General features: G+C 63.2%; 89 protein-coding genes (1 of these 89 cut by a window edge). 55 read left to right on the forward strand and 34 right to left on the reverse strand.

Annotation, left to right across the window (positions count from 1 at the left end):
- Positions 1 to 19: 19 nt before the first annotated feature.
- A complete protein-coding gene (locus ACP92_RS04645) occupies positions 20 to 1534 on the reverse strand; it encodes an amidase (RefSeq protein ID WP_013232964.1) in 1515 nt (504 codons plus the stop codon).
- A gap of 540 nt (positions 1535 to 2074) precedes the next feature.
- On the opposite strand from ACP92_RS04645, the gene ACP92_RS04650 reads away from it, so the two are divergent.
- The gene (locus ACP92_RS04650; RefSeq protein ID WP_232284905.1) at positions 2075 to 2899 is read left to right on the forward strand and encodes a transporter; all 825 of its coding nucleotides are present in this window, start codon (positions 2075 to 2077) and stop codon (positions 2897 to 2899) included.
- Between the two features lie 426 nt (positions 2900 to 3325).
- Here ACP92_RS04650 and ACP92_RS04655 read toward each other — a convergent pair whose 3' ends face one another.
- The 3 genes from ACP92_RS04655 to ACP92_RS04665 form a co-directional block, all read right to left on the reverse strand.
- Positions 3326 to 3808 (reverse strand): group I truncated hemoglobin, encoded by a 483-nt coding sequence (locus tag ACP92_RS04655; protein ID WP_013232966.1) that lies wholly within the window; start codon positions 3806 to 3808, stop codon positions 3326 to 3328.
- 415 nt (positions 3809 to 4223) lie between these two features.
- A complete protein-coding gene (locus tag ACP92_RS04660) occupies positions 4224 to 5087 on the reverse strand; it encodes a transporter (protein WP_048348500.1) in 864 nt (287 codons plus the stop codon).
- Between the two features lie 259 nt (positions 5088 to 5346).
- Entirely contained in the window at positions 5347 to 6594 is a 1248-nt protein-coding gene (locus tag ACP92_RS04665) for an acyl-CoA dehydrogenase family protein (RefSeq protein WP_013232968.1), read from the reverse strand.
- Positions 6595 to 6956: 362 nt separating this feature from the next.
- Here ACP92_RS04665 and ACP92_RS04670 point away from each other — a divergent pair, with 362 nt between their 5' ends.
- On the forward strand, positions 6957 to 8081 hold the full coding sequence (locus ACP92_RS04670) for a helix-turn-helix domain-containing protein (protein ID WP_198136712.1): 1125 nt from the start codon (positions 6957 to 6959) through the stop codon (positions 8079 to 8081).
- A gap of 1030 nt (positions 8082 to 9111) precedes the next feature.
- Here ACP92_RS04670 and ACP92_RS04675 read toward each other — a convergent pair.
- A complete protein-coding gene (locus ACP92_RS04675; RefSeq protein WP_013232970.1) occupies positions 9112 to 10839 on the reverse strand; it encodes a 2-isopropylmalate synthase in 1728 nt (575 codons plus the stop codon).
- Between the two features lie 274 nt (positions 10840 to 11113).
- Here ACP92_RS04675 and ACP92_RS04680 point away from each other — a divergent pair, with 274 nt between their 5' ends.
- From ACP92_RS04680 to ACP92_RS04705, 6 genes are all read left to right on the forward strand, one after another.
- Complete coding sequence (locus ACP92_RS04680) at positions 11114 to 11929, forward strand: AraC family transcriptional regulator (RefSeq protein WP_013232971.1); 816 nt, start codon at positions 11114 to 11116, stop codon at positions 11927 to 11929.
- 373 nt (positions 11930 to 12302) lie between these two features.
- A complete protein-coding gene (locus ACP92_RS04685) occupies positions 12303 to 15053 on the forward strand; it encodes a type VI secretion system Vgr family protein (protein ID WP_156181719.1) in 2751 nt (916 codons plus the stop codon).
- Positions 15050 to 16783, forward strand: coding sequence for a hypothetical protein (locus ACP92_RS24035; RefSeq protein WP_013232973.1), 1734 nt, complete (start codon positions 15050 to 15052; stop codon positions 16781 to 16783). The genes ACP92_RS04685 and ACP92_RS24035 overlap by 4 nt, the downstream gene beginning before the upstream one ends.
- Positions 16780 to 17388, forward strand: a complete 609-nt coding sequence (locus tag ACP92_RS04695; protein ID WP_013232974.1) for a hypothetical protein — start codon at positions 16780 to 16782, stop codon at positions 17386 to 17388. Before ACP92_RS24035 ends, ACP92_RS04695 begins: the two co-directional genes overlap by 4 nt.
- A 39-nt stretch (positions 17389 to 17427) precedes the next feature.
- On the forward strand, positions 17428 to 17694 hold the full coding sequence (locus ACP92_RS04700; protein ID WP_013232975.1) for a PAAR domain-containing protein: 267 nt from the start codon (positions 17428 to 17430) through the stop codon (positions 17692 to 17694).
- 206 nt (positions 17695 to 17900) lie between these two features.
- Complete coding sequence (locus ACP92_RS04705; protein WP_013232976.1) at positions 17901 to 18842, forward strand: LysR family transcriptional regulator; 942 nt, start codon at positions 17901 to 17903, stop codon at positions 18840 to 18842.
- 41 nt (positions 18843 to 18883) lie between these two features.
- On the opposite strand, the gene ACP92_RS04710 is transcribed toward ACP92_RS04705, so the two are convergent.
- On the reverse strand, positions 18884 to 20110 hold the full coding sequence (locus tag ACP92_RS04710) for an HD-GYP domain-containing protein (protein WP_013232977.1): 1227 nt from the start codon (positions 20108 to 20110) through the stop codon (positions 18884 to 18886).
- A gap of 562 nt (positions 20111 to 20672) precedes the next feature.
- On the opposite strand from ACP92_RS04710, the gene ACP92_RS04715 reads away from it, so the two are divergent.
- Positions 20673 to 21593, forward strand: coding sequence for a dienelactone hydrolase family protein (locus tag ACP92_RS04715; protein WP_013232978.1), 921 nt, complete (start codon positions 20673 to 20675; stop codon positions 21591 to 21593).
- 83 nt (positions 21594 to 21676) lie between these two features.
- On the opposite strand, the gene ACP92_RS04720 is transcribed toward ACP92_RS04715, so the two are convergent.
- Positions 21677 to 23824 (reverse strand): TonB-dependent siderophore receptor, encoded by a 2148-nt coding sequence (locus ACP92_RS04720; protein WP_013232979.1) that lies wholly within the window; start codon positions 23822 to 23824, stop codon positions 21677 to 21679.
- A gap of 126 nt (positions 23825 to 23950) precedes the next feature.
- A complete protein-coding gene (locus ACP92_RS04725) occupies positions 23951 to 25093 on the reverse strand; it encodes a sigma-54 interaction domain-containing protein (RefSeq protein ID WP_013232980.1) in 1143 nt (380 codons plus the stop codon).
- A 423-nt stretch (positions 25094 to 25516) separates the two neighbouring features.
- On the opposite strand from ACP92_RS04725, the gene msuE reads away from it, so the two are divergent.
- The 8 genes from msuE (at position 25517) to ACP92_RS04770 (ending at position 33602) form a co-directional block, all read left to right on the forward strand.
- Positions 25517 to 26089, forward strand: coding sequence for an FMN reductase (gene msuE / locus ACP92_RS04735; protein WP_013232981.1), 573 nt, complete (start codon positions 25517 to 25519; stop codon positions 26087 to 26089).
- A 62-nt stretch (positions 26090 to 26151) separates the two neighbouring features.
- On the forward strand, positions 26152 to 27309 hold the full coding sequence (sfnG, locus tag ACP92_RS04740) for a dimethylsulfone monooxygenase SfnG (protein WP_013232982.1): 1158 nt from the start codon (positions 26152 to 26154) through the stop codon (positions 27307 to 27309).
- A gap of 2 nt (positions 27310 to 27311) precedes the next feature.
- Positions 27312 to 28187: an ABC transporter ATP-binding protein gene (locus ACP92_RS04745; RefSeq protein WP_082147453.1), complete on the forward strand. Its 876-nt coding sequence runs from the start codon at positions 27312 to 27314 to the stop codon at positions 28185 to 28187.
- Positions 28187 to 29083: a branched-chain amino acid ABC transporter permease gene (locus ACP92_RS04750; RefSeq protein WP_013232984.1), complete on the forward strand. Its 897-nt coding sequence runs from the start codon at positions 28187 to 28189 to the stop codon at positions 29081 to 29083. Before ACP92_RS04745 ends, ACP92_RS04750 begins: the two co-directional genes overlap by 1 nt.
- Position 29084: 1 nt before the next feature.
- On the forward strand, positions 29085 to 30128 hold the full coding sequence (locus ACP92_RS04755) for a branched-chain amino acid ABC transporter permease (RefSeq protein WP_013232985.1): 1044 nt from the start codon (positions 29085 to 29087) through the stop codon (positions 30126 to 30128).
- Between the two features lie 88 nt (positions 30129 to 30216).
- Positions 30217 to 31533: an ABC transporter substrate-binding protein gene (locus ACP92_RS04760; RefSeq protein ID WP_013232986.1), complete on the forward strand. Its 1317-nt coding sequence runs from the start codon at positions 30217 to 30219 to the stop codon at positions 31531 to 31533.
- Positions 31534 to 31579: 46 nt separating this feature from the next.
- Positions 31580 to 32839: an SfnB family sulfur acquisition oxidoreductase gene (locus tag ACP92_RS04765; RefSeq protein WP_013232987.1), complete on the forward strand. Its 1260-nt coding sequence runs from the start codon at positions 31580 to 31582 to the stop codon at positions 32837 to 32839.
- Position 32840: 1 nt separating this feature from the next.
- On the forward strand, positions 32841 to 33602 hold the full coding sequence (locus ACP92_RS04770) for an ABC transporter ATP-binding protein (RefSeq protein ID WP_013232988.1): 762 nt from the start codon (positions 32841 to 32843) through the stop codon (positions 33600 to 33602).
- A 6-nt stretch (positions 33603 to 33608) separates the two neighbouring features.
- Here the strand turns inward: ACP92_RS04770 and ACP92_RS04775 are convergent, their stop codons facing one another.
- Entirely contained in the window at positions 33609 to 34523 is a 915-nt protein-coding gene (locus ACP92_RS04775; protein ID WP_013232989.1) for a LysR family transcriptional regulator, read from the reverse strand.
- 234 nt (positions 34524 to 34757) lie between these two features.
- Here ACP92_RS04775 and ACP92_RS04780 point away from each other — a divergent pair, with 234 nt between their 5' ends.
- The 5 genes from ACP92_RS04780 (at position 34758) to ACP92_RS04800 (ending at position 40688) form a co-directional block, all read left to right on the forward strand.
- The gene (locus ACP92_RS04780) at positions 34758 to 35645 is read left to right on the forward strand and encodes an NAD(P)-dependent oxidoreductase (protein ID WP_269147547.1); all 888 of its coding nucleotides are present in this window, start codon (positions 34758 to 34760) and stop codon (positions 35643 to 35645) included.
- A 15-nt stretch (positions 35646 to 35660) separates the two neighbouring features.
- Positions 35661 to 37175: an aldehyde dehydrogenase family protein gene (locus ACP92_RS04785; RefSeq protein ID WP_013232991.1), complete on the forward strand. Its 1515-nt coding sequence runs from the start codon at positions 35661 to 35663 to the stop codon at positions 37173 to 37175.
- A gap of 94 nt (positions 37176 to 37269) precedes the next feature.
- Positions 37270 to 38604, forward strand: coding sequence for a DUF3100 domain-containing protein (locus tag ACP92_RS04790; RefSeq protein WP_013232992.1), 1335 nt, complete (start codon positions 37270 to 37272; stop codon positions 38602 to 38604).
- Positions 38605 to 38754: 150 nt separating this feature from the next.
- Positions 38755 to 40260 (forward strand): DASS family sodium-coupled anion symporter, encoded by a 1506-nt coding sequence (locus tag ACP92_RS04795; protein WP_013232993.1) that lies wholly within the window; start codon positions 38755 to 38757, stop codon positions 40258 to 40260.
- A 128-nt stretch (positions 40261 to 40388) separates the two neighbouring features.
- Complete coding sequence (locus ACP92_RS04800; protein ID WP_082147454.1) at positions 40389 to 40688, forward strand: HigA family addiction module antitoxin; 300 nt, start codon at positions 40389 to 40391, stop codon at positions 40686 to 40688.
- Positions 40689 to 40770: 82 nt separating this feature from the next.
- Here ACP92_RS04800 and adhP read toward each other — a convergent pair whose 3' ends face one another.
- Positions 40771 to 41796: an alcohol dehydrogenase AdhP gene (gene adhP, locus ACP92_RS04805; RefSeq protein WP_013232995.1), complete on the reverse strand. Its 1026-nt coding sequence runs from the start codon at positions 41794 to 41796 to the stop codon at positions 40771 to 40773.
- 240 nt (positions 41797 to 42036) lie between these two features.
- A complete protein-coding gene (locus tag ACP92_RS04810; protein ID WP_041311549.1) occupies positions 42037 to 42795 on the reverse strand; it encodes a DeoR/GlpR family DNA-binding transcription regulator in 759 nt (252 codons plus the stop codon).
- Between the two features lie 178 nt (positions 42796 to 42973).
- Between ACP92_RS04810 and glpD the strand changes: the two genes are divergently transcribed.
- From glpD to glpK, 8 genes are all read left to right on the forward strand, one after another.
- Entirely contained in the window at positions 42974 to 44506 is a 1533-nt protein-coding gene (gene glpD / locus ACP92_RS04815) for a glycerol-3-phosphate dehydrogenase (RefSeq protein ID WP_013232997.1), read from the forward strand.
- Positions 44507 to 44555: 49 nt separating this feature from the next.
- Positions 44556 to 45656 (forward strand): ABC transporter ATP-binding protein, encoded by a 1101-nt coding sequence (locus ACP92_RS04820; protein ID WP_013232998.1) that lies wholly within the window; start codon positions 44556 to 44558, stop codon positions 45654 to 45656.
- A 1-nt stretch (position 45657) separates the two neighbouring features.
- Entirely contained in the window at positions 45658 to 46746 is a 1089-nt protein-coding gene (locus ACP92_RS04825) for an ABC transporter ATP-binding protein (protein WP_048348504.1), read from the forward strand.
- A 3-nt stretch (positions 46747 to 46749) separates the two neighbouring features.
- Complete coding sequence (locus ACP92_RS04830) at positions 46750 to 47640, forward strand: carbohydrate ABC transporter permease (RefSeq protein ID WP_013233000.1); 891 nt, start codon at positions 46750 to 46752, stop codon at positions 47638 to 47640.
- Complete coding sequence (locus tag ACP92_RS04835; RefSeq protein WP_013233001.1) at positions 47633 to 48451, forward strand: carbohydrate ABC transporter permease; 819 nt, start codon at positions 47633 to 47635, stop codon at positions 48449 to 48451. The genes ACP92_RS04830 and ACP92_RS04835 overlap by 8 nt, the downstream gene beginning before the upstream one ends.
- A 2-nt stretch (positions 48452 to 48453) precedes the next feature.
- Positions 48454 to 48738: a DUF2160 domain-containing protein gene (locus ACP92_RS04840; RefSeq protein WP_013233002.1), complete on the forward strand. Its 285-nt coding sequence runs from the start codon at positions 48454 to 48456 to the stop codon at positions 48736 to 48738.
- Positions 48739 to 49018: 280 nt separating this feature from the next.
- Positions 49019 to 50767, forward strand: coding sequence for an ABC transporter substrate-binding protein (locus ACP92_RS04845; protein WP_013233003.1), 1749 nt, complete (start codon positions 49019 to 49021; stop codon positions 50765 to 50767).
- 270 nt (positions 50768 to 51037) lie between these two features.
- A complete protein-coding gene (gene glpK / locus ACP92_RS04850) occupies positions 51038 to 52525 on the forward strand; it encodes a glycerol kinase GlpK (protein ID WP_013233004.1) in 1488 nt (495 codons plus the stop codon).
- A gap of 60 nt (positions 52526 to 52585) precedes the next feature.
- Here the strand turns inward: glpK and ACP92_RS04855 are convergent, their stop codons facing one another.
- Positions 52586 to 53806: a cyclic di-GMP phosphodiesterase gene (locus tag ACP92_RS04855; protein WP_013233005.1), complete on the reverse strand. Its 1221-nt coding sequence runs from the start codon at positions 53804 to 53806 to the stop codon at positions 52586 to 52588.
- A 725-nt stretch (positions 53807 to 54531) separates the two neighbouring features.
- On the opposite strand from ACP92_RS04855, the gene ACP92_RS04860 reads away from it, so the two are divergent.
- Positions 54532 to 56289, forward strand: coding sequence for a methyl-accepting chemotaxis protein (locus ACP92_RS04860; protein WP_276325957.1), 1758 nt, complete (start codon positions 54532 to 54534; stop codon positions 56287 to 56289).
- Positions 56290 to 56370: 81 nt separating this feature from the next.
- Here ACP92_RS04860 and ACP92_RS04865 read toward each other — a convergent pair whose 3' ends face one another.
- Positions 56371 to 57612, reverse strand: coding sequence for an MFS transporter (locus ACP92_RS04865; RefSeq protein WP_013233008.1), 1242 nt, complete (start codon positions 57610 to 57612; stop codon positions 56371 to 56373).
- Positions 57613 to 57700: 88 nt separating this feature from the next.
- Here ACP92_RS04865 and ACP92_RS04870 point away from each other — a divergent pair, with 88 nt between their 5' ends.
- Both ACP92_RS04870 and ACP92_RS04875 read left to right on the forward strand, forming a co-directional pair.
- Positions 57701 to 58525 (forward strand): AraC family transcriptional regulator, encoded by an 825-nt coding sequence (locus tag ACP92_RS04870; RefSeq protein WP_013233009.1) that lies wholly within the window; start codon positions 57701 to 57703, stop codon positions 58523 to 58525.
- A 181-nt stretch (positions 58526 to 58706) separates the two neighbouring features.
- Positions 58707 to 60548, forward strand: a complete 1842-nt coding sequence (locus ACP92_RS04875) for a hypothetical protein (RefSeq protein ID WP_013233010.1) — start codon at positions 58707 to 58709, stop codon at positions 60546 to 60548.
- A 22-nt stretch (positions 60549 to 60570) separates the two neighbouring features.
- Here the strand turns inward: ACP92_RS04875 and ACP92_RS04880 are convergent, their stop codons facing one another.
- On the reverse strand, positions 60571 to 62223 hold the full coding sequence (locus tag ACP92_RS04880; RefSeq protein WP_013233011.1) for an isovaleryl-CoA dehydrogenase: 1653 nt from the start codon (positions 62221 to 62223) through the stop codon (positions 60571 to 60573).
- Positions 62224 to 62339: 116 nt separating this feature from the next.
- Entirely contained in the window at positions 62340 to 64310 is a 1971-nt protein-coding gene (locus ACP92_RS04885; protein ID WP_013233012.1) for an acyltransferase family protein, read from the reverse strand.
- A 226-nt stretch (positions 64311 to 64536) separates the two neighbouring features.
- Here ACP92_RS04885 and cysM point away from each other — a divergent pair, with 226 nt between their 5' ends.
- The gene (gene cysM / locus ACP92_RS04890) at positions 64537 to 65439 is read left to right on the forward strand and encodes a cysteine synthase CysM (protein WP_013233013.1); all 903 of its coding nucleotides are present in this window, start codon (positions 64537 to 64539) and stop codon (positions 65437 to 65439) included.
- Between the two features lie 98 nt (positions 65440 to 65537).
- Here cysM and ACP92_RS04895 read toward each other — a convergent pair whose 3' ends face one another.
- Positions 65538 to 65885 carry a hypothetical protein gene (locus ACP92_RS04895; protein ID WP_041310237.1) on the reverse strand — a complete coding sequence of 116 codons (348 nt, stop codon included), beginning with the start codon at positions 65883 to 65885 and terminating at the stop codon, positions 65538 to 65540.
- Between the two features lie 336 nt (positions 65886 to 66221).
- On the reverse strand, positions 66222 to 66818 hold the full coding sequence (locus tag ACP92_RS04900) for a DUF1415 domain-containing protein (RefSeq protein WP_013233014.1): 597 nt from the start codon (positions 66816 to 66818) through the stop codon (positions 66222 to 66224).
- Positions 66819 to 66957: 139 nt separating this feature from the next.
- Here ACP92_RS04900 and ACP92_RS04905 point away from each other — a divergent pair, with 139 nt between their 5' ends.
- Positions 66958 to 67500 (forward strand): YaeQ family protein, encoded by a 543-nt coding sequence (locus tag ACP92_RS04905; RefSeq protein ID WP_013233015.1) that lies wholly within the window; start codon positions 66958 to 66960, stop codon positions 67498 to 67500.
- Between the two features lie 57 nt (positions 67501 to 67557).
- Here the strand turns inward: ACP92_RS04905 and ACP92_RS04910 are convergent, their stop codons facing one another.
- The 3 genes from ACP92_RS04910 to mltB all read right to left on the reverse strand — a co-directional run bounded on the left by ACP92_RS04910 (position 67558) and on the right by mltB (position 72123).
- The gene (locus ACP92_RS04910) at positions 67558 to 68730 is read right to left on the reverse strand and encodes a phosphotransferase enzyme family protein (RefSeq protein WP_013233016.1); all 1173 of its coding nucleotides are present in this window, start codon (positions 68728 to 68730) and stop codon (positions 67558 to 67560) included.
- A gap of 4 nt (positions 68731 to 68734) precedes the next feature.
- A complete protein-coding gene (locus tag ACP92_RS04915) occupies positions 68735 to 70906 on the reverse strand; it encodes a TonB-dependent siderophore receptor (protein ID WP_013233017.1) in 2172 nt (723 codons plus the stop codon).
- A 77-nt stretch (positions 70907 to 70983) separates the two neighbouring features.
- Positions 70984 to 72123, reverse strand: a complete 1140-nt coding sequence (gene mltB, locus ACP92_RS04920; protein ID WP_041310240.1) for a lytic murein transglycosylase B — start codon at positions 72121 to 72123, stop codon at positions 70984 to 70986.
- 216 nt (positions 72124 to 72339) lie between these two features.
- On the opposite strand from mltB, the gene ACP92_RS04925 reads away from it, so the two are divergent.
- Complete coding sequence (locus ACP92_RS04925) at positions 72340 to 73281, forward strand: histone deacetylase family protein (protein WP_041310243.1); 942 nt, start codon at positions 72340 to 72342, stop codon at positions 73279 to 73281.
- Between the two features lie 18 nt (positions 73282 to 73299).
- On the opposite strand, the gene ACP92_RS04930 is transcribed toward ACP92_RS04925, so the two are convergent.
- Positions 73300 to 74166, reverse strand: coding sequence for a LysR family transcriptional regulator (locus ACP92_RS04930; protein ID WP_013233020.1), 867 nt, complete (start codon positions 74164 to 74166; stop codon positions 73300 to 73302).
- A gap of 212 nt (positions 74167 to 74378) precedes the next feature.
- Here ACP92_RS04930 and ACP92_RS04935 point away from each other — a divergent pair, with 212 nt between their 5' ends.
- Both ACP92_RS04935 and ylqF read left to right on the forward strand, forming a co-directional pair.
- A complete protein-coding gene (locus ACP92_RS04935; RefSeq protein ID WP_013233021.1) occupies positions 74379 to 75815 on the forward strand; it encodes an MFS transporter in 1437 nt (478 codons plus the stop codon).
- Between the two features lie 140 nt (positions 75816 to 75955).
- A complete protein-coding gene (ylqF, locus tag ACP92_RS04940; RefSeq protein WP_013233022.1) occupies positions 75956 to 76918 on the forward strand; it encodes a ribosome biogenesis GTPase YlqF in 963 nt (320 codons plus the stop codon).
- 89 nt (positions 76919 to 77007) lie between these two features.
- Here the strand turns inward: ylqF and ACP92_RS04945 are convergent, their stop codons facing one another.
- The 3 genes from ACP92_RS04945 to ACP92_RS04955 all read right to left on the reverse strand — a co-directional run bounded on the left by ACP92_RS04945 (position 77008) and on the right by ACP92_RS04955 (position 79551).
- A complete protein-coding gene (locus tag ACP92_RS04945; RefSeq protein ID WP_013233023.1) occupies positions 77008 to 77805 on the reverse strand; it encodes a MetQ/NlpA family ABC transporter substrate-binding protein in 798 nt (265 codons plus the stop codon).
- A gap of 65 nt (positions 77806 to 77870) precedes the next feature.
- Complete coding sequence (locus ACP92_RS04950) at positions 77871 to 78524, reverse strand: methionine ABC transporter permease (protein WP_013233024.1); 654 nt, start codon at positions 78522 to 78524, stop codon at positions 77871 to 77873.
- Complete coding sequence (locus tag ACP92_RS04955; protein WP_013233025.1) at positions 78514 to 79551, reverse strand: methionine ABC transporter ATP-binding protein; 1038 nt, start codon at positions 79549 to 79551, stop codon at positions 78514 to 78516. Before ACP92_RS04955 ends, ACP92_RS04950 begins: the two co-directional genes overlap by 11 nt.
- 571 nt (positions 79552 to 80122) lie before the next feature.
- On the opposite strand from ACP92_RS04955, the gene ACP92_RS04960 reads away from it, so the two are divergent.
- Positions 80123 to 81340 carry a porin gene (locus ACP92_RS04960; protein WP_013233026.1) on the forward strand — a complete coding sequence of 406 codons (1218 nt, stop codon included), beginning with the start codon at positions 80123 to 80125 and terminating at the stop codon, positions 81338 to 81340.
- Between the two features lie 301 nt (positions 81341 to 81641).
- Here ACP92_RS04960 and groL read toward each other — a convergent pair whose 3' ends face one another.
- Entirely contained in the window at positions 81642 to 83291 is a 1650-nt protein-coding gene (gene groL, locus ACP92_RS04965) for a chaperonin GroEL (RefSeq protein WP_008325965.1), read from the reverse strand.
- A 124-nt stretch (positions 83292 to 83415) separates the two neighbouring features.
- On the reverse strand, positions 83416 to 83706 hold the full coding sequence (gene groES, locus ACP92_RS04970; protein WP_013233027.1) for a co-chaperone GroES: 291 nt from the start codon (positions 83704 to 83706) through the stop codon (positions 83416 to 83418).
- Between the two features lie 923 nt (positions 83707 to 84629).
- On the opposite strand from groES, the gene ACP92_RS04975 reads away from it, so the two are divergent.
- From ACP92_RS04975 to ACP92_RS04990, 4 genes are all read left to right on the forward strand, one after another.
- On the forward strand, positions 84630 to 85475 hold the full coding sequence (locus ACP92_RS04975; RefSeq protein ID WP_013233028.1) for a phage tail protein: 846 nt from the start codon (positions 84630 to 84632) through the stop codon (positions 85473 to 85475).
- A 58-nt stretch (positions 85476 to 85533) separates the two neighbouring features.
- Positions 85534 to 86511 carry a tetratricopeptide repeat protein gene (locus ACP92_RS04980; RefSeq protein ID WP_041310250.1) on the forward strand — a complete coding sequence of 326 codons (978 nt, stop codon included), beginning with the start codon at positions 85534 to 85536 and terminating at the stop codon, positions 86509 to 86511.
- 156 nt (positions 86512 to 86667) lie between these two features.
- Positions 86668 to 91374 (forward strand): YDG domain-containing protein, encoded by a 4707-nt coding sequence (locus ACP92_RS04985; protein WP_013233030.1) that lies wholly within the window; start codon positions 86668 to 86670, stop codon positions 91372 to 91374.
- 8 nt (positions 91375 to 91382) lie between these two features.
- Positions 91383 to 93080: a ShlB/FhaC/HecB family hemolysin secretion/activation protein gene (locus tag ACP92_RS04990; RefSeq protein WP_013233031.1), complete on the forward strand. Its 1698-nt coding sequence runs from the start codon at positions 91383 to 91385 to the stop codon at positions 93078 to 93080.
- A gap of 97 nt (positions 93081 to 93177) precedes the next feature.
- Here ACP92_RS04990 and ACP92_RS04995 read toward each other — a convergent pair whose 3' ends face one another.
- Positions 93178 to 94107 (reverse strand): LysR family transcriptional regulator, encoded by a 930-nt coding sequence (locus ACP92_RS04995; protein WP_013233032.1) that lies wholly within the window; start codon positions 94105 to 94107, stop codon positions 93178 to 93180.
- 342 nt (positions 94108 to 94449) lie between these two features.
- Here ACP92_RS04995 and ACP92_RS05000 point away from each other — a divergent pair, with 342 nt between their 5' ends.
- From ACP92_RS05000 to ACP92_RS05055, 12 genes are all read left to right on the forward strand, one after another.
- Positions 94450 to 95313: a SphA family protein gene (locus ACP92_RS05000; protein ID WP_041310253.1), complete on the forward strand. Its 864-nt coding sequence runs from the start codon at positions 94450 to 94452 to the stop codon at positions 95311 to 95313.
- A gap of 30 nt (positions 95314 to 95343) precedes the next feature.
- Positions 95344 to 96504 carry an alpha/beta hydrolase family protein gene (locus ACP92_RS05005; protein ID WP_013233034.1) on the forward strand — a complete coding sequence of 387 codons (1161 nt, stop codon included), beginning with the start codon at positions 95344 to 95346 and terminating at the stop codon, positions 96502 to 96504.
- A gap of 28 nt (positions 96505 to 96532) precedes the next feature.
- Positions 96533 to 97459, forward strand: coding sequence for a VOC family protein (locus tag ACP92_RS05010; RefSeq protein WP_013233035.1), 927 nt, complete (start codon positions 96533 to 96535; stop codon positions 97457 to 97459).
- Between the two features lie 44 nt (positions 97460 to 97503).
- A complete protein-coding gene (locus tag ACP92_RS05015; RefSeq protein WP_013233036.1) occupies positions 97504 to 97842 on the forward strand; it encodes a Rieske (2Fe-2S) protein in 339 nt (112 codons plus the stop codon).
- A gap of 32 nt (positions 97843 to 97874) precedes the next feature.
- Positions 97875 to 99005 (forward strand): FAD-dependent oxidoreductase, encoded by a 1131-nt coding sequence (locus tag ACP92_RS05020; protein ID WP_013233037.1) that lies wholly within the window; start codon positions 97875 to 97877, stop codon positions 99003 to 99005.
- 77 nt (positions 99006 to 99082) lie between these two features.
- Positions 99083 to 100237 (forward strand): MFS transporter, encoded by a 1155-nt coding sequence (locus ACP92_RS05025; RefSeq protein WP_013233038.1) that lies wholly within the window; start codon positions 99083 to 99085, stop codon positions 100235 to 100237.
- A complete protein-coding gene (locus ACP92_RS05030) occupies positions 100234 to 101049 on the forward strand; it encodes a cyclase family protein (protein ID WP_013233039.1) in 816 nt (271 codons plus the stop codon). Before ACP92_RS05025 ends, ACP92_RS05030 begins: the two co-directional genes overlap by 4 nt.
- Positions 101050 to 101072: 23 nt before the next feature.
- Entirely contained in the window at positions 101073 to 101663 is a 591-nt protein-coding gene (locus tag ACP92_RS05035) for a cupin domain-containing protein (protein ID WP_013233040.1), read from the forward strand.
- 3 nt (positions 101664 to 101666) lie between these two features.
- Positions 101667 to 102650: a fumarylacetoacetate hydrolase family protein gene (locus tag ACP92_RS05040; protein ID WP_013233041.1), complete on the forward strand. Its 984-nt coding sequence runs from the start codon at positions 101667 to 101669 to the stop codon at positions 102648 to 102650.
- Positions 102647 to 103609, forward strand: a complete 963-nt coding sequence (locus tag ACP92_RS05045) for an NAD-dependent epimerase/dehydratase family protein (RefSeq protein ID WP_013233042.1) — start codon at positions 102647 to 102649, stop codon at positions 103607 to 103609. Before ACP92_RS05040 ends, ACP92_RS05045 begins: the two co-directional genes overlap by 4 nt.
- 1153 nt (positions 103610 to 104762) lie before the next feature.
- Positions 104763 to 105767 (forward strand): sensor domain-containing diguanylate cyclase, encoded by a 1005-nt coding sequence (locus ACP92_RS05050; protein ID WP_013233044.1) that lies wholly within the window; start codon positions 104763 to 104765, stop codon positions 105765 to 105767.
- Positions 105768 to 105998: 231 nt separating this feature from the next.
- Entirely contained in the window at positions 105999 to 106679 is a 681-nt protein-coding gene (locus ACP92_RS05055; protein WP_013233045.1) for a PEP-CTERM sorting domain-containing protein, read from the forward strand.
- 159 nt (positions 106680 to 106838) lie between these two features.
- Here the strand turns inward: ACP92_RS05055 and ACP92_RS05060 are convergent, their stop codons facing one another.
- The 7 genes from ACP92_RS05060 to ACP92_RS05090 all read right to left on the reverse strand — a co-directional run.
- Entirely contained in the window at positions 106839 to 107882 is a 1044-nt protein-coding gene (locus tag ACP92_RS05060; RefSeq protein ID WP_013233046.1) for an ABC transporter permease, read from the reverse strand.
- A gap of 2 nt (positions 107883 to 107884) precedes the next feature.
- Positions 107885 to 109447 (reverse strand): sugar ABC transporter ATP-binding protein, encoded by a 1563-nt coding sequence (locus ACP92_RS05065; RefSeq protein WP_013233047.1) that lies wholly within the window; start codon positions 109445 to 109447, stop codon positions 107885 to 107887.
- Positions 109448 to 109533: 86 nt separating this feature from the next.
- Positions 109534 to 110541 carry a substrate-binding domain-containing protein gene (locus tag ACP92_RS05070; protein ID WP_013233048.1) on the reverse strand — a complete coding sequence of 336 codons (1008 nt, stop codon included), beginning with the start codon at positions 110539 to 110541 and terminating at the stop codon, positions 109534 to 109536.
- A gap of 51 nt (positions 110542 to 110592) precedes the next feature.
- Complete coding sequence (locus tag ACP92_RS05075) at positions 110593 to 111606, reverse strand: ABC transporter permease (protein WP_013233049.1); 1014 nt, start codon at positions 111604 to 111606, stop codon at positions 110593 to 110595.
- 27 nt (positions 111607 to 111633) lie between these two features.
- Positions 111634 to 112593: a ribokinase gene (gene rbsK / locus ACP92_RS05080; RefSeq protein WP_013233050.1), complete on the reverse strand. Its 960-nt coding sequence runs from the start codon at positions 112591 to 112593 to the stop codon at positions 111634 to 111636.
- Between the two features lie 2 nt (positions 112594 to 112595).
- Positions 112596 to 113048, reverse strand: coding sequence for an RbsD/FucU family protein (locus ACP92_RS05085; protein ID WP_013233051.1), 453 nt, complete (start codon positions 113046 to 113048; stop codon positions 112596 to 112598).
- 200 nt (positions 113049 to 113248) lie between these two features.
- Positions 113249 to 115343: the 3' portion of an aldehyde dehydrogenase family protein gene (locus ACP92_RS05090; protein WP_013233052.1), read on the reverse strand. It continues 287 nt past the right edge of the window; 2095 of the gene's 2382 nt are visible here — the last part of the coding sequence; the start codon falls outside the window, past its right edge — the gene reads right to left on this strand; it ends in the stop codon at positions 113249 to 113251.

Consider the following 115343-nt stretch of genomic DNA (forward strand, 5'->3'; position numbering starts at 1 on the left):
GAACTTCACGAAAGAAACATCAGTGCTGCTGCCAATCCATGCTGGCCTCGAAGGCCGCCGCTGCCTGGTAGAGCGTGGCTTCGGCGTAGTGTTTGCCGACCAGCATCAATCCCACCGGCAAGCCGTCGACCGTGCCACAGGGAATGGACATGGCCGGGTGGCCGGTGATGTCCAGCGGCGCGGTATTGCCAATCATCTCGAAGGCGCGCGCGACGTACTCGGCCAGGGGACAGCCCGCGGCCGGCAATGGCTGCGCGATGATGGGGACGGTGGGCATGACCAGCAGATCGAAATCAGCCAGCGCCTTGTCGTAGCCGGCGCGTGCGCGTCGGGCGATGTTCTGGGCCTTGGCGTAGAAGCGACCCTGATACCGGGTCAGCCCGTATTGGCCGACGAACATGCACAGCTTGAGCGTGGCCGACAGATCGTCGGCATGTTCACGCCAATGGGCGTGGTGCTGCAGGAGGCCAAGGTCGTAGAGCCCCTTCCAGTTGAAGCCCATGCCGTTGCCGTGCATCATCTGCATGGTCAGGCCTTCGCAGCCGATGGGCTGCCAGAGCGCACCGGCCAGCGCATGTTCCTCGACCGATACGGTAGCCACGGATGCTCCCAGTTTTTCCAGTTGGGCAATCGCCTCCTGCACCTTGTCTGCCACCCGCTTATCCATGTTGCCCAGGGCAAATCCTTCGGTGAGGATGCCGATCTTCAGGCCACGCACGCCACGATCGAGCGCTGCGGTATAAGGCTGCACCTCGGGTGCATATTGGCGCGGATCGAGTCCGTCGGCGCCGGCGATGACCTCAAGCATCAGGGCGTTGTCGCGCACGTTGGCGGTGATCGGTCCCACATGGTCGACCGTCGCTTCGATGGGCATGACGCCGGTATAGGGAACCAGGCCATGCGTGGCCTTCATGCCATAGGTGCCGCAGAAGGCTGAGGGAATGCGGATCGAGCCGCCCTGGTCGCCACCGATGGCCATGTCCGCTTCGCCTGCCGCCACCAGCGCCGCACTGCCCGATGAGGATCCGCCGGAACCATAGCCATGGCGGCGCGGATTGTGAACCGGCGCGGGATCGGAGGTATGGCTGCCGCCCGACAGGCAGAAATGCTCGCAGGTCGCCTTGCCCAGAATGGTGGCGCCGGCATCGAGCAGGCGGGTCACGATGGTGGCGTCATAGCTCGGCACGAAGCCTTCCAGCGTGGAAGAGCCGTTCATCATCGGCACGCCTGCCAGGGCCACATTGTCTTTGAGCACCACGGTGCGGCCCGCCAGCTTGCCCTCGGCGGCGCCCTTGACGGTGCTTTTGCAGGCCCAGGCGTTGAGTGGATTGTCCTTGGCTGCCGGTCGGGCGGCAGCCGAGCGCGGATATTTGACGGCGGGAATTTCATCGGGCAAGCCATCGATGACATCGTAGGCATCGAAGCTTGCCTGCATCAAGTCCAGGTATTGACTGGCCTGCTCCGTGGTGAGCTGGATGTGCAGAGAGCTGGCGAGCTCCTTGAGTTGCTCTGGGGTGGGTCGGACGATAGACATGAAATTCGCGCTCCTGTATTTCGAATGCACCGCAGAGGTGCATTGCACTGCAATGGGAAGGTCAGCATCGGCAGTCCGCAAGCTCCTGGCGGCCACCGCGCATCGCTATCATTGGCGAGCGTCACTGTTACTGCTTGTCCTTACAGGTCATTCGTTTGTCATTTGCGGACAAGTCAGCCAGGTGTCGTGAGGAAAAATGAGAAATCGTTTACGTATTTCTGTCTGTGCGTTCTGCAAGCCAGGAAGGGCGCGACAGGTACGCAATCCACGTCAAGGCCGACGCGGGAAATATCGGTTTTCAAAATGTCTTGTTATGGCAAGTACCTTGGCCTGATTTGACGAGTCAGGCGGGCTTCGCCTCTTTATCTTTTCATCACCGTCGGAACGGTGCTGGCGTGTGACAACGCCTGTCCGGAAAACGGCGATTCCATCCATATGAAAAGAGAGGACAAGATGAACATGAACCTGAAATCCGGGCCCCGTTTCGCCTCATTGCGAACGGTCCTATTCTCCATTGCCGTTGCCTTGGCGATGGGCGTGATGGCCGACGCTTGTGCCATCGATGTCGATCCGGCAGATTATGTGCCGGCCCCCGCTGGCACCACCGCCGGTCTGCTCTACCAGCAGCATGCCGAACGCGACGCCAGCTACAGCAGTGGTAACCGCAATCCTGGCAATCCTTTGCTGACCTCCGATGTGACCATCCTGCGCCTGGTGCATTACATGAACATCGGCGGCTATACCGTGGGTCCCCAGGTGCTGCTGCCCTTCGCCAGTCTGCGCAGTGGCCGCGACATCAAGGCGCTGGGCAGTGAGAACGCCCTGGGTGACCTGATCCTGGCCGCGCCTGTGTGGCTCGTCAACGATCCTGCAAAATCGACCTTCTTTGCGGTGGCCCCGTATCTCTACCTGCCCACCGGATCGTATTCCGACAGTCGCGCGCTCAATGTTGGCGAGAACCGCTGGAAGTTCGATCTGCAAGCGGGTCTGGTCCAGCGGATATCCGGTCCCTTGTATCTCGACCTGACCGGCGACGTCATGGTCTTTGGCAAGAACAACGACTATGGAAGTGGTCGCGGCAGTATGCGCCAAGCACCGCTTTATCAATTGCAGTCCTATCTGCGCTACCAGTTTTCCGCCACCACCAACGCCACTGCGGGGCTCTCGCGTACCTGGGGCGGTGAGACCCGCGTCAATGGCGTGGACAACCACGACCAGCCCAATCAGTTGAAGATTTCCTTTGGTGGCAGCACCTTCGTGGCGGCCAAGACGCAGATCATGGGCAGTATCGGTCGCGACTTGTCGGTGGACAATGGATTCAAGGAAAACTTCCGTCTGAACCTGCGGTTGCTGCAGATCTTCTGACCAGGCGGGCAGCCATCGTGTGCAAGCTTGATCCGCGCCGATGGCTGTTGGCTTGAAGCAGGCAGTGGAGCAAAAAGCTCATGCAGTTTGGTTTTTTACCTTCGAGGGCCCACGATGAAGCTGAGTATCGTGTCCTGCCTGAAGCCGGTGAGTGCCGCGCTGACACTGGGGAGGCATGAGGCCTAGTCGGGCAGCAGAATGCGTCCCTGATCGAGCAGCGCGCGGCTGTAACAGAGAAGCTCAAGGCGGAGCCGAGGCTGTACTTGATTGCCCTGCATGGGACAGGAAAAAAGAACAGGAAATGCTGGCAAGGAAATTCGTCTTTGGCGGAAGTCAGCTTGTTGGTTGAACAAATCGCCGGACGATCACCTGGCGGGCAATCAGTGATTGATCACCAGGTGAACAAGTTTCGTTCGACCAAGAAACTCAAGGTTTGGGCCAGGTGATGCCTACACTTTTCATTCCCTTGGCCACATCCATTTCCGGATGGGCCAGCACGACGTCGCGGTAGGATGGGCTGCCGATGACCGCGGGCTTGAACTTGGTCAGAAAGGCCGTGACTTCTTCCCGGATATCTGCAGGCACTGCGAAGTTGTCGTAGCATTCGTCCATGCATTCCATCACTGCTTGCCAATGAACTTCAGTGAGGCCCATGCCACGGTGTGCGGTCACCATGTCGCGTCCTCTGTATTGTGCATTTCCACCCCAGTGGACCGACAGGAAATCGACAAAATTGATGTGCTCTTTCTGGAAGGTGGATTCCGACATGTGGCTCCAGATATGACCTATGGCTGGGTGTTTCATACAGGTCCGCAGCACTTCTCCTGCAAACTTGTAGATCGCGTCGTAGCCTCCCAGACGTTCGTAGAGGGAAGGCTGTTGAGGCTCGGATGCTTGGCTGTCAGCCATGTTATCGCTTCTCCATGTTGATGTGATTCCTGGTGGCCCGGCGGGGAGGAAAATCTTTTCCAGATCCAGTCGGGGCATACGCAAGCGATGACGTCCGCGTGAATACAACGAACAAGCTTGCCGTGTCCAATGTAGCGACGACGGTTCATTGCAGCTTGCTTCTGAGGGTCAATCAACTTGACGGAAATAGACAACGTCGCAGATCGTTGTGCGAATTGATGCCCTTCACCCGGGGTGACTGGTTTCCCAATTCAACACGAGAACGACTTGGAGTCTGCGGTTAGAAAAAAGCCTCTGCAAACTATTGTGGTGTCAGGTATCAGCCCACTGAGGCCTGTCCCGCTTCAAGTCTCAACTTGAAGCGGGACAGATCAGCCGCAACGTCGCAGCTCTCTGGACCTTTTCTTGCTGCTGCTCAGAAGACTCGCAACAGCCGCAAATTGATGCGAGCGTTTTCCTTGAAACCATTTTGTACATAAAGGTCACGGCCGATGGCGCCCAGCAGTTGTGTTTTGGGGCCAATGAACCAACTGCCGCCTATGCTCGCCTTGCGCTGGCGCGCTTCATCATTGCTGGCGACACCATCGACCCGTGTTTCTCCGCCCCAGTTCTGCGACAGACCGACGAAGATATTGGCGACAGGCGTGAACTGGTAGCGCAGGTAAGCTTGGCCCTGGAAGAGAGACTTCTGCCTCTGGGTCGCGCCGTTGCTGCCATAGTCGTTGTTCTTGCCATAGAACATGACGTCCCCGGTCAGGTCGAGGTACCATTTTTCGGTGAATCCCTTCACGAAGCCGACCTGCAGATCGAACTTCCAGCGGTGTTCACCCAGGTTAAGCGCACGGTTGCGGTCATAGCTGCCGGTGGGCAGGTACAGGTAGGGGGCGATGCCAAGATAGGTACGGGATGCGGCGTCATTGAGCGGCCAGAACGGCGCGGCCAGGATGATGTCGCCTACTCCACTGGTCTGCCCCAAAGGAGCCGTATCGCGCCCGGCGTCAAGCCGCCCGAAAGGCAACAGAACCTGCGGGGCAAAAGCCAGGCCGCCGATGCTGGTGTAGTGCACCAGTCTGGCGATGCCGATATCTGACACCAACCTGGGATTGAGCGCGGCTTTCTGGCCCTTCGTGTAAAGACTGTCACGCTCGGCGTGTTGGTAGTAAAGCAGACCTACCGTCGTGCCTCCTGGCGCCGGGACAAAGTCGCCGATATCCACATCGATAGCGTGTGCTGCCACGGGAAACATCACGACCAGCGACAACGCTGCCAGCGCTAGCATTTTTCTTGCGGCAGGCATACGCGAATTGAGCCAAATCCTGGACAACCGGGACGCCGGGCAGGGGCAGTGGGGAAGTATTGTTTTCACAGCGGTACCTCTATTGGTTTCAACTGGTGAGATTGATGAGGTGTCGTCGTTGCACCTCCAGGCCGGAGCGAGGCAGTTGCCTAGCGCGCACCGGGGTAATCGCGGATGCGTCGGCAGGAACAGCCATTGCCGATGTCGGAAACGTCCGTTCCTGCGTGGTGCGATCACGCTCTTATCCTCGTGCTTCAGCTGAGGCCATCGCGTCGTATTCCTTCGAACGCAGCAATGTGTGCAGCTGGCGACGGCGTACTCCCATGTTGCCGCCGTCATAAAGGGGGAAGCAAAGCGCGTCCTGCATCAAGCCGGCCAGAGGGTAGAGGTCTGTATATGCATCGACGCCGACGACGCGCATTGCGTCATATACCACTTGCACGCATAGTTCCGAGCAGTAGGTTTTGGTGATGATCGCCAGCTCGCGGCTTCGGCCTTCGGTCAGATCCAGTTGATGACAGGACTTCCAGGTCAGGTAGCGGGCGGCCTCGATGCGCATCTTGATATCGGCCAGCATGAAGCCGACGTTCTGGTGTTCGATTACCGGTATGGTGCCGGAGCGTCGGTCGCTTTGCGCAAACCTCAGCGCGATATCGAAGGCGGTGCGCATCACCCCCACGCAGGCAGAACCGATCAGTGCCGCTGTCCATGAAAAGGCAGCTTCCAGCATGGAGATCCCATCGCCGGGCTTGCCCACGATGTTCGACGCGGGCACTCGCACATTGTTGAAGTGCACGCGTGGCGAGATCGTCGCACGATGCCCCATGGTATCGAGCAGACCGACGATCTCGATGCCCGGCGCATTGCCTGGCACCATGATCACCGCCAGTGACTGCTGTGGCGGCAATGCGGGATCAGTGCGGCAAATGACGCTATACAGATGCGCGCCCTTGCCATCCCAGCCGGTGCCATTGGTGGTGTAGTGCTTGGCGCCATTGATGACCCATTCGTCGCCTTCCAGGCGGGCAAAAGTTTGCACTCCCACGGACGGATCGGTGCTGTCGTAGTTGGCGCCGCCAGTGACCTCGGTGAAGGCTAGTGCGGCCAGACGTGAACCATCTTCGATGAAGTCCGGCAAGAAGCGCTGTTTCTGCTCCGGTGTTCCATGATGCACGACCGCATGTAAGCCCAGGCCCGTTCCCAGCAGCGCCGAAGGGACGTTCACATCCACGGCGGTGAGCTCCTCCGCAGCCAAGGCGAAGTCCAGGGTGCTGAGCGCCGTGCCGCCGAATGACTCCGGCAGCAGCGCCTTGATGAAGCCGGCATCGGCCATGGCCTGGTAGAACGGTCGCGTCGCGTAGAAGCGTTCGTCCGGCTTGACCAGCGGCGTGATGGTGGGCCCGACCTTGCGCAAGACGTCGGCAGCGAAGGCGCGCGCCCCTGCCTGCAAAGCCTTCTGGGATTCAGAGAGTTGAAAATCGATGGACATGGAGAAATTCCTATTTTGCAGTGTTGACGGGAAAAGCGAGACTCATCCTAGAGAACAGGATTGGTGTGGTCTCGCCGGCTTGTGCAACATCGTTTGTTCATTTGCGCAAGCCCCAACGCTTGCTGAAGAGGGGGGAATAGTGAATTGCTGGCATGAACCTTGCGACTGCCCGGGTCGACGCTGGCAAAGCCCAGCCTGAGTCGATGCGACTACCGGCTCTGGTGCATCTGACGGCACCAGCAAGAAGCGCGCGCCGCTGTGCATCCCCAGTGTGGGGCGAACGTCGCCTACGGCGTGGCGACGATGCGTCAGGTCTCTGCCAAGTTGACTTTTCGTGCAAGGCCTACTTGACTACTTGTGCAATGAAGCGAGAACTCAAGGCGTGTTCGGGCATCCACCGCGCACGCACCGGACGTCTCGAGGGGATGGCTGCAATGAAACTTTGGTCTACTCAATCTCGCGCGCAGAATGAGCGCTTCAGCTACTGGCGAGAGGTATTGTGCGAGGCATTCGTCTCACTCAATCCCATCCTTAATGAAAAGCATACGGTTATTGATTTTGCGGGAGAGGTGAGTTCACGGTCACTCTCGACGACTGCGCAGACGCGCGTGTTTTCCAAGGCGCAACACATTCAGCGACGCGGAGAGGAGATCCGCCGCAATCCGGTCGAGTACTGCTTTGCGAATTTCCAGCTGGAAGGCTCATGCGTAGTGCGCCAGGATGGCCAGGAAAGCATGGTACTTCCCGGCGACTTCTCCATCGTCGATAGCACCCGCCCCTACTTCCTAGATTACCAAGGGGACTGGCATGTGCTCTCGTTCCGCATCCCCAGGGAGCAAGTGATCTCCAGGCTGGCCTCACCCTACAAGGCTACAGCACGTCGGGTGGACGGCAAAGCGGGCATGGGACTGGTGGCATCGCGTTTTGCCCGTTCGCTTGAGCAAGTGGATCTGGACATGGGTAGCGGCGTACAGGACTGTCTCAGCGCCGCGCTCAACAGCATCATCGCCATCGCGCTGGGCGCCACGCTGGAGGCTCAAGAGCGCGACCGACTCCCTGTGCGTGAGGCCATTCGCCTGGCCGTCGAGACCTACATCCGCGACCACCTGGAAGAGCCTCACCTTGGGCCGGACATGCTGGCCTCGCGCTTCAAGGTTTCGCGCCGCACGCTGTATAGCCTGTTCGAGGAGGCGCCGCTCTCTGTCAGTAGCCTGATCCGGGAATTGCGCCTGCAACGCAGTGCGCGTGATCTGCTAAGTCCTGGTCACCCCGGCGTGCTCGCCGTGGCGTTGCGCTGGGGATTCAGCGATGCATCCCACTTTTCCCGATTGTTCAAGCGACGCTTCGGCGTCTGTCCGCGCGAGTTTGCGGACTTCACACTCAAGGGGGGCTTAGATGCGGGGAACGGCGGGGCATTCTCCGTGTCATCCTTGGATGCCACGCTTGGTGCAGGACACCCATCGCCTTTCAGCATGACTCGCCCTTAATGAGCAGGTACTTTCTCGCGCTGACAATGCTACGTGGATCGGGAAATCCAATTCGTCAGAGCGTCCGATGGAGCGACATGGTTCGAGAGACGGTTCTCGTCTTTTTGCTGGGGAGTATTTTGCCCAAACGAGCGCAAAACCGCGAATTGGCGCACTGTGTGCGTAACCAGTAGCCGGCGTCGGATGGGGCTTTGCGGCGTGCCGTCAACATACGCTTTTGACCCATAATCTGTTGGTGCCGTGTTCGACTCACGGGGGGGCTACCAGTGTTTAGAAGGGATTCCGAGTGATCGGGACCCCTTTTTATTTTGAGGCTTCTGACAGACTTCCGACCCGGCAATTCGTTTTTGTAACTTCGCGATTGTATTCGAAGCACTTTGCCGCGTATTTCAGTGGGTAATATTTGGCGGACATTGCACTAATAGAGTCTCCTGTGGGTAAGCGACGCTCTTAAAGCACTTGGGAGCGTCAAATGCTTAACGAATCGCACGATTACCACATCGACTATCTAGGCTCTCGAATAGTCACGGTCGGGGGCCACTATCCAGATAGATAGGAGAGAGATTTAGGCAAGCCAAAAACTTCTTCAATATAGCGTTGCAAAAAAAGGGGGCATATGCGACAACGGCCCGGACTATCTGAGTTCCGCTATACACAGTGGGCGTAGCAGGCGAGCATTGAGCTGCAGTACATCCAGCCGGGACAGCCGCAGCAGAACGCCTAGGTGAAACGGTTCAACAGGACTGTACGCTATGAATGGCTATCTCAGTATCAGTGGGATGATTTGGAACACGTTCAGCAATTCGCGAGCAACTGGCGATTACCTTCAGCAAACCGACCGGGGGCGTTATTACCAAGGAACAAGGGGGGCGAGATCAGCCTGGGGAAAGATGAGGTCGTATCGGCTGCGGTCCATGCTCTTGAGCAGCGGCGCAAGAGTGCCTTCTGATATTGCGTCGCGCCGCATGCATGACAGTAATGAATCTGCATCCACATCAGGATCCCTCCTGATGCGGAAGCATGCTGCCGATCAACCCTTGCCTTGCTCCTCCCCGGCAAACCGGCTCGCCGCACTGAGCACTGCCATGATCGACGCCGTCGTGATGTTCTCATGACGTCCCACGCCGAAGCGCGAGCCCGGCACCGTCGGCAAGGCTGCCTCGACGATGGCCAGCGCCTGGGCGTCGGCGCCGACGCCGACGCCCAGGCTTCTTTCCTCGTAGCTATCGATGCGCAGCGCCAAGCCCAGCGCCGCCACCGTTGCCGCAATCGGGCCGTTCCCCGAGCCTTCCACGGTGCGGACATTGCCTTCCGTGTCGGCCAGCTCCAGCACGATGCGCTCGCCATCCGGGTGCGGATGCAGGCAATGGCTGCGATAGATGAAGCGACGCTGCTCCAGCGCCGGAGCGAGGGAGGTGCGATCGCTGAAATCGGGACTGGCCTGCACCGGCGCAAGGTAGGTGCGTTCGAAGACGTCCCAGAGATGCTCGCTGGTCAGTTCGGTTTCGCTGGCGTCGGCCAGCGCCTGGACAATCGCGCTGAACTCGACCTGCATGCGGCGAGGCATGGTGATGTGGTGATCCCTTTGCAGCAGGAACGCGATACCGCCTTTGCCGGATTGGCTGTTGACGCGCACGATACTGTCATAGGTGCGTCCCAGGTCGGTCGGGTCGATCGGCAGGTAGGGCACACGCCAGGGCGCATCGGGCCGTTGCGCGGCGAAGCCCTTGGCGATGGCGTCCTGGTGCGAGCCGGAGAAGGCCGTGAAGACCAGATCGCCCACATACGGGTGACGCGGGTGGATGGGCAGGGCGGTGCATTCTTCGGCCACGCGCGCCAGCGCTGCAATGTCGGAAAAATCCAGCCCAGGTGCAATGCCTTGCGTGTACAGGTTCAACGCCAGCGTGACCACATCGACATTGCCGCTGCGCTCGCCATTGCCGAACAGGCAGCCTTCCACCCGCTGCGCGCCGGCCAGCATGGCCTGCTCGGCGCAGGCTACTGCGGTGCCGCGGTCGTTGTGGGGGTGCACGGACAAGATGAGGTGTTCGCGGCGTTCCAGTCGCCGGTCCATCCATTCGATCTGGTCGGCAAAGACGTTGGGCGTGGAGACTTCCACCGTGGTCGGCAGGTTGATGATCATGCGGCGTCGCGGCCCTGCGTCCCAGGCGCGGATGGCGGCGTTGCAGACCTCCAGTGAGACCTCCAGCTCGGCCATGCAGAAGGTCTCGGGAGAATACTGCAGGATCCATTCGGTCTCAGGATGGACCGCCGTCAGCCGCCTGAACAAGGCGATATGGTCTTCGACCAGGGTGATGATCTGCGGCACGCTCATGCCGAATACGATCTCGCGCCAGGCCGGTGCGATGGCATTGTAGAAATGCACGATGACGCGTCGGGCGCCGGCCACGCTCTTGACCGTTTCGGTGATCAGGTCGGCGCGTAACTGGGTCATCACCATCGGGGTGACGTCGTCGGGGATGAGATGCTCGTCGATCAGATGGCGCACGGTCTCGAAGTCGATACGCGATGCCGCGGGGAAGCCGACTTCGATTTCCTTGAATCCGATGCGCACCAGCTCATGGAACAGGCGCAGCTTGCGCTCGCGGTTCATCGGCTCGAACAGGGCCTGGTTGCCGTCACGCAGATCGGTGGACAGCCAGGTCGGGGCCTGGCGCAGTGTGCGGGAGGGCCATCGGCGGTCGGGAAGGTCGACCGGGGCAATGGCCCGGTACTTCTGGGAGGGATCAGTCAGCATGGGGAACAGTTCAGGAGAGTCGTCGAAAGATTGACTCCCCTGGCTTGGAACAAGCTGATGGCGGTCGGGGTCAGGGAAGTCAATGTCGGTCGTGGCGCCAACGGGCGCGCGGACCCCGAGCGGAAATCAGGAGTAGTAGCCGTGGAGGAAGACCGGATGTGGGCATGACAGGATTTCCAGCGAAAGGGTGTGCTGTCGATATTAGGCTTGCACGTTTTGTCTATCTACATAAAAATCGACATATTCTTTATCAAATTGGACAAAGTGCGGCGCGATGGGCTTTTACCCTACTGAAGATGGTTGGAAGGCCTTCGATCTGGAAGCAAGACCTGAGAAGGAATTGCCTGTGTTCGGCGTCTCGGGGCGCTATCCCGCAGGTTCGGTAGTGCCCATGCATCAACACCCGCAGGGCCATCTGATCTATGCGGACAGCGGGCTCTTGCGCGTGCAGGCCGAAAGCGGTCAATGGCTGGTGCCACCCACTGCGGCGGTGTGGTTGCGCTCGGGTGTGGCGCACAGCCTGGCGATGCCGGTCACCTTGCAGGCGTATGGATTGTTTGTGCGCCAGGACGTGTGCGCGCGCCTGCCGGCGTTTGATTGCGTGGTGCATGTCTCGCCTCTGCTGCGCGAGTTGATCATCACCTTGGCCCAGGCCCGGGAAGAGAACATGTCAGCCAAGCGCATGCGTTTGCTGGGCGCGCTCGTGATGGAGGAAGTGCTGACCCAGCCGACGCTGCCTTTCCATCTGCCCTGGCCGATGAGCGAGACGGATGGTCCGATGGCACGCCTGTGCCAGGCCTTGCTGGACGATCCGGGCGATATGGCCACGGCCGCGGAGTGGGCCGACCGGCTGGCCATGGGGCAGAAGACTTTCCATCGGCGGTTTCTGCAATCGACCGGGATGACCTTCGGCAAATGGCGTCAGCAGTTGCGGCTCATGTCGTCGCTACCCCTGTTGATGCAGGGGATGCCGATCACGCAGGTGGCGCTGGCCAGCGGCTACGATAGTCATAGCGCCTATACCACGGCATTCGGCAAGCAATTCGGCAAGCCGCCGTCGGCGTTCTTCCCGGCGCGGGAGCCATGCTGAGGCGGCCTTCGGCCTTCAAGCTCAACAATAAGGTCGGTAGAAAAGCGTCTGTTGCTGACGGCATGTAGGGAACTCATCGACAGGCTTTGGCTCAAAGCGGCTTACGTTGCCTGATCCCAAAACGGGAACGTGTTGGCGAATGAATAATAATTAGCATCCCATCCCCCTGGTTCGATTTCTGCAGGGCGTCTGTCCAAGGCGCCGCTGTTACTGCGTGCGTAACCAAAATGCAAACGGGGGGCTTGCGATGGTCACGCCAGTGCATTCCTGTTCGTCCTCGCCTGAGCAAGTTCGTGTCACTGCGGTCAGCCCATGCTGATCACGGCGCTGGAGGGCAATGCCGTTTCCAGTCTGCTTACCGCCATCTAGCGCTATGGACAATGTACTGACAACGCTCTCTGCGCTGGCCGACACCTTCGTCGGCCAGGAAAAACGTATCCTCAAGCTCGATTCCGTGCTGGGTCCCGACGTGCTGCTGCCGCAACGGATGGTGGGCAGCGAGCGTCTGGGGCGGGGGTACGATTACACGATCGACCTGGTCTCCACCCGCGACGATATCGAACTCAAGAAGCTCATCGCCCAGCCGGTCACGCTCTGGTTGCAGCAGGACGGCAGCGATTACGCACCCCTGCATGGTTATGTGCACACGGCCAGGCGCCTGGGCAGCGATGGCCAGTTAGCCTCGTTCCAGATCGGCATGGCGCCGTGGCTGCATTTCCTCAAATATCGCAAGGACGCGCGTATTTGGCAGGACAGCAAGGCCGACGACATCCTGGCCGACGTGTTCGACCAGCACGCCTACGCGCGCGGCAACTACCGCTTCGAGATCGTCACGCCTGCCCTGCCGCGCTCCTACTGCACCCAGTACGAGACGGACTGGCACTTCGTGCAGCGCCTGATGGAAGAAGAGGGCTGGTATGCCTATCACGAGCAGAAGCCGGATGGCTCGGGGCACGTGCTGGTCATCACCGACAACACCGACCAGGCCAAGCCACTCGCGCCGGAACAGCTGGCTTTCCACGGCGCGGGTACGCAAGATGAAGTCAACCGCATCCTGCACTGGAGCGCCAGCCGCGGACTGGCCTCGACCCGGCTGGCCACGCGCACCGATGACTACAAGTCGCCGGGCGACCAGAAGCAGACCCAGGAGCGTGTACTGCCCGAGCATGGGGCCTTGCCGGGCGAGCTGGAAGTCTATGAATACAGCGGCCCCTACAGTTACGCCAAGCAGGACGACGGCGACCGCCAGGCGCGTCTGCGGGTGGAACAGTGGGAATCTTCGATGAAGCGTTTCATGGGAGTGTCCGGTGCGCGCACGCTGGCGGCCGGCCGCTGGTTTACGCTCACCGACCATCCCGCCCACCGCGGCGATAGCAAGCAGGACAGCCAGTTCATGCTCATCGCCGTGGAGTGGTTCATCGAGAACAACCTGCCGTTGTCCGGCACGGCCAGGGATTTCCCGGGCAGCCTGAAGCCGCAGCTGGATGCCTTCAAGGCCTCGATGGGGCGCAGCAATGACGATGCGGGCGGCAATGCCCGCACCGGCCACTGCTTCAATCGCTTCGAAGTGCAGCGGCGCAAGCTGCCCTACCGCAGTCCCTTCGACCACACCAAGCCGGTGATGCATCCGCAGACGGCGGTGGTGGTCGGGCCGCAGGGCGAAGAGGTGTTTACCGACAAGCTCAATCGCGTCAAGGTGCAGTTCCGCTGGGACCGCATCAATCCTGGCGATGAAAAGGCGTCGTGCTGGGTGCGCGTGAGCTATCCCAATGCCGGCGAGAACTGGGGCGAGGTCAAGGTGCCCCGGGTGGGACAGGAACTGATCATCTCCTTCCTCAACGGCGACCCCGACCGGCCGGTCGCGACTGGCCGCCTGTTCAACCAGGAGCAGCCGCCGCAATGGCACACCGATGGCCGACTGTCTGGACTGAAGTCCAAGGAGTTCGGCGGCAATGGCTTCAACCAGCTGGTGATGGATGACACCACCAGCCAGAACCGCGTCCATCTCTACAGCAGCCAGTCCAACGCCCAGCTCAATCTCGGTTACCTGGTCAGCCAGGCCGACAATGAACGCAGGAATTTCTATGGCTCCGGCTTCGCCCTGAGCACCGATGACTACGGCGCGGTGGTCACGCAAAAAGGCCTCTACCTGAGCAGCTATGGACGTCCCGGTCCGCAAGGCACGCAGCTCGACGCCAGCGAGGCCACCAGCCTCATGAAGGCCAGCGCGGACCTGGCGCGCGGGCTGTCCGACAGCGCCTCCAGGGCCGGCGCGGAAGCGCTCGCGCAGGACAGCCTCAAGGACTTCGTCGACGCCACCGAAGACAAGTACAGCGGCCAGGGGCAGGGTAGCGCCAATCGCTTCAAGAAGCCGCTGCTGATGATGGCCGCACCCGCCGGCATCGGCCTGGCCACGGACCAGGGCACGCAGGTGCATTCGGCGCAGGAGACCACCCTGACCTCCGGCAAGGACACCAGCATCGCCAGCGGCAAGAGCCTCTTGGCCACGGTCAAGGAAAAGATCAGCCTGTTCGCCCAGAACGCCGGCATGAAATTGTTCGCCGCCAAGGGCAAGGTGGAAATCCAGGCCCAGAGCGATGATCTGGACCTCATCGCCGAAAAGGTGGCGCGCCTGCTCTCCACCAGCGGCAGGGTGGAGATCCATGCCAAGGACGAGGTGATGATCTCGGCCGGCGGCTCCTTCATCCAGATCAATAGCGCAGGCATCACCCAGGGCACGCCCGGCAAGTGGGAAGCCAAGGCTTCGCTGCATTCCATGCCGGGGCCGGCCAGCCAGAACTTCGTCATGCCGCATGTGCAGAAGAGCGAGCTGCAGCCCTCGGACATGGAATTCCGTCATCTCACCGACTGGGGGGAACCGCTGGCCGGCGCTGCCTACAAGGCCATCCTCAGCGATGGCAGCGTGCGCAAGGGTACGCTGGACGCCCAGGGCATTGCGCGCCTGAGCGGCGTGCCGGCGGGCACCAGCGCCAAGGTGGAATACAACTATCAACCGCTGCAAGCATCATCCATGGTCAACACCGAACTGCACGAGGACCTGCATGAATTGCTCAACTGGACGCCCAAGGTGCTCGGCGCGCTGGGCAAGGGAGGCAAGTCGTGAGCCAGGACAAGGACGAACACAGCATCCTCGACGACGCCTGGAGCAGCGTGGTCGGCGGCATGGATTGGTTGAAGTCGGTGCTCTTCGGCGAGTTCGCCGACAACAGGCCGCTCTCGGCGGTGGTGGCCGACATGCTGGTGAGCTTCGTGCCCGGCGTGGTCATCGTCACCAGCGCGCGCGACGCCGTGGCGGTGATCCTGCGCATGGCCAGCCATCCCGAGAAGCGCGAAGACATCATGGAATGGGTGTTGCTGAGCGCCTGCCTGATCGTCATCGCGCTGCCCCTGGCCATGGCCGCCGGCGGCGCTGCTGCGGCTGGCGTGGGCGCCATCGTCGGCGGGCTGGCGGGTTCCGAGCTGGGGGCCGCGCTGCGCTCTGTGATGCTGCTGCTCATCAAGGAAGCGTCCAAGCTGGTGGAACTGGTGCGTTTCCTGCAGAAATTCATCAAGGGCGACGTCATGAAGTTCCTGCGCGCCGTCAAGTTCGCGCCCTATGAAAAGGCCTTGATGGCGGCGCTGCGCAAGTTCAGCGGCAAGCTGCTGAGCATGGTCAAGTCGCTGCGCGTGCACCTGGAAAGCCTGAGCTACTTCAACCTCGTCAAGCATCGCATCGCCATCCTGGCCGAGTGGGAACGCAAGTTCTACGCCGTCCAGCAGGAAGCGCTCAACAAGATCCCCAAGGCGCTGGCCGAGCTCGATGCGCGTCTGGCCAAGGTGCTGGCCGAGGCGGCCCCCCAGGAAGCCCATACCGCATCGGCAGGGGTGCAGGCCAGCAAGGCCGCACCGCCCAAGCCGCCCACGCAGCGCGTGCGCGATACACCGGGCCAGGTGCTGCCCAAGGAGACCCCGGCTGCCGCCCCCCACGCCGCACCGGCCGCCAAGTCGGAGGCCTTGCCGGCCAGACCTGGGACCAAGCCAGCTGGCAAGCCCGCCGCAAAACCGGCCGCAAAGCCGGCCGCCAAGACCGCCCCCAAAGCGGCCGACGGCGCTGGCGGCAAGCCGCCGCTCAAGGACAAGCCCGATCCCGTCGATCCAGCCAAGCCCGGCCCGAACGGCAAGAAGCAGGCCGTGGTCGATGCGGCTGCGGCAGCCGATCGCGCCCGCATCACGCAGCTCTCCAACGAGGCCGACGCTGCCGCCAAGGCGGGCGACCAGGCGCTGGCCGCCGCCAAGCTGGAAGAGGCGCGCAGCATCCTGCGCCCGTATCTGCCCAAGAATCCGGGCGATAGCTGGGACGAGGTGGTCAAGCGGCTCGATGTGTCCTCGCCCAAGGATGGCGCCGTGTTCTGGTCCGGCACCTCGGGCCAGGCGTCCAAGCTGGGCCAGGTCGACGCCGCTCGCGCCTACGCCGAGAAGATCGGCGGGGTGACGCTCGAAACCACGCCAGGCGGACGCATCATCGATGGCTGGGATGATGTCAACAAGGCCTATCCCTGGAATGCCTCGGGTGGACAGCCCGGCCCCTACGCCAGCGGCCTGTGGGGCAGCGTCTCGGAGAAATACGCCAACGGCGCCTCCGGCGTCGTCAATGTGGTACAAACACCGGAAAAGCTGTGGGACGCCGGCACCGTCTGGCATAACAGCGAAAAGCCCCTGCTGATGGACTTGAAGAAAACCACCGGCCAGATCACCGACATCAAGATGCATGTCGTAGACTTGGGCGGCCAGTCCCATCCTCTGTCCGATAATTACATCGGCGATCTACTCAAGTTTGACCAACGAAAACCATGAGCGCATATCAAAACTTCCTCGACTTCTTCACGATGTACAACCGGGAGCGTCTGGACGGCCTGAACGAAACCTACTTTGCGCCGATGACGGCGGAGGAGCGCAGCAAGGCCTTCGACCATCTGCTGGAGATGACCAGGCCGGGCGGTTCCGACGAGAGCGTCAAGGGCCTGTTCCTGGCCGATGCCGAGCGCGCCGTGCCGGTGGTGCGCGAGCTGCTGGAGCAGGGTGTGCTCAACGACGATGCGGCCCTGGCCGCCGCCTGGGAGCTGTATCGCCGCCAGCCCGATCCGGCGCTCATCGAGGTCTTCCTGCGGCTCATGTCCAGCACCGACCGCACGCTGCGCTCGCGCGCCGCCTTCTACGTGCCGGCCGATGAATCCAACGAGGCGCTGCTGGAAGCCCTGCGCGGCATGATCCGCACCGAGACCGAGACCTTGCCGCTGGTCAACGCCACCAACAAGCTGCTGGAATGCTATGGCATCACCGAGGATTCCCTGCCGGAGGCGCAATACCTGCGCCTCTACCGCGGCCTGCGCAGCGACGACCTCAAGACCAAGGAAGCCACCTTCAAGGATCTGGATCGCCTCTTCGGCCTGGATGCCTGAGCCGACTGACGCCGAGCCCAACGCAACGGAGATCAAGCCATGGCAGCAGCCATCATTCGACTGGGCGACCCGACTTCCCACGGCGGCCGGGTCATCACCGCTTCCACCACCCATCTCATCGGGGGGCTGGGTGTGGCGCGGGTGGGCGACAAGGTGATGTGTCCGCTGCCCGGGCATGGCGTCAATGCCATCATCGAGGGCGCGCCCAGCTTCCAGATCGATGGTCGCAACGTGGCCCTGCATGGGCAGCGCGCCGCCTGCGGCTGCACCCTCGTTTCCACCCTGGCCACGGCCACTCACGGCTGAAGCCTAGCCGCTTGCGCCGCTCGCCGCGACTGGCCGGTGGCGCTGAGCGCAGCGCAGAAAACTCACAGATGCTCTTGCAGAATGGGACCGTCTTCCTGACTGAAGAGAAAATAAACCGTAATTCACGCGCAGCTTGGTCGCTTTATTACGTGACGATGCCGTTATAGTCGAGCCTCATGTGATCGACTATCCCAAAGCGCACGACGATGAAGAACAACGCGATGGATTACCTGCCGCGCATGGTGATCTTTTCCCGGGTGGTAGAGCTGGGCGCCTTTTCCAAGGCGGCCCGCGAGCTGGGGTTGACCTCCTCTTCGGTGAGCCAGCATATCAGCGCCCTGGAGGCCATGCTCGGCACCACCCTGTTGCACCGGACCACTCGCAAGCTCAGCCTGACCGAGGCAGGGCATAGCTTCTATGCCAATTGCAGCCGCATCGTGGACCTGGCCAGCGAGGCGCGCCAGCTCACCGAAAGCCTGCACAAGGAATTGCTGGGAGAGCTGCGCATTGCCGCGTCCAGCTTCATGGCCTCCGAATACCTGGTGCCGGCGCTGGATGATTTCATCCGCGCCCATCCCAAGCTGCGCATCAACATCGATGTCAACGACCACAACATCGACCTCATGGACAAGAGCGTGGACCTGGCGCTGCGCGTGGGCAAGACGTCCAGCGAGAACGATGTCTACCTGGCGTCGCTGCCGGCGGTGCTGTGCGCCTCGCCAGCCTACCTGCGGGCGCATGCGCCGATCCGCCATCCTGAGGATCTGCCGCAGCACGACTTCCTGTTCTTCACCCCGCACGGCAGCAGTGTCGAGGTGAGCTTGAAAAACCGTGGCGGCCAGTGCGCACAGTTGCACCTCACGCCGCGCGTCAGCGCCAACCACGCCCGCTCGCTACGGCGACTGGCCCTGCAGGGGCATGGCGTGGCGCGCCTGCTGGCGTGCAAGGTGCAGGAGGATCTGGATGCCGGCCGGCTCGAGGTGGTGCTCCCGGATTGGGAGCTGGATGTCTATTGCGCGTTCCTGACGACCAAGTACCGCGAGAGCCCGCCGCAGAAGATCGTCAAATGCATCGAGCATCTGGAGGCCTACTTCCGCAGCCGCCATCCTGCACCTGCCAGCCCTGCCAACGCTACTGATCCGGCCTGACCGGCGCACGCTGGCTCAAGCCCCAATAGCCATCGCTACGATCAACCGGAAATGCGCATGGGAAGGTCGGACGCTTCCATCATGGCCTTGAGCGAATCGATCACCAAGCCGTTGCTCTTGAGCCAGTCCTGACCGCTGCGCTCGGCGATGGCGTCGGTCTGCCCGGGCGCGGAGAGATCGATGATCTCGCTCTCCACCACCTCGATAGAGGGCGTGGTGACGAAAGCCTTGACCACCGGCTTGGTGAGGTCGACATGGTTCTGCCGGATCACCAGCGCCGTGCGGCCCGACTGCAGTTTCACGATCGAGCCGATCGGATAGATGCCCAGCGCCTTGACGAAGGCCAGGAAAATGGGACGGTCGAAATGCCCCTGCCAAGAGGCCATGCGCGAGAGCGATTCGGCCGGATCCCAACCGCTCTTGTAGGGACGTTCCGAGGTCACGGCGTCGTAGACGTCACAGACCGCCGCCATGCGCGAATACACGCTGATCTGGTTGCCCTGGTGACGTGAAGGGTAGCCCGAGCCATCGATCTTCTCGTGGTGATGCAGGCAGACGTCCAGCACATAGTCGGGCACGCCCGAGAATCCCTTGAGGTAGTCGTAGCCGAGGGCGGGGTGGCGCTGGATGATCTTGTATTCCTGTTCGCTCAGGCGATCAGGCTTGTTGAGGATCTCCAGCGGGATGAAGGCTTTGCCGACGTCATGCAGGTAACCGGCCAGGCCGGCTTCCTTGCAGGCGATATCGTCCATGCCCAGCGTGCGCGCCAGCGCCACCATCAGGGTGCAGACGGCGATGGAATGCAGATAGGTATATTCGTCCACCCGCTTGAGACGGATGATGCTGAGCAAGGCGTTCGAGTCGCGCGCTACCGAGGTGGCGATTTCCTCGACCAGGCTCTTGCAGTTCTCCACGTCCAGCGTCTTGCCCAGGCGCGCCTGCTTGAACATCTGCTGGGTGGTCTGCTTGGCATTTTCATAGAGCCGCAGGGCGTCATCCAGTTCGGAGCGGCTGGAGCTGCTGCCGGCGGCCTCGGGTTCTTCGGTTTCTGGCAGGCGATCGGCCTCGGCGCCGGCCAGGTCGATGCCCTGGTCGGTATCGATCCAGCAATAGGTATAGCCTGCGGCCCGGGCGCGGGCGATTTCGGAAGCCTTGCGCACCAGGAAGCTGGTGCGCCAGAAGGGCGTGTCTATCCACGCCCCGTCGAACCCGGAAAAATACATTCCTACACTGAGCTGGCCAACCTCGATTTTCTTTAGACGCGTCATAGATCCGGAATGTATTACATCTGGCTGGGATTGATTAGTCGTTTTGGCTTAACAAGTGTAATAAATGATTCGGATGAATGGCGATCAATCTCTGCCCGCTGCGTTGACTTTACGATGATTGTTAATCAACGTTAATGAATGCGTTCGCAAAACGGGGACTAATCAAACTGGCAAGCCTGTAATAGAGTAGCCGTGCCGATGCAGATCGGCAACGTGTCGGGGGGCACGTTAGCCTGCCGTGCAGGCGGCACGCCGGAGCGGAGGGGGAGTTTCTCTTGCGCGTCGTGCATGTCAGGTTCAAGGAACGATGCCGACATCGGCTGGATGCACCGGGACTCTGACATTCGGCAGGTGTCAATGGCTGGTCAGGCATCGTTCGGCATCGTGATCGACATTGGCATTCCCCGGGCCGGGCGCAGGCCCGGATTTCCCTGCTCTCTTGCCTCGATGCTGCATACGGCCGTCAGGGTGTTGCAAGACAAAAATCTTAGAATATCGCAGCGATGCAGGGCCACATGGGGTTGCACCTGCATGCGCATCACCCGCACAGGAAATACCTTCCATGCACACCAGAGAACATCGACCCGGCCTACGCCGCCCACGGCGCATGCCGCTGCCACTCTTGCTGGCCGCTACGCTAGTGGCAGGGCTTGGCGCCGCCAACGGCGCGTATGCCGCGCTGATCGAACAACAGATCGACGTGCCGGTCAGCCTGAAGAACATGTACGGCAAACCGGTCGAACAGAAGATGCGCGTGACGATCTGGCGTGATGACGCCAATCCGGCCCCTGCACCCATCCTGGTGCTCAACCACGGTCGCGCAGCCGAGGCTGCCGGACGCGCCAATCTGGGCCGCGCGCGCTTTACGGTGGCCTCGCGCTTCTTCGTCCGCTATGGTTTCGTGGTCGCCGTCCCCACCCGCGTGGGTTATGGCGTGACCGGCGGCGACGACCTGGAGGATGCCGGCGGTTGCAACAGCCGCTTCTATCCGCCGGTCTATGAGGCCGCCGCCCAGCAGACCATCGCCACCATCAACGCCGTCAAGGCCCTGCCGGGGACCGATGGCGCGCGGGTGGTGGTGGTCGGCCAGTCGTTCGGCGGTACCACGGCTATCACCGTGGCCTCGCACCAGGTGCCTGGCCTGAAGGCGGCGATCAATTTCGCCGGCGGCGGTGGCGGCAATCCCAAGACCCATCCGCAGCAACCCTGCGGCCCGCAGAAGCTGGAGCAGATGTTCGGCGACTACGGCAAGTCCTCCCAGGTACCGACCCTGTGGATCTATACCGAGAATGACCAGTGGATGGGACCGACCTATCCGCGCCAATGGTTCAATGCCTTCCAGGCCGCTGGCGGCAAGGGCGAGTTCGTGCTGTTCCCGCCGCACGGCGAGGATGGCCACCTGCTCTTTGCACGTTTCCCGCAATCGTGGCAGCCCCGCGTGGCCGAGTTCCTCGAACAGCAGGGCTTTACCGCGCACCGCTGATTCCGACGCAGTACTGACGCACGCGCCAAAGAAAATGCCCCCGGCCTCGCGGCAGGGGGCATGTCAATTTGTGTGCGGAAAGATCAGAGATCGATCTTCATGCGCGCCACCACCGTACGTTCAGCACCCGGCATGACGTAGAGGTTGTTCCACGAACCAGGGTAGTAGTTGCGGTTGAACAGGTTATGCACGTCCAGCGACAGGCGCACGTTCTTGCTGACCTGCCAATAGCTGAGCAGCTTCACCAGCGTATAGGCTGGCAGGGAATAGGTGTCAGCCGCATTGCCAGAGCGGTTGCCCACATAGTTGACACCGCCGCCCACGCCATAGCGCGCGCCATTGGCCAGGGCGTCTTCACGCATGACCAAGAGGCCCGCGCTATAGGCCGGGATGTTGGCCAGGCGCGTGCCGGTGGGCAGGGTGCGATCCTTGCTCACGCGGGCGTCGTCCCAGGAGAAATTGGCCGAGAGGCGCCAGTTGGCGTTGAGCTGGCCATAGGCATCGGCTTCGAAACCGGTGCTCTTGACTTCGCCGGCAGCGGCCATGAAGTTGGGATTGTCGCTGGTGGTCAGGACATTGGTCTTGGTGATGTCGTAGACCGCAAAGTTCGCGCCCAGGCGTTCATCGGTGCTTTGCAGTTTCAGGCCGGCTTCATACGAGGTCGAGCGCTGCGGATCGAAGGGGCGGCCGTTGACGTCCACGCCACTGTTGCCACGGAAGGACTTGCCCGCGCTCAGGTAGACCGAACTCCAGGCATTGGGCAGGTAGCTGATGCCGGCGCGCGGCGAGACCGCGCTCTGGCGTTGCGAAGTGGTCCCCACGGGAGCGACGCGGCTGACCACGCTCTGGTTGTACTGGTCCCAGCGCAGGCCGCCCAGCAGCTTCCATTGCGGCGACAGCGACAGCTGGTCCTGCACGAACAGGGCCTTGACGCGCTGGTTCTCGTCCGAGCTGCTGGTGCGGTCGTCCAAGGCAGGGCGCGCCGCGCCATAGATCGGGTTGTAGATGTCGATGGGCAGTAGGGTGGTCGAGCGCAGGATCTCGGTGTTCATCCATAGCTTGGAGGCCTCCGCGCCAACGAGGAAGGTGTGCGCGATGTCGCCGGTCTTGAATTGGCCATGCAGTTCGCCCTGAATGGACATGTCTCTCGAGGGCAATTGACGCCAGGTACCGGTGCGATCAAGGGTGCGCAGATCGGCTTGCAATGGATTTCTGAGTTTCGCTTCGGTGTAGTAACCATCGAAGCTGCTTTCCTTGTAGCTGGCGCCCAGGCGCATACGCCATTGCTCCGACAGGCTGTGTTCCAGCGTGAGCTGGTGGGTATTGCTGCGCATGGCCATGTTGCCGTCCGAGGGTTCGCTCAGGACGCGGTCACGCGGCAGGCCGCCCAGCACGCCTCTCACATTGATGATGCCGCGGTCCAGCGGTGTGCTGGCCTGGAGGAATTCCCCCTCGTAGTTCAGCAGGGTGTTCTTGTCGATGACCCAGGCCAGCGAGGGCGCCACCAGCGAGCGGCGGTTGCTGAGCAGGCTGGAGCGGCTATCGCCCTCTTCGGTCATGGCGATGAGGCGATAGGCCAGGTTCTGGCTCAGCGGGCCGGTGCTGTCCACCGTGGCGCGGCGCAGACCGCCAGTGCCGGCGCTGACTTCGGCGCTGTTGCTGGCGCTGAACTGCGGTTTCTTGGTGACGATGTTGATGGTGCCGCCGGGCTCGCTGCTGCCATACAGCGCCGAGGCCGGCCCCTTGAGGAATTCGATGCGCTCGATGGTGGCGGTGTCGCGGCGCGGATTGTAGCCACGCGAACCGGGGAAGCCATTGACCAGGAAACCCATGTCGGTGCTGCTGAAACCACGGATGGCGAAGTTGTCCCAGGTGCCGCCGAAGTCATTGAGACGGCTGATGCCGCTGACGTAGTCGACCGTGTCGGCCAGACGCACTGCGCCCAGGTCATCGATCTGCTGGGTCGTCATGACCCGTACGGATTGCGGCAGCTCCAGCAGCGGCGTATCGGTGCGGGTGGCGCCGCTGGTGGAGGGCGCGTTGTAGCTGTTCTTTTCGCGGCCAGCCGATACGCTGATCTCGGGCAGGGCCGCTGCAGTGCCGCCTTCCTGGGCATTGGTCGTGGCGGTGGCGGCGGCGGTGTCGGCCCAGGCCAGCGGCGTTACGGCGAACAGACCCGCCAGCAGCCAGCCGGCGGCGCTGGGGGCGGGAAATCCTCGGGACATCATCATCGGTATTCAAGCTGCCATGCAAATTATCGGGAGCCAGAATATAAATGATAATCGTTACTAATTGTTGGCTGATTGTAAGTTTTTTGTGAAAAAACGTCAGGAAAACTTGTCATCTTGCAATGCGGCCTATTTCAGCGCCGAGATCTGACCGTTACGGATCAGCCGCGCCCGCAGCACGTTGCGGCTGATGTCGAGCAGGCGCGCGGCCTGCACCTGGTTGCGTTCGCAGAATTCGAAGGCGGTGCGAAAGACGGTGTCCTCGATCTTCTCGAACAGGCCCTCCTGCGACTGGTTGAACAGACCTTGCAAGGCTTGTTCCAGGGCGTGCAGGGGATCATTGCCGCGCTCGTCGGCGGCGGCAACTGCGTAGTCCAGCCGCCGCTCCACATGCGAGAGATGGAAGTGTTCGGCGCGCAGGCAGTCATCCTGGCAGATCAGCAGCGCATGGTGGATGGCGTTTTCCAGTTCGCGGATATTGCCCGGCCAGTCATGCTGGCGCAGCTTGCGTTCGCCCTCGCCATCGATGCGGGCCGCGCCATAGCCCAGGCGCTGGCGATATTCATGCAGGAAGTGATAGGCCAGCGGCAGGATGTCCAGAGGCCGCTCACGCAAGCGTGGAATGGCCAGCTGCACCACCTGCAGCCGATAGTACAGGTCCTGGCGGAAATGCCCGGCCGCCACCGCATCCTGCAGGCGCACGTTGGTGGCCGCAATGATGCGCACATCGATGGGGATGCTGCGCCGTGAGCCCAGCCGCACCACTTCGCGTTCCTGCAGCACCCGCAACAGCTTGACCTGGATGGCCAGCGGCAGGTCGCCGATTTCATCGAGGAACAGGGTGCCGCCATTGGCAGCCTCGAACCAGCCCGGCTTGTGGGTGATGGCGCCGGTGAATGCGCCTTTCTCATGGCCGAACAACTCACTCTCGGCCAGGCTCTCCGAAAACGCGCCGCAGTTCACCGCCACGAAAGGCGCATCCCGCCGCTGGCTCAGCTCGTGCACGTGGCGCGCAATCAATTCCTTGCCGGTGCCGGTAGCGCCGATGATGACCACGTTGGCGTCGCTGGGAGCCACGCGCTGCACGCGTTCCAGCAAGGCCAGCGAAACCGGATCATGGAATACCTGCGCAGTGGCGCGGATGGACGTGCCCAGCTTGCGCGCATGGGGCAAGGTCAGCAGCGGTGGCGACGCGCGCGCTGCAAGATCGCCGTGACCCTCCGGCGAGGAGGGCAGCGCATACAGATGGGCAGAGCGATGGCTGGCGTGCATGTCAGGCTCCGTGCTTGGGGAATCTCCTGCAACGGGGGGGAGTGCAGGAGGGGAAAGCGATTTCATTCTAACAATATGCGTAGGACGGATTAACGACCAATTCAGCATAAGCATGCTCGGTATACGTTGGGCCATCGTCCGCAAAACCTTGTCTGACAAGGGGCTGACGATGATGCGTCGCCATTGCACGACAGGAATGGAGTCGCCCGTAAAAGCTGTCATACATATCAGAAAACTTAGTAATTTCGGAGCGGCCGCTTTGCTGCTGCAGCAGCAGTGCATGAGCACATTGCTGCTGCAGCAGTAGCAGGGTTTGTCGCAAGTCCTTGATTTACAAGGCTTCACGGGCTGGCACGTTCTTCGCTGAAGGAACAGGGCGCAAACGACCGCGTTCCCTCTAGCCATCCAAGGAGAGCCTTCTTCATGAGCCGTCCCCTGCAAGTCGTCATCGTCGCCGGAAGCGGCCGCCGTCCCTCCCGCACCCTGGGCCTACTCCATGCCATCGCCGCGCAACTGGGCCAGCACCTTGTCATCCGCACTGAGGTCGTGGCCCTGTCCGATCTCGGCGGCCAGTTGCTCAGCGCCACCGAACTGGCGCAGTTGCCCGACCCCGTACGCCAGAAGATCGCCGCCATCGAATCCGCCGATGTGCTCGTCGCCGGCAGTCCTGTCTATCGCGGCTCCTATTCGGGTTTGTTCAAGCATCTGTTCGACCTGGTGCCGCAAGAGTCGCTGATCGGCAAGCCCGTGCTGCTGGCCGCCACCGGCGGCAGCGACCGCCATGCGCTGGCCATCGATCACCAGCTGCGCCCGCTGTTCGCCTTCTTCCAGGCGCTGACCCTGCCCTTGGGCGTGTACGCCAACGCCCTGGAGTTCGATAACGAAACCATCATCAGCCCGGCCCTGCAGGAGCGCATTGCGCTGACCGTGCAGCGTGCATTGCCGGTGTTGCAGGCGGTCGCTGCTACGCCGGTCCAGGCACACGTCCACGTGTAACTGCCGGTCTTCATTGCCGTCTTTCCATCCCCGATGAGCGCCATTACCACAGGAGATCTTCCATGAGCCAAGCACCATCCACTACCGCAGCCGCTACCCGCACCGACGCAGTCAAGTTCGCCTACTGGGTCCCCAATGTCAGCGGCGGCCTGGTCGTGAGCACGATCCCGCAACGCACCGACTGGAGCCTGGAATACAACCAGCGCCTGGCCGTGACCGCCGAGAAAGCCGGTTTCGAATACGCCCTGAGCCAGATCCGTTTCACCGCCGGCTATGGCGCTGAATACCAGCACGAGTCGGTTTCCTTCAGCCAGGCCCTGTTGCACGCCACCACCAAGCTCAAGGTGCTGGCCGCCATCTTGCCGGGGCCGTGGCATCCGGCCGTGGTGGCCAAGCAGATCGCCACCATCGATCACATCTCCAATGGCCGCATCGCCATCAACGTGGTCAGCGGCTGGTTCAAGGGTGAGTTCCAGGCCATCGGCGAACCCTGGCTGGAACATGATGAACGCTATCGCCGCTCCAATGAATTCATCCGCGCGCTCAAGGGTATCTGGACCCAGGATGATTTCACCTTCAAGGGCGATTTCTATCGTTTCAACAACTACACCCTCAGTCCCAAGCCCGTGCAGAAGCCCCATCCGGAAATCTTCCAGGGTGGCAGCTCCCGTGCCGCGCGCGACAATGCGGCCAGCGTCTCGGACTGGTACTTCACCAACGGCAATACGCTCGAAGGCCTCAAGGCGCAGATCGATGACATCCAGGCCAAGGCCGCCCAGAACGGCCACAAGGTGCGCATCGGCGTGAACGCCTTCGTGATCGCCCGCGATACCGAAGAAGAAGCGCAGGCAGTGCTGCAAGACATCATCGACCACGCCCACGTGGAAGCCGTGCATGCCTTCGGCGACGCCGTCAAGCAGGCCGGCAAGGCCTCGCCGGAAGGCGAGGGCAACTGGGCCAAGTCCACCTTCGAGGATCTGGTGCAATACAACGATGGATTCAAGACCAACCTGATCGGCACCCCGCAACAGATCGCCGAGCGCATCGTCGCGCTCAAGGCCATCGGCGTGGATCTGGTGCTGACCGGCTTCCTGCACTTCATCGAGGAAGTCGAATACTTCGGCCAGAAGGTGCTGCCGCTGGTGCGCGAGCTGGAAGCCCGCCAGGCAGCCACAGCGGCCAGCCCGGCTGCTGCTCCCGTCCTGGAAGCGGTGGCGTGAGCATGGGCGGCACGCTCGGCGCGACGCTGCCCGGCCTGGCCGAGGCTGCACCCCCTGCGCACAGCAGCCCGGCAGCGGCGCCGCTGGTGCGGGCCAGTGCTGCGCCGGTCCTGCAGCTGGAGGGCGTCAGCCTGTCCTTCGGCGGCGTGCAGGCGCTGCGTCACGTTGACCTGGCCTTGCACGAACGCGAGATCCTGGCCGTGATCGGTCCCAATGGCGCGGGCAAGAGTTCGCTGGTCAATGTCATGAGTGGCCTGTATCGGCCCACGCAAGGCACGGTCAGCTTGGGCGGGCGGCGCTTGCGGCAGGTGCCGACGGCGCGCCTGGGACGGCTGGGCGTGGCGCGCACCTTCCAGAACCTGGCCTTGTTCAAGGGCCTGAGCGTGCGCGACAACATCGTGCTGGGCCGCGTCAACGCCATGCGGGCCAGCTTCGTGGAACAGATCATCGGTCTCGGGCGCGCTCGCCGCGAGCGGATCGACGCACGCGCACAGGCCGAGCAGATGATGGCCTTCCTCGACCTGCGCGCCTACGCCGAGCGCCAGGTCGGCGGCTTGCCCTATGGCCTGCAGAAGCGCGTGGAGCTGGCGCGCGCGCTGGTGGCGCGACCCCGGCTGCTGTTGCTGGATGAACCGATGGCCGGCATGACCGTCACCGAAAAGAGCGAGATGGCCGATTTCGTGCGCGCCGCACGGGATCAGTTCGATACCGCCATCCTGCTGATCGAACATGACATCGGCCTGGTCTTCGGATTGTCCGATCGCGTGGTGGTGCTGCATCACGGCAGCAAGATCGCCGATGGCGCACCAGCCGCCGTGCGCCAGGATGCCGCGGTGATTGAGGCCTACCTGGGCGTGGCCCAGCAGGAGGCCGCGTGATGTCCGATTTCGATGGGGTGTTCTTTGCCGAAGTGCTGACCGGCGGCCTGCTCTCCGGGGTGATGTATGCGCTGGTGGCCATTGGCTTCGTGCTGATCTACAAGACCTCGGGCGTGCTCAATTTTGCCCAGGGCGCGCAGCTGCTGTTTGCCGCATTGACCTTCGTGAGCCTGGTGGAGCGCGGCATTCCCTTCGTGCTGGCCTTGCTGCTGACGCTGGCGGCGATGATCCTGCTGGGCCTGGCAATCGAGCGGGTGGTCTTGCGACCGCTGCAGAACCAGTCGCCGATGAGCTTGTTCATGGCCACGCTGGGCCTGTCCTACGTGATCGAGGGCGCAGCCCAGTTGCTGTGGGGGACGCAGGTGCATGCGCTGGAGCTGGGCATTGCCGATACGCCGCTGCAACTGGGCGGGATGATGATCTCTTCCTTCGACCTCTTTGCCGCCGCTACCGCTGCCTTGATGGTGGCGCTGCTTTCGCTGTTCTTCCGCTACACCCGGCTGGGGCTGGAATTCAGGGCCTTGGCCGATGACGGCTTTGCGGCGCTGGCGGTGGGATTGCGCCTGCCGCGCATCCTCGCGGCAGTGTGGGCCACCGCCGGCTTGATTGCCTTGATCGCAGGGCTGCTGTGGGGCGCGCGTCTGGGTGTGCAGTTCTCGCTCTCGCTGGTGGTGCTCAAGGCGCTGCCGGTGCTGGTGCTGGGCGGTTTCGATTCGGTGCTGGGCGCCATCGTCGGCGGCCTGTTGATCGGTGCGCTGGAAAAACTGGCGGAAGTCTATCTCGGCCCGCTGGTGGGCAGCGGCATCGAAGGCTGGTTCGCCTATGTGGCGGCGCTGGCCTTCCTGCTGGTCAGGCCCAGCGGCCTGTTCGGCCAGCGTGCCTGGCAAAGGGCCTGACATGACGATCTCTCTTGCTCCCTCGTCCCGCAGGTTCAGCGCGCCCCGGGCATGGCTGCGCGCTGCATGGCCCTGGCTATTGCTGCTGCTGGCAGCCTACGTTGTCGTGCCGTGGATAGCCTCGGCCTACCTCATCGACGCCTTGTTGATTCCCTTCCTGGCGCTCTCGCTGGCGGCGGTCGGGCTGAACCTGTTGACCGGTTATGCCGGCCAGCTCTCGCTAGGCAGCGCCGCCTTCATGGCCGTGGGCGCCTTCGCCGCCTACAACCTCAACCTGCGCGTGGCCGGCTTGCCGCTGCTGGTCTCCATCGTCCTGGCAGGGCTGGCCGCCACCGCCATCGGCCTGGTGTTCGGCTTGCCCAGCCTGCGCCTGCGCGGCTTCTACCTGGCCGTCTCGACGCTGGCCGCGCAGTTCTTCGTGCAGTGGGTGCTGGTCAAGTTCAGCTGGTTCAGCAATGACAATCCCTCCGGCGTGATCGATGCCCCGCCGCTGGTGGTGGGCGGCCTCGCTTTCGATACGCCGGCCGGGCGCTACCTTTTTGCGCTGGCCATCGTCACTGTGCTGACCTTGTTGTGCTGGCGGCTGGTGCAGAGCCAGACCGGCCATCACTTCATCGCCGTGCGCGACAACGAACAGGCCGCCCGCGTGATCGGCGTGCCGGTGCTGCGCACCAAGCTGCTGGCCTTTGCCATCTCCTCCTTCGTCATCGGCGTGGCCGGGGTGCTGTGGGGCTTCGTCTACCTGCGCACGGTGGAGCCGGCGGGCTTCAATCTGGACCGCTCGCTGCAGATCCTCTTCATCGTCATCATCGGCGGCCTGGCCACGATACGCGGGGCCTTCTTCGGCGCGGCGCTGATCGTGGTGTTTCCGCTGCTGCTGTCGCGCCTGGGCAGCCTGCTGCTGGGGCAGTGGTTTGATTCGGGCGTGCTGGAGATGAGCCAGCGCATCGTGCTGGGCGCACTGATCATCTTCTTCCTCATCGTCGAACCACAGGGACTGGCTGCGCTATGGCAGCGTGGGCGGCAGCGGCTCTGGCCGTCCTGATAATTATTTATATCGTTTCCGCTTCCGCCTTCGTTCTTCACTCTTCACTCTTCACTCTTCACTCTCACCACGGAGAAGCTACATCACCATGCTGCACTCAAAAATACTAAAAGCGATTGCCCTCACCACAGTCCTTCTGACGGCCGGCCTGCAACAGGCGCGCGCCGATGAACAGTTCTTTCCCCTGCAGAGTTACCGCGTCGGTCCCTATGCCGCCGGCGGGACCGGTTTCTTCGGCGGTTTCATCGATTACCTGAACCTGGTCAACCTGCGCGATGGCGGCGTGGGCGGCGTCAAGCTGACCTGGGAAGAGGGCGAGACCCAGTACGAAGTGGAACGCGGCGTGGAAGTCTACGAGCGCCTCAAGCAACGCCCCAATATCGCCACCTGGAATCCGCTCTCGGTCGGCATCGCCTATGCCCTGCTGGACCGCGTGACCGCTGACAAGGTGCCGCTGCTGACCATCAACCATGGCCGCACCGATACCACCGATGGGCGCGTGTTCAAGTACATCTTCCCGCTGCTGCTCAATCCCTACAGCGAGACCTCGGGCATCGTCAACTACATCGCCAGCAAGGAGGGCGGCGCCGACAAGCTCAAGGGCAAGAAGATCGTGGTGCTCTATCACGGTTCGCCCTATGGCAAGGAAACCATCCCCATCTACAAGCTGCTGTCAGAAAAATACGGCTTCTCGCTGCAACAGATCGAAGTGCCGCATCCTGGCAATGACCAGCAGGCGCAATGGCTGGCGATCCGCCGCGCCAAGCCGGATTACGTGGTGCTGCGCGGCTGGGGCGTGATGAATCCGGTGGCCTTGAAGACGGCGCAGAAGTCGGGCTTCCCGGCCGACCGCATCATCGGCAACGTCTGGTCCAATTCGGAAGAAGACGTGATCCCGGCAGGGGACGCTGCCAAGGGCTATGTGGCCATCACCACCGTGGCGGCGGGCGCACAGTATCCGGTGCTGCAGGAGATCCAGAAGACCGTCTATGGCGCCGGCAAGGGTAATCTGCAGGACCCCAAGCGTATCGGCAGCGTCTATCACAACCTGGGCGTGCTCAACGGCATCCTCAATGTGGAAGCGATCCGCATCGCCCAGGCCAGGTTCGGCAAGCGTACGTTGACCGGTGACGAAATCCGCTGGGGCCTGGAAAACCTCAATATCGACCAGGCGCGCACCGCAGCGCTGGGCGCCAAGGGCCTGTTCCATTCCATCCATGTGACCTGGGACAACCACGAAGGCGATGGCCTGGTGGCCTTCCAGCAATGGGACGGCAAGCAGTGGCACGTGGTCTCGGACTGGATCGCGCCGGACTGGAAGCTGCTGCGTCCCATCATCGAAAAGTCCGCCCTGGCCTATGCCAAGGAAAAGAACATCAAGGTGCGCAAGAGCATCGATGACTGATGCCTTTGCCGTGCAACAACCCCCCACTTTTTCGAAAGGCTTGATCATGTCCGCTGTGCTCGCCCCTTCCCTGCATTCCACTTCGTCCGCCGCCGCCCCGGTCCCCGGTCTGCCGCGCGCCTCCCAACCGGCCCACGTGATCCGTGACGACGCCGAAGCCATCGCCGTGGCCCATGCACTGGCCCCGCGCCTGGCGCAGGGCGCGTCCGAACGCGACCAGTTGCGGCGCTGGCCGGTCGAAGAAATCGAAGCCTATTCGCAAAGCGGCCTGTGGGCCATCAATGTGCCGCGTGCCTTCGGCGGGGCCGAAGTCTCCTATGCCACGCTGGCCGAGGTGATCGCCATCATTTCCGCTGCCGATCCGTCGCTGGGCCAGATCACGCAGAACCACCTGGGCTTCGTGGCGGCGGTGCGCACCGTGTCCGATCCGGAGCAGCAGCGACGTTTCTTTGCCGATTTCCTGCGCGGCGTGCGCTGGGGCAATGCGTTTTCCGAGTCAGGCTCCAAGCGGGCTGCGGACTTCGAGACACGCTTCGTCGATGCCGGCGACCACGTCATCGTGACCGGCAAGAAGTTCTATTCCACCGGCGCGCTGCTGGCGCATTACGTGCCCATCGTCGCCAATGACGAAGAGAACCGCACCTGGTACGTGGTGGCCGAGCGCAATGCGCCGGGCCTGACCGTGATCGACGACTGGTCTGCCTTCGGCCAGCGCACCACCTTGAGCGGCACCGTCATCATCGACCAGGTGAAGGTGCCCAAGACGCATCTGATCCCGGCCTACAAGGGGTATCTGGAACCCTCCGCCGACGGGGCCATCTTCCAGATCATCCAGGCGGCGGTCGACGTGGGCATCGCCCGCGCCGCCATTGCCGATACCCAGGATTTCGTACGCACCAAGTCGCGTCCCTGGATCGACAGCCAGCGCGACCATGCCTGGGAAGATCCGTATTCGATCCAGGCCATCGGTGACCTGCAGATCCGCCTGCACGCCAGCGAAGCACTGCTGGAGCGCGCGGGCCGGGCCATCGATGCGGCAGTCGCCGCGCCGGACGCCCAGAGCGTGGCGCATGCGCAGATCCTGACGGCCGAAGCCAAGGTGCTCTCCACCGAGATCGCCATCCATGCCACCAACAAGCTCTTCGAATTGGCCGGGACGCGCTCTACCCTGGGCCAGTACAACCTGGACCGTCATTGGCGCAATGCGCGCACCCACACCCTGCATGATCCGGTGCGCTGGAAATACGCCATCGTCGGCAATTACTACCTCAATGGCGTCAAGCCTCCCTTCCACGCATGGAGTTGAGATGAGCGCGCCGCTGTTGCAGATCGAGGCCATCGAGGTGCGCTACCAGGGCGCGCTGCTGGCCTTGGAGGAGGTCAGCCTGGAGGTGCAGGCCGGCGAGATCCACGCACTGCTGGGCGCCAATGGGGCGGGCAAGTCGACCACGCTCAAGGCAGTCTCCAATCTGCTGGCGGCGCAGCGCGGACAGGTGCGCGCTGGCCACATCCTCTACGAGGGCCGCGAGGTCGGCCGCAGCAGTCCGGCCGAGCTGGTACGGCAGGGATTGGCGCAGGTGCTGGAGGGGCGGCATTGCTTTGCCTCGCTGACGGTGGAAGAGAACCTGCTGACCGGCTGGCCCGCGCACTTCACCCGGCGCACCGTGCTGCGCGCGGCGCTGGAGCGCATCTATGCCTTCTTCCCGCAGCTGCATCAACGGCGCCGCAGCCTGGCCGGGCTGTGCTCGGGCGGCGAGCAGCAGATGCTGGCCATTGGGCGGGCGCTGATCTCGCGGCCGCGCCTGCTGGTGCTCGATGAACCCTCGATGGGGCTGGCGCCGAAGGTAGTGGCGGACATCTTTGCGCAACTGAGCCGGCTCAACCGCGAAGAGGGCGTGGCCCTGCTGGTGGCCGAGCAGAACTCGGCGGTGGCGCTGCAATACGCGCATCGCGCCACGGTGCTGGAGCATGGCCGTAGCGTCCTCAGCGATGAGGCCCAGGCGCTGCGCCAGCGGGCCGATATCCAGTCCTTCTACTTTGGCGAGGGACGCGGCCTGCAGGCGGCCTGAGCGCGCTCAGTCCTGGAAGGCCTTCATGCGCGTGCTCAGATGCTGCAACAGCCGGTTGGCAGCGGTGGAGAGCTGCCGGCCGGTGCGCGTGATGAGGTGAGCTTCCGAGCGGGCCAGCAGGGCATTGCGTACCGGAATCGCATAGAGCTCGCGGGCTGCCAGTTCGGTGGTCACCGCAAAGAGCGGCAAGAGCGTGAAGCCCAGTTCGGACTTCACGAAATGCTTGAGGATGGCAATCGAATTGGTGGTGATGGTGGGCGTGAGCCGGGTCTTCTCGATCAGCGTGGCCGCTTCCACCAGCTGCCGGGTGCCATAGGCCAGGTGCGTGAGCGCCATCGGATAGCCCGCCAGTTCGCGCAGCGTCACCGACTCCACTTTCCCCAGCAACGGAAACTGCCGGCCCACGATGGCATACATGGGCTGGCGCGCCACTGCGCGGCTGACGATCTTGGCCTCCACCGGAGGATTGAAGACCAGCCCGATCTCGGCCTCGTCGGCGGCCACCGCACTGACCACTTCGTTGGTGCCGGCCAGGTCCAGCACCAGCGCAATCTCGGGGTACTTCTTGCAGAACTGCTTGATGGGCCCGCTCACCATGTCCGAGATGAATCCCTCCCCCATGATGATGTTGATCGATCCGCGCTTTAGGCCGCGGATCTCCTGCAGCTTGGCCAGCACGTCGGACTGGTGCGAGCGCTGCTCCCGGTAATACTCCAGCAGCAGGGCGCCAGCTTCGGTCGGGCTGACGCCGCGCTTGTGGCGCTCGATCAGCGGCACTGCCAGTTCCTGTTCCAAGAGGCTGATCTGGCGGCTCACCGCCGAGGGTGCGATGTCGAGGGCATCGGCCGCCGCTCTGACGCTGCCGGTGCGTACCGCTTCGTACAGATAGGCAATGCGATGGTCATTGAGCGTGTCGCCCATGCGCGTCTCCGTGTTCTCAAAATTCGAACAATAAACATGATCTGTGCGGATTGATTGTAGTGATCAAAGCCGCCAAACTCAACGCTCATCAGATGAAAGTTCGCGTATCACGCTGCGAACACCTTGCATCTTGTGCGGTATGTCAGTGATTTTGCTGCGATGCGCAAAATCAGTGCGAACCTCGCATCATGCTGGCGCAAGCCCGCCTCCATTTGGTGAACATGAGTTGATCGATTGAGAACGCAAAGGACGAGGATGAAAAAGATCGGAGTGATTGGCCTGGGCAACATGGGCCGTGGCATGGCGTTTTCCCTGCAGCGCGGGGGCTATGAGGTGCTGGGCTATGACGCCCAGGAGTCCACCCGTACGGCCCTGGCCCAGCAGGGGTTGCACTGCGTGGACTCGATTGCGGCGCTGGCGCCGGCCGTGGAGATGGTGGTGCTGTCGCTGCCGACCTCGGACATCGTGGAGCAGGTGGTAGAGGGCGAGGGTGGACTGCTGCAGCATGGCGCGCCCGGACTGGTGATCGTCGACACCACCACGGCCGATCCCAACAGCACCCGGCGCCTGGCCGCCCGGTTGCAGGCGGCCGGCATGGAGCTGGTGGATGCGCCGGTCAGCGGCGGACCCAAGGGCGCGGCCACGGCCACCATGGGCATGGTCATCGGCGGCAGCGCCGAGACTGTCGCGCGCATCGAGCCGGTCCTGGCGGTGATGAGCGCCAAGCGCGTGCACGTCGGCCCGGTGGGGGCGGGCCACGTGGCCAAGCTGCTCAACAACCTGGTCACCGGCACCCATCTGCTCATCGCTGGCGAAGCGGCGCGCATTGCGGCGGCCGCCGGGCTGGATGCGCGCCAGATCTTCCAGGGCCTGGCAGCGGGTTCGGCCAACAGCAAGGTGATCGAGGTCTTCTATCCAACCTGGATCTTCAATGAAGCCTTCGACTCCGGCTTCACCATGAAACTCATGCGCAAGGACTTGCGCCTGGCCATGAACCTGATCGAGGAGACCCGCAGCACCACGCCCCTGGCCAGGGAAGCGGGACGGCTGTGGGCCCGCAGCGTGGAAGGCCTGGCCGATGCAGAAGATTTCAACCGCATCGTCAATTACATCGAACACTGATTTCCGGAGTCCTCCATGCAAAGCAATGACGCAGAAAACCTGATGCTGGCCTTTGGCCATTTCTTCCCCGGTGCCAAGGAGATCGGTTCCTGGATCAATGGCGAACTGGTCGCCGGCCAGGGCGAGATCATCCAGCTCTACAACCCCGCCACCGGCCGTGCTTCGTTGAGCTACCGCGATGGCGGTGCCGCCGCTGTCGAGGCGGCGGCCGTGGCCGCCCAGCGCGCCCAGCGCCAGTGGTGGGCGCTGAGCCACGCTGCACGCGGCCGCGCCCTGTATGCGGTGGGTGCGGTCATCCGCGCCGAGGCCGAACCGCTGGCGCGACTGGAAGCGATCTCCTCGGGCAAGCCCATCCGCGATTGCCGGGCCGAGATGCAGAAGGTCGCCGAGATGTTCGAGTACTACGCGGGATGGGCCGACAAGTTCTATGGCGAAGTCATTCCCGTCCCCAGCTCGCACCTGAACTACACCCGCCGCGAACCTTATGGCACGGTGCTGCAGATGACGCCCTGGAACGCGCCGGCCTTCACCTGTGGCTGGCAGCTCGGCCCGGCGCTGGCGACCGGCAATGCGGTGCTGCTCAAGCCTTCCGAACTGACGCCCTTCTCCTCGCTGGCCATCGCCCGCCTGGGCGAGCAGGCCGGTCTGCCGGCTGGCCTGGTCAACGTGCTGGCCGGACTGGGCCAGACCATGGTGCCGCAGGCCATGGCGACCTGGACGGTGAAGAAGGTGATCTTCGTCGGTTCGCCCGCCACCGGCGCGCTCATCGCCAAGGCCGCTGCCGCGCGTGTGATGCCCTGTGTGCTGGAGCTGGGCGGCAAGTCGGCCAACATCATCTTCGAGGATGCCGACCTGCGCCTGGCGGCCTTCGGGGCCCAGGCGGCAATCTTCTCCGGCGCCGGGCAGAGTTGCGTGGCCGGTTCACGCCTGCTGGTCCAGCGCAAGGTCTATGACCGCTTCGTCGAGACGGTGGCCGCTGGTGCCGAGAAGATCCGCCTGGGTGCACCGCTGGATGACAGTACCGAAGTCGGCCCGATCAACAACCGCAAGCAGTACGAGCACATCCAGCGCATGGTGGCGCGTGGACTGGAAGCGGGCGCGACCCTGGCAGCCGGCCACACGCGCTATGGCGAGGAGGGCTACTTCGTGCGCCCGACCCTGCTGGCGCATGCCAGCAATGCCATGGAGGTGGCGCGTTCGGAGATCTTCGGTCCGGTGGCCGTGGCCATTCCCTTTGAGGATGAAGAGGAAGCCATCGCCATCGCCAACGACAGCGAATTCGGCCTGGCCGGTGCGGTCTGGACCCGCGATGTGGCGCGTGCCCATCGGGTGGCGGCCAGCGTCAACGCCGGCACCTTCTGGGTCAACAGCTACAAGACCATCAACGTGGCCTCGCCCTTCGGCGGCTTCAACCGCAGCGGCTACGGGCGTTCCAGCGGCATGGAAGCGCTCTACGACTATACGCAGACCAAGAGCGTCTGGGTCGAGACCTCGGCCAGTCCGGCCACGCCTTTCGGCTATGCCGGCTGAGGCCCGGCACTTTACGTAGCACACACTGACCGATCCACCACCAACCGGCCGCCTTGCCTGCGCAAGGTGGCCGTCGCCACGAGGGAGAAGCAAGATGCAAGCAAGCTATGCCAGTCATGTCGCGCCACCCCAGGGAGAGCGTAGCCGCTTCCCCTTCCTGAAGCTCTACTTCCTGACCGCCATCGTGATGCTGCTGGCCGACTGGATCGGGTCGGTCACGCTCAACGTCGGTCCGGGCAAGGTGGTGCTCCTGCCCATGGTGTGGGCCATCCTGATGGGCGGCGTGCTGGGGCTGCTGCACAAGTCCATGCCGGCGCCGCTGCGACTGGATACGTCCCTGCAATTCCGCGCGGCCTCGGTGCTGCAGCCGGCACTGTTGCTGTTCATCGCCAAGCTGGGCCTGATGGTGGGCAGTTCGCTGCCCAAGCTGGCCGCCGCCGGCTGGGCGCTGGCTTTCCAGGAGCTGGGGCATTTCGTCGGCACCATCCTGATCGGCCTGCCGCTGGCGCTGCTGCTGGGCATCAAGCGCGAGGCCATCGGCGCTACCTTCTCGGTGGGGCGCGAACCCAGCCTGGCCATCATCGGCGAGCGCTACGGCATGGATTCTCCCGAGGGGCGCGGCGTGCTGGCCGAGTACCTGACCGGGACCCTGTTCGGGGCCGTGTTCATTGCCATCCTGGCGGGCTTCCTGGCCAGCCTCAACCTCTTCCATCCGTATGCGCTGGCCATGGGGGCGGGCGTGGGCTCGGGCAGCATGATGGCGGCGGCGGCCGGCGCCGTGGCGGCCCAGCAGACTGCCGACGTGGCCAAGGACGTGATGACCTTTGCGGCGGCCAGCAACCTCATCACCACCACATTGGGTACCTACTTCACGCTGTTCATCTCGCTGCCGCTGGCGGTGTATGGCTATCGCGTGCTGGAACCCATCCTCGGGCGCACCACGCGGGCGTCCACCGAGCAGAGCCAGGTCAGCGCCAGTGACCATGCCGAGGTGCCGGAACTGAATCCGCTGCAAAAGTGGGGCGCCTGGGGTGTGGCGGCGGTACTGACCCTGGTGAGCGACTGGATCCTCTATGGCAGCAAGCCCATCGAGACCTTGCCCGGCATGCTGGTGATCCTGGCGGCGGTGGCCGTGGGTGACGTGTTGTGCCGTCTGACGGGGCGCAGGGTGCCGGCGGTATGCTGGGTGTCCATCATGGCCATGGCACTGACCTCGCCGCTCTGTCCGTGGGCGCCGCAGCTGGTGGCGCTGACCGGCAAGATCAATTTCCTGTCGGTGACGCCGGTCATGCTGACCTTCGCCGGCCTGTCGCTGGCCAAGGATATTCCGGCCTTCCGCCGCCTGGGCTGGCGCATCGTGCTGGTGTCCTTCGCCGCCAATGCCGGCACCTTTATCGGTGCCACCCTGGTGGCCGAGATCTTCCATTGAGCGCAAATAAAACCGCGCTTTGCTGGCCCAGATCAAAACATCGGCAATGAGCGCGACTGTGCGCTGACCCGGCTGACTATACTGGCGAAAGATGGCCGTACGGCAACAGGCTGTGCGGCCATCTTGTGTTTAGTCATCCAGGATGCCCTCATGCTTGCCCAACTCAAAGCCGCCTTCAAGTATTTCAACGATGCCGTTCCCTTCAAGCTGGTCCCGGCGCTGATCGCCACCGCGGTCCTGATCGCGCTCTTGCTCACGCCCTGTCCGACCGGCCTGGAGCCCAAGGCCTGGGCGCTGGTGGCGATCTTCCTCACCACCATCGTCGCCATCATCCTCAAGGTCATGCCCATCGGCGTGATGGCGATGATGGCCATCGTCATCGTCTCGCTGTCGCAGGTCACCTCGACCTCTTCCAAAGGGGCGATCACCGATGCGCTGGCCAGTTTTTCCAACCCGCTGATCTGGCTCATCGTGGTGGCCATCCTGATCTCGCGCGGATTGAAGAAGACCGGGCTGGGCCGTCGCGTGGGACTGATGTTCATTGCCCTGCTGGGCAAGCGCACCATCGGCATCGGCTATGGCCTGGCCATCTGCGAACTGGTGCTGGCGCCCTTCACGCCCAGCAATACCGCACGCGGCGGCGGCATCGTCCACCCCATCATGAAGTCGATCGCCAACGCCTTCGATTCCGATCCCGCCAAGGGGACGCAGAACAAGGTCGGCAGCTATCTGGCGCTGGTCAACTACCACGCCAATCCGATCACTTCGGCCATGTTCCTCACCGCCACCGCGCCCAATCCGCTGGTGGTGAACTACGTGGCCAAGGCCACCGGTCATGCGCTGCAACTGACCTGGACCACCTGGGCGCTGTGCATGCTGTTGCCCGGCCTGGTGTGCCTGCTGATCATGCCGATGGTGATCTACCTGCTCTCGCCACCGGAATTGAAGTCCACGCCCAACGCCGTCGATTACGCCCGCAGCGAGCTGGACAAGATGGGCAAGCTCGGCGCCAGCGAAAAGGTGATGCTGGGCACCTTCGCCCTGTTGCTGCTGTTGTGGGCCAACGTCCCGGCCATGTTGCTTGGTGCGGCCTTCACGCTTGATCCCACGGTGGTAGCGTTCGTGGGCTTGTTCGTGCTCATCATCACCGGCACCATCGACTGGGACGACGTGCTCTCCGAGAAGAGCGCGTGGGACACCCTGGTCTGGTTTGGCGCGCTGGTGATGCTGGCCGAGCAGTTGAACAAGACCGGCGTGGTGGCCTGGTTCTCGGAAGGCATGAAGGCCGCCATCGTCGCCAGCGGCATGGGCTGGATCGCCGTGGCCGCAGTGCTGCTGCTGGTGTTCGTGCTGTCGCACTACTTCTTTGCCAGCACCACCGCGCACATCAGCGCGATGATGCTGGCCTTCCTGACCGTCGGTGCGCAATTGCTGCCGCCGCAGTACGTGGTCCCCTTCATGCTGATGATGACCGCAGGTTCGGGCGTGATGATGACGCTGACCCATTACGCCACCGGCACCTCGCCCATCATCTTCGGCAGCGGCTATGTCTCCATGGGCAAGTGGTGGGGCGTGGGCTTTGTGATGGCGGTGGTGGAGCTGCTGGTGTTTGCGACGGTGGGGATGGTGTGGTGGAAGGGGTTGGGGTATTGGTAGGATTTTTCCGTCCTCGAAGCGGAGCAACATTGCGGGCTGTTATTGGTGGTGCGGCTTCGCTTCGTGATCGGTTCGGGCCAGAATGCGGCTTCCATCGTCACCTCAGCGAGGTTTGCATCATGCGGTAAATTGATTCTGTATCACCAGGCGAGTTGCTTAAGCGGGAGTTCCTGGAGCCCTTGTGCATCGCCCAATACCGCCTGGCAAAGGAAATCGGCGTCTCGCAGTTGCGCATCAGCGAGATCGTCAACGGCAAGCGCGCCATCACGGCAGATACCGATTTGCGGCTGGCGCGCTTCTTCGGTTTATCCGATGGTTACTGGCTGCGTGCTCAGGTTGTGCATGACACTGAGGTGGCGCGGGAAAAGATGCGTGATGTGCTGGCGGGCATCAAGCAATGGCAACCCAAGGAATCCACTCCGGCCTGAGGGTGAAACGCAATCAATGAAAATGGCGGCTTCCAAAAGGAGCCGCCATTTTTCATGCCACTGATCTTCTGGCTTCGGACGCTTACTTCAGATCCAGCACAATCCGCCCATCAATCTTGCCCTCTTCCATCCGCGCAAAGATGGCATTGATGTTGTCCAGCTTGTCCCAGGTGAAGTGCGCAGCGACCTTGCCTTCGGCGGCGAAGACCAGCGACTCTTCCAGATCCTGGCGGGTGCCGACGATGGAGCCGCGCACGGTGATGCGCTTCAAGACGGTGTTGAACACCGGCAGGCTGATGTCGCCGGGCGGCAATCCGACCAGCGCCATGGTGCCACGTGCGCGCAGGAAGCCGAAGGCCTGTTCCATCGCCTTGGGTGAGACTGCTGTGACCAGCGCGCCATGCGCGCCGCCGATGATGCGCTGGACTTCGGCCACGGCGTTGTGGTTGCGGCCATCGACGGTGAGGTCGGCGCCCAGCTTCTTGGCCAGCGCCAGCTTGTCTTCGTGGATGTCGGCGGCGACCACGTGCATGCCCATGGCCTTGGCGTATTGCACGGCCATGTGGCCCAGGCCGCCAATGCCGGAGATGACGACCCACTCACCGGGACGTACCTCGGTTTCCTTCAAGCCCTTGTAGACGGTCACGCCGGCGCACAGCACCGGGGCGGCGGGGCCGAAGTCCAGGTTGTCGGGCAGGTGACCGACGAACTTGGGATCGGCCAGGCCGTATTCGGCAAAGCTGCCGTTGACGGAATAGCCGGTGTTCTGTTGTTCGGCGCACAGGGTTTCCCAGCCGGTGCGGCAGGGCGAGCAGCAGCCGCAGGCCGTGTGCAGCCAGGGCACGCCGACGCGGTCGCCTTCCTTGACGTGCTTGACGCCCGCGCCTACGGCGGCGACATAGCCGGTGCCTTCGTGGCCGGGAATGAAGGGGGGCGTGGGCTTGACGGGCCAGTCGCCGTGCGCTGCGTGCAGGTCGGTATGGCACACGCCGCTGGCTTCGAACTTGACCAGGATCTGGCCCGGCGCAGGCGTGGGGACGGGAACTTGCTCGATGGACAGGGGCTTGCCGAATTCGCGGACGACGGCCGCTTTCATCATTTGCGTCATATGCACTCCTCGGGGGGATCAACGGGATGCGAGGGCAGGGCGGCCTTGTGCTGCGCTGGCGGCCTGTTGTTCCTGCCTGCGGATGTCACTATCCTCCGCGCCCGGCATGACGACAATCGATGAATGCGCATGGATTGATCCATGTCGCCCATTGTTCAAAAACTTGATTTTTCTCTATTCATATCGCTTAACTGGAAAGCAAGCACAATCTCGCTCCGGATGCAGGTCCGTGGCGGCCGATCACTTGGCGATCACCACTTCCACATCCGTCTCGGCCAGCAGCTTGGCCAGTTCCGGCGGGGGCGGGGCGTCGGTAAAGAGCACGTCGATCTGCGACAGGTGCGCCATCTTCACCAGCGCCTGCCGGCCGAACTTGCTGGCGTCGGCGACCAGCCAGACCTGGCGGGATTGTTCGATGATGGTCTGGGCGACCTTGACTTCGCGTGCATCGAAGTCACGCAGGACGCCATCCATTTCGATACTGGAAATGCCGATGATGCCGATGTCCACCTTGAACTGGCGGATGAAATCGATGGTGGCTTCGCCGACGATGCCGCGGTCGCGCGCGCGCACCACGCCGCCGGCGATGATCACTTCCAGCGCCGGATTGCTGGCCAGCGAATTGGCCACGTTCAGGTTGTTGGTCACCACATGCAGGTTCTTGTGCTGCTGCAGGGCCAGCGCCACCTCTTCGGTGGTGGTGCCCAGGTTGAGGATGAGCGAACAGCCATCCGGCACGCGCGCGGCCACGGTGCGGCCGATGCGGCGCTTGGCCTCGGCATGCATGACCTGGCGCTGCGGATAGGCAATGTTTTCCGTCGAGGACAGCAGCCCTACGCCACCGTGGTAGCGCGCCAGCAGGCTGGCGTCGACCATGGCCTTGACGTCGCGCCGTACCGTCTGGGTGGTGACGTTGAGCTGCTGGGCCAGCTCTTCCACGGAGATCGTGCCGTGCTTGCGCACGCATTCCAGCAGGGTTTGTTGCCTGGGGTTGAGCATGGTGTGATAGTTGATAAATGAATAATTATTCTGATCGAATATGAACATTAAAAAACATAAACGAACTTAAAACAACAAATAATTGTTGATTTACTTTCGGGATGTCGCTTATCTTACGGTGCATTGGCAACTCCGGGGCACCGGCGTGCGCGCACTGAACGAAGTGGAGAAGAGGCGAATGACGCTCGAATACGATCTCTTGGTAGTAGGCGGTGGCATCAATGGCGCCGGCATCGCGCGCGATGCTGCCGGCCGTGGCCTGCGCGTGCTGCTGTGTGAACAGCACGACCTGGCCCAGCATACGTCCTCGGCCAGCACCAAGCTCATCCATGGTGGCCTGCGCTACCTGGAATACTATGAATTCAAGCTGGTGCGCAAGGCGCTGCAGGAGCGTGAAGTGCTGCTGCGTTCGGCCCCGCACATCATCTGGCCGCTGCGCTTTGTCATGCCGCACGATGCCAACCAGCGCCCGGCCTGGATGATCCGCGCCGGCCTGTTCATGTACGATCACCTCGCCAAGCGCGAGATCCTGCCTCCCTCCGAGGGCGCCAACCTGGCTCGCCATGACGCCGGCCAGCCGCTCAAGGGCGATTACCGCAAGGGCTTTGTCTATTCCGACGGCTGGGTCGATGATGCGCGCCTGGTGGTGTTGAATGCGATGGATGCGCAAGAGCGCGGCGCCCGCATCCTCACCCGCACCAAGTGCATCAGCGCGCGCCGCGAAGGCGATATCTGGCATGCCGTGCTGGAACACCAGCGCGAGGGCGGCGTGCAGCAGGAAGAAGTGCGCGCACGCGCCATCGTCAATGCCGCCGGTCCCTGGGCTGCGCGCTTTGCACAGGCCGTGCCGCAGGCCAAGAGCGGGCGCAGCCTGCGCCTGATCAAGGGCAGCCACATCGTGGTCAAGCGCATGTTCGACCACCCCTACGCCTACATCTTCCAGAACCCGGACAAGCGCATCATCTTCGCCATTCCCTACCAGGAAGAATTCACCCTCATCGGCACCACCGACCTGGAGTACCACGGCGACGCCGGCAAGGTCGAGATCGATGCGGCGGAGATCGACTACCTCTGCGACATGGCCAACCGCTATTTCAAGCGCCAGATCGGCAAGGAAGACGTGGTCTGGACCTACTCGGGCGTGCGTCCGCTGCTGGATGACAGCGCCGAGAATGCCTCGGCGATCACCCGCGACTACCTGCTCGAATGCGATGACGCCGGCGCCCCCATGTTGAACGTCTGGGGTGGCAAGATCACCACCTACCGCAAGCTGGCGGAGGAAGCGCTGGCCATGCTGGCGCCGCACCTGGGCGCATCTTCCCAATCGTGGACGGCGGGCGCACCGCTGCCGGGCGGTGACCTGGAGCAGCCCGGCAAGATGGTGGCGCGCTATGACTTCGACGCCTACCTGCGCAAGTTCCAGGCGCGCCATCCGTGGCTGCCTGCCGAGCTTGCCCATCGCTACGCGCGCAGCTATGGTTCGCGCGTGGAGCAGATCATCGGCCAGGCCGACAGCCTGGCGGCGCTCGGTGAAGAACTGAGCCCGGGCCTCTACGAAGCCGAGGCGCGGTATCTGGTGCAACATGAATGGGCGCGCAGCGCCGACGATATCCTGTGGCGCAGGAGCAAGCTGGGCCTGCATTGCGGACCCCAGCACAGAGGACGGCTGGAGGCATGGTTGGCAAGTCTGCCTGATCATGCCACCCTCTGATCCCAGGTCGCCGCAAGCCATCAATTAAAAAAAGTAGCGAGGAGACAGCGTGACCCTGGAACTGAAACAAGTGGCCAAGACGGTCGGTGCCGAAACGCACCTGTACCCTCTTGACCTGAACCTTGCCAAAGGCGGCATCAATGTCTTGCTGGGACCGACCCAGGCCGGCAAGACCTCGCTGATGCGCATCATCGCCGGGCTCGACAAGCCCACCGCAGGCCGCGTGCTGGTCGATGGCCAGGACGTGACCGGCGTGGGCGTGCGCGAGCGCAACCTGGCGATGGTCTACCAGCAATTCATCAACTATCCGGGCCTGACGGTGTTCGAGAACATCGCCGCGCCCCTGCGCCTGCAGAAGCAGCCCGAGCAGGAAATCAGCAAGCGCGTCAAGGAGATTGCCGACAAGCTGCACATCGCGCATCTCTTGCAGCGCCTGCCGGGCGAGCTCTCCGGCGGCCAGCAGCAGCGCTGCGCGCTGGCGCGTGCGCTGATCAAGCGCGCGCCGTTGGTACTTCTGGATGAACCGTTGGTCAACCTCGATTACAAACTGCGCGAGGAATTGCGCAGCGAACTGATCTCGCTCTTCGCCACCGGCGACACCACCGTGGTCTACGCCACCACCGAGCCGCAGGAAGCGCTGCTGCTGGGCGGGCATACCGCGGTGATGCACCAGGGCCGCCTGCTGCAGTTCGCGCCGACCCTGGAACTGTTCAACAGCCCGGCCTCCACGCAGGTGGCTGCGATCTTCAATGATCCGCCCATGAACCTGCTGGAAGCCACGGCCATTGCCTCGGCTCCTGGCGTGGCGGCGATCTGCATGAGCGACGGCAGCGTGCTTGAAATCGCTGGCCGCCCGCTGGCCCTCTCCGAAGGGCAAAGCTGCAAGTTGGGCATCCGCTGCAATGACGTGCGCCTGGAAGCGCTCACCGGACCTGGCGTGAGCCTGGGCTGCAGCGTGACGCTGGCCGAACTGTCCGGCTCCGAAACCTACCTGCACCTGCGCCATGGCGAGGTGCCGCTGGTGGCGCAGCTGTCGGGCGTGCATGAGGTGGCCATCGGCAGCACGGTGCAAGTGAGCATCGCCGCTGCCAAGGCTTTCCTGTTCGATACACAGGGTCGCCTGTTGAGCGCCCCGATGGAGACTCGCTGACATGGCCCGCATCGAATTCAAGAACCTGGGCCACGCCTACAGTGGCAATCCGGCCAGCCTCAAGGACTACGCCCTGCAACCCATGAACATGGTGTGGGAGGATGGCGGCGCCTATGCGCTGCTGGGTCCCTCGGGCTGCGGCAAGTCGACCTTGCTCAATATCATTTCCGGTCTGCTGCAGCCGTCGGAAGGGCAGGTGCTCTTCGATGGCCGCGACATGACCCGCATGGCCACCCGCGATCGCAACATCGCGCAGGTGTTCCAGTTCCCGGTGCTCTACGACACCATGAGCGTGTTCGACAACCTGGCCTTCCCGCTGCGCAACCGCAAGATCGCCGAGCGCGAAGTGCAGGCGCGCGTGCGCGAGATCGCCGAGATGCTCGACCTCACCCGCGACCTCAAGCAGCGCGCGGCCGGTCTGTCGGCCGACGCCAAGCAGAAGATCTCGCTGGGTCGCGGCCTGGTGCGCAAGGACGTGGCGGCGATCCTCTTCGATGAACCGCTGACGGTGATCGATCCGCACATGAAGTGGGAGCTGCGCCAGAAGCTCAAGGAAATCCATCACCAACTGAAGCTGACCCTCATCTACGTCACCCACGACCAGGTCGAAGCCCTGACCTTCGCTGACGAAGTGGTGGTGATGACCGAGGGCAAGGTGGTGCAGCAGGGCAAGCCGGAGGCCTTGTTCCTGCGTCCCGATCACACCTTCGTCGGTTATTTCATCGGCAGCCCCGGCATGAACTTCTGCCCGGTGCGGCTGGAGGGCGACGCCGTCCTGCTGGGCCAGCAGCGCCTGCAGATCGAGGCTGCGCAATTGCAGGCGCTCAAGAACAGCAACGGCGAACTGAAGCTGGGCATCCGTCCCGAATTCGTCGAACTGGCCGCGCCGGGTGCGACGGGCGCCGTCAGCGCCGAGATCACCCAGGTCCAGCTCCTGGGCACCAGCCAGCTGGTGACGGCGCAGTTCGAGGGCATGAGCGTGAAGGCGCGTCTGTCGCCGGAGATGAAGATCGCCACCGGCAATCAATGGCTGCGACTGGCCAAGCCCGAGACGATCTACTTCAGCAACGACGAGAGAATAGGACGCTAAGCCATGAACAAGCCCTACAACAACAAGGCCTGGTTCTTCATCCTCCCGGTCTTCCTGACGGTGGCCTTCTCGGCCATCATTCCGCTGATGACGGTGGTCAACTATTCGGTGCAGGACATCATCAGCCCCGAGCAGAAGGTCTTCGTGGGCCTGGACTGGTTCCGCGAGGTCATGCGCGATGGAGAGCTGCATGCAGCGCTGCTGCGCCAACTGATCTTTTCCTTCTGCGTGCTGCTGGTGCAGATCCCGCTGGGCATCGGTCTGGCGCTGGCCATGCCGCACAAGGGCTGGAAATCCTCGGCCACGCTGGTGATCCTGGCCATGCCACTGCTCATTCCATGGAACGTGGTAGGCACCATCTGGCAGATCTTCGGGCGTGCTGACATCGGCCTGGGCGGCTATGTGCTCAACCTGCTGGGCATCGACTACAACTATGCCTCCAACCCGCTGGACGCCTGGCTGACGGTGTTGCTCATGGATGTGTGGCACTGGACTCCGCTGGTGGCGCTGCTGGCCTTCGCTGGCTTGCGCTCCATTCCCGATGCCTACTACCAGGCGGCGCAGATCGATGGCGCCAGCCGCTGGGCGGTGTTCCGCTACATCCAGCTGCCCAAGATGCGCGGTGTGCTGGTGATCGCGGTGCTGCTGCGCTTCATGGACAGCTTCATGATCTACACCGAGCCCTTCGTGCTCACCGGTGGCGGCCCCGGCAATTCGACCACCTTCCTGAGCCAGTACCTCACGCAGAAAGCCGTGGGCCAATTCGACCTCGGTCCGGCCGCTGCCTTCTCGCTGATCTACTTCCTCATCATCCTGCTGTTGTCCTTCGTGCTCTACAACTGGATGCAGAGCGCCGGCAACCATGCCAATGCTTCGGGTGGCCAACATGAATAACACTCAAGACAAGAGTCTCACCCGCCTGCTGGTGATGCTGCTCTACATCGCCTTCACGCTGGTGCCGCTGTACTGGCTGCTCAACACGTCGCTCAAGACCAACGAGGAGACCCTGTCGGTCTTCACGCTCTGGCCGAACGCGCCGACGCTGAACAACTACAAGACGATCTTCACCGATCCCTCGTGGTATTCGGGTTATATCAACTCCATCATCTACGTGGCCATGAACACGGTCATGTCGCTGCTGGTCGCCTTGCCCGCCGCCTATGCGTTCTCGCGCTATCGCTTCCTGGGCGACAAGCACATGTTCTTCTGGCTGCTGACCAACCGCATGACGCCGCCGGCGGTCTTCCTGCTGCCGTTCTTCCAGCTCTATTCCACCATTGGGCTGTCGGATACGCACATCGCGGTGGCGCTGGCGCACATGCTCTTCAACGTGCCGCTGGCGGTGTGGATCCTGGAAGGCTTCATGTCGGGCGTGCCGCGCGAGATCGATGAGACGGCCTATATCGATGGCTTCTCCTTCCCGCGTTTCTTCCTGCGCATCTTCCTGCCGCTGATCAAGTCGGGCGTGGGCGTGACGGCCTTCTTCTGCTTCATGTTCAGCTGGGTGGAATTGCTGCTGGCGCGCACGCTCACCTCGGTCAACGCCAAGCCCATCAGCGCCATCATGACCCGCACCGCGTCGGCGGCGGGGATGGACTGGGGCATCCTGGCGGCCGCTGGTGTGCTGACGATTGTTCCGGGCGCCCTGGTGATCTGGTTCGTGCGCAACCACATCGCCAAGGGCTTCGCAATGGGGAGAGTGTGATCATGGGAAATGCATTGTCGTGGATGTCGTGGACGCCGCCTGTTGCGATCTTCTTCGTGTGCGTGGTATTGATGCTGGTGGGCATGACGGTGTGGGAAATCCGCTCGCCGACCATCGAGCGCAAGGGCTTCCTGCCCATGCGCACGACCCGGGGCGACCGCTTGTTCATCGGTCTTCTGACCGCGGCCTATATCAACCTGGCCTGGGTGGGATTGACCGACAAGGACCAGTGGTATGCAGTCGCGCTGGGTTTTGTGGCGCTGGTGCTGATCATGCGCAAGGGCTGATTGGATGTCATGACTACCGTTCGTCCTGAGTAGCGGCAAAGCCGCGTATCGAAGCCTGTCCTGAGCCTGTCGAAGGGGCGCTCCTGATTCTGAGCGTCCCTTAGACAGGCGCAGGAGCGCCTTCGATACGGCCCTTACGGGCCTACTCAGTCCCAACGGTTCGTGGTGAGCTGGAAAACGGTTTTTATAGCAGCAGGCAACAGATCTGTACTAGAACGGACGTCCGGGGATTCTCCTTCCCTACCCGGCACGCCAATTCAGGGGAAGGTGACGAGGAGACATGATGCAGAACATGCGGAAAATCAAACTGACCGTGCTGGCCGCCGCCATGGTGATGGCAGGCGTGGCCGGCAATGCCTGGGCCGATATCAAGGCGGCCGAAAAGTGGGTGGATTCCGAATTCCAGCCCAGCACGCTGTCGCGTCCACAGCAGGTCAGCGAGATGCAATGGTTCATCGACGCGGCCGCCAAGCTCAAGGCCAAGGGCGTCAAGGAAATCCACGTGGTCTCGGAGACCCTGGACACCCACGCCTATGAATCCAAGACCCTGGCCAAGGCCTTTGAGGAAATCACCGGCATCAAGGTCATCCACGATGTGATCCAGGAAGGCGACGTGGTCGAGAAGATGCAGACCTCGCTGCAATCGGGCAAGTCCATCTATGACGGCTGGGTCAACGACTCCGACCTGATCGGCACCCACTACCGCAACGGCCAGACCGTGGTGCTGACCGACTACATGGCCGGCCCCGGCAAGGAATACACCAACCCCGGCCTGGACCTGAAGGACTTCATCGGCACCAGCTTCACCACCGCGCCCGATGGCAAGCTCTACCAGCTGCCCGACCAGCAGTTCGCCAACCTGTACTGGTTCCGCGCCGACTGGTTCGCGCGCAAGGATTTGCAGGAGAAGTTCAAGGCCAAGTATGGCTATGAACTGGGCGTGCCGCAGAACTGGTCGGCCTATGAAGACATCGCGGCCTTCTTCACCAATGACGTGAAGGAACTCGATGGCAAGAAGATCTACGGCCACATGGACTACGGCAAGAAGGACCCGTCGCTGGGCTGGCGCTTCACCGACGCCTGGCTGTCGATGGCCGGCGCGGCCGACAAGGGCTTGCCCAATGGCTTGCCGGTGGACGAGTGGGGTATCCGCGTCGCCGATGACAAGTGCACCCCGGTGGGTGCGTCGGTCGCCCGTGGCGGCGCCACCAACTCGCCGGCGGCGGTCTATGCGCTGACCAAGTACCTGGACTGGATGAAGAAGTACGCGCCGCCTGAAGCGCTGGGCATGACCTTCTCCGAGGCCGGCCCGGTGCCTGCGCAAGGTCATATCGCGCAACAGATCTTCTGGTACAGCGCCTTCACCGCCAGCATGACCAAGCAAGGCCTGCCGGTGGTCAACGCCGACGGCTCGCCCAAGTGGCGCATGGCTCCTGGCCCGCACGGCCCGTACTGGAAGGATGGCATGCAGAACGGCTACCAGGACGTCGGTTCGTGGACCTTCCTGAAGAGCACGCCGCCGGACCAGATGGCGGCGGCCTGGCTGTATGCGCAGTTCACGACCTCCAAGACCGTCTCGCTGAAGAAGTCCATCGTCGGCGTGACCTTCATCCGTGACTCCGACATCCGTTCCGACTACTTCACCAAGAACGCGGCCAAGTACGGTGGCTTGATCGAGTTCTACCGCAGCCCGGCGCGGGTGGCGTGGACCCCGACGGGCACCAACGTGCCTGACTATCCGAAGATGGCGCAGATCTGGTGGAAGAACATCTCCTCGGCCATCTCCGGCGAGAAGACCCCGCAAGGCGCGATGGACAACCTGGCCGACGAGATGGACGGTATCATGGCCCGCCTGCAGCGCGCTGGCATGAAGCAGTGCGCGCCCAAGCTGAACCCGAAGAAGGACCCGGCCACCTGGCTGTCCGACAAGGGCGCACCGTGGGCCAAGCTGGCCAATGAAAAGCCCAAGGGCGAGACCATCCCCTACGACAAGCTGCTGCAAGCCTGGAAGGATGGCCGCGTACGCTGATGCACGTTGATCCGCACGAGCCTCTGCATCACGCGTGAGATGACGCCATCCCGGCCGGTGTCGGGATGGCGTCTTCGTTTTGATGTGATGTTGGGTGGACCGGGTGGGTCGGATGGATCGGGTTATCGTTATTGAGTGTTATTGAGTGTTATTGCAGGTTATTGAGTGTTATTGATTTTTGGTTGGTGATTTTAAGTATCCGTCGGTATCAGTTGGTTTATTCATTTTTTGTGATCCAGTTTTTCATCAGTACGTCAGCAAGGAACAACCATGGCTTATCTGCTCGCCCTCGACCAGGGAACCTCCAGCTCGCGCAGCATCATCTTCGACCAGAGCGGCGCCATCGTGGCGACCGCCCAGCAGGAATTTCCGCAGATCTTTCCCCAGCCCGGCTGGGTGGAACACGATCCCATGGACCTGTGGCACAGCCAGCTGCAGACCGCGCAGAAGGTGCTGGCGCAAAGCGGCATCAAGGCCAGCGAACTGACTGCCCTGGGCATCACCAACCAGCGCGAGACCACCGTGGTGTGGGAGCGCGCCACCGGCAAGCCGGTCTACAACGCCGTGGTCTGGCAGGATCGCCGCGCCGAAGTGGTCTGCGCGGCATTGCGTGAGCGCGGCCTGGGCGAGGCCATCCAGAAGAAGACCGGGCTGGTGCTTGATCCCTATTTTTCCGGCACCAAGCTGCGCTGGATCCTGGACCACGTCGATGGCCTGCGCGCCCGCGCCGAGCGCGGCGAGCTGCTGTTCGGCACCGTCGATTCCTGGCTGGTGTGGAACCTGACGGGCGGCCGTCTGCACGTGAGCGATGTGTCCAATGCGTCGCGCACCATGCTGTGGAATATCCATACCGGCGCCTGGGATGAGGAATTGCTGCAATGGCTGGGCATTCCCGCCGCGATGCTGCCGCAGGTGCAGCCCTCGGCGCATCTCTATGGCGAGATCGATGCGCAGCACCTGGGCGCGGCCGTGAAGATCGGCGGCATCGCCGGCGACCAGCAGTCGGCCCTGTTCGGCCAGGCCTGCGTGCGTCCTGGCATGGCCAAGAATACCTATGGCACCGGCTGCTTCATGCTGCTGCATACCGGCGACCAGTGCGCCACCTCGCACAATGGCCTCATCAGCACGGCGGCCTGCCAGGTCGATGAGCAGAAACAATATGCGCTGGAAGGCAGCGTCTTCATCGGCGGTGCAGTGGTGCAGTGGCTGCGCGATGGCTTGAAGGCCATCAAGACCTCCACCGACGTCGAAGGCCTGGCCTGCTCGGTGGAAGATTCGGGTGGGGTGGTGTTCGTGCCGTCCTTCACCGGACTGGGCGCGCCTTACTGGAATCCTTCGGCCAAGGGCGCCATCGTCGGCCTGAGCCGGGGCAGCACGGTGGCGCACATCGCCCGCGCGGCGCTGGAGTCGATCGCCTTCCAGAGCACGGCGCTGCTCAATGCCATGGTGCGCGATGCCGTCTCACCGATCACCGAGCTGCGCGTGGATGGCGGGGCGGCGGCCAACAACCTGTTGCTGCAGTTCCAGGCCGACCTGCTGGGCATCCCGGTGATCCGTCCGCAGGTCACCGAGACCACGGCCCTGGGTGCAGCCTACCTGGCTGGTATCGCCACGGGCGTCTATCGCGATCTGTCCGAGCTGTCCTCGCAATGGCGCATGGAACATACCTTCGAACCCAGCATCGGGCGCGACCAGGCGCAGGCGCGCATCCACGCCTGGGAGGCGGCGATCCGCCAGGTCAGCGCCGGTCAGGCTTGAGGGGAAGAGTGCGCCGGGTCGCCAGATGAGGACGGCCCGGCGGGAGATACGGCGGCCAGATCAGGTCGGCACGCCCGTGCTCAGCAGTTGCATGGCGTCCAGATGGCTCAGGCGCGCCCATTCCTCGCCACCGCGGGCGACGATGGTGTCGGCCTCGGGGTTGGCCAGCAGGTCGAGGATCTCGGTGTCGGTCACGGTCATGCTGTCGTCGTAGTGGAATACCTTGAGCACCGGACGCGTGAGGTCCTGGGCGTTCTGGCGGATCACGAAACCCGAGCGGCCCGATTCCAGCTTGACGATGGAGCCCACCGGATAGATGCCCAGGGTCTTGACGAAGGCCAGGAACATGGCGCGGTCGAAGTGGCCGGTCCAGCTGGCCATGGCCGAGATGGCTTCGGCGGGGTCCCAGGCGCGCTTGTAGGGGCGGTCCGAGGTGAGAGCGTCATAGACGTCGCAGATCGCCGCCATCCGTGAATAGAGGGTGATGGCGCCGGCCCGCAGTCCTTCCGGATAGCCGTTGCCGTCGATCTTTTCGTGATGGTGCAGGCAGACGTCGCGGGCGTAGTCGGGGACGTTGGGGTCCTGGCTCAGGTACTTGTAGCCCAGCTCGGGGTGTTTCTTGATCTGGCTGAATTCCTCGTCGCTCAGCTTGCCGGGCTTGTTGAGCAGTTCATGCGGGATGAAGGCCTTGCCCACATCGTGCAGGAAGCCGCCCAGGCCGGCTTCGCGGCAGGCCGTCTCGTCCAGCCCCAGGGTGCGGCCCAGCGCCACCATCAGGGCGCACACCGCTACCGAGTGCAGGTAGGTGTATTCATCGGCCAGCTTCAGGCGCAAGACGCTGAGCGCCCCATTGGGGCTCTTGATCACCGATCCGGCGATTTCTTCCACCACCGAGACGCAGCGCTCCATGTCCAGCACCTTGCCCATGCGGGCTTCGCTGAACATGGCCTTGGTCGCCTTCTTGGCGGTCTCGCGCAGGGCCATGGCGTCCAGCAGGACGGCGTCGATGGGCGGCGCGGCGGCGTGTTCGGGTTCCGGGGATGGCTCCGTTTCCTGCAGCGGCGCGGCGCTGTCGGCCGCTTCTTCTTCCTGCGCTACATCCAGGCCGCGTTCGGTATCGATCCAGCAATAGGCGATTCCGCTGGCGTGGGCCTGCCTGAGTTCGCTGTCGTTCTTGAGGAGGAACTTGTTCTTCCAGAATGGATGGTCCAGCCAGGCCGCTTCGAAGCCACAGAAGTACATGCCGAGGACCAGATCCTCCACTTTAATTTTCTTTAACATTTCTTTGCATCTCTCCGGCGCGCGCCGGGGAATGGTTGATCGCGGCCGAGATGGGTGCGGATCAGGATTGCCAGTTGTCAATCATCTCATATGGACGTGCATAAGTGAACGCTTGATCTCAGCCGGAAAAGCAGCTGCGCAACACTTGACAGAATGGCATCGCTGCGTCGATCGCCGCAAAAAAAGCCCGTCCTGGGAAGGACGGGCTGCAAAGATCCGCTGGATGTCGTCGCAGCGGACAAGGGGAAAGAGGAGTCCCGATGTGGCTACTGTAGGCCGCGAAAATTAAGCCAGACTTAAATGGGCGAAGGTTTTTTTGCTGCCGGGCAACGTGGCGTTGCCGCATCAGGCGGGCCTCGCCAGATCAGATTGTTCCCATGGGCAGGGCTTGGCGCTGGTACGCTTGAAGCCATCCGGATGGCAATACAAAAAAGGGGGGGGCATCCGGAGATGGACAAGCCCGAGGTCGCCTGGGGGCAGGCGCCGGTCAATGCCGGACGATGGACCTGGGGCGCGCCATTCCCCGGACCGCTGTGATGCTGTAACGCCGCGGTCACAACATCCCATTAGCTTGCACCGTTCCGGCTTGTCCGGGATGCGGTTGCGTGCGCCTGATTGCTCCGATCCACACCTTTGCACTTCTCCAGCTCTTCCACAACATCATGAAATCCACTTCCTTGCGAACCCGGCTCATTGCCCTTTGCGCTGGCATTGTCGTGCTGGCCATGCTGGCTATCGTCCTGACCAACTTCCTGACGGCGCGTTCACGCACCATGAGCACGCTCGACACCCAGATGACCCAGCTGGCGCAAAGCCAGGCGGCTGCCATCGCCGAATGGTCCGACTCGAAAAAGCTGGTGGTGACCTCCATCAAGGAGGCTGCCGATGCGGCCGATCCGCTGCCCTTCGTGAAAGCGGCCCAGACCGCTGGCGGCTTCGACCTGGCCTACCTGGGCTATGCTGACAAGCACGCCGTGTTTTCGCAGCAGCGCAGCCGCGCGCCGGACTATGATCCGACCAAGCGGCCCTGGTACCAGCAGGCCGCCAAGACCAGCGAGCCGGTGCTGACCGCGCCCTATACCAGCGCCAGCACCGGCAAGCTGCTGGTGACCTTTGCCCAGTCGGTGTCCAAGGACGGGCAGGTCGCCGCCGTGGCGGCCGCCGATGTGCTGCTCGATACCGTCGTGGCCGATGTGGTGGCCATCAAGCCGACACCCAACAGCTACGCCTTCCTGGCCGACCTCAGCGGCAAGATCATCGCCCATCCCAACGACAAGCTGCGCTTGAAACCCCTTGCCGACCTCGATGCCGCCATCACCCCGCAGACCCTCGACGAGGCCATGCGCACCGGTGTCCATCAGGACGTGGCCCTGGATGGCCGCCGGCAGATGCTCTTCGTGGCCCGCGTGGGCGGCACCGACTGGCTGCTGGTGGTGGCGCTGGACCGTGCCGATGCGCTGGCGTCCCTGTCGGCCATGCTGGTCAGTTCGGGCGTGATGGCGGTACTGGTGACGGTGTTGGCCGCGCTGGTGCTGGGCGCCCTGATTTCGCGGCTGCTGGGCCGCCTGACGGTGGTGCAAGGGGCGCTGGAGGAGATCGCCGATGGCGATGGCGACCTCACGCGCCGCCTCGACACCCATGGCCGCAGCGATGAGCTGGGACGCATCGGCGCCGCCTTCAACCGCTTCGTGGACAAGATCGAGCATGTGATGATCGATATCCGCGATGCCAGCCATACCATCCATGCGGCGTCGCGCGATATCGCCAGCGGCAACATGGACCTCTCGCAGCGCACCGAATCCCAGGCCAGTTCGCTGGAACAGACGGCGGCGGCCATGGAGCAACTGACCTCCAGCGTGCGCCACAACGCCGACAATGCCATGCAGGCCAACCAGCTTTCGCAGTCGGCCTCACAGATCGCCACCCAGGGCGGGACGATGGTGGAGCAGGTGGTGCAGACCATGAACGGCATCAATGCCTCGTCGCAGAAGATCGTGGACATCATCAGCGTGATCGATGGCATCGCCTTCCAGACCAACATCCTGGCCTTGAACGCCGCCGTGGAGGCTGCCCGCGCCGGTGAGCAGGGGCGCGGCTTCGCGGTGGTGGCCTCGGAAGTGCGTTCGCTGGCCCAGCGCTCGGCCACGGCGGCCAAGGAGATCAAGGTGCTCATCACCGATTCGGTGGGGCAGGTGCAGGCCGGCGAAGACACCGTGGCCCAGGCCGGCGCGACCATTCGCAGCGTGGTCGACAGCGTCCAGAAGGTCAGCGACGTGGTGGCCGAGATCACCGCCGCCAGCCGCGAGCAGAGCCAGGGCATCAACCAGGCCAATGACGCGGTGGCGCACATGGACCAGACCACCCAGCAGAACGCCGCGCTGGTGGAGCAGGCGGCTGCCGGTGCGCAATCCTTGCAGGAACAGGCCGAGCGCCTGGCGGGGATCGTGGCGCTGTTCCGTCTGCGGGACAGCCGCGCTGGCTGAGGCTGGCCCTTGCAGGCAATAAAAAACGCGCTGGAGGTTCAATTCCAGCGCGTTTTTTCGTTCAGCGTATTGCTTCGGGCATCAACCTTCCCGCACATCCGGCAGGAACACCGTCAGGATCCCCGCCAGCGGCAGGAAGGCGCACAGGCCATAGACCCAGGCGATGCCATACAGGTCGGCCAGATGGCCCAGCAAGGCCGCGCCGATGCCGCCAAAGCCGAACATGAGGCCGAAGAACACGCCGGCGATCATGCCGACCTTGCCCGGCACCAGTTCCTGGGCATACACCACGATGGCCGAGAAGGCCGACGAGATCACCAGCCCGATCACCACCGACAGCACAGCCGTCCAGAACAGGTTGGCGTGCGGCAGCATCAGCGCGAAGGGCGCGGCGCCCAGGATGGAAATCCAGATCACCAGCTTGCGTCCGATACGGTCGCCGATCGGACCGCCCACGAAGGTGCCGACCGCCACTGCGCCCAGGAACAGGAACAGGTAGAGCTGGGACGAGGCCACCGAGAGGTGGAAGCGGTCGATCAGGTAGAAGGTGAAGTAGCTGGTGAAGCTGGCCATGTAGAAGTACTTGGAAAACACCAGCAGGGCCAGCACCACCAGGGCGCGCCGCACGGTGGCGGCCGGCAGGCTGTGCGTTGCGCGTGGCTTGGTGCGTCCCTTGGTGGCGGCGAGGTGGCTGCGGTACCAGCCCGAAACCCGCGTGAGCACCAGGATGGACAGCAGCGCCAGCAGCACGAACCAGGCCACGTTGGCCTGGCCGAACGGCACCACGATGGCCGCCGCCAGCAGCGGGCCGAAAGCCGAACCGGCGTTGCCGCCGACCTGGAAGGTCGATTGCGCCAGGCCAAAGCGTCCGCCCGAGGCCATGCGGGCGATGCGCGAGGCTTCCGGGTGGAAGGTCGAGGAGCCGATGCCCACCAGGGCCGCCGCCAGCAGGAAGGCCGGGAAACTGCCCGCCATGGACAGCAGCACGATGCCCACCAGGGTAGCCACGGCGCCGCTGGGCAGCAGCCAGGGTTGCGGATGGCGGTCGGTGTACATGCCGATCCAGGGCTGCAGCAGGGATGCGGTGACCTGGAAGGTCAGCGTGATCAGCCCGACCTGGGTAAAGCTGAGGCCATAGCTGGTCTTGAGCATGGGATAGATGGAGGGCAGCAGGGCCTGGATCATGTCATTGATCAGGTGCGCGCCGCCGCAGGCCAGGATGATGCTCATCACCAGCGGCTGGGCGGCGAGGCCCGCAGGTGAGTTGGCAGGGGTGGTCGCGCTGGAGGGCGCCGCTGCAGTGGAGTTGGTGGCACTGGTCATGGTGTCGAGGAGGGCAAGCACGAGGAAGATTCGAAGCGTATCATTGGCACCTATTCATCCTGATGACAATTATTGTCGATTAAATGCCATGCGTGCCCACCTGACCTCCGTCTGTCCCAGTGCCGAAGTGGATACTTTCCAGCACTTGCCCAGCAGCGTGGTAGCGTTTGCGCGCGAGCTGTCGGCGCGTGATCTGCTGACGGCGCATTCGCATCGGCGAGGCCAGCTGCTCTATGCGGTGGAAGGCGTGATGCAGGTGCGCACCCCGCAAGGGGTGTGGCTGGTGCCGCCGCACCGGGCGCTGTGGGTGCCGCCGCAGGTGGAGCACGAGATCCTCATGCTCAGCAAGGTCAGCATGCGCACGCTCTACATCAACCAGGCCCAGGGGCGGGAACTTGGCGAGCAATGCCGCCTGCTGGAAGTGTCGGTGCTGCTGCGCGAACTGATCCTGGCCCTGCTGGCCGAGCCGCGCGACTATGCGCCTCAGAGCCGTGCCGGCCACGTGGCCGAACTGATCCTGTCGGAACTGGCGCGCGCCCCGGCTATTCCGGTGGCCATTCCGTGGCCGGGCGACCGCCGCCTGCAGGCCATCTGCGAAGCCATCCTGGCCGATCCTGGGCGGCAGTTTTCCCTGGCCGATTGGGCAGGGATGGGCGGGGCCAGCGTGCGCACGGTGATCAGGCTCTTTCCCAAGGAAACGGGTTTGCAGTTCCGCCACTGGGTGCAGCAGGTCCACCTGAGCGAAGCGCTGGTGCGGCTCTCGCGCGGCGATCCGGTGGGCGTGGTGGCGCAGGCGCTGGGCTATCGCAGCCAGAGCGCGTTCTCCAACATGTTCCGCAAGGCCTTGCGCACCACCCCCAACCACTATCTGCAGCGTCAGGAAAGACGTCGGCTGAGTCTGCCGGCGTCCTGATGCAACTAGCACGCATCTCATGCCTATTGATGAAATGGGTTCTAGGTATCGACTGCGGCTTCTGTCCCTCCATCGCCCGAGACGCCTCGTCCCGCCTGGGTTGATGCCGTCTGGAAAGTGTAAAGATGTGCGCCCGGCGGCCGTAACCAAGGCATGAACACTCCGTGACAGGAGAACGAACATGGCGATGGAAACCGACCTGGCCATCATGGCGCGCGAGGCCATTACGCAACTCACAGCGCAGCCCCATCCCCGCGACGACAGCGCGGCCCAGCAGGGCCCGGCCGCGCCGGCCGCCACGGCCATCCCTGCGCCGGAAGAGGGCGTGACGCTGTCGCTGTCGGCGCAAGGCAAGTTGCTGGCGGCGCTGGCCACGGCCGTTGACAGCGTCACCGCTGCTTCCGCCGGCGCGCAGCCTGCCGCGTCCGCAGCGCTCGCCGCCCGCAGCGCTGACCCGACGCTGCCGGTCACCCGCAAGCTGCTCTTTGCGCTGGAGGCCCAACTGGTGGCCGCACGCGGCAGCGCCGAAGCGATCCAGCTGGCCGATGCCGAACTGCCGCCCTCGCAAGAGCCGCAGCGGCTGGCGCGTGCGCGCCAGGCGACCGAATCGCTCTATGGCCGCGCCGCCAATCCCTTTGCCGGGCTGGGGCGCGCCGAGCTGTCCGCGATCGTCTATGACGACAGCGGCGCCTACACCATCAACGAACGCTACGCCGCCGCCAACCAGCGCACCGAGCTGGACCAGCGTTTCTGGGCGCCGGTCTTCCAGCGCGCTCTGGAGAGCGGCAACTGGCAGCCGGTGATCACTGCGGCCCTGGTGTTCTACGTCAGCCTCTCGGCCTTGGAGCGCACCGCCTATCCCGACAATTACCCGCAACTGCTGCAGCAGTACCTGGACCTCTACCGCCTGCAACCGCAAGCGGTGCTGCCAGCGCCGCAGCAGGCCGATCTGGCGCGCATGCTGGAAACGCTGGTCTTGCCCGGCGGGCCGCTGGCCCTGGCCGGCGGAGCCATCCAGGGTCTGCTGCTACCGCGCCTGGGGCCATCGCTGGCCGAGATCCTCGCCGCCGCACCGCGCCTGGCGGACCTGGTGCAGGTCAATAATCTGGCGCACAGTGTCCAGGACAGCAGCTATCTGCTCTTGCTGCAACGGGTCTTCGGCGTGCAGCGGCGGGAGGATGAACCGGCGCCGGCGCGCCGCACCAGCGTCCCAGGCAATGGCAGTGGCGTGGGCAACATGGCAGCGCTGGCTGCGCGGGATTTTCTGTCCTATGGCGACCGGCGCTATCTGGCCGCGGCCTATGCGTATGCCCAGCAGCAGGGGATTGCGCCGGAAGAAGTGGACGCCCTGGCGCAGGATCTGGCGCGCTATCGCCAGGAGCGCGCAGGGGCCGGCGCGTCGGCGGATGCAGCCGATGCAGCCCGCGCGCTTGCGCATACCACCCGAATGAGTAGCGAAGACAGATTGATCGCCCAGCGGCTGCTGTCGAGCCAGGCGGCGCGCCAGACCCAGCTGGACCACGCCTTCCTGGCCTGGCTGCTGGATCCGGCTGGCGGCGGCTGGCGCGACGGACTCGCCAGCGGGCACAGTGTCTCCCTTGGGGTGCTGGAGCGATTGCTGGCCGGCCTGGCCGGGGTGAGCCTGGGCCAGTCCGCCGGTCCGGCCGCCGAGCTGGAGCCGGCCTACCGGCTGGTGCTCGAGCGCATCGCCTTGCAGGAGGCGGCGGCCAACCGCGCAGCCTCCACAGGCGTCCTTGCCGACGCCGCGCAGGAACTCACGCGGGCCGCGCAGATGGCCGCGCTGGCGCGCAGCGACGCTGCCGAGACCGCCTTCCTCAACAATGCCCTGATGCTGCTGCGGATGTATCGCCTGTCCCTGACCATGAGTCCGGTGGAGCAGCGCACCCTGGCCGAGCTGGTCTATTCATCCCTCAAGCAGCGCCGCCGTCCCCGGACGCGCCGGGGCAAACTGTTCCTGGCATGGGCCGAGCGCAGTCCGCTCATGCCCTCCTTGCCTGGCTGAGCGAGGGCCGTCTGCCTGCCCTTCAGGCCTCGGGCCAGGCGCGTTGCAGGATGGCTTCCTGGGCCGCCAGGGAGGCGCTTCCCAGCGTGCCATAGACGCGCCCGCCATCGGCCTGGCTGCGGCTTTCCAGGAAGGCTTGGGCCGAACCTGCCGGGGCATGGCGCAGCATGAGCATGCCCTGCAGCGCCAGCACCAGTTGCTGCACCAGGCGACGGGCGCCGGCTTCGCGCTCTTCTTCCGGAGCGGCCAGCATCTGCTTGAGCGCATCGACCTGTTGGCGCAGGGCCGGATGTCCTGCCGCCGCATCGTCGAGCTCCAGCAACAGCAGCGCCAGGCCCTGGGTTTCGCGGGCCATGGCGCGCAGCACATCCAGGCACATCACATTGCCCGACCCCTCCCAGATCGAATTGACCGGTGCTTCGCGATACAGGCGCGCCATCGGCGCGGTCTCGACATAGCCATTGCCGCCCCAGACTTCCATGCATTCGCCGGTGAATTCCAGCGTCCGCTTGCAGATCCAGAACTTGGCGGCGGGCGTGATGATGCGCTTCCAGGCGCGCTGCAGGGGATCGTCAGGGGCATCGAAGGCGTGCGCTACGCGCAGCATGAGCATGGTGGCCGCTTCGCTTTCCAGCGCCAGGTCGGCCAGCACGGCGCGCATGAGGGGCTGTTCGGCCAGGCGGCGGCCAAAGGCGCTGCGGTGGCGCGCGTGGTGGATGGCCTGCACCAGCGCCTGGCGCATCAGGGCGGCGCTGCCGATGATGCAGTCCAGCCGGGTGTGGTTGGCCATCTCGATGATGGTGGGAATGCCGCGTCCCTCGTCGCCCACCATGATGCCCATGGCTTCCTCGAACTCGACCTCACTGCTGCTGTTGGAGCGGTTGCCCAGCTTGTCCTTCAGGCGCTGGATCAGGATGGGATTGCGCGTGCCATCCGGCAGCCAGCGTGGCACGAAGAAGCAGGACAGGCCGTTCTCGGTGCGCGCCAGCATCAGGTGCGCGTCGCACATCGGGGCGGAGAAGAACCACTTGTGGCCGGACAGCAGATAGGCCGCGCCACGCCCGTCATTGAGAGGATCGACCGGCATGGCGATGGAGGCGTTGCTGCGCACGTCCGAGCCGCCCTGTTTCTCGGTCATGCCCATGCCGATGAGGATGGAACGCTTTTGCGGGATGGGCAGGTCGCGGGCGTCATGCTCGCGCGAGAACAGGCGCGTGCGCAACTGTTCGAACAGCGCCGGTTCCTGTTGCAGCACTGCAATGGCGGCGAAGGTCATGGTGGTCGGGCAGAGCGACCCAGCCTCGATCTGCGCATGCAGGAAGTAGCCGGCCGCGCGCGCTGCGTGGGCGCCATCGCCCGGCTGCATCCACGGCAGGGCGTGCAGGCCGGCGCGGCGCAACTGGTCCAGCAGCGTATGCCAGGCGGGATGGAACTCGACCACGTCGATACGGCGCCCGCAGCGGTCATGGGTATGCAGGACAGGGGTGTGACGATTGGCCAGCTCGGCCATCTCGCGCATCTCGGCGCCGCCCAGCAGCTCGCCCTGGCTGGCCAGGGTGCAGTCATGCCAGTGCGCGCCCTCGCGCTGGACCGCCTCGGCCAGCGCCGCATCGCTGCGGTAGAGGTTGTAGCCGGACAGATCAGGGACCTGGTTGGTGATCTCGTGGGTGTGCATGGCGTCTCCATGGTCTTGCACGGACAAGGACGCCCCTGATTGTTGTGATGGGTGAGGGCGTTGCAGTCCAGTGTAGACCATTTGCCGCCCCTTCCGCAGCCCTCCAGGCCGGCGCCTCAGTGCGCCGGCGTTCCCAGCAGCAGGCGGCGCAGTGCGTCGCCTGCGTGATCGGCCAGGTATTGCGCGCCGTAGGCGCTGAGATGGCCGGGATCGAAGTAGAGGATGCGTGGACCGTCGATCACCTTGCAGCCGTGCTCGTCACACAGTGTGGGGTAGGGATCGAACACGGGCACGTCCAGCCGCTGCAGCAGGGGCAGCATCAGGTCGCGGTAATGATCGTCCATCTGCTCGGCCTTGGCGCGCGGCAGGTTGCAGAAGTCGGCATCGGACAGGCGGATGCCGCGCAGCACGCAGGATTTCGGATTGGCGCCGTTGGGGGGAGACAGCAGCACCACTACGCGCTTGCCCAACTGGCGGTAGTAGAGGATGGTGTGCTCCAGCGCCTTGAGGACGCCCTTCGGATTGGCGGCGATATGGCCAGGCCAGTTGGCAGCCAGCACGACGGTCTTGATCGATGGGGTCTGGCGCGCGTAGGCCGCCACCCGCTCGCTGATCTCACCGCAATAGCCACCGCCGCCATCGAGCAGCGAAGCACAGCCGCCACGGGCGAATTGCTGGAAGACCAGTTGCGGCTGGGGGCTGGCTTGATACAGGCGAGCCAGCATGGGGGCGTAGGCGCCCGAGTAGCTGTCGCCGATCAGCAGCACCTGGGGTGGTTCGGCGCTGACCGGCGCAGCGCACCAGTCGCGTGAATGTTCCTGGCCCATCAGTGCGGCGCAGGAGGGATGCGGCAGTTCGAAGTGGTTCAGCACCGCTGTTTCCTTGACCTGGTCATTGAACAGCATCGCCACCGCGCCCAGTTGCCGGAAGTCCATGCCATTACGCTTGACCACGTAGCCGCCCAGCGCCGCCATCAGCGCCATCAGCAGCGCCAATGTCACAGCAGAGCGATGGCCGGCGCTGCGCAGGCGCACCGGGAGCTCCACCAGGCGATAGGTCAGCCAGGCCAGCAGCAGCGCCAGCGCCACCGCCGCCAGCCGCAACTGGACCGACGGCGTCGCGCCTACGACCAGGCGCGCGAAGGCCAGCAGCGGCCAGTGCCAGAGGTAGAGCGGATAGCTGATCAGGCCGACCCACACCATGGTCCGATGCGAGAGCAGGCTGCGGTTGATCCGCGCCTGCGGTCCGGCGGCCAGCAGCAGGACCGCGCCGGTCACCGGCAGCAGCGCCCACCAGCCGGGGAAGGCGTCGTCCTTGGTGATGGTGGCGATGGCCACGACGATGAGCAGCAGCCCCGCCACCGAGAGACGGTGGGCCTGGACACTTGTCGGGACAGCTCCCTGGCGATGTCGCCAGGCCAGCAGCGCGCCTGCGCCCAGTTCCCAGAAGCGCGACATGGGCAGGTAGAACGCGGCCACCGCGTCCCGGTGCAGCCAGACGATGTTCCAGCCGAAGGACAGCGCCATGACGCCCAGCAGCACCGCCAGCATGCCAGTGCGGCGTCTCCAGGCCGCCCACAGCATCAGCGGCCAGAACAGGTAGAACTGTTCTTCCACTCCCAGCGACCACAGGTGCAGCAGCGGCTTGGTCTCGGCCGAAGTATCGAAATAGCCGGCTTCGTTCCACAGCACGATGTTGGAAACGAAACCAGCCCCGCCCAGGAGATGCTTGCCCAACTGCCGGTATTCCTCCGGCAGCAGGATGAACCAGCCCGCCAGCAGGCAGGCCAGCATCACCAGCAGCAGCGCCGGGAAGATGCGCCGGATCCGGCGGATGTAGAAATCGACGATGCTGAAGCGGTCGCGCTGGAGGGCGTCGAAGAGGATGCCGCTGATGAGGAAGCCGGAGATGACGAAGAAGATGTCCACCCCCACGAATCCGCCCGGCAGCCATTCCGGGAAGGCGTGGAACACCACCACCGAGAGCACGGCGATGGCGCGCAGGCCGTCGATGTCGGGACGGTAACCTGGATGGGCGGTGGCAGGAGAAGCAGCGCCTGCGGGCGTCTTGTGATTGCTGGCAAGCATGAATGCTTAAGGAAAAGCTAGGCATTATATTGCCTATTTATTGAGCGACGAGAAAATGTGACTTCGACGTCGTTATTTTTCTAAGCCTTTAAATGATTTGGCTATATCCTTATAAGCATCTTGTTAGGTCGCAGCGTCTGCACATGCGTTCCAGTCATATTAGAATGATCGTTTCGACCAGAGATTGCGCCGTGCGCCAGTACGGTTGCGCAAGGAAGCCAAGCAGATGTCCTATCCGACCATCGAATCCACCATCGGCAATACCCCGCTGATCCTGCTGCCGCGCATCGGCGGCGAAGAAGCCAAGCGCCGCAACAACCTCATCCTGGGCAAGCTGGAAGGCAACAATCCGGCCGGGTCGGTCAAGGACCGCGCCGCCTTTTCCATGATCACCCGCGCTGAAGCGCGCGGGCAGATCAAGCCAGGCGACACCCTCATCGAAGCCACCAGCGGCAATACCGGGATCGCCCTGGCGATGGTGGCGGCCATGCGTGGCTACAAGATGATCTTGCTCATGCCCGAGAACCTCTCTGAAGAGCGCCGCCAGAGCATGGCGGCCTACGGGGCCAAGATCGTGCTCACGCCCAAGAGCGGCGGCATGGAATACGCCCGCGACCTGGCCGAACAGATGCAGAAGAACGGCGAAGGCCTGATCCTGGACCAGTTCGCCAACCCGGACAATCCGCTGGCCCACTACGAAACCACCGGTCCGGAGATCTGGCGCGATACCAAGGGCAGCATCACCCATTTCGTCAGCGCCATGGGCACCACCGGCACCATCATGGGGGTAGCCCAATACCTCAAGGAACAGAATGCGCAGGTGCAGATCGTGGGCGCGCAGCCGGAAGAGGGCTCGTCCATCCCCGGTATCCGCAAGTGGCCGGAAGCCTACCTGCCCAAGATCTTCGACCGTTCGCGGGTGGACCAGATCGAATCGGTCAGCCAGGCCGATGCCGAAAACATGGCCCGCAAGCTGGCCGTGACCGAGGGCGTGTTCTGCGGCATCTCGGCCGCCGGCGCCTGTGAGGTGGCGGTGCGGCTGTCGCACCAGCTGGAAAACGCCACCATCGTCTTCATCGTCTGTGATCGGGGCGATCGCTATCTGTCTACCGGGGTCTTCCCCGCCTGACGCCCTCGGCGGCAGAGGCTGCTGCCGAGCTCAGCAATAAAAAACGGAGCCGCTGGCTCCGTTTTCTATTGTCCTACCGAGGCTTGGCCGGGTGCGGCTTACTCGGCGCTGCCGGTGGTTGGCGCAGCAGCCGGCGCGGCGCCTGGCTTGGGTTTGAACTGCTTGTCGCTGATGCGGAATTTCTCGCGGCGGTCGCCCATCAGTTCACGCAGTTCGCGGATGGACAGCTCGCTGACCTCGTGCATGCGGATCAGCAGCGAGGCGCCCACCGGCAGGCGGCGGTGACGGATCTTGCTGATGACCGGTGGCGCGACTTCCAGCGCGCGCGACAGGGCCGCGTCATTCTTCAGGTGCAACTTCTCGATCAGCGCATCCAGCAGGTGGTTGGGATCGTAGTTGACTTGATCGGAAATGGAATTGGTTTCAGCAGTATCGTTGGTAGTCATGATCGGGACGTTCCATTATGCAGATGTTTGTGGAAGGCTTTGCGCCTAAGCATTAATTGTTTGTAAAACTGCAAAACGCGACTGACGCTATCCTCGCCAAGGCAATGCCTCTTTCTGCAAGATATCGAAAGCCCTATCAAAGAACGACTTCAAAACAATGTCAGCAAGCTTTCTGTTCTCTGACCAAGTGCGCTTGAAGCAGCACAACAATAATTCTATGTCTATATAGAAATAATTGCACATTTTTCATGCAGTCAGAAAAACTTATTCTGCAATAGTTGCAGCAACTCACTTTCGAATTTGTAACAGATATTAACAGGAAAATTTCGAGTTTTGCTAGCGTTGCTTGTTTGTCACGACAAATGGAAGCATATTCCAGCCAGTTAGGCCCAGTTCGCGCAAAGTCGCCATATTTCGCTCGAAGATGGTCGACGCGTCAGGATAGGCCGCCACGGCCCTGTCGATGCTGCTTTCTCGCAACAGGTGGAGGATGGGAAAAGGCGAGCGATTGCTGTAGTTCTCGATATCGTCGGGGCCGGCGTCGGCAAATTGATATTCAGGATGGAAGCTGGCGATCTGCAGTTCGCCGTCCAGCCTCATCCTTTCCAGGATGCGATCTGCCCAGTCCAGGAAATCGTTGTATTCGTGGAAGTCGGCGAATGCGAGCGGCAGGATCAGCAAGGTGGTATCGATGTGTTCGGGATCGGCTTTTGCCAGCAGCGCCAGTTCTTCTTCCAGATCGGCAGCTACGCCATCCCAGTCCTGACCTTTGCTGACGCGGTAGCGGACCTGATTTTTCACATGGACGGATTTGGCAAACGGGCAAAGATTGAGGCCGATCACAGCCTGTTCCAGCCAGGCGCGGGTGAGGGCGACGACCTGGTCGTCGCTGGGGGCAGCAGGGGCGGGAGATGCGGTGTTCATGGCCGGCATTGTCGCATGCGCTCGCCGATGCGCACAGCGGGCCTGAATCGGCTATGCTTGCCAACCTTTGACCGCGGCGCTGCACGCCCGGCCGCTCTTCCTTTTGCAAACCACGCGGTGACGGCACGTACCGCAAGCACAGATTCCCATGGCGCTCAAATCCACCATCTTCAAGGCCGACCTGCAGATCTCCGACATGGATCGGCATTACTACCAGCAGCACGCACTGACCATCGCCCGCCACCCCTCCGAGACCGACGAGCGCATGATGATCCGCGTGCTGGCCTTCGCCCTCAACGCCAGCGAGGCGCTGGCCTTCGGCAAGGGTCTTTCCGATACCGACGAGCCCGACCTGTGGCAGAAGGACCTGACCGGCGCGGTGGAGTTGTGGATCGAAGTGGGCCAGCCTGACGATCGCGCCATCCTCAAGGCCTGCGGACGGGCCGAGCGGGTGATCGTCTACAGCTACAGCAGCGTGTCCAATATCTGGTGGAACCAGACCGGCAGCCGCGTCGAGCGCGCCAAGAACCTGAAGGTCGTCAACATCGCCGCCGAGGCCAGCCAGGCCCTGGCCGCGCTGGCCCAGCGCACCATGCAGCTGCAATGCACGATCCAAGATGGCCAGGTCTGGCTGGGGGCCAATGAGAACATGGTCTTGATCGAGCCGCAGACCATCAAGGACTTTGCCTGATCGGTGGCATGGGCAGCCGGATTATCTTATCCACAGGCGTTCCCGGCCGCGCTTGTTTCAGCGCTGCTCGAGCGCATCGGCGCGCTGGTGCAGATGCGCCAGCAACCGCTGTCCTTCGGCAGAATGGAACCAGGCTGCATGGCCCAGGAAGTAGGCGTCGTAGGCCAGCGAAGCATTGATCGCCGACTGCGTCACGCCATGGAAGTAATCCAGTTCGGCCAGCGCAAACTCCGCATGCACCAGCGGCAGCAAGGCCGCCAGCGCGCGTAGCTGGCGTGCGCTCAGCGGCGACTGCGCGGCATAGCCGTCGAGCAGCGCGTCGAGCAGGTCCAGGTGTACCAGTTGTTCATCACGCTGCGGGATGGCCAGCCATTCGACGATATTGCGTTCGATGGCGGTGGCCAGGTCATGCAGTGCGGTGGTGCGGTCGCACAGGCCGAAGTCCAGCACCGTCTGCACCTGCGCCTGCGGGCTGGCGTCGCTCCAGAGCAGGTTGGAGGCGTGCCAGTCATTGTGCGTCCACAAGGGGACGAATTCATCCAGATAGGGCTTGAGGGCGGCGTGCCAGGGCAGCAGGTGCTGCGCTACCTCGCCACGCCAGGGGCGGGCTTCGAGGTAATCGGCAATGGCCGGACGCTGGGCGATGTAGGCCTGCAGCGGATCGACCGGATCTTGCTGCGAGAAGATGGTGAAGCTAGCCACCAGCGGGCGTGCCGCTCGTGCTGGCGCCTCATAGCCAGCCGCCGCCTGATGCAGGCGCGAGAGCATCTGCCCTGCCGACCAGGCGTGGGCGCAACTGTGGAAGGGCGTCCACGACAGGGCCTCGCGATACAGGTCGACCCCGGCGGCCAGTGCAAACACTTCATAGGTCCAGTAGTCATCGGCCAGCGCCGTGGCTCCCGATGCGGTGGCCAGTGCGCAACTGACCGGCAGGCCTTTTTCCTGCAGATGCGCAGCGAAGCGATGTTCCTCGCCCAGCGCCGCCACATCGCGCACCCGCACGTGATGGCGCTTGACGATGATGGGGCCGCTCTCGGTCTGCATCACGCAGGCTGCCGAGAATGGGCGCGGGCTGTGCCACTCCAGCCGCAGCGGCTGGCCTACGCCGGGGTAATGGCGCAGTACGCGGGCCACCTCGGCCGAGGTCAGCGCCGGCCAGTCAGAGATGACGGGATCGGCGCCCATGCCATGGCTGATGACGCGCGTGAGGTGATGAGAGGCCGCGTCCATGCAGTCAGAAATCGTATTGCAGCGACAGGCGCGCCGTGCGCGGTGCACCCAGGTGGACATAGCCGTCGCCCAGGTACTGGCCGGCGTCTTTCCAGTAGCGCTTGTCGAAGAGGTTGTCGATATTGGCGCGCAACGTGGCGGCATGGCCGTTGACGCGCAACTGGTAGCGCAGCCCGGCATTGAACACATGTACTGCCGGCAGGTTCACGCTGCCGTCGCGGGTGGCGGGCTTGCTGGCGCTGTAGTTCCAGCTGCCCATCACATTGACGCCCTCCATGCCCGGGACGGCGTAATCGGCATAGACCGCCGTGCGCAGGCGCGGCACGTTGACCACTTGCTGGTCGTCGAATCTGGCCGTGCCGGTATCGCTGGCGCGGGCGCGCAGCACCGTAGCGGCCGCGCCGATGGCCAGGCGTGGCGTCAGCTTGCCATTCGCGCCCAGTTCCACGCCAGTGTTGGTCTGCTGGCCTTGCTGCACGTAGGTGAAGCCGGTGGGGCTGTTGTCGGGCTTCTGGTATTCATAGGCCTTGCGGGTACGGAATACGGCGGCGGTCAGCGCCAGCTCGGGCGAGAATTCGTACTTGACCCCGGCTTCCAGCTGGCGCGCCACCGAGGGCGGCAGCGTGACCGGGAAGTTGCTGACCCAGAAGGGCGCGCTGCTGCCCAGCGACAGGGTTTCGGCATAGCTGCCGTAGAGCGAGAGGTTCTGCACCGGCTTGAAGATCAGCGCCAGTTGCGGCAGGAACAGGTTGCGCGAGGTATCGCGCGTCACCGCGCCGGTGGAATTGAAGCTCTGTTCGTTGAGCCACACCTGGCGGCCGCCGGCCAATACCTGCCAGCGCTGCGAGAACTGCATGCGGTCGCTGAAGAAGAGGGCTTTCTGGCGGCTGTCCAGGTTGCGATAGGCGGCGGGTATGACAGCGTTGGCCGCAGGGAGGACCGGCGTGCCGTTATAGATATTGCCCTGGCCCACCAGTACGCTGATTCCATCTGATTTGTCCACGATCCGGCGCGACATCGCCATGCCCAGCGTCAGCTCATGCTGCACCCAGCCGCTTGCGAACTTGCCGATGGCCACCGCCTGCACTTCATCATTGCGGCGCTCGTCATTGGGAACGCGGTAATCGTAGACATCGAAGTCGCCATTGGCCGCAAAGGTGGGCGAAGCGCCATTGCCGCTGCCATAGGGGAAGGCCAGGTAGTCGTCGATGACTGCGCGGCTGCGGCCCGCCTGCACATAGCCGCGCCAGTCGGCATTGAATTCGGTATCGATGCGCAGCCGGGCATTGACGGAGCTGTCGCGCACCGGCTGCGACCAGGGTTGCGGCGTGAGCATGGTCGAGGGAGAGACACCCGAGGGCAGTGTGGCGCCGCCCAGCAGCTGGTAGCCGGCCACGGAGCGCTGGGCCTTCTGCTGGTATTCGGCGTCGAACTGCACCAGCGTCCTGGCGCTGATGGCCCAGGTGGCCGAGAGCGAGGCGAAGTCGCGCCAGCCGTCGCCATTGCTGACGTAGGAATGGATGTCTTCATGTGCGGCATTGATGCGCAGGCCGAACTGCTTGTGCTCGCCGAAGAGCGCGCCCAGGTCGGTGGCCAGGTAGCGCGAACCGTTGGAGTCGGTGCCCAGCGTAATTGAACGTACATTGGCCGGACGCTTGGTGACGTAATTGACCAGCCCGCCCGCAGCCACCACGCCAGCCTGCAGACCTGCCACGCCCTTGAGGAATTCGACGCGCTCCTTGTTTTCCAGCGCGATGGTCTGTTCACCGGCGACCGTCAGCCCGTTGACGCGATAGGCGCTGGCCGGATCGAGCGTGAAGCCGCGGATGCTGAAGTTCTCGTAATAGCCCACCGGCGCATAGTTCTCATTGATGGAGGCATCGTTCTTGACCACGTCCGAGAGCAGCCGCGATTGCTGGTCCTTCATTTGTGCGGACGTCACCACGGATACCGACGCCGGCGTATCCAGCAGGGGCGCATCGTCAAAGCCGGCCACCGAGGCCGAGCGGGCCTGGGTGCCAGTAGCGCCGCTGGCGGTGACATTGATCGTGGGCAGGCTCTGGTCCTGGCCCTGGTTGTCGGAAGTGTCAGCGGCGCGGGTGACGGCGGGCAGGCCGAGCGAGGTGCCGGCCAGCGTCAGCATGAGCGTGGAGGCCAGGGGAGCAATGCGTTTCATCGTGGTTCAGTGGTGGAGGTCAGAAGCTGGAGCGCGCTCTGGGCGCGCTCCGTGGGGGCATAGCAGATGCGCCAGGCTCAGCGGTTGCGCGCTGCTGCTACGGCGCGGCCCAGTTCAGCCACCGACATCGCGTAGAAGTAGCTGCGATTGTACTGCGTGATGGCGAAGAAGTTGGCGGTGCCGATCCAGTACTCGGTGGGGTTGGTGCCATTCTGCAGGTCGACCAGGCCAAAGCGCAGGTCGGCCGGGACAGCGGGCAGCACCACGCCGGCTGCGCGCAGTTCATCGACGCTGTACTTGGCCTCCAGGCCCTGGTTGAGCATGCCTTCCCATTGACGGTTCTCGGTCGAGACCGTGACCGGGAAGGCCACCGGCTGGCCACGCTGCCAGCCATGGACCGCGAGGTAGTGGGCCACGCTGCCGATGGCGTCCACCGGCGAATTGCGCAGGTCGATCTTGCCATCGCCATCGAAGTCCACCGCGTATTCGCGGATGCTGCCCGGCATGAATTGCGGCCAGCCGATGGCGCCCGCGTAGGAGCCGCGCAAGGTGAGCGGATCGATGCCGGCTTCGCGCGCCAGCAGCAGGGTGTTTTCCAGCTCGCCACGGAAGAAGGCCATGCGCGCTTCGCGATTGGGCGTGTTCGGATAATCGAAGGCCAGCGTGCTGATGGCGTCCATGACGCGGAAGTTGCCGGTGTTGCGGCCATAGACCGTTTCCACCCCGATGATGCCCGCGATGATTTCCATCGGCACGCCATACTGCGCCTCGGCGCGCGCCAGCGCCACGCCATAGGTATTCCAGAAATCGACGCCGGCATTGATGCGCACCGGTTCCACGAAGCGCGCGCGGTAGGCGAACCAGTTCTTGGGCTTGTTGCTCGGCGCCGGCTTGATCAGCTGGATGGCGCTGTCGAGATAGCGGGTCTGCGCGAAGAGGCTGTTGAGCTCGCTACGGCTGAAGTGGTTGCGTTCCACCATGTCATCCATGAAACGGGCCACTTCCTTCCACTCATTGAAATTGACGAATTCACCCTGGTCTTCGGGGGAGGTCTTTTTCTTGGCGACGACTTTCTTGGGCCCCGTCTTGTGTTGCTGGGCCTTGCCCGCCTTGCTGGCAGCCGCATTGTCGGCGCACAGGGCGGACGCAGAGGCACACAGGCCGAGCACGAGCAACAGGGACGACAGGCGATTCAGGCGAGGCAGGGAGATGGGCATGAGCGGAGGCAGGTGAAGCGTTCTGGTCGCGAAGACGGGGGCAAGCCGGGGCAAATAAGCCTGCAAGTATACCGCATCAGACGTGCTGCCCTATCACGGTGCACGCCAGCAGCGCAGGCTTCGTACACGATGCGCGACAGCGGATGTACACTAGCTCAACGAGACAACCCGGGTTCGCGCCTATCAGCAGCTTGCCCGATAGCAATAAGAGCAACAATGACCACCGCCATCTATACGCACGCCGATTGCCAGCGCCATGAAATGGGCGACTGGCACCCAGAGTCACCTGCCCGTCTGCAGGCCATCGAAGACCAGCTCATCCTGAGTCGCATCGACCAGTTCCTCGACCGCCGCGAAGCGCCGCTGGCCGATCCGGCCGATCTGGAGCGGGTGCATAGCGCGGCGGCGGTGGATTTCGTGCGCGAACACAGCCATGCCTTGAGCCTGTCGGGCGAGCGTTACTATTCCGTCGATGGCGACACCCTGCTCAACAAGCACAGCTGGAAAGCCGCCCTGCGCGCGGCTGGCGCTGCAGTCGCGGCGACCGATGCGGTGCTGGCTGGCGAACTGGACAACGCCTTCTGCGCCATCCGCCCGCCCGGCCACCATGCCACGCCCGACAAGGCCATGGGTTTTTGCCTGTTCAACAACGTCGCCGTGGCGGCGCGCCATGCCATTGACGTGCATGGGCTGGAGCGGGTGGCGGTGATCGACTTCGATGTCCACCACGGTAACGGCACCGAAGACATCTTTGCCCATGACCCGCGGGTGCTGATGGTGAGTTTCTTCCAGCATCCCTTCTATCCCTTCTCCGGCGATGGTCCCACCGAGCCGCACATCGTCAATGTGCCGGTGCCGGCCTATTCGGACGGCAATGCCGTGCGCACGCTGGTGACCGAGAAGTGGTTGCCGGCGCTGCATGCGCATCGACCGCAGATGATCTTCATCTCGGCCGGCTTCGATGCCCACCGCGAGGATGACATGGGACAGATGGGGCTGGTGGAAGCCGACTATGCCTGGATCACGCGGCAGATCATGAAGATCGCCGACCAGTATGCGCAGGGGCGCATCGTCAGCTGCCTGGAAGGCGGCTACAACCTCTCGGCGCTGGCGCGCAGCGTGGTGGCCCACCTGAAGGTGCTGGCCGATCTTGAATAAGTTGACTTTTCCACAGGCTCAGGCCGCTTCATAGGCGGCAATGATGGCGTCGGCGACCGCGCGCACCCGCGCGGTGCGGTTCAGGTCGCTGTGCAAGACCAGCCACATGTCATAGGGCGTCTCGCGCTGCGGCCAGACGCGCACCAGCCCGCTGGCCTTGTCACCCACGTGGGTGGGCAGCTCGCCCAGGCCGAAGCCGGCTTGCAGGCAGTCGTACATGACCAGCCCGGTACTGACTTCCATGGCCACCTGCGCATTGATGATCGATTCCCCGCAGATCTGCTCTGACTTTGCCGGCGAGACGCTGCGCTGGTAGATCACCACGTCGTGTCCCTTCAGCCCGGTGCCCGGTTCGGGCAGGCCACGTTTCTTCACATAGCTCCTGGAGGCATAGATGGCCGTATGCAGACGCTTGAGATGGCGTGCGATCAGGTCCGGCGCATCCGGACGCAGGGTGCGCACGGCAATGTCAGCCTCGCGCTTGGTCAGGTTGGTGATCTGGGTCGAGGTGGACAAGACCACCCGGATGTGAGGATGCTCCTGGCGCAGCCGGTGCAGCGCGGGGATCAGGAAGTGCCGCGCCGTCACATCGGTGGCGGCCAGCCGGACCACCCCGCACAGGCGTTCGTCGATGCCCTGCATCTGCCGCTGCAACTGTTCGGCGCCTTGCTCCATCTGCTGCGCAGCGGCGGCGGCCATCTCGCCGGCCGGTGTCGGGACGTAACCATTGGGGGTGCGCAGGAACAGCCGCGCACCCAGCGATCTCTCCAGCGCCGCCAGGCGTCGGCCCACCGTGGCCTGGTCAAGCTCCAGCGTTTCGGCGGCCCCGCGCAGCGTGCCCACACGGTAGATGGCAAGAAAGATGCGGGCGTTGTCCCAGTCCATGATCGATGTTCCCCGTTTGCTTGCTTGACTGCTTGATTTTCTGATGCAGATTTGCATCAGACTGCTGATTTTATACCTATTTATTGCATCACCAGCTCAGCCTAGAATCTGCCTCATCGCTGGCCGCCCCCGTTCATGATCCGGGTGGCGGCCCGTCCGCTTTGCCTCATTGCCCTATTGGCTTGTTGCCTTGTGCAGAAAGAGAATCCGCCATGTCTTGCCCCTCCACGCCTGCCGCAGCGGCCCTGGCCGCTCATCCTCCCGCCGCCGGCGCCACCCTCACTCCACGTGCCGGCATGCTGCCACTGGTAGCGCTGGCCATCGGTTTCGTCATGGCCATGCTGGATGTGACCGTGGTCAACGTCGGTCTCTCCAATATCGCCGGCAGCCTCGATGCACCGCTGTCCACCCTGGTATGGATCGTCGATGGCTATACCCTGACCTTTGCCGCCATGCTGCTGGTGGGCGGCGCCCTGGCCGATCGCTTCGGCGCGCGCCGGCTCTACCTGACGGGCCTGTTCCTGTTCGTGCTGGCTTCGCTGTTGTGCGGCGCCGCGCCCAATGGTCCCTTCCTCATCGTGGCCCGGCTGTTGCAGGGCCTGGGCGCGGCCTTCTTCATGCCCAGTTCGTTGAGCCTGCTGACCCACGTCTATGAGGATGACCGGGTGCGCGCCCGCATGCTCGGTGTCTGGTCTGCTACGGTGGGCCTGGCCGCTGCGGTCGGGCCCTTGGTGGGTGGGGTGCTGATCCATTGGCTGGGCTGGCGCAGCGTGTTCCTGATCAACGTACCGGTGGGGCTGGTGGGACTGGTGATGGCGCGCAAGCTGATCCCGCAGGTGGGCGGGCATGCCCGCGCGCTGAACCTGTCCAGCCACCTGGCCGGCGTGGTGATGCTGGCCGGCCTGTCCTTCGTGCTGATCCAGGGACCGGTCTATGGCTGGACTTCGCCGCGCATCCTGGCCGGGCTGGCCGTGGCGCTGTCGGCGGGCGCTGCGCTGATACGCCATGAACTGCGCGGCATCGCACCGCTCTTGCCCAAGGCCTTGTTCGCCACGCCCCAGTTCGCGGCGGCCAATGGCATCGGCTTCCTCATCAACTTCGGCGTCTATGGCAACCTGTTCTACCTGGCGCTGTTCCTGCAGCAGGGTCGAGGTGCGGATGCCTTGCAGACCGGCTTGCAACTGGTGCCGATGATGGCCGTGATCTTCTTCGGCAATCTCATGTCGGGCCGCATGTCGGCGCATTGGGGGCCGCGTGTGCCGCTGCTGCTGGGCTTGTCGGTGGGGACGGTCTTTACCGCCCTGGCCATGGGCTTCAGCCCCGCCACGCCCTACTGGCTGCTGGCGCTGGTGTGCGCCTCGGCCAACCTGGGCATCAGCACGGCCATTCCGGCCATGACTACGGTGGTCATGCAGGTGGCTGGCAAGGCCCATGCCAATAGCGCCGCCGCTGCGCTGAACGCCAATCGCCAGATCGGGGCGCTGGTCGGCGTAGCCCTGATGGGGGCGATCCTGCACAGCGTGACTGGCTGGAACCTGCGCAATCCGCTGGCCTTTGGGGTCATGGCGGCCGGCTATGCCAGCGCCTTGTGGCTGGTCTGGCGCTTCGTCGGCGTTGTCAAAGAGCAATGGCAGGTACGCCGCGCCTGAGCAAGATTGTTGTTCTGCATCCAACAGCCGGCCCCGGATTGCACGCGGCCGGCTGTTTTATCGGGGATTTGTTAGGGTTTGGCGGGGCAGGGCCGTAAAATAGCGCCTTCCACGAAATACGCATCAGAAAGAAGCCCCGCATGTCCATCCAATGGTTCCCCGGCCACATGAATTCCGCCCGCCGCAAGGCAGCGGAGAGCATGGAAAAAGTCGATATGGTCATCGAAGTCGTCGATGCCCGTCTGCCGCAGGCCAGCTGCAACCCGATGATCGAGCAGTTGCGCAATGCGCGCCAGCGCCCCTGCCTGAAGATCCTCAACAAGACCGACATGGCCGACCCGGTCGCCACGCAAGCCTGGATCGACTACTACAACAGCCAGAAGGGCGTCATGGCGGTGGCCTTGTCCTGCAAGAAGCCCTCCGATGTGGCGCGCGTGCCCAAGCTGGCCATGCAGGTGGCACCGCATCGCGGCACGGCCCTGAAGCCCTTGCGCATGATGATCATGGGCATTCCCAACGTGGGCAAGTCCACGCTGATGAATGCGCTGTTGAAAAAGCGCGTGGCCGCCGTGGGCGACGAACCCGCCGTGACCAAGACCCAGCAGCGTCTCTACCTGGGCAACAACATGGTCTTGACCGATACCCCCGGCATGCTCTGGCCCAAGATCGAGCATCCCAGCGATGGCCTGATGCTCGCGGCCAGCCATGCGGTGGGCAGCAATGCACTCATCGAGGAAGAGGTCGCGACCTTCCTGGCCGATCTGCTGCTGCAGCGTTACCCACAATTGCTCAAGGCGCGTTACGGCTTCAATACCGAGGGCATGGATGGCGTGGCGGTGGTGGAGGGCGTGGCGGCCAAGCGCGGCTTCCGCCTCAAGGGCGGCGACTACGATTTCGAGAAGGCCGCGCATACCTTCCTGCAGGACTACCGCAGCGGCGCACTCGGTCGCATCTCGCTGGAGACGCCGCAATCGCGCGCCGAACTGCTGGCGACCTATCGCTCCACTGACAATCCGGACGCGCTGCCGGCGGAAGATGAAGAGGACGAGGAAGAAGACTATGACTGGCGCAATGCGCCCGATCATCGCGAGCGCAAGGATTGATTGATTAATTATTTATACGATTTCCGCTTCGGGAACAGCAAAAAGGCCAGCGCGAAGCTGGCCTTTTCGTTTGCAGCGGGGCAGGGGGATTACCAGGAGGTGATCACGGAGCCCTTGTACTTCTCCAGCACGAACTTCTTCACTTCCGGGCTGTGGTAGGCCTTGACCAGCTTGGCGACCCAGGGCTTGTCCTTGTCGGCGATGCGCACGGCGATCACGTTGGCATAGGGGCCGGTGGAGGCTTCCACGGCAATCGCATCCTTGGTCGGCGACAGGCCGGCCGATTCAGCGTAGTTGCCATTGATGACGGCAGCGTCGAAGTCATCCAGCGAACGCGGCAGCTGGGCGGCGTCCAGTTCGACGATCTTGATCTTCTTGGGGTTCTCGACGATGTCCAGCGGGGTGGCCTTCAGGCCGGCATCGGCCTTGAGCTTGATCACGCCCTTGGCTTGCAGCACCAGCAGGGCGCGGCCACCGTTGGTGGGATCGTTGGGCACGCCGACGCGAGCGCCTTGCTTGAGGTCGTTCAGGGACTTGATCTTCTTGGAGTACACGCCCATCGGGAAGGTGATGGTGCTGCCCACGCTGACGAACTTGTAGCCGCGGTCCTTGATCTGCGCATCCAGGTAGGGCTGGTGCTGGTAGGAGTTGGCGTCCAGGTCGCCGGCGGCCAGGGCGGCGTTGGGCTGGATGTAGTCGGTGAATTCGATGACCTTCATCTGCACGCCGTCTTTTTCCAGCAGCTTCTTGACCTGCTCCATGATCTCGGCGTGGGGACCGGCGGTCACGCCCATCTTGATCTGGTCCTGCGCGAAGGCGGGAGCCGAGACCAGGCCGGCGGCCAGGCCCAGGCCTGCGATGAATTGAATCAACTGACGACGCTTCATGACTTTCCTTTCAGGCTTGTGAGGTGGGCAGCGGGTAGCTGCCGTTTTTTGTATGAGTGCAGGCTTCAGCGGTGACTGAGCTTGCGGACCAGCAGGTCTCCCAGGGATTGCACCAGCTGTACGAACACGATCAGGATCAGCACCACGGCCAGCATCACTTCCGGCAGGAAGCGCTGGTAGCCGTAGCGGATGCCCAGGTCGCCCAGGCCGCCGCCGCCGATCGCGCCCGCCATGGCCGAATAGCCCACCAGGCTGACGAAGGTGATCGTAAGACCGGCGACGATACCAGCAAATGCCTCAGGCACCAAGACCTTGTAAATGATTTGCCAGGTGGTCGCGCCCATGGCTTGCGCGGCTTCGACCAGGCCGTGGTCGACTTCGCGCAGGGCGGTCTCGACCAGGCGCGCGATGAAGGGCGCAGCAGCAATGGTCAAGGGCACGATGGCCGCTGCGGTACCGATGGAGGTGCCGACGAAGAAGCGCGTCATCGGGATCACCGCCACCAGCAGGATGATGAAGGGCGTCGAACGCACCGCGTTGACCAGCAGGCCGGCGATGCGGTTGAAGGCCACGTTGGGCAGCACGCCCTTGGCTTCGGTGATGTGCAGGGCGATGCCCAGCGGGATGCCCAGCAGCGAGCCGACCACGCCCGAAATCACCACCATCATCAGCGTCTCGCCGAAGGAGCTGACGAACAGATCGATCAGTTCAGATGACATGGTTGAGCTCCTCGACGACCACGCCCTGCTCGCGCAGATATTGCATGGCCTGGTTGATGTTGTCCTGGGTGCCGTTGGCGAGGATGGCCAGCGAACCGAAAGCCTGGCCCTGGATCTCGTCGATCTGGCCGTGCAGGATATTGAAGTCCAGGTTGAAGCGGCGCACCGCCTCCGACAGGTGCGGCTGATCCACGTCATTGCCGGTGAAGGCGAAACGGAACAGGTGGTCCGTGCCCTGGCCGGCATCGGCGCGCGCCAGGCGCTCGCGCAGGCGCGCCAGCACGCCCTTGGGCAGTTCGTGGGCGATGACGTCGCCGATGAGTGCGCGGGTGACTTCGTGGCGCGGCTGGCGGAACACGTCCAGCACCTCGCCCTGTTCGATCACCTGGCCGGCTTCCATCACGGCCACGCGGTCGCAGATCTGCTTGATGACTTCCATCTGGTGCGTGATCAGCACGATAGTCAGGCCCAGTTCCTTGTTGATCTTGCGCAGCAGTTCGAGGATGGAGCGGGTGGTTTCCGGGTCCAGCGCCGAGGTGGCTTCGTCCGAGAGCAGCACCTTGGGATCGTTGGCCAGGGCGCGGGCGATGCCCACGCGCTGTTTCTGGCCGCCGGAGATCTGCGCCGGATAGCGGTCGCGCAGGGCGGTCAGGCCGACCAGTTCCAGCAGCGGCTCGACCTTGGCGGCGATCTCGGCCTTGCTCTTGCCGGCCAGTTCCAGGGGCAGGGCAATGTTGTCGTAGACGCTGCGCGAAGAGAGCAGGTTGAAGTGCTGGAAGATCATGCCGATGCCGCGGCGTGCCTCGCGCAGCTGGGCTGCCGACAGCGAGGTCAGGTCCTGGCCGTCGAGCACGATGCGCCCGGAGGTGGGGCGGTTCAACAGGTTCAGGGTGCGCACCAGCGTGCTCTTGCCGGCGCCGCTGCGGCCGATGATGCCGAAGATCTCGCCTTTGCGGATCGACAGATCGACCTTGCGCACCGCTTCGACATTGCCGAAGCGCTGGGTCACAGCTTGTATTTCGATCATGATGGAAAGAAGAAATGGCAGCGGAACCTGGGTCCTGCGCCAGCGAGGGCATCGGGAGGACGCCGCGGGCGGGTGAGGGCCACAGGTCTCCACTGCCATCAGTATTTTTATAAGAAGCCGCTATTTTAAGGCGGAGCGGTTATATGGGGAAAATAAATTTTCGCCTTTGCATATGACATCGGTGTCTTAGCATCCGGCGGGAAAGCGCGTCGGTACTGGTTGCGGCCATCGTCTGCTGAAGCGCTGAGTGGCCTTCTCGAAGTCCTTGGAGAGGCGCCTAGGAATATTGTCTATCTCTTCATTTTTTCGTCTCGACTGTCGTACTGTTGCCTGTTTGTCTCTTTTTTGCCCGACCGAAAGCGGGCAATGTCGTTTGTTACTGATGTTGTAATAAAGCTTCGGAAAATTCTTATAAAGGCTTTTATTTCAAATTATCAGGTGATCGAAAAAATAAAATCGGTTTAGATTGGCGTTGACTTCTTGATATCTGTCTGGAAGCCAGGGCGTCGAGCCTGCCTTTCCGGCGGTCGTGCCCGTCAATCAATTGCAATCAAACCACTTCGGAGTTCCTATGAAAAAGTCCCTCCTGGCACTGGCCGTCCTGGGTGCATTCGCCGGCGCGGCCCATGCGCAAAGCAGTAGCATCACCATCTATGGTGCGATCGATGCCAGCCTGACCTATACCAACAAGATCGCGACTGATGGCAAGAACACCGGCAGCCTGACCGCTGTGGAGTCCGGCCTGGTGAAGGGTTCGCGACTGGGCATCAAGGGTAGCGAAGACCTGGGCGGCGGCCTCAAGGCAGTCTTCACGCTGGAAAACGGCTTCAACGTCGATACGGGCGAAGCGGGCCAAGGAAAATTGATGTGGGGCCGCCAGACGACCGTGGGTCTGAGCGGCAACTTCGGCACCGTGCTGGTCGGCCGCCAGAACGATCCGCTCAACGACATCGGCGGCATTGCCTCGGCGGGCGGCTTCGGGGTCCCCGGCACTGTCCATTCAAAAGGCCTGGATCGCACCGACGGTCAGCGCCTCAACAATTCCATCCGCTACAACTCGCCCAACTTCAATGGCCTGAGCTTCAGCGGCATCTATGGCTTTGGCGAACAGGTCGGCAGGGCCGTCGGTGGTCGATCCATCGGCCTGGGCAGTCAGTACGTCAACGGTCCATTGAGCCTGGGCTTGGGTTACTTCCAGAGCAAGATGGGCGGTGGCAGCGATGGCTCCAGTGATGTCAACGCCAAAGCGGCTTGCAACGGCGCTGGCGAGAAGGACCACGCTGGCGATACCTGCCTGAAGACCTGGACACTGGCGGCGGCTTACCAGTTCGGCCCGGCCAAGGTCTATGGTGCGTTCTCGCACGTCAGATTGCCGCTGGCCAAGCTGCATACGAAGGTTCGTAAGGACAACAATTTTGGGGCCATGTACGACGCGAAGACCGGAACCGGCTACAACCCGAGCGACGCTACTGCATTCTCCATCGGCGGAGCCAACCACAAGTCCAGCCAGACCTTCGACATCGGCATGAGCTACCAACTGATGCCTAGCCTCACCCTGATGAGCGCCGTGCAGCATACGCGCGCCAAGTTTGTCGGTGCTGCCAGTGGCCGCCTGCTGCAACTGAACCTGGGCGCCAAGTACGACCTGTCCAAGCGCACCAGCGCCTACGCCCTCGTGCGCAACCTGCGATCGTCCGACATGTACAACGTCGGCCTGAGCAAGGACCAGGAGCCTGGCATCGATCGCAGCCAGACTGCCATCAGCACTGGCCTCATCCACACCTTCTGATCAAGGCACTGCGTCGCGGCGCCTGGAAGCCGCGATGTTTGGCCCGCATCCTTTACGGGATGCGGGTTTTTTTCGTGGCGCGAGGGGAGCGCTGAGAAGCAGCAAAGGAAGATCTGGCTGTCGTCCCGCTCCCCGGTTCTCCTTGGGTTTGGCTGCAGGCTTGTCACGGTGTCCGGACAGTCAGTCTTCCTGCACGCAATCGGACGCCCATGAAAAAACCCGCATCGTCGTCGCCGATGCGGGTTTTCCCTTGCAGCTTGCAGCACAGGCCATGGATTCCATGGCCATGGCCGGAGGGCAATTACATCATGCCGTCCATGCCACCCATGCCGCCCATACCACCCATGCCGCCAGGCATGCCGGCCGGCTTGTCTTCCGCCACTTCGGCCACCAGGGCGTCGGTGGTCAGGATCAGGCTGGCCACGGAGGCAGCGTTCTGCAGGGCCGAACGGGTCACCTTGGCCGGATCCAGCACGCCCAGTTCCACCAGGTCACCGTAGGTGCCGTTGGAAGCGTTGTAGCCGAAGTTGCCCGAACCTTCCAGCACCTTGTTCACCACCACCGACGGCTCATCGCCGGCGTTGAAGACGATCTGGCGCAGCGGCTCTTCGATGGCGCGCAGCACGATCTTGATACCGGCTTCCTGGTCAGGATTGTCGCCCTTCAGGTCCTTGACGTTGGCGCGAGCGCGCAGCAGGGCCACGCCACCGCCAGGCACGACGCCTTCTTCAACAGCAGCGCGGGTAGCGTGCAGGGCGTCTTCGACGCGGGCCTTCTTTTCCTTCATTTCGACTTCGGTGGCAGCGCCAACCTTGATCAGTGCAACACCGCCAGCCAGCTTGGCCACGCGCTCTTGCAGCTTTTCACGGTCGTAGTCGGAGGTCGCTTCGCCGATCTGGGTACGGATCATGGCCACGCGTGCCTCGATGCCAGCGGCTTCGCCGTTGCCGTCGATGATGGTGGTGTTTTCCTTGCCGATTTCAACGCGCTTGGCTTGGCCCAGTTCAGCCAGGGTAGCCTTTTCCAGGGTCAGGCCGACTTCTTCGGCGATCACTTGGCCGCCGGTCAGGATGGCGATGTCTTCCAGCATGGCCTTGCGGCGGTCGCCGAAGCCAGGGGCCTTGACGGCAGCGGTCTTCAGGATGCCACGGATGTTGTTGACCACCAGGGTAGCCAGGGCTTCGCCTTCGACGTCTTCAGCCACGATCAGCAGCGGACGACCAGCCTTGGCGACTTGTTCCAGCACCGGCAGCAGGTCACGGATGTTGGAGATCTTCTTGTCGAACAGCAGGATGAAGGGATTGTCCAGAGCGACGATCTGCTTCTCTTGGTTGTTGATGAAGTACGGCGACAGGTAGCCGCGGTCGAATTGCATACCTTCGACGATGTCCAGCTCGTTTTCCAGCGACTTGCCGTCTTCCACGGTGATGACGCCTTCCTTGCCGACCTTTTCCATGGCCTTGGCGATGATGTCGCCGATGTCCGCGTCGGAGTTGGCCGAGATCGAGCCGACTTGAGCGATTTCCTTGGAGGTGGTGGTGGGCTTGGCCAGGTTCTTGACTTCACCGACGATGGCGGTGACGGCCTTGTCGATACCGCGCTTCAGGTCGGTCGGGTTGAAGCCGGCGGCGACGTACTTGAAGCCTTCGCGCACGATGGCTTGGGCCAGCACGGTAGCGGTGGTGGTACCGTCACCGGCGTTGTCGGAGGTCTTGGAAGCGACTTCCTTGACCAGCTGGGCGCCCATGTTTTCCAGCTTGTCCTTCAGTTCGATTTCCTTGGCGACGGACACGCCGTCCTTGGTCACGGTCGGGGCGCCGAAGCTACGCTCCAGCACGACGTTGCGGCCCTTGGGACCCAGGGTGACCTTGACTGCGTTGGCCAGGATGTTGACGCCGTTGACGACCTTGGCGCGTGCTTCATCGCCGAAAATAACTTGCTTTGCTGCCATGTTGGATTCTCCAGAAATTCGGTTCAGTTCATGTCGCCGGGCTCAGGACGCAGTGCGTGGAGCGCCGGCTGGTGTCTTGTTGCCGATGGCCGCCCTTATACAAAGAGGCAGGCCGGATGCCGAATTACTTCTCGACGACGGCGAACAGGTCTTCTTCGCGCATGACCAGCAGTTCCTGGCCATCGATCTTCACGGCCTGGCCGGAATACTTGCCGAACAGAACGCGGTCGCCAACCTTCACGGACAGCGGGCGGACCTTGCCATCTTCCAGGATCTTGCCATTGCCGACGGCCAGGACTTCGCCTTGGTCCGGCTTTTCGGTCGCTGCGTCAGGCAGAACGATACCGGAAGCAGTCTTGGTTTCCTGGTCGAGGCGCTTGACGATAACGCGATCGTGCAAAGGGCGAAGATTCATGAGAACTCCTTAATTTTCAATAAGTTAGCATTGATTGCGGCGAAGCCTGCAACGGTTTTCTTCCAAATGCAGCAAACCTCACCGCATGAAAAAGGGGATTGCGCCAGGCGGCGCTGTTAGCACTCTGCCTTGACGAGTGCTAAGTATAGGGATGGGTTGGGGAATTTTCAAGGCATGCTTTTTCAGGCCCCCACCACCAGCAATGGGCCACGATCTGGGCTCCTTCCTATAAACGATCAGGAGAAAAGTCATCGGGCGGGCTTGGGCATGCCTCACCGGCGGCCGGGAAGATATCCGCGACCTGAGAGGTCTCCACCGATGCAGTTCAGGAAAGGGACTTGGCAAAAGACTCTGCCTTTCCATTGCCCAGGGTGCATGACGCCGATGAGGCCGGCGCCGAGGATGATATTTCAGCTCGATCCGTCTGCCGTATCGGATCAGTCTCCTGGCGTTTTCACACTCATGAAGTAGCGTAATTGATAGTCAAGGTGAAAGACGTTGGCGGGGTGACTTTATTGGGATCGTCAAATCGTTCTAATTGCCCGACTCATATCAATGGAGCATGCACATCACGCTTCTTGCAAACTCATCCGCACAGCGAAGGTATGACAAAAAGAGACAGCACTTATCCCTATGAGAATGTGCAAATTCCAGCCCGCCGGCAGCGCATGACACCGCTGCGCCGCCATTGCACCATGAATTTATTTCTGAATATATGGAATATGTGGAATGTGAGGTAAGGCAAAACGAACAAATTCAACACCAGCAATTGGTACCAAATTGATACTGATTAACTACCACTCAAATTAATATTGATTAACTCCAACTCAAATGACAGAATGCCCGCAGATGTTGGTGCAAAGTGACTGCTGTAGTCTTATCAATCAAAACAAAACACACACTTGCAAATTGGGGGATTCAAAATGCATTATCCGTTCCGGAAAGCTTCCGCATTACTGGCATTGGCTTCAGGTCTGATGACTGCCGCATGGGCGCCAAACAGCTTCGCATGTTCTGACACGCCGGTGCTGGCCAGCGTCTGCATCATGGCAGTGCCGCCTTCCTTCGGCAGCTTCAATCGTCAGTATGTGCTGGCCGCAGGTCAGCAGTTGTCGATCAACCAGTACACCGCACTTTATTCGCTGATCGGTATCACCTACGGCGGAAATGCGCAGACCACCTTCAATCTTCCTGACCTGCGCGGCAGGGTCCTCGTCGGCGCCAATGGCACGACATTCCCGGCCGGCGCAACGGGTGGCAATACGTCGATCAACCTGAGCATTGCGCAACTGCCGCCCCACAACTTCGTCGTGGCCGCCATTCCTGTGGATCTCAGCAGGGTCACTGCCACCACCATGCTCAGCGGCCTGTCCGCGACCACCAATCTCTCCGGCGTGACCATCGCCGGTACGCCGAGCGGCTTGACGATCGCTGCTTCCTCGACCAATGGCGGCGTGGCTTCACCTGATGGCAACTACCTGGGCAAGCCAGCTGCTGCTGCGGCAGCAGCATACACGTCGGTAGCGCCGAACGTGACGCTCAATAGCGCCTCGATCGGCGGCCAGATGTCGATGACGATCAGCAATGCCGCCACTGCTCCGGTTTCCATTACCAGTGGAGGCGCCACGACCGCCATCGGTGGTTCTGCCACGGCCACCGGTGTCACCAATACCCTGGGCACGGGTGCCGCCATACCGACGATGCCTCCTTACCTGGCGATGACCTATTACATCGCTGCCGCAAACGGTATCTATCCTTCCCGCGATTGATCGGGTTCAGGCTCGAGCTGGCGGTCGTTCCCGCAGGGGAGGGCCGCCGATGGTATCTATGAACAGCAAACACATGGTCCGCCTGGCAGCGATAGCGGCTGCGGCGACGTTGTCTTATGCGGCGCCGGCCGCCTCTGCTCCTCGTGATCTTGGTGCGGAGCTGACGACGGCCAACAAGGCCTTGGCAGCGAAAGATTATTCCCGGGCGTACGCCCTGTTTGCGCGGCATGCCGCCAACAATCCGCTGGCGCAATTCAGCCTGGGCTTGTTCGAGCGCGAAGGATGGGGACGTACGTCCAATCCTGTCGCGGCGTGCAACTGGTTTGAGAAAGCTGCACACAGCAATATCCCGGCAGCCCAACAGTTCCTTGGCGATTGCCTGGCCAAAGGCATAGGACGCGAGGTGGATGGCAAGGCCGCCGAGTCCTGGTACAGGAAGGCTGCCGCATCCGGGATCGCTTACGCGCTGTGTTCGGCGGGCGAACTCTATATCGAAGGAAAGACGCTGGAGAAGGATGTCGACCGTGGCCTGGCGCTTTGCCTCGCCGCGGCGCAGGCCGATTCTGCTCCTGCCATGCTCAGGCTCGCTGACTACTACCGCGACGGCAAGGATGTGCCACAGAACCTGGTCGCGGCGAGGTACTGGTATGAGCAAGCGGCGCAACGTCATCAACATGAAGCGCAATACCGTCTGGGCATCATGATGAGCGAGGGCCACGGTGGCGATGTCGATATCCCGTCCGCCCTGTTCTGGCTGGAGCACGCGGCCATGGAGGGCTACCGCCCTGCCTACCTGCCGGTGGCCATCCTGTACGCCAATGCCAGCCCGGATCCGAAGACAGGAATGCTGTCGCCGGAAAACCTGGCGAAGGTCTACATGTGGAACAGCGCGGCAAAAGCCCGCACCACCAACGCAGTTCAGCTGGCCGAGATAGAACGCATCGAAAAGATGGTGTTGGCGGTCATGCCACCCCAGTGGCAACCGGATCTGGATCGCAAGGTGGCAGAACATCTTGCGAAGGATGGCGCCCTGTAAGGCGGGAAGGGTGACGACAGCGCCGGGCGGTCCCGGCAATCGCGGCGTTGCGGTCCTGCTGGGGGCGCCGTCGGGTACGGCAGGAGAGCTTCTGTGCCTGCACTTTGTTCAGAAAATTCTACAAGACGCGTCAAGTCGTCCTCAGGGGAGAAAGTCATGCGTGGTCACGCCTCACTCAACAGAATCTATCGGCTCGTCTGGAGCCATGTGCATCAGGCCTGGGTCGTCGTCTCCGAGGTCTCGCGAGGCCAGGGCAAACGCGCCAACCGCAAGGTGATCGCGGCTGCGCTGCTGGTCTCTCCCTTGCTGGCGCAGGCCGCTCCCGTGGGCGGACAGGTGACCGCAGGCGCGGGTAGCATCAGCCAGTCCGGTAACACGACGACCATTACACAGTCCAGCCAGAACCTGTCGGTGAACTGGCAATCATTCAATACCGCCAGCCATGAGACGGTGAATTTCATTCAGCCCTCGGCTAGCGCCATTGCGGTCAACCGGATATACGATACCAATCCGACACGCTTTTTCGGCCAGCTCAATGCCAACGGTCAGGTGTATCTGATCAACCCCAACGGCGTATTGTTCGGCGCCGGTTCTCAGGTCAATGTCGGCGGCCTGGTGGCCTCGACCCTGGACATGAGCGATGCCAGCCTGGCCGCCGCCGCACGTAATTTCAGCGGCAGCGGGACCGGCAGCATCATCAACCAGGGCGACATCAGCGTTGCCAACGGCGGCTACGTGGCCTTCATCGGCAATACGGTGAGTAACCAGGGAAACATTACCGCCCCCGCCGGCACGGTCGCGCTGGCCGCCGGCAATGATGTCACGCTCACCTTTGCCAATGCCAGCCTGGTGAAACTGCAAGTCAACCAGAACACCCTCAACAATCTGTCCGAAAATGGCGGCCTCATTCTCGCCGATGGCGGGGCCGTGCTGATGTCGGCCGGCGCCAAGGACGCCGTGCTGGCCAGCGTGGTCAACAATACCGGCATCATCGAAGCGCGCAGCGTGCAGAACGTCAACGGCCGCATCGTGCTGGATGGCGGTAACCTTGCCACCGTCAGCAATAGCGGCACGCTTGACGCGTCCGGAAAGAATGCCGGCCAAACCGGTGGTACGGTGAAGGTGCTCGGCAAGGAGGTCACACTGGCGTCGGGCAGCAACATCGATATTTCCGGTGACGCCGGAGGCGGCAGCGCCTTCGTAGGCGGCAATTTCCTGGGGGCAGGGCCTGAGCAGAATGCGCTGAACACTACCGTGGCTGCAGGCGCCACCATCAATGCCGATGCCCTTTCCAATGGTAATGGTGGCAACGTCGCGATCTGGTCAGATGGAAACACTTCCTTTAATGGCAGCATCACCGCGCGCGGCGGCAAGGATGGCGGAAACGGCGGGCAGGTCGAGACGTCCGGGGAGCATCTGACGGTCGGCAAGCCGGCCTTCGTCAATACGCTCGCACCGAAGGGGAAGGTCGGCAGCTGGTTGCTGGATCCCCAGGACATGAGGATCTACTACGATCAGGATCCCAATTCGCACGGAGATATTTCCGGGGCGCAGATCACGGCGGCATTGCAATACTCTGATGTGACGATCAAGACCGGCCCCACCGTCAGCTGCACCAACGTATCAGGCTGCGGCGCAGGAACCTCGGGCAATGGCGATATCAATCTGGTCGATGGTGTATTGATCGGCGGTATGAATTGGACAACGGGTACCACGCTGACCCTCAGCGCCTATCGTGACATCAATTTGGGTTATGCCACCTTCATCGATGCTACTGGCGGCAATGGCAACGTTGTCCTGCGTGCCGATAACACCGGAACCGGCACAGGCAGCGTCAAGTTCGATGCCAATGCGCTGGGCGTGCAGGGCAATAACGGTTATACCAAGATCTACTACAACCCGGATGATTACCTCCACCCCACTGACTTCAGTCTCTTTGTCACGATGACTGGATCGGGCCAATTCAACGCCTACATGGCCATCAACCTCACTGCGGGTATTGTGAGCAAGACCTATGATGGGACCACCACGGCCACCCTGAGCGGTGCTGTCAACCCCATCAGTACCCCGGCCGGGGTGACGATCAATACGTCCGGCGCCATCGCCACGTTCAATGACAGGTTCGCCGGGACGAACAAGGCGGTGACCATCAGTGGTGTCACCCTGGGTGGTTCGGAAGCGGGCAAGTACTTCCTCAATGGACTCGACTCCAAGACGGCGACGATCAACAAAGCCAACCTGACCCTCAATGGCGGCCTGACGGCCAACGACAAGACCTACAACGGCACGACAACCGCCACGATCTCAGGAACGGCTTCGGTAGCGGCGCTGGGCAGTGATTCGGTGTCGGTGTCGTTGAGCAGCGCCAATTTCAGCGACAAGAACGTCGGCACCAACAAGGCGGTAACGGCCACGTATGTCTTGACTGGCTCGGATTCCGGCAACTACAACCTGATCCAGCCAACCGGACTGACGGCCAACATCAACAAGGCCAACGTGACCGTCACAGGCGCGACCGCCAACAGCAAGACCTATGACGGCACCACGACGGCGACGGTGTCCGGCGCGACGGTGGCCGCCTTCGGCAGCGACGTGGTTTCCCTCGCCTTGAGCAGCGCCAATTTCAGCGACAAGAATGCTGCAAGCAACAAGGGCGTGACGGCGACGTATACCCTCACCGGTACGGACGCCAACAACTACAACCTGATCCAGCCGACCGGGCTCACGGCCACGATCAACAAGGCCAACCTGACCGTGGGCGGCATCAGCGCCGCCGACAAGACCTACGACACCACGACAGCGGCCACGCTGACCGGCACGGCCAGTGTCGTGGCGCTGGGCAGCGATGTGGTCTCGGTGAGCGGCACCGGCGTGGGTACGTTCAGCAACAAGAACGCAGGCAGCAACAAGGTCGTCACGGTAAGCGGCTACACGCTGGGCGGCGCCGACGCTGGCAACTACAACATCGTCCAGCCGACCGGCGTGACCGCGACGATCAACAAGGCCAACCTGAACGTGTCCGGTATCACCGCCAACAACAAGACCTACGATGCCACCACGGTCGCCACGCTCGCCGGCACGGCCAGCGTGACGGCACTGGGCAGCGATGTGGTCTCGGTGACCGGCTCCGGCGTGGGCAGCTTCGCCAACAAGAATGCCGGCAATGCCAAGGCCGTCACGGTGAGCGGCTACTCGCTCACCGGCAGCGACGCGGGCAACTACAACATCGTCCAGCCGACCGGGCTGGTGGCCACGATCAGCAAGGCCAACCTGGCCGTGGGCGGTATCAGCGCCAGCGACAAGACCTACGATGCCACCACCACCGCCACCCTCACCGGCGTCGCCAGTGTCGCCGCGCTGGGTAGTGATGTGGTCTCGGTCTCTGGCGGGGTGGGTACGTTCAGCGACAAGAATGCGGGCAGCAACAAGGCCGTCACGGTGACCGGCTACACGCTGGGCGGCGCCGACGCCGGCAACTACAACGTCATCCAGCCGACCGGGCTGACCGCCACCATCAACAAGGCCAGCCTGACCGTAGGCGGCCTCAGCGCCGCCGACAAGACCTACGACACCACGACGGTCGCTACCCTGACTGGCACGGCTACCGTGGCGGCGCTGGGCAGCGACGTGGTGTCATTGACCGGTACCGGGGTAGGGGCCTTCGCCAACAAGAATGCCGGCGCCAACAAGGCCGTGCTGGTGAGCGGCTACTCCCTCACGGGCAGCGACGCCAGCAACTACAACATCGTCCAGCCGAGCGGACTGAGCGCCACGATCAACAAGGCCGACCTCCATGTGACCGGCATCAGCGCGGCCGACAAGACCTATGACGCCACCACAGCCGCTACCCTCAGCGGCACCGCCAGCGTCTCGGCGCTGGGCAGCGATGTGGTTGCGCTGGGTGGCGCGGGGGTGGGCAACTTCAGCAACAAGAACGCCGGCAGCAACAAGGCCGTCACGGTAACGGGCTATACGCTCACCGGTACCGATGCCGGCAACTACAACGTCGTCCAGCCGACCGGACTGACCGCCTCGATCAGCAAGGCGAACCTGACTGCAGGCAGCGTGAGCGTCAATAACAAGGTCTATGACGGCACCACTGCCGCCACGGTATCTGGCACCGCCAGCGTGACGGCCCTGGGAAGCGACTCGGTGTCGGTGATCGCCGGCGGCGTCTTCAGTGACAAGAATGTCGGCAACGGCAAGACAGTGACGGTGACCTATACCCTCAGCGGTACCGATGCCGGCAACTACAATGTGATCCAGCCTGCGGCGCAGACCGCAAACATCACGCCGGCCTCGCTGACCGTGAGCGGCATCACCGCAAATGACAAGCCCTTCGACGGCACCACCACTGCCAGCGTCAATGCGGCAGGCGCGATCCTGACCGGAAAAGTGGCAGGAGATGTGGTGACGGTGGCTGCCACCGGCGTCTTCAGCGACCCAGCCGTAGGCAACGGCAAGCTGGTCAACCTGAGCAGCACCTATGGCGGCGCCGATGTGGGCAACTACACCATCACGGACCAGGCCACCACCACTGCCAGCATTACCAGCGCGCTTCCACCCGCGGCCCCAAGCGCCAGCGTGCCCGCACCAGTGCGCAATGTGCTAGCGCAGGTCCAGTCATCGGTGCTGCCGCCGCAGGCCGCGTCCCAGCCACAGTCGCTGGACCTGTCCTCCACGCTGACGGTCAGGGCGGAGGGGCGTGAGGGACAACAAAGCGATGGCTCCGCCAACGATGCGCCCAGAAGAGCCAACACCATAGAGCTCGGCGGCGCCAATGTCGGCGGCGCGGGCCCGGTCTTGCAAATCCGTAATGGCGGTACGCAATTGCCCGACAACGCATTCAGAACAACAGAATAAGATTTCCCATGAAATATGTATCCTGCTCATCCCTGCGGATGATGCCCTTGTCCGCTGCACTGTTGTTGCTTCCCTATGACGCCTTGGCCGCAGGTCCCGCTGTCCCCACCGACGCGGGTTCACTGCTGCAGGAGTTGCAGACTGCTCCCAGGACGGCGCCAGCACCAAACCAGCCTGAGCTGAAGATCCAATCTCCCGACGCCAGCCAGCTTCCTCCTTCAGCGCCTTTCCTGGTCAAGGAAATCCGCATTGTCGGCAATACGGCATTCGATGCGGCGACGCTGCATGCCCTGGTGGCAGATCAGGAAGGCAAGACGTTGACACTGGCTGATCTTAGTGCGCTGGCTGCGCGCATCAGCAGCTACTACCAGGCGCATGGCTTCCCGTTGGCCCGCGCCATCATTCCCGCGCAAACCATCTCCGAGGGCGTGGTAGTCATCCAGGTGGTCGAAGCCCGATACGGGAAGATCCATCTCAACAACAGCAGCCCGGTGAATAGCCGCTTGCTTGAATCCATCCTTTCCTCCTTGCAGAAGGATCAGATGGTCGCCGAGCGCAGCCTTGACCGTTCGTTGCTGCTGCTCTCCGATGTGCCCGGGGTGGGCGTGGAGGCGGTGCTCAAGCCCGGCGAAGCAGTGGGGACGTCCGACATGGATGTCGTGACCACACCCAAGGCTGTCAGTATCGGCAGCATGTCGATCGACAACTTCGGCAACCGCTACATCGGCAGGGCGCGATTGAGTGGAACGGCCAGCCTGTTCAATCCCCTGCACCATGGCGATGTGCTCTCGGCCAACCTGGTCAGCACGGGCGAACGGATGTCCTATGGCCGGATAAGCTATGACACCTTGCTCAACGGGCAGGGAACGCACGTCGGCGGCGCCTACTCGATGGTGCATTACAAGCTGGGTGACAGCGTCCGTGCGCTTGATGCGCATGGCAATGCCTTGGTGGCCAGCCTATGGCTCAAGCATCCCCTTCTCCGGAGCAGGGACGCCAACCTGTACGGACAGATCCAATACGATACCAAGAAGCTCGAAGATCGCATCGGCGCCACGGGTCTTCGCACCGATCGCCACCTGGACAACTGGGTGCTCAGCCTGAGCGGCAACCTGCGCGACAGCGTCCTGGGCGGTGGTGTCAGCGCCTGGGGCATGGGCTGGACCGCAGGACGGGTGGGCTACGACGACGCGGCGGCAGAGGCCTCGGATGCGCTCACCGCGCAGACCCGCGGCGGTTTCTCGAAATGGAACTTCAACTTCTCCCGTCTGCAGTTCCTGGGCCGGCGCGATTCGCTCTACGCCAATTTTTCCGTACAGTGGTCCGATGCCAATCTTGATTCGGCAGAGAAGATGAGCGTCGGTGGCCCTTACAGCGTACGGGCCTATGACATCGGCGCCATCTCCGGTGATACCGGTTACCTGGGCAGCATCGAACTGCGCCATGAGATGGGAAGCATGGCCGGTGGCACATTGCAGGTGCTGGCCTTCGTCGATAGCGCACGGGTCAATATCAACCGTCGCCAGTGGACGACGGGACAGAACAGCGTCACGCTCTCAGGAACGGGGGTAGGGATGCGCTGGAGCAATGACGCGCTCTGGGAGGCCAGCGCCTATGTGGCCACCAAGATCGGCTCGGCCAACTCGTCGCTGATCGAATCGTCTGCGTCCACGCGCGCCTGGCTGGTGGTCAGCAAAGGATTCTGATCTGTTCATCCCGACTGCGGTATCGGGCTGGGAGAGGGGCGGGAAAGTTCGCATGGTCCGAACGTGCTCTCCCGATCCCCAGCGTTGATCCGCCACGTCAGCAGATGCCTGGCAGCGCCGCATCCATCTCCTGCGCACTCTCCAGAAACACCCGACGCAGCCACTGGATGCCAGGATCATTGCTGCGGTAGCGATGCCACTGCATCATCTGCCGCATCTCGCCCAGCGACAGCGGACTCTCCTTGATCACCACCGGCCATTGCGGAGCCAGCAGCTGCGCCAGCCGGGCATGCACCGTGGCGATGCGGTCCGTCCCCTGTACCAGCGCCAGCGCAGAAGCGAAGCTGAAGCTGGTCACTTCCACCCGGCGCGCAAAGCCCAGCTTCCTGGCCATCCACGCCTCCACCGACGACGCATTGGCCCCAGGCGGCACCATCACCACATGGCCTGAGGCCATGTAGCGTTCCAGCGTCAGCTCGCCTTGCGCCAGCGCACTGTCGCGCCAGACCACGCAGACATGCCGTTCGCGGAAGACCTCTTCGGCAGGATGATCGGGCGTGCAGAATTCCTGCGGCAAGACCAGCAGGTCCACCTCGGCCCGATCCAGCGAGCGGGTCGGGTCTTGCACCTGCGGCATCAGGGCAAAGCGGATGTGCTTGCCCTCGGCGTGCGCGCGCGCCAGCACCCGGGGGATGAGGACGGAGAGCGTAAAGTCCGAAACCGAGATGCGAAACTCGCGCGTGGACTCGGCCGGCACGAAGGCCGGCAGCGCCGCGATGGAGCCATCGATACGCCGCAGCACATCATGCACCGCATCCTTGAGCACCTCGGCGCGCGGCGTGGGCTCCATGCGCCGGCCCACCTGGATCAGCAATTCATCATCGAAATACTCGCGCAGCCGCGCCAGGGCATTGCTCATGGCCGACTGGCTCAGATGGATCTTTTCGGCGGCGCGGCTGATGCTCATCTCCGTGAGCAGTGCATCCAGGGCGACCAGAAGATTGAGGTCGAGCTTGTTGAAACGCATGGCGCTGGTCTCCGTTGTTGTGCTTGTTCTTGCCGACCCTCGGATAGACGACGGATGGGGTGGTCAATGTATTGATGCCGTCCATATCATGAATCAAAACAATCCATTTGATCAATATCAAGCTCACTCTTAAGCTTCACTCATCCGCTGCATGGCCCCACCAGAAAGGGCTGGCGCGGCAAGCCGGCGGCGCACTCGCACTGGATGCGCCGCTGTTGAGCCTGGCCATGACAACGCGCCGATAGCGGCCACACCCCGCCAGGCAGGGTAGGAGACAAGGAGACAGACGTGAAGAGAGGATTCGTGCCGGCATGCCGGCTGGCAACTTGCGCGCTGCTGACCATGGCCGCGGGGCCTGCAGCCTATGCCTTCGAGGGCGGCGTCTCGCCGTTCCTCACCGGTTCCACCAGCGAGTACATCGCGGCGCTGCCGCCCATCCCCGGCCTGTTTGCGGTGGAACAGTTCAACTACAGTTCTTCCAACGGTCTCTACGACAACAATGGCAACAAGCTGCCCATCCCCTTCAAGTCGTCGGCCTACTCGGCCACGACCCGCTTGCTGGCCTCCTATGGCGTGCAATGGCTGGGCGCCAAGGTGTATTCGCAGCTGGTGCTGCCGGTGGTGTCGCTGCATACCGAAGTGGCGGGCCACAGCGAAACGCACAACGGCCTCTCCAACGTCACCGCCACACCGGTGCTGCTGCGCTGGGACGTGGCCGCCCACACCAATGTCACGTTCGGATTCGATATCTCTTTGGAGACCGGCTCCTACAGCCCGACCCGGCCCAGCGTGGCGGTCGGCTACACCTCCTGGCAGCCGGTGCTGGCCGTGCGTCACAACAACCCCGACGGACTCGACCTGGGCATCTCCAACCGCCTGCTCATCAACGACCGCAACAGCAGCACCAACTATCGTTCCGGCACGGCCTATGTGGCCGATTTCATCGGCGGCTGGAACGTCGGCAAATGGAAGTTTGGCGTAACCGGTTCTTACCTTAACCAGTTCACCGATGACCGGCAGAACGGCGCCGACATCACCGGCAACCGCGCCCGCAGCCTGTCCCTGGGACCGACCGTGGCCTACAACGCCGGTCCCTTCAGCATCAACATGAATTACCAGCGCGGCCTGTACGCCGCCAATACCGCCAAGAGCGACGCCATCTGGATCAACTTCGCCATGCCGCTGTGGATGGGCGGGGGCCATTGAGCAAGCGCTCGTCATCATAGGAGTCACACCATGTTCCGTTACTTCCCGACGAACTATGTCTGGAATCTTTCCGTTGACCTCGCCATCGAGATGGGCGCGCGCATCGGTGAAATCGAAGCCATGTGCGCGCCCTTGCAGGAGGCCGCCAGGCAGCCTGACGCCGAAGGCACGGCGGCCTTTCGCGCCACCTGGGCGGACATGGCTGAAAAGCTGTGCAGCCTGGCCGCCGAGGATGAGATGCGCGGCCGCCTGCTGTCGGCGGGCGAGAAATACAAGCGCGCCGCCAGCTACCTGCTGACCTGCGAACGCCTGCAGGGCCATGGCGCACCGGGCCGTCTGGAACTCTACAAGCGCTTCCTGGAAGTGTTCCAGCGCGGTATCGCGCTGGCGGGCGAGAACTGCGAACGGGTCGAGATTGCCTACGAAGGCCGGGTCATCTCGGGTCTCTATACCCGGGCCAGGAACGTGCAGGGGCCGGCCCCGGTCCTGGTGCAGCTCAATGGACTGGACTCGACCAAAGAGATGAAATACCTGGTAGGCCTGCCCGGCTGGCTGGCCGAGCGCGGTGTCGCGTCGCTGGTGATCGACCAGCCTGGCACCGGCGAAGCCCTGCGCCTGCACGGCTTGACGGCACGCTTCGATGCCGAGCACTGGGCGCGTCATGTGGTGGACTGGCTGGAGCAGCGCGAGGACGTCGATCCCACCCGCATCGGCTGTGAAGGGGTCTCGCTGGGCGGGTACTACTGCCCCCGTGTGGTGGCCATGGAGCCGCGCTTTGCCTGCGGCGTGGTGTGGGGCGCCAATCACGATTGGCGCGATGTGCAGAAACGGCGTCTGGAGAAGGAGGGCGATTTCCCTGTGCCGCATTACTGGCAGCACGTCTGCTGGGTCTGGGGCGCCAAGGATATCGACGACTTCATGCGCATCGCCGAGGACGTCCACCTGGACGGCGTGGTCGAGAAGATCCGCGTGCCTTTCCTGGTCACCCATGGCGAGAAGGACAGCCAGATTCCGCTCAAGTGGGCGCATCGCACCTACGAACAACTGGTCAACAGCCCCAAGCGCGAATTGAAGGTCTTCACCGACCGCGAAGGCGGCGTGCAGCACGCCAGCTTCGACAACTCCATCAACGCCGGCCACTACATCGCCGACTGGGTCGCCGAAACCCTGGGCGGCCGCACCAAGCGCTGAACATCGACTGCCAACCTAAGGAATACGCATGAACATCATTGGACCTGACGCCCTGGTATTTGGCGTGGATGATCTGCCCGCCTGCCGCCAGTACCTGCTGGACTATGGCCTCAAGGACGCCGGCGGCGACCGCTTCGAAGCCCTGGACGGCACAGCCGTCGTGCTGCGCGCCAAGGACGACGCCAGTCTTCCGCCAGCCATGGGCACTGCCAGCCTGCTGCGCGAGACCGTCTATGGCGTGGCCGACAGCGCCACGCTGGACGCCATCGAGACCGAACTGCGCCGCGACCGCGAAGTCAGCCGCCGCGATGGCGTCGTACGCAGCGTCGATGACATGGGCTTTGCGCTGGCCTTCCAGCTCACCGTGCGCCGCCCCCTGACGCTGCCCGCTGAACGCGTCAATGGCCCTGGCCACGCCCAGCGCGCGCCCAACGAACTGGGTCTGCCGCCGGAATTGCCGGCCTTGCCGCGCACGCTCTCGCATGTGGTGTATTTCGTGCCGGACGCGGCCAAGGCCGAGGCCTTCTATCATCGCCTGGGCTTCGTCTGCACCGACCGCTTCACCGGCGTCGGCCCCTTCCTGCGCCCTGCAGGCACCCTGGACCATCACACCCTGTTCATGATCCAGACCCCGCCCTTCATGAAAGGCTGCGAGCATTTCACCTTCCATATGGGCGGTCCGACCGAACTGCTGCTGGCCGGCACCCGCTTCGTGGAAAAGGGCTACCAGAGCTTCTGGGGACCCGGCCGCCATCGTTTCGGCAGCAACTGGTTCTGGTATTTCAATTCCCCGCTGGGCTGCCACGTCGAGTACGACGCCGACATGGACCTGCACGACCAAAGCTGGGCCGCGCGCGAAGTTCCCATGGGCGCCGATGCCTCGCAGCTGTTCCTGTTCCAGTACCGCGAGAAGTGGGCGCCGAGCGGCCCGCCGCCGCCCGGCGCGGCGCACTGAGTACGAGGACGAATACAAAGACGAATACGACAGCGGAGACAGCCATGTACCTGTGCCACATCACGCAACTGCCGGAGAACGGCGCACGCGGTTTCGATACCGAATCGGCAGGGCAGGCCACCATCTTCGTCTTGCGCCGGGGCGACCAGGTCCGTGCCTGGCGCGACAGCTGTCCGCACCACGGCACGCCGCTGCCGTGGCGGCGCGACGCCTATTTCGACGGCACCGGCCAGCACCTGGTCTGTGCCGCCCATGGCGCGCTGTTCGATCCCCTCACAGGCGTCTGTACGCTCGGTCCCTGCCAGGGCGACACGCTCACGGCAGTACCGCTACGCATCGATGACGACGGCGGCCTGCATGTGGACGCCGGCGATCCGCTTTAACTCTTTCAAGAAAAACATCCAGGAGACTCACCATGACACTCGCAGCCCAACGCATCCTCATCATCGGCGGCGGTTTTTCCGGCATGTCGGCCGCCATCGACCTGCGCCGCCGCGGCGCCCAGGTCGATCTGGTGGAGCTCGATGCCCAGTGGCGCAACTATGGCGCTGGCATCAGCCTGGGGCCGGCCACCCTGCGCGCCTTGAAGCAGCTGGGTGTGCTGGAGGCCTTCCTGCGCGAAGGGGCGGCCGGCGATGGTGTGCGCCTGTGCCTGCCGCATGGTCCGCAAGTGGCCGAACTGCCTACACCGCGCCTGGCCAGTCCCGATGTGCCGGGCGGCGGCGCCATCCTGCGTCCGGTGCTGGCGCGCATCCTGGCCGACGCCACCCGCGCGGCCGGCGCCGATGTACGCCTGGGTTGCACCTTCAGCGCAGTGCGCGAAGTCGGGCACAAGGTCGAAGTGGACTTCACCGATGGCCAGACCCGCCGCTACGACCTGGTGATCGGCGCCGATGGTCTCTATTCCAAGCTGCGCATGCATCTCTTCCCCCATGCCCCCAAGCCGCGCTACAGCGGTCAGGCGGTGTGGCGCGCCGTACTGCCGCGTCCGCAAGAGATCGTCACCTGCACCATGTGGATGGGGCCGCGCATCAAGCCTGGCGTCAATCCGGTGTCCAAGGATGAGATGTACCTGTTTGTCACCGAACCGCGCCCGGTCAACGAGCACGTCGATCCGACCACCTTTGTCTCGCACCTGCGCGGTTTGCTGGAAGAGTTCAGCGCCCCCGTGCTCAAGACCATCCGCGAGCAGCTCGATGACAATGCACGCATCATCTTCCGTCCGCTGGAAGGCCTGCTGTTGCCACGTCCGTGGTACCAGGGACGCGTGGTGCTGATCGGCGACGCCGTCCATGCCACCACGCCACACCTGGCCTCGGGCGCTTGCATCGGCATCGAGGATGCGCTGGTGCTGGCCGATGAGCTGGAACGCCACGGCACGGTGCCGCAAGCCCTGGCGGCCTTCGAGGAGCGGCGCTGGGAGCGCTGCCGCATGGTGGTGGAAAACTCCGCGCGCCTGGGTGAGATCGAGGTTGAAGGCGGCGACAAGGACGAGCATTCGCGCATCATGCGCGCCTCGCATGCGGCGCTGGTGCAACCCATCTGAATGCGCAATGCAGAAGAGCACGTAAAAAATATAAATCATTAACAGTTCTTGACCTGCGCACAACGCGAGGAGACGACATGATCACGAGCTATTCCAAGCGCGGCCTGGCTGCGCTGATGCTGGCGCATTGCGCCGGCATGATTGACCTGGTGGCCCTGCCGGTGTGGGTCGGCACGCTGGTGGCGTATTACCATTTCGATGCGCGCCAGGCCGGCCTGCTGGCCTCGCTCTTTCTCGGTGGCGCCGTGCTGGCCAGCGCCATGCTGGCGCCGCGCTTCGATCCCGAGACGGCGCGCTGGAAGGCCGCCATCGGCTTCGCCCTGTCGGCGCTCTTGTTCACCGTGGCGGCGCAGACCCATCACTACCTCCTGCTGGCCCTGTTGCATGCCGTCTGCGGCATCACGACCGGGCTGTCCTTGAGCGTCACGCATGGCACCATCGCCCGTGGCAGCAATCCGCATCGCGGCTTTGCCCTGGTCGGGATCGCGCTGGGCGTCTTCGCCATCCTGTTTCTCGGCAGTGCGCCGCCGCTGGTCGCTCACCTTGGTGGCAGTACGCTGTTCTATCTCTTTGCCGGCGTGATGGCGGTGGGTGCGCTGGCCAGCGCCTTGGCCTTTCCGCGTGCCGAGACCGATGGCCTGCCGCGCGTGTCCACCGTGCGTCCACCGGTGCCGCGTCAGGTCTGGTACGGCATCGCCGGGATCGCCTGCATGGGGCTGGTGCAGTCGATGACCTTCAGCTTCCTCGAACGCGTCGGCAGTGATCGTGGCTTCGGCCTGCAAGCCGTCACCGGCGTGCTCATCGCCCTGGGTTTCGTCAATCTCCTGCCCGCTCCACTGGCGGCTCTGCTGGAAAAGCGCCTGCCGGCCCGCAACGTGCTCATGGCCGGCCCGCTGGTGCAGGCGCTGCTGGTGCTGGTGATCATGTCCTCGGCGCGCTTCGCACCCTATGCCGCCGCCGCGTCGGTATTTGCCGCGGTGATGATCTTCACGCATACCTTTGCCTTCGGTCTCATGGCCCGGCTCGACCGCAGTGGCCGCGCCATGGCCGCCACGCCCGCCATGCTGATGACCGGCGCGGCCATCGGCCCCATTCTCGGCGGCACGCTGGTACAGGGCTGGGGCTATGGCAGCCTGGGACCAGTGGCGCTGGCGCTGGGCCTGACGGCATCGTTCTGTTTCTCGCGGCTGCCGCGCGCCGCCGCCGTTCAACCTCAGGAGGCCCTGGCATGACCGCATCCTTGCAAGCACGTCGCCGGCATCGCTTCGTCGACTTGTCCATCTATCTCGAAAACGACGTGCTCTCCGATCCGCCGCCACTGGCGCCCAAGATCACCTACCAACAGCACGCCGACACCTTGCCCGAATTCATGGCCATGCTGCCCGGCACCCGGCCCGAAGACTATCCCGACGGCGAAGCCGCCGCCGCTGAATGGGTCACCCTGACCACGCACAACGGCACCCATCTCGATGCGCCCTGGCATTTCCATTCCACCCAGGACGCCAAGAACGGCGGCGCACGCCCCTCCATCACCATCGATGAAGTCCCGCTGGAGTGGTGCTTCCAGCCCGGCGTGAAACTGGACTTCCGCCACTTCCCCGATGGCTACGTCGCCACTGCCGCCGACGTGGAAGCCGAATTGAAGCGCATCGGCCATGTACTGGAGCCACTCGATATCGTCGTGGTCAACACCCGCGCCGGCTCCCGCTATGGTCACCGCGACTATCTCGGCGCCGGTTGCGGCATGGGTTATGAAGCGACCATGTACCTGCTCGAACGCGGCGTACGCCTGACCGGCACCGACGCCTGGAGCTGGGATGCACCCTTTTCCTATACCGCCCAGCGTGTGGCCGAGACCGGCAACAAGGCTCTGATCTGGGAAGGCCACAAGGCCGGCCGCGACATCGGCTACTGCCATCTGGAAAAACTGCACAACCTCGAAGCCCTGCCAGCGCATGGCTTCATGATCAGCTGCTTCCCGCACAAGATCCGCGGCGCCAGCGCCGGATGGACGCGCGCCGTGGCGATCTTCGACGCCGCCTGAACCTGCTTGCCACTGGAGTCATCATGAGCTTTCCCCCCATCCATCGCGTGGTCACCGGCCACGACGCCCAAGGCCGTTCCATCGTCAGCAGCAACGGGCCGCTGCCGACCGTCGTGGAAATCGCTGCTATCCCCGGCACCGTGTTCCACGAAGTCTGGAGTACCTTCAGCACGCCCGGCACGCCAGTGCAAGTGGACAACGGCGCTGATCCCACCGTGGGAGCGCTGGTGCTGTCTCCGCCAGCCCACGGCACGCGCATGCGCTTCGTCGATATCCCGCCCGATACCGACGAGTTCCTCGCCCATGGCCATCACAAGATGCAGGATGCCTTTACACAGATCGGCGAAGCCCAGGCCTCCACGGTGCAGGCCGACTCACCGCATCCGCTGATGCACCGCACCGAGTCGGTGGACTATGGCGTCGTCATCGAAGGCGAGATGACCCTGGTGCTCGACCAGGGCGAAGTCGCGCTCAAGCCGGGCAGCGTGGTGGTACAGCGCGGCACCAACCACGCCTGGGCCAATCGCTCGGGCCGGCCCTGCCGCATGCTCTTCATCCTGGTCGATGGCCGTTATGAGGCCGACATCGCCGCCCAACTGCGCAAGGAGGGCTGAGCCATGAAACTGGCCACGCTCCCCGATGGCAGCCTGGATGGCGCCTTGCTGCTGGTCTCCCGCGACCAGCGCCATGCCGTGCCGGTGCCGCAGATCGCCGCCAGCCTGCTGGACGCCGTGCAGCGCTGGGACCAGGTACAGCCCTTGCTGCAAGAACGTTACGAAGCCCTCAACCAGGGCGGTCTCACTGAGGCCATCGCATTCGACCCGCGCCAATGCATCGCCCCGCTGCCGCGCAGCCCGCAATGGCTGGATGCCTCGGCCTTCCTCAATCATGGGCGGCTGATGGAAGAGGCGTTCAAGACGCCACCGATCCCGCATTTCGACACCGTGCCCGTGATGTACCAGGGCGCCAGCGATGATTTCCTCGGCCCCTATCAGGACGTGGCGCTGCCCTCGGAAGAAGATGGCATCGACTTCGAAGGCGAATTCGGTGTGATCGTCGGCCCCGTCCCCATGGGCGTGCAGGCCAGCCAAGCCTTGCAGGCAGTGCGCCTGCTGGTGCAGATCAATGACTGGAGCCTGCGCGCCCTGGGACCGCATGAGATGAAGACTGGCTTCGGCTTCCTGCAGGCCAAGCCTTCCACCGCCTTCGCTCCCATGGCCGTCACCCCCGACGAGCTCGGCCCCGCATGGCGCGACGGCCGCGTGCAGATGCGCCTGCAGGTACAGTGGAACGGCCAGCCGTTTGGCCATCCGCACGGCGGCGAGATGAATTTTTCCTTTGGCGAACTGATCGCCCACGCCGCCCGCAGTCGCCGGCTCACCGCTGGCACCGTGATCGGTTCGGGCACGGTGTCGAACCAGTCGCGTGCGGCAGGCTCGGCCTGCATCGCCGAACGCCGCGTCATCGAAAAGATCGACCACGGCGACATCCGCACCGGCTTCATGCGCTTTGGCGACGAAGTCAGCATGCAGGCCTGCTTTGACGATGGCCGCAGCGGGCCCTTCGGCCTGCTGCAACAACGCGTGGTGCCAGCACGATGAAGATCCTCGTCACCGGCGCAGGCGGCTTCATCGGCGCCACCCTGGTTGCGCTGCTGCGGCAGCGCGGGCAAGCAGGCGGGCGGCGCATCAGCAGCCTGGCCGTGCTGGACCGGCAACTGGGCGAGACTGCGCCAGACATGGTGCGCATCGAAGGCAATCTGCAAGATGCGCAGGTGCAAGCACAGATCGTCGCCTTCGGCGCCGACCTGTGCTTTCATCTGGCCGCGCTGCCCGGCGGCGCCGCCGAGGCCGATCCCGCGCTGAGCCGGCGCGTGAACCTGGACGCCACGTTGGACCTGTTCGAACTGCTGGCCCGGCGCGACCCGGCCACACCGCCCCCAGTGGTGGTCTACGCCAGCACCATTGCCGTCTATGGCCTGGACCTGCCCGATCCGGTGACCCCGGCCACACCGCCCCGCCCGGCATTGATCTATGGCGCGCACAAGCTGGCTTGCGAAATCCTGCTGGCCGACTACACCCGGCGCGGCCTGCTCGATGGACGTTCCTTGCGCCTGCCCGGCATCGTGGCGCGTCCGCGAGCGGCATCGGGGCTGGTGTCAGCCTTCATGAGCGAGCTGTTGCATGCACTGGCGGCGGGCGAGCTCTTCACCTGCCCCGTGGGGCCGCAGGCGACGGCCTGGTGGATGTCGGCGCAGCGCTGTGCCGAGAACCTGCTGCACGCAGCCTCGATGGACCCGACCCGCGACCCCGAAGGCGCAGCGGCGCGGGTCTGGCCTTTGCCAGTGCTGCGGCTGTCGATCGCGCAAGTGGTCGCCACGCTCTCGGCCTTGTATGGCGTGGATGGACAGGCGCTGGTGCGCTATGCACCGCAGCCGCAGGTGGAAGCGGTCTTTGGCCGCTATCCCAGGCTGGATGACCGGGCTGCGCGGCAGCTTGGGCTGCGTGATGATGGGTCGGTGCAGGAGATGGTGGAGCGGGCGCTCATATCCCGGGGTTGAGCACTGCCGACTAGGCTGTTCAAGATCGCAACAATGATCCGAATGAAACGCGGCTTGAATGGACCTCTTACGAGGAACAGAATCAAGATGACCTTAATTGTCACTTAATGGCCGTAACGATCCGCTGACACCCTTCATGCCAATACGGGGGCGCATAGCCCGCGAAATTGACCTGTCTTCCTTTTTCTTCGAAGGCAGAGAAGCGTGATGCCGATCAAGCAGAGAAGGGCTTGTAGAAAGGCTTGCGACCGCGTGACAGCGACCTCAAAAAAACTCACTTATCCGGTGACTACAAAATTTGTCGCAGATCATAATCGTTGAACGAAATGCTTGAAAAGAAATAAGCAACTCGCTAGCATTGATTTGACCTATCGATAACATTCGGGGAGTTATTGTCAGGTTGTGAACAAGGGGGGCTTTGTTCACCCACCGTCTCACTGAATCTGCAACGCTATCTAGCCTACGGCATGATGCGGATTCAGTGAGACGGTGTCGTTTTGGAGCTGAGTAAAACTCATCAATCATCTTGGCTCGGCAGTGTTGCCCAATAAGTGATGGGCGCTAAATTATTATGCTGATGGCAGCGTGTCCATGAAGTGGCTGTTTACTAATTCATGATCCTGAGAGCTAAGGCAGTTCCTGTGCGGATCTTGAATTGTGGTCATCAACTGCCAGGAAAAAACGGCACAAGCACCAGCAAGGTCAGTAGTCCGGCGGCGTTAAAGGAGGGGGAATGCGCAACGTCTACACGACTCATACGGGGCCGCTCGCGCGAGGTGAGCATGCTTGCCCTTCAGGCAGAGGGGAATGCCTCCAACACGATCTCGAGCGCTGGCGCCTGCGCCTTGTGAGTTCCAGTGTGTATCGCCGGTGGGCGACGTACCTGGCAAGCTCGTCGATCACGCAACTGTTTCGGTGGGTGAAGGGGAGAATGGCCCTCGTCATTGGAAGTGCTTGCACCACTTCATTCAAGATCGTCTGATTGTCCCATCCCGATTTCGTCGCAAACAGCTTCTCGTGTCAGCTCCGTTTCATATCGAGAAGACTTGGCGCGGCCTAAGCTATCTAAGCTATTCAGAAAATATTAGTCCGACCGATTGAAGCAAGCTGTTCATGAAGCGAGTTCTAACTAAATGAGGGATTGGAGCGATGCATGAAGAGGGATCTTGAAGAAAGACATCGTCAATCACAGGCCGAGAAATCCGTAGGCCGTCAGTTTCCCAGGCTGCTCCGAGCGACCCTGGACTCTCTGGATAGCCAGATTGCATTGATAGACCGTGCCGGGGTGATCCATTACGTCAACAAGACATGGTGTGAATTCGGGATCGAGAATGGCATTCCTGCTGGCTACAGCTGGATCGGCGTCAATTATCTCGTCGTCTGCCGTTCGGCAGGCGACCGTGGCGATGGGGATGGTCGAGAAGTCTACGAAGGTATCCGATCCGTTGTCGAGTCTGGCGCACCATTCTTCCAGTATGAATATCCCTGCCATAGCCCAAATGAGCAGCGCTGGTTCATGATGCGCATAGCTCCTGTGTTGGGGGCGGAAGATTTCTTCGTCATCTCTCACGTCGTCATCACAGGACGTAAATTGGCTGAACAGCGCGTAGAGCGCCTGAATGAAAAGCTTGCGCTGCTGGCCGTCACGGATAAATTGACCGGCTTGGCCAACAGGATGAAGCTGGATGAAGTACTTGATAACGAAATAAATCGTGCTGATCGATATGGAAAGAATTTATCGCTGATACTGCTGGACATTGATCACTTCAAGGAAGTGAATGACAATTTCGGGCATTCGACGGGCGACGCCGTTCTGGTCCGTATCGCGGAGATTTTGCGGGCTAACGTGCGATCCTCAGACCTGGCAGGTCGTTGGGGCGGGGAGGAGTTTCTGCTCATCTTGCCGGAATGCGACATGGAGGATGCCGCGCGCATGGCCGAAAAACTAAGATTGCTGATAGAGAACTATAACTTCGTACCTGTCGGTAGGCGCACATGCAGCTTTGGCGTTGCGGCCTATCAAGCAGGACATGACCGTACTACGCTTCTGACCTTGGCTGACCTGGCACTCTATCGGGCAAAAAATACCGGTCGCAATCGCGTTGAAATCGCCGCTAATCTCGAATCAGCAGTGAGTCACAGAGATTGCAACATCTAGGCATGGCAATCACAAGGCAAATATGCAGGGTGCAGAACTCTACTTAAGGCCTGTTGCTGGCATGCGCATCAAGTTCTTTTTGATGGCGCTCAGAACGGTGTGTCGAGGTCGTTGACAGACAAGATTCAGCGAGAAAAATAAGTCCTTGTTTCTGCGGGCATTGTTGTGCTGGCACTCGATTTGCTAAATGGAGTGGGTCATCTTGACTCAACTTCTTTAGGAGATACTCAGATGTCCATCCAACGACTTTCCCTCAATGTCAGCCTGGCCGCTATCCTCATGGGCGCCGCCCTTGCGCCGGCGCATGCCGTCGTCATCGATACCACATCACTCTGGGAGGGAACGAACCCCGTCCGCCACTTCGGCGGCAGCAGTTCCACCGCGACCTACGGTGAAACCTTCTTCGCACCCGGCGGAGCGCTCAAGAACTTCACGTTCTTTATCAATACTTTCGGCAAGAGCATTGCCGCCAGCGCCCGAATCTATGCATGGAGCGATCAGCCAAACGGTGGATCGGCGGTGGGCAAGGCGCTGTTCGACCGGACCGTCACGCTCAACAGCAACAGCCTGCAGTCTTTCACCTTCCATACAGGTGGCCTGGCGCTGAGCAAGAATGCGTCCTACGTGGCCCTGCTGACGGTGAAGGACGACGCTCAGCCCAGCGGTTCCTATTGGGGTATGCTCCCGCGTCGCTCCGGACTGCCTTATGACGGTAAGTTTGTTTTCTATAACAACAATGGAGATTCCTTCCGCCTCACCAACTCGACCTGGGATGGCCTCAGTTGGCCCAACTCGCTGGCCTGGAAAGCGACGTTCAACGATGTTCCTGAACCGGCCAGTATGGCCTTGCTGGGGATGGGGCTGTTCGGCTTGATGGCAAGCCGGCGCAGGAGCAAGTCTGCGCAGGCTTGAATAGTGCAGGTGTGAGCAGGGCGGAAGTGGCCGGCTGGTCCGGCCACTTCTGTTTTTTATGCGCGTGCAGTGCGAGTCTGCAGGGTGTGCTTCGTCAGCGTCTTCCAATTCGCTGCTGAAAGGCGGATCGACTTATGGGCGGTCTTGCAGCGTCAGATCCTACTTCTCCCTGCGCAAGGCAAACACCGCCCCCGCCAGCACAATGAATCCTCCGATGATGGCCTTCTGCCAGGTACTGGGCACCCCCGCCAGGATCAGCACGTTATTGATCAGCGTCACCAGCAACACGCCCAGGAGCGTCCCCATCACGCTGCCATGCCCGCCGGTAATGCGCGCTCCACCCAGCACGACGGCGGCGATCACGTCCAGTTCGCTGCCGACCAGGTCGAAGGGATTGGCCAGGCGCGTGCTGGACACATGCACGATCCCCGCCAGTCCCGACAGGAAGCCCGCATAGCCAAACACGAACAGATGCACCGAGCGCAGCTTGTAGCCCAGGCGCTCGGCAATGGCCAGGCTGCCGCCGACGGCGTAGACGGCGCGGCCCATGAGGGTGCGGTTGAGCAGCCACCAGGTCAGCACACTGGCCAGCACCAATACCAGCACGGTGGCCGGCAGCACGGCATGCAGTCCGTTGGCGGTGTCATGGCGAGCCAGCGTCAGCTTGCCGAAGCTGTCCATGGCATGGGGGATATTCATGAAGAAGACCGTGCCCACGAAGGTCAGCAGGATGCCGCGATAGAGATACTGCGTGCCGATGGTGACGATCAGCGAAGGCGCCTTGAGCCAGTCCACCAGCAAGCCATTGAGCACACCGAGCCCGGCGCCGCCGACCGCGCCGGCCAGCAGGATGACGGCGATGTGCGTCTCAGGGAACCAGGTCATCACCACCTTGGTGATGGAATACATGGTCAGCGCGGCAATGGCGGCGAAGGAGACATCGATGCCGCCGGCGGCCAGCACGATCATCACGCCCAGGGCGAACAGGCCCAGCGTGGTGCAGGCGCGGACGATGTCGAACAGCACCGCCAGCTGGAAGAAGGCGGGGTTGATCAAGGCCACCGTCAGCACCACCAGCACGATGAGCAGCAGGGTGAAGGCGGAGGGATTCTTCTTGAGCAGGGCGGCCAGGCTGGGGCGGCGCTGGACAGGTGCGTCGGTGCTCGCGTCGGCGGCCTGACGGGTGAGGGTGCTTGCGTCCATGACTAACTTTCCTGACTTTGCTCGGAGACCAGATCGTGGAACAGCTCGCTCTCGGCGAGTCCTTCCACGGCATAGCGGCGCACGATGCGGCCGCGTTTCATCAACAGCAGGTTGTCGCAGTTCTGCAGCAGCTCGGGCAGGTCGTCGCTGATGAGGATGACGCCCAGGCCGCGCTGCGCCAGGTCCTGGATGATGCGGTAGATGATGTCCTTGGAGCCCACATCCACGCCTACCGTCGGCCCATGCAGGATCAGCACGCGCGGGTTGATGGCCAGCCAGCGCCCGATCAGCACGCGCTGCTGGTTGCCGCCGGACAGCGACTGCACTGGCCTATCCACATCGGGCGTGGCGATCTGCAATTGCCGCACCGTGTCGGTGGAAAAGCGCTGGCAGGCGGCGGCGTCGAGTGCGCCGAACTTGCCGCGCAGCTTGCGCAGGATGGTGGTGACGATGTTGTCGCGGATCGACTTGTCCAGGAACAGGCCTTCGCTGATGCGGTCTTCGGGGACGTAGCCGATTCCATGGGTGATGGCGTCGCCGGGATTGCGCAGCGACAGCGGCTGGCCTTCCAGCGTGATCTGGCCTGCGCGGGCGGGTTCGACGCCGGCCAGCGCCAGGGCCAGTTCGTTACGACCTGAATCCAGCAGTCCGGTAATGCCCAGGATCTCACCCTGGCGCAGCGCGAAGCTGACGTCCTCGAAAGCGCCATGGCGACCCAGTGCGCGCACTTCCATGAGCGGCTTGTGCAGTTGCGCGTCGACGCGGTAGCGTTCCTGGCTCAGTTGCTTGCCGGTCATCAGCTGGCCCAGCTGGGCCTTGGTGAATTGCTGGATCGGGCCTTGCGCGACCTTCTCGCCATCGCGGAAGACGATGGCCTGGCCGCCGATGGCAAAGCACTCATCGAGCTTGTGGCTCACGAAGAGCACGGCCACCCCATTGGCGCGCAGGCCATTGATGACCTTGACCAGGGCATCGACTTCCTTTTGCGTGAGCGAGGTGGTGGGTTCGTCCATGATGACCATGCGCGCGCTGGTGGCGATGGCGCGCGCGATGGCGATCAGCTGGCGGGTGGCGATGGGCAGTTCGTCCACGCGGGTGTCGAGGAAGTCGGCGTCGGCGGGAAGATTGACGGCGCGCAGCGCCCGCGCGGCGGTCTGGTTCAGGGCGTGGCGGTCGAAGAGGCGCGCCAGCCGGCCCTGGTGATGCACCAGCTGTTCGCTCAGGGCGACGTTCTCGGCCACGCTCATGTTGGGTAGCAGGGAGAGATCCTGATAGACCGTCTCGATGCCCAGCGACAGCGAGGCCAGCGGCGTGAGCTCGGCCACGCGCTGGCCCTGGATATAGATTTCGCCTTCGCTGGGCGGCTGCGCACCGGCGATGATCTTGATGAGGGTGCTCTTGCCGCAGCCGTTCTCGCCCAGCAGGTGATAGATCTCGCCGGCGTGGATGGTGAGGTCGACGCCGCGCAGGGCGTGCACGCCCGCAAAGCGCTTGTGTATTCCTTGCAGGCGCAGGAATTCCTGGGCGGGCGCGGCAGAGACGCTAGAGGTGGTTTGACTGGTCATAGTGAAACGCGATGACGGAGGACATCCGCGGGCGTGACGGCAACTCGGCGCACGACGGATGTCCGGTGGGTCTGATCAGGCCGCGATCAGAACGCGTACTGCTTGTAGTTCTTCTTGTCCACTTCCACCCAGGCCTGGCCGGTGACGATCACGCCCACGCCCGGACCCTTCTTGACGGTGACCTTGTTGTAGCCGGGAATACCCAGGTCCATGCCGTCGGTGATCTTCTTGCCCTGCACCAGCATCATGGCGGCCTTGTTCATGGCCAGGCCGGCATCCTTGGGGTCCCAGAAGGCGATGCCGCCCACTGCGCCCGATTCCAGGAACTTGGCGGCTTCACTGGGCAGGCCAGTGCCATAAACGCAGACCTTGCCCTGCAGGCCGGCTTCTTCCACGGCGCGGCCGATGCCCAGCACATCCAGCGACGAAGAACCCTGGAAGCCCTTGATGTCGGGGTGCTTGCGCAGGATTTCCTTGGCCTTGGCGTAGGCCTTTTCGGCGTCGTTGGCCGATTCGTTCTTGGCGTCCACCAGGGTCATCTTGGGATACTTCTTGGCGGCATTGGCGGCCCCGCCATCGGCCCATTGCACCTGCGACTGGCTGCCCAGCGAACCGACCAGCGACGACCACTTGCCGGCCTGGCCCATGCAGGCCGCCAGCCGGTCGTTCAGGCGCGCGCCGTAGGCGGTGTTGTCGAAGGCTTCGATATCGACCAGGGTGTTCTTCTGGTTGTCGGCTTCATGGGTGACCACCTTGATGCCGCGATCCAGGGCGCGCTTCAAGACCGGTTCCAGCGTGGGCGGGTCCATCGAGACCACGGCGATGGCGTCGACCTTCTTGGCCACCAGGTCTTCCACCAGGCGTTGCTGCTGGGCCGCGTCCGATTGCGCCGGGCCGATCTGGCGGGTGGTCACGCCGGGATTGGCGGCGGCGAATTCCTTGACGCCCACTTCCATGCGGTTGAACCAGCTGATGCCGGTGATCTTGACCACGGTGACGATATCGATGGGTTTGTTCTGCGCCTGAAGGGCGCTGGCAAAGCCGACGGCGGCCAGGGCCGATACCAGTACGCAAGCCGATTTCTTGTTCATCATGTCTCCAGTTTCCCCACTAAGTTGGATGGATCTTGACAGGCGGGGTGCTGTTCAAGACTTGCGCAGTTGCGCCTTCGAATTCGGGAAGAAGTCACGCCAGCTGACCCGCGCCGAGGCCAGGAAGCACAGCAGCAGCAGGCCCCAGGCGCAGTCGCGGAAGAAGTTGGAGATCTCCAGCAGGTTGAAGGTGGACGACAGCAGTTGCAGCGCCAGCGCCGAGAAGAACAGGCAGACCATGCGCCCGTAGCCACCCTGCGGACGCACCCCCGCCATCACGGCGATGAGGATGGCGATCAACAGGTAGGAGTTGCCGTAGTCAGCCTTCACGCTGGCCGTGCGGGCCGCGATGATGATGCCGGCCACCGAGGCCAGCACGCCGCTGATGACATAGGTGGCAAAGCGCAGGCGGTTCTGCGAGATGCCGGCATAGCGGGCCGCGCGCGCATTGGTGCCCAGCAGGTAGAGCTTGATGCCGAAGAGGCTGTAGCGCATCAGCCAGCCCACCAGCAACAGCAGCGCCACGAAGATGATGAAGGGGATGGGCACGCCCAGCACCGATTCATTGCCGATGGCCGAGATCGGATCGACCACGCTGATGCGCAGGCTCGAGCCATTGGTCAGCACCACGGCCAGTCCGGTGAAGATCATCTGCGTGCCCAGGGTGCAGAGGATGGGAGTGAGGTTGCCACGCGAGATCAGCCAGCCATTGAGCGCGCCGCCCAAGAGGCCAGTCACCAGCGCCACGGCGATGAAGCCCAGCGTATAGGTCCAGGGCGCGGCGTCGGGGGCCGCCACCAGCAACGGCATGGCCGCTGCCGCCACCACGCCGGCCAGGTTGGCCAGGCCGATGCCGGAGAGGTCGATGCCGCCATTGCCGGAGATCATCGCCAGCGCCACGCCGATGGCCAGCAGGCCCAGTTCGGGCAACTGGCTGGCCATGGACTGGAAGTTGTAGATGTCCAGGAAGTCGCCATGCGAAAACACGGTCGCCACCAGCAGGATCGCTACGTTGATGACCAGCAGGAACAGCAGTTGCGGGTCGGAGATCTTCAGTTTCATCGTCATTTCACCTTGCCGTGAATGTCATGGGGCCTACGCCTGCGCCAGCACGCTGGCATGGGTGTCCAGCAGCGCCAGCGCTTCCTGCCGGCTGGGCATGGAGGGCGCGGTGCCGGGGCGCGTCACCGAGATGGCCGCGACCGCCGTGGCCAGTCGGGCGGCTTCTTCGGCGGACATGCCTTCGGCCAGGCCGGCGGCGAAGGCGCCGTTGAAGGCGTCGCCTGCACCGGCGGTCTCCACCACCGTGCCTGCGCACAGCGCCGGCAGGTGCAGCGACTGGCTGCGGCTATGCAGCAGCGAACCCTGTGCCCCCAGCGTGATGAGGGCGCAGCCCACGCCGCGCTCCAGCAGCACATCGGCGGCGCGGCGGGCGTCGTCGATGTGGTGGATCTCGATGCCGGTCAGCAATGCGGCTTCGTGTTCATTGGGCGTGATGAAATCGCACAGGCCATACACCTGTGCTGGGAACGCCAATGCCGGCGCGGGATTGAAGACCGTCGTGGTGCCTGCTGCGCGGGCGATCTGCAGGCCGGCCAGTGCGGCCTCGGGGGGCTGTTCCAGTTGCGTGACGAAGACCTTGGCCGCTTCGATGGCCTGGCGTTCGCGCTCCACATCCTGTTCCGATAATTGCGATGCCGCGCCTGGCACCACGATGATGGCGTTGTCGCCGCTGGCGTCGTTGACGTAGATGAAGGCTGCGCCGGTGGGCGCGCCGTCGATCACGCGGACGTGCGGGGCGATGGTTTCACGCCGCCACAGCGACAGGGCGAAGTCGCCGAAGGCGTCCTTGCCGATGGCGGAGATGAAGCGTACCGGAGCGCCCACGCGGGCAGCGGCCACGGCCTGGTTGGAACCCTTGCCGCCGGGGCCCATGGCAAAGCCGGTGCCGGCGATGGTCTGGCCCAGGCCGGGCATGTTCGGGGCGCGGAAGGCGAGGTCGGCCACATAGATGCCGAGCACGGCCACGCCTTGCTTGTGCGGGAAGGAAGTCATGCTCACGCCTCCGGGGGCAGCACACCTTTTTTGAGGAGGAAGCAACCGTAGAAGCGGCGCTCGCCGGTGGCGATGACGCAATAGGCTTTCTTGGCGGCTTCATAGAAGGCGAAACGCTCGATGGAGCCCAGCGGGCGGGCGCGACCTTCGGCCTGGTTCACTTCCTGTTGCAGTTCTTGCTGCACCGGGGGAATGGTGGCGGGCTCGCCCATGATTTCCATGCGGCGCACCGGTTGTTCCACCGCATTGTCCAGCGGCAGCACCGAGAGGATGGCGCGGGCCGCTTCGGTGGTGCCTACGCCATCGATGCGCAGCACCTTGCCCAGCACCGTCTGGCGCGCGACCGAGTCGGCGGGGAAATTGGCGTCGCACAACACCAGTTCATCGCCGTGGCCCATGGCGCGCAGGGCGTAGAGCACGTCGGCGTTGAGCAAGGGATGCAGATTCTTAAGCATGTCGTCTCCTGTGGATTTTATAAGTATGCTTATAGGATAAATCTAAATCTTGTGACTTGTGATTCCTTGTCCAGCTTGAATGTTCACTGAAAAAATCTAATTTTTTGTAGCTTGCCTCTGAGGGGTTTTGTTAGTCAGGAGATTGTCAGCAATCTGCTGGTAACCTTCCGGGCATCCTTTCCCGTTGAGCGGGAAAGGATTCATTCGCCATACGGTATCCAGACGTTCTTGATATGCGTGGCCTGGCGCAGGTATTGCGCGCCTTCCCCTTGCGCCGCATCATGCCAGTCGGTGACGTAACCGTGATCGACAAAGCAGCGCTTGAGATTGCCGGTGGAGAGCCGCTCCGCCGTCGCCGAGAACTCGGCCGGTCCGCGCACCCATAGCGCTTCGACTTCATCATGTTCGGCCAGCACGGGCAGCAGTTCGGCGCTCTTGCCGGTGACGATGTTGATGACGCCGGCGGGCAGGTCGGAGGTGTCGAGCACCTGGTACAGGTCGGTGGCCACCAGCGGCGCTTGCTCGCTGGGGACCACCACCACGCGGTTGCCCATGGCGATGAGCGGGGCCACCAGGCTGATGAGGGCCAGCAGGGGCTTTTCCTCGGGGCAGACCACCCCCACCACGCCGATGGCTTCCGGCATGGCCAGCGCCACGCCGCGCATGGGCGGCTGGTGGACTGCGCCTTCGAACTTGTCGGCCCAGGCGCCATAGGTGAAGAGCCGTTTGATCGACGCGTCCACTTCGGCGCGGGCTTCGTCGGCGGTGACGCCGGTGGTGCTGGCGATGCGGCGGGCGAATTCCTCGGTGCGGGCGGAGAGGTTTTCGGCGATGTAATACAGCCCCTGTGCGCGGCGATGCGGGCTGGCGCTGGTCCAGCCGCCCGCCTTGACGGCGGCGGCCACGGCGTTGCGGATATCCTTGCGATTGCCCAGGCCGACATCTTCCAGCCGCTCGCCCTGAGTGGAATGGCAGGCCATGGACACCTCGCCATCCGGACGCACCTGCTTGCCGCCGATATAGAGTTTGGCCGTGCGATCAATGGCGCCGCCCTGCAGGGGGGAATCTGCGTCTGCGCGGATGGCGCGTCGGGCCGAGGGCTGGCGCAGGCTGCCTGCCTGCTGGCGCCTGGGCTTGAGGTATTCATAGCAGCCTTCGCGCCCACCTTCACGGCCATAGCCGGATTCGCGCACCCCGCCAAAACCGACCGCCGCATCGAACTGGTTGGTGCTGTTGATCCACACCACACCAGCCTTCAGTTGCGGGGCCACGCCCAGGGCCAGGCCGATGGTTTCACTCCAGATGCTGGCGGCCAGCCCATAGCGGCTGTTGTTGGCCAGTTGCACGGCCTCGTCGGGCGTGCGGAAGCTCATCGCCACCAGCACCGGCCCAAAGATCTCTTCACTGGCCACAGTCGCCGCCGGGTGGACGCCGGTCAGCAGCGTGGGCGGATAGAAGCAGCCGCCGGGCGGCGTATCGAGCACCACCTGATGGCATTGCGCGCCTTCACGCACACCCTGTTCCACCAGGCTCCTGACGCGTTCCAGCTGTACCGGCGAAATCAGCGCGCCCATGTCGCTGCACTTGTCCAGCGGCGCGCCGACCTTCAGTTTCTGCATGCGCGTCTTGAGGCGCGCAATGAACAGATCGTGGATGCCTTCCTGCACCAGCAAGCGGCTGCCAGCGCAGCAGACCTGGCCCTGGTTGAACCAGATGGCGTCGACCACACCCTCGATGGCGGCATCGATATCGGCGTCCTCGAAGACGATGAAGGGCGACTTGCCGCCCAGTTCCAGCGTGAGCGACTTGCCACTGCCGGCGGTCTGTTCGCGGATCAGGCGACCCACTTCGGTGGAGCCGGTGAAGGCAATCTTCTGGATGCCGGGATGGGCCACCACGGCCGCGCCGGTGGCGCCATCGCCAGTGACGATGTTCAACACGCCGGCCGGCAGGCCAGCCTGCTGCGCCAGTTCGGCGAAGAGCAGGGCGGTCAGCGAAGTGTTCTCAGCCGGCTTGAGCACGACGGTATTGCCCAGCGCCAGCGCCGGGGCGATCTTCCACGCCAGCATCAGCAGCGGGAAATTCCACGGCACGATCTGGCCGACCACGCCCACCGGCACGTGATCAGGGAATTCGCTCTCCTGCAACTGCGCCCAGCCGGCGTAGTGATAGAAGTGGCGCGCCACCAGCGGCACATCCACATCACGCGATTCGCGCAGCGGCTTGCCGTTGTCCAGCGTTTCCAGCACGGCCAGCAGGCGTGCGTGGCGTTGCACCGTGCGCGCCAGTGCATAC

Source organism: Herbaspirillum seropedicae (assembly GCF_001040945.1).
Taxonomy (GTDB): domain Bacteria; phylum Pseudomonadota; class Gammaproteobacteria; order Burkholderiales; family Burkholderiaceae_D; genus Herbaspirillum; species Herbaspirillum seropedicae.

Excerpts from the sequence above, each read along its gene's own strand:
- ACP92_RS05070 (WP_013233048.1), bottom strand. The coding sequence starts at position 110,541 with ATGATGAACAAGAAATCGGCTTGCGTACTGGTATCGGCCCTGGCCGCC.
- ACP92_RS04685 (WP_156181719.1), top strand. The coding sequence starts at position 12,303 with ATGGACAATGTACTGACAACGCTCTCTGCGCTGGCCGACACCTTCGTC.
- ACP92_RS04660 (WP_048348500.1), bottom strand. The coding sequence starts at position 5,087 with ATGCTAGCGCTGGCAGCGTTGTCGCTGGTCGTGATGTTTCCCGTGGCA.
- ACP92_RS04845 (WP_013233003.1), top strand. The coding sequence starts at position 49,019 with ATGATGCAGAACATGCGGAAAATCAAACTGACCGTGCTGGCCGCCGCC.
- ACP92_RS04935 (WP_013233021.1), top strand. The coding sequence starts at position 74,379 with ATGTCTTGCCCCTCCACGCCTGCCGCAGCGGCCCTGGCCGCTCATCCT.
- ACP92_RS04670 (WP_198136712.1), top strand. The coding sequence starts at position 6,957 with ATGAAGCGAGAACTCAAGGCGTGTTCGGGCATCCACCGCGCACGCACC.
- ACP92_RS04990 (WP_013233031.1), top strand. The coding sequence starts at position 91,383 with ATGAAATATGTATCCTGCTCATCCCTGCGGATGATGCCCTTGTCCGCT.
- ACP92_RS04720 (WP_013232979.1), bottom strand. The coding sequence starts at position 23,824 with ATGATGATGTCCCGAGGATTTCCCGCCCCCAGCGCCGCCGGCTGGCTG.
- ACP92_RS04695 (WP_013232974.1), top strand. The coding sequence starts at position 16,780 with ATGAGCGCATATCAAAACTTCCTCGACTTCTTCACGATGTACAACCGG.
- ACP92_RS04865 (WP_013233008.1), bottom strand. The coding sequence starts at position 57,612 with ATGACCAGTGCCACCAACTCCACTGCAGCGGCGCCCTCCAGCGCGACC.
- ACP92_RS05060 (WP_013233046.1), bottom strand. The coding sequence starts at position 107,882 with ATGGACGCAAGCACCCTCACCCGTCAGGCCGCCGACGCGAGCACCGAC.
- ACP92_RS05025 (WP_013233038.1), top strand. The coding sequence starts at position 99,083 with ATGATCACGAGCTATTCCAAGCGCGGCCTGGCTGCGCTGATGCTGGCG.
- ACP92_RS04955 (WP_013233025.1), bottom strand. The coding sequence starts at position 79,551 with ATGATCGAAATACAAGCTGTGACCCAGCGCTTCGGCAATGTCGAAGCG.
- ACP92_RS04775 (WP_013232989.1), bottom strand. The coding sequence starts at position 34,523 with ATGGGCGACACGCTCAATGACCATCGCATTGCCTATCTGTACGAAGCG.
- ACP92_RS04790 (WP_013232992.1), top strand. The coding sequence starts at position 37,270 with ATGCAAGCAAGCTATGCCAGTCATGTCGCGCCACCCCAGGGAGAGCGT.
- ACP92_RS05045 (WP_013233042.1), top strand. The coding sequence starts at position 102,647 with ATGAAGATCCTCGTCACCGGCGCAGGCGGCTTCATCGGCGCCACCCTG.
- ACP92_RS04725 (WP_013232980.1), bottom strand. The coding sequence starts at position 25,093 with ATGCACGCCAGCCATCGCTCTGCCCATCTGTATGCGCTGCCCTCCTCG.
- ACP92_RS05050 (WP_013233044.1), top strand. The coding sequence starts at position 104,763 with ATGAAGAGGGATCTTGAAGAAAGACATCGTCAATCACAGGCCGAGAAA.
- ACP92_RS04650 (WP_232284905.1), top strand. The coding sequence starts at position 2,075 with ATGGCCGACGCTTGTGCCATCGATGTCGATCCGGCAGATTATGTGCCG.
- ACP92_RS04860 (WP_276325957.1), top strand. The coding sequence starts at position 54,532 with ATGCTGGCTATCGTCCTGACCAACTTCCTGACGGCGCGTTCACGCACC.
- msuE (WP_013232981.1), top strand. The coding sequence starts at position 25,517 with ATGAGCCGTCCCCTGCAAGTCGTCATCGTCGCCGGAAGCGGCCGCCGT.
- ACP92_RS05085 (WP_013233051.1), bottom strand. The coding sequence starts at position 113,048 with ATGCTTAAGAATCTGCATCCCTTGCTCAACGCCGACGTGCTCTACGCC.
- mltB (WP_041310240.1), bottom strand. The coding sequence starts at position 72,123 with ATGCCCATCTCCCTGCCTCGCCTGAATCGCCTGTCGTCCCTGTTGCTC.
- ACP92_RS04830 (WP_013233000.1), top strand. The coding sequence starts at position 46,750 with ATGAACAAGCCCTACAACAACAAGGCCTGGTTCTTCATCCTCCCGGTC.
- ACP92_RS04905 (WP_013233015.1), top strand. The coding sequence starts at position 66,958 with ATGGCGCTCAAATCCACCATCTTCAAGGCCGACCTGCAGATCTCCGAC.
- ACP92_RS04975 (WP_013233028.1), top strand. The coding sequence starts at position 84,630 with ATGCATTATCCGTTCCGGAAAGCTTCCGCATTACTGGCATTGGCTTCA.
- sfnG (WP_013232982.1), top strand. The coding sequence starts at position 26,152 with ATGAGCCAAGCACCATCCACTACCGCAGCCGCTACCCGCACCGACGCA.
- ACP92_RS04995 (WP_013233032.1), bottom strand. The coding sequence starts at position 94,107 with ATGCGTTTCAACAAGCTCGACCTCAATCTTCTGGTCGCCCTGGATGCA.
- ACP92_RS04835 (WP_013233001.1), top strand. The coding sequence starts at position 47,633 with ATGAATAACACTCAAGACAAGAGTCTCACCCGCCTGCTGGTGATGCTG.
- groL (WP_008325965.1), bottom strand. The coding sequence starts at position 83,291 with ATGGCAGCAAAGCAAGTTATTTTCGGCGATGAAGCACGCGCCAAGGTC.
- ACP92_RS04840 (WP_013233002.1), top strand. The coding sequence starts at position 48,454 with ATGGGAAATGCATTGTCGTGGATGTCGTGGACGCCGCCTGTTGCGATC.
- rbsK (WP_013233050.1), bottom strand. The coding sequence starts at position 112,593 with ATGACTTCCTTCCCGCACAAGCAAGGCGTGGCCGTGCTCGGCATCTAT.
- ylqF (WP_013233022.1), top strand. The coding sequence starts at position 75,956 with ATGTCCATCCAATGGTTCCCCGGCCACATGAATTCCGCCCGCCGCAAG.
- ACP92_RS05075 (WP_013233049.1), bottom strand. The coding sequence starts at position 111,606 with ATGACGATGAAACTGAAGATCTCCGACCCGCAACTGCTGTTCCTGCTG.
- ACP92_RS04680 (WP_013232971.1), top strand. The coding sequence starts at position 11,114 with ATGGGCTTTTACCCTACTGAAGATGGTTGGAAGGCCTTCGATCTGGAA.
- ACP92_RS04825 (WP_048348504.1), top strand. The coding sequence starts at position 45,658 with ATGGCCCGCATCGAATTCAAGAACCTGGGCCACGCCTACAGTGGCAAT.
- ACP92_RS04715 (WP_013232978.1), top strand. The coding sequence starts at position 20,673 with ATGCACACCAGAGAACATCGACCCGGCCTACGCCGCCCACGGCGCATG.
- ACP92_RS04675 (WP_013232970.1), bottom strand. The coding sequence starts at position 10,839 with ATGCTGACTGATCCCTCCCAGAAGTACCGGGCCATTGCCCCGGTCGAC.
- ACP92_RS04700 (WP_013232975.1), top strand. The coding sequence starts at position 17,428 with ATGGCAGCAGCCATCATTCGACTGGGCGACCCGACTTCCCACGGCGGC.
- ACP92_RS04980 (WP_041310250.1), top strand. The coding sequence starts at position 85,534 with ATGAACAGCAAACACATGGTCCGCCTGGCAGCGATAGCGGCTGCGGCG.
- ACP92_RS04765 (WP_013232987.1), top strand. The coding sequence starts at position 31,580 with ATGTCCGCTGTGCTCGCCCCTTCCCTGCATTCCACTTCGTCCGCCGCC.
- glpD (WP_013232997.1), top strand. The coding sequence starts at position 42,974 with ATGACGCTCGAATACGATCTCTTGGTAGTAGGCGGTGGCATCAATGGC.
- ACP92_RS05020 (WP_013233037.1), top strand. The coding sequence starts at position 97,875 with ATGACACTCGCAGCCCAACGCATCCTCATCATCGGCGGCGGTTTTTCC.
- ACP92_RS04930 (WP_013233020.1), bottom strand. The coding sequence starts at position 74,166 with ATGGACTGGGACAACGCCCGCATCTTTCTTGCCATCTACCGTGTGGGC.
- ACP92_RS04710 (WP_013232977.1), bottom strand. The coding sequence starts at position 20,110 with ATGACGCGTCTAAAGAAAATCGAGGTTGGCCAGCTCAGTGTAGGAATG.
- ACP92_RS04925 (WP_041310243.1), top strand. The coding sequence starts at position 72,340 with ATGACCACCGCCATCTATACGCACGCCGATTGCCAGCGCCATGAAATG.
- ACP92_RS04910 (WP_013233016.1), bottom strand. The coding sequence starts at position 68,730 with ATGGACGCGGCCTCTCATCACCTCACGCGCGTCATCAGCCATGGCATG.
- ACP92_RS04870 (WP_013233009.1), top strand. The coding sequence starts at position 57,701 with ATGCGTGCCCACCTGACCTCCGTCTGTCCCAGTGCCGAAGTGGATACT.
- ACP92_RS04665 (WP_013232968.1), bottom strand. The coding sequence starts at position 6,594 with ATGTCCATCGATTTTCAACTCTCTGAATCCCAGAAGGCTTTGCAGGCA.
- ACP92_RS04915 (WP_013233017.1), bottom strand. The coding sequence starts at position 70,906 with ATGAAACGCATTGCTCCCCTGGCCTCCACGCTCATGCTGACGCTGGCC.
- ACP92_RS05030 (WP_013233039.1), top strand. The coding sequence starts at position 100,234 with ATGACCGCATCCTTGCAAGCACGTCGCCGGCATCGCTTCGTCGACTTG.
- ACP92_RS04795 (WP_013232993.1), top strand. The coding sequence starts at position 38,755 with ATGCTTGCCCAACTCAAAGCCGCCTTCAAGTATTTCAACGATGCCGTT.
- ACP92_RS05065 (WP_013233047.1), bottom strand. The coding sequence starts at position 109,447 with ATGACCAGTCAAACCACCTCTAGCGTCTCTGCCGCGCCCGCCCAGGAA.
- ACP92_RS04770 (WP_013232988.1), top strand. The coding sequence starts at position 32,841 with ATGAGCGCGCCGCTGTTGCAGATCGAGGCCATCGAGGTGCGCTACCAG.
- ACP92_RS04855 (WP_013233005.1), bottom strand. The coding sequence starts at position 53,806 with ATGTTAAAGAAAATTAAAGTGGAGGATCTGGTCCTCGGCATGTACTTC.
- ACP92_RS04785 (WP_013232991.1), top strand. The coding sequence starts at position 35,661 with ATGCAAAGCAATGACGCAGAAAACCTGATGCTGGCCTTTGGCCATTTC.
- glpK (WP_013233004.1), top strand. The coding sequence starts at position 51,038 with ATGGCTTATCTGCTCGCCCTCGACCAGGGAACCTCCAGCTCGCGCAGC.
- ACP92_RS04945 (WP_013233023.1), bottom strand. The coding sequence starts at position 77,805 with ATGAAGCGTCGTCAGTTGATTCAATTCATCGCAGGCCTGGGCCTGGCC.
- ACP92_RS04705 (WP_013232976.1), top strand. The coding sequence starts at position 17,901 with ATGAAGAACAACGCGATGGATTACCTGCCGCGCATGGTGATCTTTTCC.
- ACP92_RS04810 (WP_041311549.1), bottom strand. The coding sequence starts at position 42,795 with ATGCTCAACCCCAGGCAACAAACCCTGCTGGAATGCGTGCGCAAGCAC.
- ACP92_RS04755 (WP_013232985.1), top strand. The coding sequence starts at position 29,085 with ATGACGATCTCTCTTGCTCCCTCGTCCCGCAGGTTCAGCGCGCCCCGG.
- ACP92_RS04895 (WP_041310237.1), bottom strand. The coding sequence starts at position 65,885 with ATGACTACCAACGATACTGCTGAAACCAATTCCATTTCCGATCAAGTC.
- ACP92_RS05055 (WP_013233045.1), top strand. The coding sequence starts at position 105,999 with ATGTCCATCCAACGACTTTCCCTCAATGTCAGCCTGGCCGCTATCCTC.
- ACP92_RS04960 (WP_013233026.1), top strand. The coding sequence starts at position 80,123 with ATGAAAAAGTCCCTCCTGGCACTGGCCGTCCTGGGTGCATTCGCCGGC.
- ACP92_RS04950 (WP_013233024.1), bottom strand. The coding sequence starts at position 78,524 with ATGTCATCTGAACTGATCGATCTGTTCGTCAGCTCCTTCGGCGAGACG.
- ACP92_RS04900 (WP_013233014.1), bottom strand. The coding sequence starts at position 66,818 with ATGCCGGCCATGAACACCGCATCTCCCGCCCCTGCTGCCCCCAGCGAC.
- ACP92_RS04750 (WP_013232984.1), top strand. The coding sequence starts at position 28,187 with ATGTCCGATTTCGATGGGGTGTTCTTTGCCGAAGTGCTGACCGGCGGC.
- ACP92_RS04875 (WP_013233010.1), top strand. The coding sequence starts at position 58,707 with ATGGCGATGGAAACCGACCTGGCCATCATGGCGCGCGAGGCCATTACG.
- ACP92_RS05005 (WP_013233034.1), top strand. The coding sequence starts at position 95,344 with ATGTTCCGTTACTTCCCGACGAACTATGTCTGGAATCTTTCCGTTGAC.
- ACP92_RS04655 (WP_013232966.1), bottom strand. The coding sequence starts at position 3,808 with ATGGCTGACAGCCAAGCATCCGAGCCTCAACAGCCTTCCCTCTACGAA.
- ACP92_RS04760 (WP_013232986.1), top strand. The coding sequence starts at position 30,217 with ATGCTGCACTCAAAAATACTAAAAGCGATTGCCCTCACCACAGTCCTT.
- ACP92_RS04985 (WP_013233030.1), top strand. The coding sequence starts at position 86,668 with ATGCGTGGTCACGCCTCACTCAACAGAATCTATCGGCTCGTCTGGAGC.
- ACP92_RS05035 (WP_013233040.1), top strand. The coding sequence starts at position 101,073 with ATGAGCTTTCCCCCCATCCATCGCGTGGTCACCGGCCACGACGCCCAA.
- ACP92_RS05040 (WP_013233041.1), top strand. The coding sequence starts at position 101,667 with ATGAAACTGGCCACGCTCCCCGATGGCAGCCTGGATGGCGCCTTGCTG.
- cysM (WP_013233013.1), top strand. The coding sequence starts at position 64,537 with ATGTCCTATCCGACCATCGAATCCACCATCGGCAATACCCCGCTGATC.
- ACP92_RS04885 (WP_013233012.1), bottom strand. The coding sequence starts at position 64,310 with ATGCTTGCCAGCAATCACAAGACGCCCGCAGGCGCTGCTTCTCCTGCC.
- ACP92_RS04645 (WP_013232964.1), bottom strand. The coding sequence starts at position 1,534 with ATGTCTATCGTCCGACCCACCCCAGAGCAACTCAAGGAGCTCGCCAGC.
- ACP92_RS05010 (WP_013233035.1), top strand. The coding sequence starts at position 96,533 with ATGAACATCATTGGACCTGACGCCCTGGTATTTGGCGTGGATGATCTG.
- adhP (WP_013232995.1), bottom strand. The coding sequence starts at position 41,796 with ATGACGCAAATGATGAAAGCGGCCGTCGTCCGCGAATTCGGCAAGCCC.
- ACP92_RS05000 (WP_041310253.1), top strand. The coding sequence starts at position 94,450 with ATGGCCGCGGGGCCTGCAGCCTATGCCTTCGAGGGCGGCGTCTCGCCG.
- ACP92_RS05015 (WP_013233036.1), top strand. The coding sequence starts at position 97,504 with ATGTACCTGTGCCACATCACGCAACTGCCGGAGAACGGCGCACGCGGT.
- ACP92_RS04745 (WP_082147453.1), top strand. The coding sequence starts at position 27,312 with ATGGGCGGCACGCTCGGCGCGACGCTGCCCGGCCTGGCCGAGGCTGCA.
- groES (WP_013233027.1), bottom strand. The coding sequence starts at position 83,706 with ATGAATCTTCGCCCTTTGCACGATCGCGTTATCGTCAAGCGCCTCGAC.
- ACP92_RS04880 (WP_013233011.1), bottom strand. The coding sequence starts at position 62,223 with ATGCACACCCACGAGATCACCAACCAGGTCCCTGATCTGTCCGGCTAC.